This is a genomic window from uncultured Sunxiuqinia sp. (assembly GCF_947495665.1).
Classification (GTDB): domain Bacteria; phylum Bacteroidota; class Bacteroidia; order Bacteroidales; family Prolixibacteraceae; genus Sunxiuqinia; species Sunxiuqinia rutila.
Map to the genome: position 1 here is coordinate 1 of NZ_CANLZV010000001.1, position 115343 is coordinate 115343.

A 115343-nucleotide genomic window follows, 5' to 3' on the forward strand; every position below is an offset into this window, starting at 1 on the left:
AACTGCCGGTAGGCTTTTTTCCTGTTTTCATTCTGCAGGTAACACAGTCCGATGTACCACTGGGCCTGCTCAATAAATAGGTTGTCCCGGTCTTTTATTACGCTGTGATAGGACGTGAGTGCCTGGTCTGTTCTTTTGGTTTCCTGGTAGGCCATCCCGGAGTAAAAGTTACTAACGGGGTTGTTGGGGTCTATTTCCAGTACTTCGCTGAACAGGTTAATTGCTTCCTGGTATTTGCTTTCGTTGAACTGATGCAGTGCCTTGGTAAGCTTGGTGTCTATCAGCGCATCACCCGACCGGAAAATACCGCTTGTTTCATAGGGGCTGTAAAACTGGCTGTAAAGTTCGGCGTTGCTCGATGGGCTGTTTTTGCTAACCAGCCCGGCAATGCTGAAAATCAGGATTAGTGACGCTGCTACGGTCGCTACGGCTATTCGTGAAGTGCTGAATCGGGCGGCGAACGAACGTTTTTGCTTCTCTTGGCGGTTAATTTCCTTGCTGATGGTTCCTAGCTTGGCTCGCAGGTCCATGATTTCGTTTTCCTGAATGGCTGCGTCAATGTCATTGATCAGCCTGATTTCAGCTTCCAGATCGGGGTTTTCTGCAAGCTCGGCTTCAAATGCGGCCAGTTTCTCATCGGTCAGTTCCAGGTTGATGTACTGATCGATTTCCTCCATTTTCTGAGTGGTCGAGACCTCAGTTTGTTGGATGGACTGAAGACTTGCCCGCAGATCCATGATGTCGGTTTCGGCTGTCGCCTGGTCAATTTCTTTATACAGTTCGATGTCCTTTTCCAGGTCGCTGCAGAGCAGGAGTTCCTGTTCGAAGTCAATGAGTTGCATCTCGTCGAGCTCATTGTTGTTGTATTGCTCAATTTCCTGGGGTGTGCGCTGATGCGCCGGGATGTTGGCCGCAATTTGCTTCAGGTTTGCTCTTAAATCCTGGATGTCTTTTTCCTGTAAAGCCGCCTGAACGTCTTCAAAAATGGCTTCATCAGCTGGACTTAATGTAAATTCCTGGTCTGGGGCGGAATGTTGTTCCTGTTGTTCTTTGTAAAAGTGATGGATATTTTCTTTGGCTGCAATGTTGTGCTGGGCCAGGTGAATTTTGGGCAGGCTCTGGCTCAGATGCATAAAATCGTTAAGGTTGACCGGTTGACTGAATTCTTTGAAAGATGATAGTTCTTCGGAAAGCTCAAAGCTGAAGGCTTGTTCTTCCGGGTTGGAGCGTGCCTGTTTGTCTGCCTTTTGCTCCTGGTTGATAATGTTTTTCAGGTTCTCACGCAGGTTCATGATGTCTGTTTCCTGCACGGCCTGTTGGATTTCTTCCTGTATCCTGACTTCTTCGGCCAGCTCTGTATTGTAGGCCAGTTCAGCATTGAATTCGCTAAGCGCGTCGCCGGTCAACTCCCCGCTAAGGTACTTCTCAATTTGTTCGAATTTATTATTGCGTATCATCTTTCCCAAAATTAGTTATTCTAATATCCTTCTCTTTTTGTAAGAACTGCATCCGGATTTTTGTTCAGTGTTAGCTTTTAGCTATTTCCGGAATTGGTCTAATAATTACTCGTTCTTTGAAATCCGTTGATCTCAATTCACACATGGTCCGTAAAATTGGTTGCTGAGCAAAATTGTAAGATTGGATTATCGAGACGATCATTTGAACAGGAGTGTCCTGCCGTTGAGACGTGCCGAAATCTTGCAATTCAATGTTCTTGTAGAATTACGTTGGAATCAGAAGCCACCAGCATTTCGTGGGAAATTACCGGATCGTGTATTTTATCATTTTCACTTCTTTATTCCGGAATTGCCCAAAAGGTAACCCTTGTTTTGAGTTTTTTTCGCTTGGATGCCTTTGTGGATTTGCTTTTCAGCTCATTGCATGTGAAGAAAAACTGACCTTAATCTGTAATTGAAGGTTAGCCAAAGCAATTAAGCATTGTCTTCCAGTATCTTTTTGTACTCAATATCCTGTTTGATGCTTTTCACCAAATACTCTTTACACTTGTACTTCCTTTTCTTGGCGTATTTCTCGCTTTGGTAGCCCATGACCTGTGCAATTTGTTTTAATGGTACTTTATCAAAAAAGAGCTGGAGTATTTTTTGACAGTCTTTGCCGAGATTTTTGAAATGCTTTTGATACAGCTTGTATTTTTCATTCATTTCAGCTGTTTCTTCAAAGCCACTGTCGTAAATGTCTTCGTTGAATTCGTGGTTGTCTTGAATCTTTTCACGCTCGTTTTTACGTTTTTCAAGTTGTTTTAACCACAAAAAACGGCAAACAGAGTAGATATAGGTTTCGAATGAGCAATCAAGGACGAGATCGTTGGCTTTCAATTTTCGATAGATGATAATAATCGCTTCCTGGAAGATGTCATTGGAATCTTCATCATCCCCGCTATTCTTTTTTATAAAGAAATTAATCTTATAAAAGAAATTCTTATAGATGTACTGGAGAATTAAATTGTCGTTCCTAAGAATTCCGTGAAGAAGTTCTTCATTCGTATAATTAATCATTTTCTCTATTTAATTCTTTATAATGTCTTTCCAGCTCGTTTTCTCATTCTCTCGGGTTTTCTGAAGGTGTATTATAGCATAGTTAATGTGTTCTGAAAACTTCCGATTTCGTGTTAAATATGCTTATAAAATGTTGAAAATGCAAATAGGTACATGGGCGTTCTCTGCTTCATATATTGGCGTTTGGCTAATTGTTTTAGTTGAGACTAAGAATAAAAGTACAAAATTAGTTGACTCAAAATGCTGAGGGTTTAAAATAATTTGTGTGGTCTTGAAGGGCCTTGGTTGAATTGAACGAATGTGATAATATGGCGGATTTGTCGTTTTATTTTTAATGAGGATAATTCGGGATAGCCTTGTTGGATGAGGTCGATTTTGTGTCGTCGAGAAACTCCGGAGATTTAATTGCAGAAAGTGACTTTGAATTGGAGGAGTGGAAATTTCAAAAGGGGATAAAAACAAAAAGGTAGACCCTCTGGCCTACCTTTTCTCACTAAACTAACTAACCTAACTAAACCTAAACTTATGAAAAAAAACGTACTACAAAGATATGCTTTAAAACATTAACTCGAGTTAAAAATCTGTTAATTGATGTTAAAAAATTGTTTTATCTTACAAAATTCCGATTATTGAGCCACAAAGGTGTAAGAAATGGTGCCTTTTTGTTGGGCGGGAGCCGACTTATCTGTGTTAAAAACAGTTCGTTCTGCAGCTTGCTTGGCGTAAACCTCCAGCATGGGGTCTTTGAGGTTTGCATTTTTCCTTACTTCGGCTTGAATGACTTTGCCTCGTGGATTAACAACAATATCAACCACGACAAGTCCTCCTCCCTGTGCCAGATAAACCGGAATTGGCAGACGCAGGTGGTAACGGTTCTCAAGAAAATAGTGAATGTTGCTTTCGCCGGAGTAAATGGTATTTTTAATGGAGTCCGGGTCCATACCTTCAGTTGTTTCTTCAGGCATCGCAAATTCTTCCAGTTGCTTGACTTCCTTGGCAAGTTGTTTATTTACATCGGCTACGAGTTTCTGTGCCTCTGCAATTTCTTTCTGGTACTCTTCATCAAAAAACGGATCTTTCATTGGCGCATCATTCACGGCTTGGTTGCTTCTGGAGGACGCTTGCGTCTGCTCAGTTTCATTAGCAGGCGTGTTTTCATCTTCTTTTTCTTCCGCCAACTCTTCAACTACTGGCTCTTCCAGTTCTTCCATGTCGGTAAAATCAAGAATGATGGGTTCTTCCTTCACTTCGCCTTTTAAGTTTACCTCGGCTAGTAAAAAGCTGCTTACCAGTAAAATGTGGAAGCATAATGTTCCAATTATACCGTAAATGTTTTCTTTGTATAGTTTCTTAATCTTTGACATGCAAGGGCAAAGTTAATAACAAAAGAGCCTTGTCGTGCCTTCCGGTATTGAATTTTGATGCATGTTTTTTATCTAAATATATTTCGGGGTTTACTGATGTGTCATTTTTTAATGTATTTTAATGGAAGATAAAAGACTGGGGATTTATTACTGCTCTGTTGAGCATTAAAGATAATTCGAACCCAATTTTATCGTTTGGTAATAACTAGGAACATGATTCTAAAAAAAGGTTTTTGTGAATTGGCAGCTTAAATGGATATTATTTGGTGGGCTCTGGTTGTTTGTGGCTGGGGGATATGCACAGGAGCAAAAGCAGGATTCTGTTTTGAAAGCAAGCACTTCGGAGCAGTTTTATGACAGTTTGAAGCATAAAGCCTATCGTCATCGGTTTACCCGGCTGATGTATGATAATTTAATTACCGATGGGAAGACGAAAGATCAACAACAAATAGAACAAGAACTTTTACGTATGGGGGCTTTGGAGGGAAAAACCATCGCCTCTGTGAAAATTAAGCAGTTGGATATTATTGGCCCATCTTTCTCGGATACAGCAAGGGTGAGTCACAGCTGGCTAGGACAAACAGCCAATAAACTGCATACGCAGACCAATGAGCGGATTATTCGGAAAAACATTCTGGTACATCCGGGCGATACGCTGAATGTGGATTATTTGTTGGACAACGAACGGATTATCCGGAGGTTGCCCTTTATTAAAGATGTTCGAATTTTGGTTGACCAGGATTCTTTAATTCAGGATCACGTTCATGTGACAGTGTTGACCAAAGATGTCTTCTCATTTGGTGTGGGCGGCTATTTGGACGGACTGCGCGCTGCCAGTCTTGAAATGTATAATCAGAATATTTGGGGAATCGGTCATCAGTTGTCAGCTAAGGTCGTCGGTCATGTGGAGGAGCAACCATATATTGGTTTCGAGGGATTTTATACTATTAATAATATCGGCGGTAATTTTATGAATATCTCGCTAGGGTATGCAGATACATACCGCCGGAAAGGATTGTCCTTCGTTTTTGATAAAGAGTTTCTGCGATCGACAACCAAGTGGGGAGGCGGTTTTACGGCTGCGCGCTGGAATCGGGCTGACCGGCTGATTGATGACGGCCCGATTATCGTGAACTTTGATGAGCTGGATTATCGGTATTACGATGTGTGGGCCGGTTATGCTTTTCAGTTATTTGAAGGCGAGTTAAATAGAAATAAGCAGCTTGTTTTTTCCGGGCGGGCGCGTTTTTACGATTTTTTTAAACGTCCGGAGCCTGACCCGATGAATAATCAATATTTTGCCGATTCAAAATTCTACCTGGCAAGCCTGAGCTTGTCCAAGAGGCGCTATTTTCGCGACCACTTAATTTACAGCTATGGAATTACGGAGGATATTCCCAAAGGATACCTGCATGAGTGGGTGTTGGGCTTCGATGACAATGAGTTCAACAATCGTTGGTATTCGCATTTGTATTTTTCTTCGGGAAATTTCATCAAATACAAGCCATCCTATTTGCATGCCTCAGCCGGAATTGGTGGCTTTTTTCGATCGCACAGGTTTGAGCAGGGCCAGATTGAAGTTGACGGAAGCTATATTTCCAGGCTTTATGCCTTCGGGAATAAAGGGTTCCGGCAGTTTATCAAGCTGAATTACCTTTTAGGTATTCGGCGTTTTGAGCTTGAAGAGTTGTCATTAAGAGGTGAAGACGGGATTCGGGGCTTTGGAAGCCGATTACCTCTTGGAAAGCAACGTTTGCTTCTCTGCTTTGAGTCTGTGGTTTTTCCGCCCAGGCACGTGCTTGACTTTAATTTTGCGTTCTTCAGTTTTGTTGATCTCGGAATTATCGGATCAAACAAGCACTTAATTTTTACCCAGGATTATTATGCCGGTGTTGGGGCTGGTGTGCGCATTCGAAATGAAAACCTTGTTTTTCAGACGTTGCAGCTGCGTTTGTCCTGGTTTCCTAATCACCCGGCAGATATTGGAACGTTTGGCTTTGAACTTAATGAACGGACCAAGAGCCAGTTTTATAATTTTCAACCCCGAAAACCAGACATGCTTCGCTTTGAATAGTTTTTTAGAATGTTTGGAAGGGATGATTTAGCTTATTCGAAACTGGTCTTTCAAAAGTGGTCGATCCATGAAGGCTATGACACGATAGTCTTCATGGATCGATTGTATTATAAGTAGTCGAAAAAATACTGGCTTATTTTATTCATCAGGTGAAGGCGGTCTTTGCCGTATACATTATGCTCATGTATCGGGTAGGGGAAGAAGTCAACTGGTTTGTTTTGTTTCACACATTCACGTAAAAACTTCATGCTGTGCTGCATCACCACCGTTTCGTCTTGTGCACCATGAATCAGCAATAATTTGCCTTGCAGGTTTTCAACATGGTTCACCATATTGGTTTCCTGGTAACCTTCCGGATTTTCCTGGGGAGTGTCCATGTAGCGTTCGCCATACATAACTTCGTACATGCTCCAGTCGACAACCGGACCACCGGATACACCAACCTTAAATGTTTCGGGATGGCGCAGCATCAGGTTTAAGGTCATAAAACCGCCGTAACTCCATCCATGTACTCCGATTCGGTCGGCATCAACATAGGGAAGGTTCATTAGGTAGTTGGCTCCTTCCATCTGGTCTTCGGTTTCTGTCAGCCCCAACTTGCGGTGGATAACATTTTCAAAGGCTTCACCACGATTGGCAGATCCCCGGCTATCCACCGTAAACAGAATGTAGCCATTGGATGCCATATAATATTGCCACCAGCTTACGGCATTGTGCCAGGTGTTGTTTACCAATTGGGCGTGTGGGCCACCGTAGACATAAATTATGGCAGGATATTTTTTAGACGAGTCGAAGTTGGGGGGCAAAATCATTCGGCAGTACAAGTCTGTTGAGTCATCGGCTGCTTTGATGGTGAAAATTTCATTTTTACCAAAGGCGTAGTCCGCAGCCAGATCTTCGGCCGTATGAATGTTGCTCACAAATCGTCCATTGGTGGCAAGCAGGTCTGCCTTCCCCGGAACTGCATTCGCGCTCCAGTTGTCAATGAGGTAGTTTTTATCGGGAGAAAAGCTGCCGCGGTGTGTTCCTGCTGCTTCATCCAAGCGGGTCATGACTCCATTGGAAATTTTCACGCGGTATAAATGACGCTCCGTCGGATTTTCCTTGGTGGCTTGAATATAAACAAACTGGTTGTCGGCGCCATAAAAATCAGTTACCTCCCAGTTGCCATGAGTAATCTGCTTGATTTGTTTCCCAGTGGTGTCGTACAGGTAAAGGTGAAACCAGCCGTCTTTGCGTGACCAGTAGTAAAACTGCTCCGGATTTTTTTCAGAAAAGACAATCGGGTGCTGAGGTTCAACGTAGGTAGTACTTGTTTCTTCAAATAATGTTTTAAGCTTTTCGCCACTTGCCACCGCGTATTGGTTTAGCTGCATGTGGTTTTGTTCGCGGTTGAGCTCGGCCAGGTAAATGAATTCATCCTGCGGCCCCCAGCTGATGTTGGTCAGGTAGTGGTCATCAGGTTGTCCGGTGTTCAAAAAATGAGTTTTTCCGGTTGTCATATCATAGATGCCCACGGTTACCTGGTGGCTGGTCATGCCGGCCATGGGGTATTTTACAGGCTTGTGTTCGGCTTGGCGGGCCATGTAATCAACCAGCGGATAATCCTTTACCATGCTTTCGTCTTTTCGGTAAAAAGCAATTTTGGTTCCGGTGGACGAAAAGAAAATACCTTTACTAATGCCAAACTCCCGACGATGAACGTAATGTCCATTCAGAACTCCTTCGGCCGTGTCAAACGTAATTTGTTTCTCGCCTTGAGCATTTTTTATATACAGGTTTTGCCCTTTTGTATAGGCCAGGCTGAGGCTGGCGTCGCAAAAATCAATGTTTTGAGCCGTTTCGGGAAGCGACAGTTTCTGATCAATTCTCTTGTCAGCGAGATTGAAAAGAATCATCTGGCGCGACTTCCAGAAGCGAATGGTATTGGAGTTCACAAACGAAAAAGAAGGAAAGCTGGAGAAAGACCATTCTTCCTGATTGGATTCTGCTTTTGTCAGGTCGCTCAGTGTAAGTAACACTTCTTTTTGGTTTTTGGGCACCGAATACTGAAACAGCGTGTCGTTTTCAACCAGGACATAGTGTTTGCTGTCCTGCCATTGCAGCGACCTCGGAGATTCGGGGCGTAAGTAACTTGATCGGCCAATTACGGCATCTTCCAGGGTTAATGACTTTTTCTGAGCAAAACTCAGTGTTGAAATCAGAAAAAATAAAAGGGTGTATTGTACTATTTTCATTATTGATTGGATTTTAGTCGTTGAAATGGCAAAACTATGGCTTTTTTGTTTTGTTGATCATGAGTTCGCTCAGGCTTAATTTTGTTACACGGATCCTGAAAAATTAGCTCAAAAGGTTCATGATCTCTTTTTGAGTAATGGCCTGGAATGGGTTATTGGAATTGATAAACTTCTCGGCCAAAGACGATTTTCGTTCTTTTAAAAGTTGTATTTTTTCTTCGATGGAGCCTTCGGTGATGAAGCGGTAAACGAAGACTTTTTTGTCTTGCCCAATGCGGTGAGCCCGGTTGATGGCCTGGTTTTCGGCGGCCGGGTTCCACCACGGATCAATGATGAAAACATAGTCGGCCGAGGTGAGGTTTAATCCAACTCCGCCTGCTTTTAGCGAAATCAGAAAAATCCGGTTTTCGGGATCTTCCTGAAAGCTTTTAATGACTTCCTCCCGCTTGCTGGTTTGGCCGGTTAGCAAGGAGTATTTCCATTTTTGAGCTTCAATTTTTTCTTTTAAAAGATCCAAATGTTTCACGAAAGAAGAGAAAATTAGCACCTTGTGTTTTTCAGCCATCAGGTTGGATAAGCTGCGGAAAATCTCATCGAATTTACCCGATTCAGCTTGCTCGTCATCATTCAGCATGGATGGATGATTGGCTAATTGCCGGAGTTTGGTGAGTCCCTGAAGAATAACAATGGCCGACTTTTGGATGCCTTCCTGTTCAATGTTCTGCAAAATGTTGTTGCGGATAATTGACTTTTCCTTGTCGTAAAAACGTTGTTGTTCTTTCGACATCCCGCAGTAACGTATTTGCTCGGTCAGGGGCGGAAGATCGCGGGCCACATCCTCTTTTTTGCGTCGCAAAACAAAGGGGCGAATAAGGGTTTGAAGTTTGGCCTGTTTGTCCGGATCGTTTTTCTTCTCGATGGGCGTAATGAATTCACGTTTGAAATAAGCCTGATTGCCCAGCAACCCCTTGTTCAGAAAGTTGATTTGCGACCATAAATCTGAAAGCGAATTTTCAATGGGAGTTCCGGTAAGCACCAGCCGGTGTTTGGCTTTTAGCTTCGTGATGGTTTGGTAGGTTTTCGAACCTGAGTTTTTAATGTTCTGACTTTCGTCCAGAATCAGGTAGAAAAACTCATGTTCTTTTAGTAGCTCGTGATCGTTGCGAACCGTTCCGTAAGTGGTCAGTATAATATCGTAGTACGAAATCAGACCTTTCAGGTTGAGTGTTTTTTTGCGTTGAATACCTACATGTTTATATACCTTTAAAGAAGGTGTAAACTTTTTAATCTCATTTTCCCAGTTGTGAACCAGCGAAGTGGGCATCACAATCAGGGAGGCGGCCTGCGTTTCTTCTTTAGGGGGCTGTTCGTTGTTGAAAATAGCCAATTGCTTGTCCGATTCTGTTTGTTCTGGAACAATGATTTGTCGCTTCATGCGCTTAAGCTTGAGTAACAAAGTCAGCGTCTGAAGCGTCTTTCCCAGACCCATGTCGTCGGCCAGGCATCCGCCAAACTGGTGCTCGTACAGGCGGTACATCCACGAAAAGCCTTCTTCCTGGTAGGTGCGAAGTTTGGCCTGAATGTTGGCCGGAACCGCCACCGGCTCGGAAGCTGACTCGCTGATTTTGTCCAGGCGTTGAAAAAAGCCTTTATCAATCCCTTTCACCCTTTTCTTGAGCAACTGGTAGTGGTGCTTTTGCAGCTGCATGGCGTGCCCTTCCTGTTTCACAAATGGAAGCAGGTCTTCATATTCGGCGAACCATTCCTTGGGTAAGATTGCGACCTCGCCATTGGGAAGTTCAAACTCGCGAATGCCGTTCAAGATATTTCGCTTCAGCTTAATGAAGGGAATTTCGTAGTCGCCAAAACGAACCTTGGCATAAATATCAAACCAATCTTCTTTGGTTTTTATTTCGACTTGCAGATCCTGGCTTTCGGTTGAGTAGCGCTTCTCGTATTGGTTTTGTTGTAATTCGAATCCAGCCTCCAGGAGCGTCTCTTTGTGTTTGTTCAGCCACTTGAGGAGTTCGAACAGGCGGTCGGTGCCATCAAGCAGGTCAGCCCCTTTGGGAAAATAAATGCCATCCTTTTCCTGAAGCCCCAACTCCTGAAGCAGATGTAGCAACTGACCTTCCCACTGATGATCACGCATGTATTTTTTGAAGGTGTAGTTATCCTGTTCTTTTTCGAGGGTGACAGACACCGATGATTTGCTGTTGGCCAGGTATTCCGTGTCGCCGTAGTTGAATTTGGGCAGAAACACCGCTTCCAATTGAAGGTTGGGCTCCAGCGATAACAGGGCTTTTTTGTTGCCGGAACACTCCTCGATGGTAAAACCCGAAGCGCGTACCGGGTAGGTTTTAATCATGTTCAGCACAAAGGTTTGGAAGTATTTTTCTTCTACGGCTTTGGGGATGAAGACAATGTCCTTTTCCATGAAAGGAACCAGCTTTTTGGCACTTATGTGTTGAAAAAGGTAAAGTTGGTTTTGCAAAACAAAGCTGCAGGGCTGGCTGGTTACGATGGTCAGGTTTTTATGAAGAATGTTCAGTGGCTTGTTGTTGTGCTTTATTTCAAGCGAATAGCGGGTACCTTCGGCTGTCCGCTCAAAACAAAAGGTCGCCCTCGAATACTGTTCGGGCACCTTGATCTGATCTTCTTCATACAAATTGGCATATTTAGCTTGTTTGAAAAACAGCCGTGTATTTTGTTCCATTAACAAAAGTGAAATTTGCCGCATGTATCGGTCAATATAAGGGCTGATGTGTTCCTGAAAAAGCCCCTGATCCATCTGTTGAAAAAACTTAGAGGATTCTTTCTTCTTCGAGAATTTTTTAACCAGATTCTCATCACTGTACCGGTCGGTTAGCCGCACCAGTTCCTGCTCCTGGCTGCTCAGTGTCAGGTCATTCAGGTCATGCGGTTTTACCAATTTGATGATGCTGTAGAAGGAGACTTTTTTTTCGATTAAAAAAGCCTGGTATAAGTAGCCAAATGTCCGGTGTTCGGTGAGTCCAATGATTAATTCTTGTGCCATCTAATAAAAGCGGATTAAAAAGAAACAGCCTGTTTTTGAAAAAAACGAACCTCAAATATACATGAATTTTGGGCAGCCCTTTTGCTTTATGGGCAGATTTTGCAATAAGATTAATTTAAACGCCCAATCCGTTTGTTAGTCATTGTAAGAATGAATATAAATTAGCATGAAATGGCCAGGGTGCCCCCTGATTTTACGAAGACATTACTATTTTTGACCTGCCAAATTAGGCTTAAAAATAAAAATAGTGATTTAACGATGTATCAAATAGTTGAAAAAGAGTCGTTTTCGGAAAAGGTTGTGAAATTGGTTGTTCATGCTCCGCGGATTGCCCGTGCACGAAAGCCGGGACACTTTATCATTTTGCGGATTGATGAGCAAGGAGAACGAATTCCGCTGACGATTGCTCAGGCAGATAAGAATGCAGGCACGATTACCCTGGTAGTTCAAAAAGTAGGCGTAAGTTCTACCCGTTTGTGTGAAATGAATCCGGGAGACAGCATCCTGGACTTGGTGGGGCCGCTGGGAAAAGCAACACACATTCACCAGGCCGGAACCATTCTGGCTTGTGGCGGTGGGGTTGGTATTGCGCCTTTGCTGCCGATTGTGGAAGGGTTTAAAAAAGCAGGTAACCGTGTTGTAACCGTATTGGCAGCCCGCTCCAAAGATTTGATAATTCTGGAAGATGAAATTCGTCAATGGTCCGATGAGGTAATTATTATGACCGATGATGGATCATACGGAAATAAAGGGTTGGTAACGACTGGTGCCGAAGAAGTCATTAATCGCGAGCAGATTGATGAGTGTGTGGCCATTGGACCAGCTGTGATGATGAAATTCACTGCCTTACTCACCAAAAAATATAATATTCCAACACAAGCCAGTCTGAATGCGGTGATGGTGGATGGAACAGGTATGTGTGGCGCCTGCCGAGCCAATGTCGGAGGTGAAACCAAATTTACCTGCATTGACGGACCTGAGTTTGACGCCCACAAAATTGATTTTGATGAGCTGATTCAGCGCCTGGGCGGCTATATGGCCGAAGAAAAAGAAGCCTGGGAGCAGGCCAATGGATGATTGCACGACCATCCAGTTGCTGGGTGAGTCTTTGTTGGAATTGCATTAAACGGAAATTGAAATGAAAGAATACTTAAAAATAGAACGCGATACAGAATGGCGTGTAGAGCTCCGTTCACAACTTAAAAATAAAGAACGGACCATGCGCGAGCGGGTAGTGATGCCCGGGCTTGATCCGTTGGAACGAATTAAATACCAGGATCGTGAAGTGAACCTCGGGCTGGACGAAGCCAGTGCCCGTGCTGAGGCCTCACGCTGTATGGACTGTGTAAACCCAACCTGTATTGAAGGTTGCCCGGTTAGCATTAACATTCCAAAGTTTATTAAGAACATTGAGCGTGGCGAAGTGCTTGAAGCAGCTAAAACGCTTAAGGAAACTTCGGCCCTTCCGGCGGTGTGCGGACGTGTTTGTCCACAGGAAAAACAATGTGAAGCCCAGTGTTTTTACACGCTTAAACTGAAAAAAGAACCGGTAGCCATTGGTTATCTTGAGCGTTTTGCGGCTGATTATGAGCAAAACAGTGGTGCGGTTTCTGTGCCTGAAACGGCAGCTAAAAACAACATCAAAGTGGCTGCGATTGGCTCTGGACCAGCTTCCCTGTCTTTTGCCGGCGACATGGCCAAATTGGGATATGATGTAACTGTTTTTGAAGCGCTGCACGAAATTGGTGGCGTATTGAAGTACGGTATCCCCGAATTCCGTTTGCCCAACCGCGTGGTGGATGTGGAACTGGAAAGCCTTGAAAACATGGGTGTGAAATTTGAACGGAATTTCATCGTTGGACGTACGGCTTCTTTTGATGATTTGAAAGAAGAAGGTTATCAGGCGTTTTTCGTGGCCAGTGGAGCAGGCTTGCCTCGCTTTATGAATATCCCGGGAGAAAACTACAATGGAATTTTGTCTTCCAACGAATACCTGACGCGTGTGAATTTGATGCATGCAGCCGAAAAAGAATTTGACACGCCAGTCCTTCGCGGTAAGAATATTGCTGTAGTAGGAGGTGGAAATACGGCCATGGACTCGGTGCGTACTGCCAAGCGTTTAGGTGCCGAGCGAGCCATGATCATTTATCGTCGTTCGCGGGAAGAAATGCCGGCCCGGGTTGAAGAAGTTTTGCATGCCGAAGAAGAAGGTATTGAGTTTTTGAACCTGACCAATCCGGTTGAATATTTTGCCGATGAAAACGGACGGGTAAACCGCATGCGTGTTCAGAAAATGGAGCTGGGTGAGCCCGATGCCTCAGGACGTCGTCGTCCGGTGGTGGTTGAAGGATCAGAATATGACATCCCGGTGGATGTGGTTGTGGTTGCTATTGGCGTTTCGCCGAACCCGCTGGTGCCATCTGAGTTGCCTGAACTGAAGGTGAGCCGTTGGGGAACCATTGAGGTTGACCCGGAAACCATGCAAAGCTCTATTCCGGAACTGTTTGCCGGTGGCGATATTGTACGTGGAGGTGCCACAGTGATTCTGGCCATGGGCGACGGACGTAAAGCGGCTGCCGGTATGAATAACTACCTTCAGGGAAAATTGAAGGAGCAGGCAACAGAAGCTTCCGGCAATTAACTGGAGCAGGTAAATAATAAGGTCGGTTTTTGCTTGCTAAAAGTCAGAAACCCCAAATATGAATCAAGAAAAAACAAGCATATGGCCAATTTAACAAGCCAATTCTTCGGATTAGAATTAAAAAGCCCGGTGATTGCTGCCAGCAGCAGCATGACTGGAGATCTGGAACAAATCAAAAAACTGGCTCAAGCCGGTGTGGGAGCGATTGTCCTTAAATCGTTGTTTGAAGAGGAGATTGATGCCCAGCTTCAGGAGGAGTTGTCCAAGCGCAAAGCTTTGGAACCCGATCCGGAGTACATGGATTATTTTGATTATATCATCAGAGATGAAAATCTGAAAGATTATACTAGCCTGATTCGTCAAGCCAAGCAGGCGGTTGATGTGCCCATTGTGGCTAGCGTAAACTGTGTTAGCGCGGTTGATTGGGTTGTTTTTAGCAAGAAGCTGGAAGAGGCCGGAGCGGATGCCCTGGAGCTGAACCTGTTTGCCTTGCCTTCGGATGTGGCGAAGACCAATGAAACCAGTGAGCAGTTTTATTTCAAAACAATTGCTGAAGTATTGAAAACAGTGTCTATTCCGGTGTCGATTAAAATCAGCCATTATTTCTCCAACCTGGCCGGAATGATTCAGCGATTGTCTGAAACAGGCGTCAGCGGAATCAGCTTATTCAATCGTTTTTATTCGCCTGACATTGATATTAACCAGGAAGAAGTGGTTGGTGCCGATGTCCTCAGCAACCCGAGCGATTACTTAATGCCTTTGCGCTGGACCGGAATTATGGCCTCCAAAACGGCTTGTCCTTTGGCGGCAACAACCGGTGTTCATTCGGCCGAAACAGCCATCAAGTTTTTGCTGGCAGGTGCGAATGCTGTTCAGATTGCTTCGGTATTGTATACCAACGGAGCGGCTGTGGTGACGGAAATGAACCAGCAAATTGCGGCCTGGATGGATGAAAAAGGCTATTCTTCAGTTGCCGATTTTAAAGGGAAACTGGCCGTTGGCGAAGCCGATGCCACCCTGTATGAGCGTGCTCAGTTTATGAAATATTTTAGTCAGAAGAGTTTCTAGCAAGGCGGTGCGAACGTACAATTAAATGCTTTTTAACACGTTCTTGGGGTGAAGATCAATCGAGAAATCTTATTTTTGTGAAATTGCAAAAATGGGTCATTAAGTTTGACCATGCTAAATCGAATTTACAACAATGAAGAATCGCATTATAATTACCCTTCTAGTATTTTTCCTAGGATTTCAGCTTTACGCACAAGAACGACGAATTCAGGAAGATGGTCAAACCTTCCTGATTCATGTGGTTGAAAAGGGAGAAACGATCTTTTCGCTTAGCAAAGCTTATTCGGTGGATCGCAAGGATTTGCTCAATGCGAATCCGAGTTTGATTTTTGGCCTGAAAACCGGTCAGGAATTGCGCATACCGGTGGCTGAAAGCACCGAAACGGTTGCCCCAAAAACGGAAGAGCAGCCCCAGTTGGACGAGCTGCCTTCGTTTCATTCTTACCGGGTGAAGCGGAAAGATGCCTTGCACTTTATTGCCAAAAGCTTCAACCTGGAGGTGGCCGACATTGTGAAGTACAATCCGCAGTTGGAAGAAAAGGGCTTGAAAAGAGGACAAACCTTGCTTATTCCGGATGCGAATGATTTGAAACGAATTCGCGAAAACCGGGAAGCAAGACGTGCCAGAGCGGAGCAGGAAGTTACCGCACCAGTAACCAAGCATCGGGTGGTGGGTGATGAGACACTTTATTCGATTGCCAAAAAATACAACTGTTCGATTGCTGATCTGATTAAGGCTAACCCGAAGGTGAAGGAAAGCCTGCGTATTGGCATGGAGCTCACCATTCCGGAAAAAGCGTTCGAAGCGGTGACCGATGTTCCGGCGGGCGAGGAATTCTTTATTCATTTGGTGGAATCGGGAGAAACCTTTTGGGGGCTGGAGCGTGAATACCATGTGACCCGCGATGTGCTGGAAAAATACAACCCGGCATTGGAGCATGGTTTGCAGGCTGGCTTACGCATTAAGATTCCGGTCACCGAAGAGGTGCCCGATATTCAGGTGGCACCGGTTAACGAGGAGGCCTTCACCAAGCACGTGGTTGCCCGTGGCGAAACGCTTTACAGCATATCCAATCAATACCAGGTCAAGATTACTTCCATTAAAAAGAGCAATCCGGTGTTGGGCTACCGCGGCTTAATGGCCGGCGAAACCATTTTGATTCCGAATGAAGTGGAAGCGGCGCCTCAGCCAATGGTTGCCGAGGAGGCGCTTGAGGAGGAGGAGCCGGAAGAAATGCCGCGGGAAGAAGTTCCGGCAAGGCTACAGCCTTTGGACTACTCAGTGCAGGTTGTTGCTCAGGAGCGTCCTTTAGCTTGTGAGGCGAGCGACCAGGCACGGTTTAAAAAATACGATGTGGCTTTGCTTTTGCCCCTGTACCTGGAGGCCAATGATACGGTAAACCGGGTACGCATGACCAAAGAGCAAATGCTGCAGGATGCCGATTTTATGAGTCAGTTTGCCAGCCCGGAAGAGCTGCCGGCGGATACGTTTAAAATCCGCAATGAAAAGATTATTTATCCCCGTTCAGAAAACTTCGTTCATTTTTACGAAGGCGTTTTGCTGGCGGTTGATAGCTTGCAGCGGGCCGGGATGAATGTGCAGTTGCACGTGTTTGACACCAATCAGAAACAGGCGGTGGTGGATTCGCTGATTCGCCTGGACGTGTTTCAGGAAGTGGATCTAATCATTGGGCCGGTTTTCCCGGAGTTGCAGGGACCGGTTGCTGATTTTGCCCTTCAAAACCAAATCCCCATGGTGTCGCCGCTGTCATCGGCAGGCGATTTTGAAACCCGCAACCCGTGGTATTTCAAAATTAACCCCACCAAGGATTACCTGGTGCGGGAAACGGCGGATTATATCGGAGAAGAATATTTCAACAAGAACCTGATCGTGCTGGAAATGGGGGAGTATAAGCATTTGCCCGAAGCCACGCTGGTTGACCTGTGCCGGGAGAAATTTTTTGCGTCGGCTTTTTTAGAGGGCGACCGCGATGTACGTTTTCAGGAATACAATTTCAGTCGGGAAGGCTATTGGGGCTTGCGCCGTATTTTGAGCAAAACGCGTGAGAATGTCTTTATCATTCCATCGGCCACAGAGGCGCAGGTGAGTGTGGCGGTGTCCAACATCAATTCGCTGGCCGAAGATTATCCGGTGACCCTGGTTGGCTTGTCCAACTTTCAGCGTTACAACAGTATTCAACCCGAATATTTTCACCATACCAACCTGCATTTGCTGAGCCCGTATTATATCAACTACCAGGCTCCGCTGACGAACCGGTTTGTTGAAAGTTTCCGGCGTAATTTTGCAGCCGAACCCAACCAGTTCAGCTTCCAGGGCTACGATGTGGCTTATTATTTTATGTCGGCCTTGTTTCAGTATGGCGAAAACTTTACCGATTGCCTGCCTTATCATCATGTGGCCTTGAACCAGGCGGAATTCTATTTTGACCGGGTGAGTCGCTATGGCGGTTTTATGAACCGGGGCTTGTACATTCTGAATTACAAACACAATTACGAAATTGCGGTGGATGGGCTGGAAGGTATTCCAAGCTTGTTGCTGACCGAAGAATAAGTGCTTCTTTTTTTTAGCACGGGCAGGGCCTTGTTTCAACACAAAAGAAACAAGGCCCTGTTTTTTTGGCAATGTCCCTGCGGTGTGGGGCCGAAAAAAAACCTGCAGAAGGTAAAATCCTGCAGGTAAAACAAAAAGAAAATCAACTAAACTCAATAATTCTCCTAAACAGATTGTCTCTTCCCAAACATCAATTTATTTAAACCTCTTTCATTTTTTCTTTGGCATCCTTACGGCCACTGCGGGTAGCCAGTAGGGTTTTGTATGCTTTTATAACCACATTGAGTTCTTTTACCAGGTTTTGGGCTTCGGGCGTGGCCACATTCAAAATGATGGCGGCATTCAAGGTATCCACCAGTTCCTGGTAAATCGGATCAACGGTTAGGCGGATGCCCCGCACATCGCCCTCCTTACGACCGGCAAGCTCACTCACCCGTTCCTGGGTAATGGCCTGAAACTGGTCATTTTCATTTTTTAATGCCGTCACCCATGCCTGAATGCCCAGGCGGTTCAGGTGTTCCTCGTTGACCGGTAACAGCAAATCGCTCACCAGGTTGGTAAGGGCCGAAGTTTCTTCTTTATAGGCCATTTGCCGAACGTTGCCATACAAATCGATCACCCGCATCAGCACCTTGGCACTTTCCGATTCTTCGGCAACCGGGCTTAGCAGGGTCGATTCCACTCGTCCACGCAGCGCACTCCAAATCTGGTCGCGCCGGACATCGCTCTCGCCAAGCGTTTCGGTTTTCAGACTGCCTTGCTCCACCCGCAAAGCCTCATCTTCTAGGGTCAGGGCCTCTTTAAACCGGGGATACACGTTATTCAGAGGGAGTAATTCGGTAGGAACAACGGTGACCAGCTGATCCACTTCGGTCATAAATTGAAAGTGCTCATTGTTGCGCAGATTATGTGGGGTGAAGGGAATAATTTTAGTCATTGTCGGAGAGTTTTAAATTAACTACTTGCAATTCTTATGCAAATTAGAGGATTGAAAAACGAAAGTCAATACCAAAACTATGTTCATCAACATATTTTTCGAGGAGGCTGATGATTTTGCAGCTGGTCCCCGAAAAATAAAATGAAGACTGAAGCTCATGGCAAAGGCTCCCGGTACCCCATGCGAGCAGACATGGCCTGTGGAAGGAATCCGCAGTTACGGAAAGCTTCCCCATGGCGTGGGCAACCAATCCGCAGTTACGGAAACCTTGCCCATGGCATGGGCGGACAATCCGCAAAGCCGGAAATCGTGCCCATGGCATGGGCGGAGAATCCGTAAAACTGGAGCAGCTGCGCAGGGTATGGGCCTGATTTTTCGGGAAGCGGGAGGGCGTATTCAGGGCGATGAAGGTCAAATCCACACGGTTGGAGAGTGAGGGGATGGCTTAGATCATGCATTCCGGCGGTGTTGAGGTATGTTTTTAGGGATTGGAGGTAATTCGCTGGAAAACAATTGCGTTGAGCGTTTGTTTTTTTAGCATCATAAAAATAGTTGGATTGATCTTTCAGATTGATTTAAAGTGTAATTTTACTTCCGGAATAAATGGGTAATCCACTTGTTCGTTTATTTCAATATGAACCTTTTAAAAGGAAAAATTATGGCAAAATCACACGATGCTAAGAAAAGCGAGAAGAAAGAACCTCTCAAAACAGCTAAAGAAAAGAAAGCCGAGAAGAGAGAAAAGAAAGCAAAGCGCTAAGTCGTTTTGATGTAAATAACATTAAACCCGGAGCCAGCCTTTAAAAAAGGTTGGCTCATTTTTTTTATAAAAAAAAGGGAAGCACCCAGCTTCCCCTTCAACATGAATACATGTTGTACACTAAAAACCAAACTCGTCAAATGTTTTTTTGATCCGCTCAATGGCTTCCGTCATCTGCGCTTCATTAATAATTAACGGCGGTGTAAAGCGGATGATGTGCTCGTGGGTGGGCTTGGCCAAAATCCCGTTTTCTTTCATGGCCAGGCACACATCCCAGGCGGTTTTGCCTTTGAGGGGCTTAATGGCAATGGCATTTAATAAGCCTTTTCCGCGCACGGTTTCAATCATTTCAGAAGGAATAGCACGCATGGACTCGCGAAAAATCTCGCCCATTTGGGTGGCATTCTCCGCCAGCTTTTCTTCCTGAATAACATCCAAAGCCGCCATGGCTACCTTGCCTGCAATGGGGTTGCCGCCGTAGGTCGACCCATGTTCGCCGGGTTTAATGGTCAGCATAATTTCATCATCGGCCAGCACACACGACACCGGAAACATGCCTCCGGAAATGGCTTTGCCCAGAATTAAAATGTCGGGGCGCACATTTTCGTGGTCGCAGGCCAGCATTTTGCCGGTGCGGGCCAGGCCGGTTTGCACCTCGTCGGCCACAAAAAGAACCTGGTACTTTTTACACAGCTCGGAGGCATTCTTCAGGAAACCATCCTGAGGAACATAAACCCCGGCTTCGGCCTGAATGGGTTCCACTAAAAAGCCGGCCACATTGGGATCTTGCAAAGCTTGCTCCAGGGCCTGCAGGTCGTTGTAGGGGATGTTAACAAAGCCCGGAGTGTAAGGACCGTAGTCGTTGTAGGCATCCGGGTCGGATGACATGGAAACGATGGTGATGGTGCGTCCGTGGAAATTGCCGTTGCAAACCACAATTTTGGCTTCATTACGCGGAATGCCCTTGACCTTGTAAGCCCATTTGCGCACCAGTTTCAGCGCGGTTTCGTCGGCTTCGGCTCCGGAGTTCATCGGTAGCATTTTGTCGTAACCAAGCAGCTTGCACATGTATTCTTCCCATTCGCCCAACACATTGTTGTAGAAAGCACGCGAGGTGAGGGCGAGGGTTTCGGCTTGCTGGCACAGGGCTGCTACAATTTTAGGATGGCAGTGTCCCTGGTTAACGGCCGAGTAGGCAGCCAGAAAGTCCATGTATCGGTTGCCTTCCACATCCCATACGTAAATGCCTTCGCCACGCTCCAGAACAGCCGGTAGCGGATGGTAGTTGTGTGCTCCAAATCGTGCTTCACGATCGATGAAAAATTGTGCTGATTGAGTTTTCATAACGACTAAGAGTTAATGCATTTATTTTTTAACAGATTTACGGATTATCCTTTGAACCACAAAGCGTTTTAACCTGTTAGAGAAAACCTGTCGGTATGACAAAACTATTTCCGAATTACATATTTTTTACTTTTGCCTGCTTGTTGCTATGATTTCAAAGATTCTATTCGGTTTTGTTTTATATTTGCATTCGATTCAGTGTAACCTGCTGTCCGTCATGAATAAAAAAGTAATTCCTTTTCTGCTTTTTATTGTTTTTTCGCTCCCTGTTTTTAGCCAGTATGCACCTATCGATTCATTGAAAGCTGCTCTTGCTGATAAAAAGGCGAACCGGCTTGAGCTGCTTTTAGAAATTGGCGATCAGTACCTGGATTCGATCCGCTACCATGATTTTGTGGTTTCGTGTTTGCAGGAGGCTTTCGATGAGGCCGTAAGCCAGCAAAACGACTCGGTACAGGTGGTTGCCTGTAACTGGCTGGGACTTGCTTGTTTCAATGTGGGCAACTTTGAGCAGGCCACCAATCATTTTTACCAGGGGCTGAAGTTATTGGAACAGGTTCCCAATGAGGTGTTGCAGGCAAAAGTGCTGAATAATCTGGGGATGATTTTTAATGAGCTGGAAGATTACGAGCGTTCGCTGGAGTTTTACCAGGAGTCGTTCCGGATAGACAGTTTGGCTAACAATTCCGTCGGGTTACTGAGCTCATACATCAACCTGGGGATTAGCTATCAGAACCTGAAGCAGTTTGACCGTGCGCGCGATAATTATGAGATGGCCTATCAGCTGGCCAGGAACCAGCAAGACCGTTTGGCGATGATTCATGTGTTGAATAATCAGGGAACGCTGGAATACGATTTGGAAAACTACCCCAAGAGTTTGGCCTATTATCAAAAGGCTTTGGATTTGTATCATGAAGCCAGAGATAAGGAAGGAATTGCTTTTGTTAAAAGCAATATGGGACTGGTTTATATTGAACTGAAGGATTTTGAAAAGGCCAAAGCCGCGCTTGATGAATCGTTGACAATTGCCCGCAAATTGGACCTTTACAGTTTAAGTGCCGAAATTTTGGGTTATTTGTCAAATTATTACGAAAAAACTGGCGACTACAAGCAGGCTTTTGAGTATTATCACCAGTACAACCAGGTGTACGACAGCCTGCTTATTGAGAAGCAAAATAAAATGATTCAGAAGCTGGCAGGGCAATACCAGTTTGAAAAGAAGCAACGCGAAATTCTGGAGTTGAAACAGCTTACTCATGAACAGGAGGTGTTGTTGAACGATACCCGGAACCGGGAGGGCTATCTGTATGTGATTATATTTCTGGTGGTCATTTTTTTGGCTGTTTTATTTTTACTCCTGAAGAAGGAAAGACAGCTGGCCCGCGAGTTGCAGGAAAAAACCAAGGAGCTTAAAAAACTGAATGTTTCCAAAGACCGTTTTTTCTCCATCATTGCCCATGACTTGAAAAATCCGTTCAATGCCTTGGTGAGTTACACCAACCTGCTGCGTTTCAACTTCGAGTCGTTTAGCAAGGAGGATTTAAGTCAGATCATCAACGACATGAATGATGCGTCGGAACAAGGCTTTGCTCTGCTGGAAAACCTTTTGTACTGGACGCGTTCGCAAACAAACCGGATAAAGGTGTATAAAACCTTCTTCAAGCTGAAGCTGATTGTGGATGATGTGGTAAGTCTGGCCAACCCAAACCTGGCTGCCAAATCGCAAACGGTTAACGTTGAGATTGAGAATGACCTGCAGGTTTTTGCCGATAAGGATATGATTGCTACCGTACTTCGTAACCTGGTTTTCAACTCCATCAAGTTTTCCTATCCCAACACCGAAATCCGGATCGAAGGCCGGAAAGTGGGCAACAGCATTCAGGTTTCGGTAATTGATCAGGGTGTAGGTATTGATGCCGATAAACAGCAGAAGTTTTTCAACTACGAAGAAAATACCACCACAGTCGGAACTGCCGGAGAAACCGGTAGTGGCTTGGGGCTAATCATCTGTCGTGAGTTTATTGAAAAAAACAATGGGCTTATCTGGGTGGAGAGCGAAGCCGGAAAGGGGGCAACTTTCCGGTTTACCATTCCCTATGTTGAACCCCAAAAGTAGGGCAAAACAATTTATCTTGATTTTTATGTTATTTCCACAACCTGGCAATCAGTGTTTCGGCGGCCAGAAAAAGCAGTGTTAACACTAAAAAGTACTGCCACAATTCAATGCCTTTGTTCGTTTCCTGGATTGCTGTATCAAAACTCGATTCCTTTTCGTCAATCACCTGCATGAAATTCAGATTGCTTGTCTGCAGCTTATTGGTTAGTTCTTCTGCAGGGATTGTGGGGGATAAGGATTCTTGCCGGTTGTAATTAAAAGCCAGTGTTTGCGTGTTTTCAGGGCTAAGCGTTAATTGGTAAAAGCCTGCTTGCCGGATGATGTTGTGCAGGTCGATTCGAACTTGATTGGCGTAGTTGTTTAAAACTGAAAGCTGAACGGGCTTATCCTCATGGAATGGGCTGATGGCTATTTTATTGGCAATCGGTGCAGACCCATTTTGCGGGATGGTTAAAACCATGTTGTTGCTGATTTCATGCTGAATTTCCTGCGGGGTGAAACTGTTGAGCGCCATATTATAAAGCAAAGGAACAAAAAGAGCTTGTTGGGCAAAGTCTGTTACGGTTTCGTCCAGCGGAAAACTAAAGTTCAGCAAACTTCCTAAGCCCACCGGGAAACCGGATAAAGCAGCTTGCTTATTGTTGAACCCGATGACTTGGGTTTGTTGGCTTTGGCTCGACCGGGAAAACCGGTAGCTGTAATTGACCTTAGGGAGATCGAGGTTCGATTCTTCATGAAGAAACACCTGCTGCAACAGGGGATGGTTGTAGTTTAGTGCTTCCATGCGCAGGGCTGCCGAATCCGCTTGCTCAATCAGGTCGGTTTTTAGCTGACGGTACAAGGCATTGTAAGAATTGATGTTAGCATTGATCCCCGGAAAAATGGACAGAGAGCCGCCCCGTTTGACAAATTGATCCAATGCATTGATCAAGCCGGAGCTCATCTCCTTAAGGTTAAGCAGGAAAATGCATTGGTATTCGGGAAATTGACTGAGCTGGATTTGTTTGGAACCCGTTTGTTCAAAGTCAATGTTTTCATCATTAAGAAACAGGGCTTTCAACTTGTTTATAGCCGGGTCTTCTTGTTGGTAAATCGCCAGTACCTTATTCTTAGCCCGAACGTCATAGCTGAAAAAGAACTGGTTGTCATACACCACTGGGTAATCGTCCAGCTCCACCAGCCCACGATGCGTGCCAGCCCGGTTGTTTTTATAGCGAAGTTCAAGATTTTGACTGGTTTCCGGTTCAATGCTTAGGTTGCTGATTGCTTTTATGGTGTCGTTAATTTTTAAACGAACCGGCAAGTTCTGGTAGCTTTGCCCGGATTGGTTCTGAATACGAACCCAAAGCGCCTCTTCCCGGTTTTTCTGACGTCCGGGAGTTTCAAACCAGCAACTGTCGATAAGCAGGTTGTTGGTGCTTGTGGTGCTGGGAAGTGGAATAAGGATGGTGCTACGATTGGTATCGTTCTCCATTTCCGATAAATCGCTTGCGTATTCCTGAAAGTCGGAGATTAGATAAATGACTTCTTCTGCCTTTAGCTTTTGTTTGTCCAGGTTGTTGATCAACAGTTTTTGAGCTTTTGACAGGGGAAGCGACTCGGGGCTTTCGCTGATGGCTCCCAGTTGACTGATCAGTTGGGCTTGGGTAAGCAATTGCTGCTGACTTGGTTCATTTTGGTTGGTCAGCAGCAGAAAACTGGTTCCGGGCCAATAGCTGTTTGCAATGCTCAAGGCTTTGGATTTGGCCTGCTCCAGCAGCATGCCGCTGGCCGTTTCCCGTTTCATGCTGAATGAGTTGTCCACATAAATGGCTATCAACTGGCGGGCTTTATGGCGTTCCTGCTGGTTGACGGGGAAATAGGGCTGTGCAAATACAAAAACCAAGGCAATAACCGCCATTACCCGGCATATTAAAATGAGCAATTGTTTCAGGTTGTTTTTTTTCCTGGTTTCTTCCTTGATGGTTTTCAGAAAATTAACCTGACTGAAGTAAACGGTTTTGTAGCGTTTGAAATGAAGAAAGTGGATAAGTATGGGAATACTTATAAAAAGCAATGCCGGTAAAAATTCAGGATAGATAAACCTCATTTCATACTACTTAGGATTGAAGATCAAAAATAGTGGAATTGTTTAATCCCGAAAATTATTTCAGACTTCTGTTTTCCACCTTTTAAATCTTATTTTTGTGTTTATTGTTTTTGCGCGATGTTTAAACAAAAGACCCCTAGCCTTGTTAGATGTATTAATTTTGCTAGTTATTTCAAGAGCTAGTCATTCGATGATTCTCTCGCTTTTCAAAGCGATTGTTTGAGCATTTTATATTTAAATTAGTTGGTCCATGAACTATTATACGATAAAGGATTTGGAAACGCTTTCCGGTATTAAGGCACATACCATCCGGATTTGGGAAAAGCGTTATGGCTTGCTCGACCCCCAACGATCCACAACAAATATCCGGTATTACAGCGATAATGAATTGAGAAAGTTGTTGAATGTGTCGATGCTGGTCAAGCACGGATACAAGATTTCCAAAGTTTCCGTATTTGAAGAAGAACAGATTCAGGAAGAGGTGCTGAAACTGAATGAAAAATCCCTGTCTTCGAAGGGAGTGATTGATCAGCTAATTGTGCATATGGTGAACTTTGATCATCAGAAATTTGAAGAAGTGTTGGAGCAGGAAATTGCAGCGCTTGGCTTCGAGGACACTTTTATGACCATTGTTTTTCCCTTGTTTGAAAAGATTGGCATTTATTGGCAAATCGGCTCAATTTTTCCGGCACAGGAACACTTTGTTTCCAACATCACCCGACATTTATTGGTTCGCGCTTGCTCTAAATACACCAATTACGACGCCACAGCTTCCGTTTTATTTTATTTGCGCGAAGGTGAAATGCATGAACTGAGCCTCCTGTTTTACCAGTACTTAGCACTTAAAGCCGGGTACAGAACGGTTTATTTGGGGCAGAATGTGCCACTTGACGATTTACTTAAACTGGAAGGGCTGCAGAAGATTGACCGTGTGTTTACAGCTTTGATCAATGGCATGGAATCGGAAGAACTGGAAGCTTATGTGCAGCGAATGAGTCAGGTTTTTAAACGCAAGAAAGTATTTCTTACCGGTGCCCAGGTGGCACAAATCAAAGGCAAACTGCCATCAAACTTCAAGGTGATATCTGACTTACGGGCCTTTAAAAAATACTTTGGCTCATTTGGAAACAACGATTGAGTGATACCACTGGTTTAAAATAGTCATTTGTAAAAGTCCGGTTAAAAATGGATTCGGACTTTTGGAGTGGTTGCCCCAGGTTGTTCTCCCGTGTTTCGAGCTGATTTGTACTTCGTTTTTCTTGATAAAAAGTCCCGGATTTTGTAACTTAAAGACAGTCGCTTCTTGCTTTTAAGTGCTCATAAATGCGGTGGTTTTTATGCTGTTTTGGTTTTTGTAAATCCGGGCGAATTGCCATCAAAAGAAAAGGGAGGTTGTCATGTCAATCGTTCATCAGTTGGATCAAATCGCGATCAATGTTAAATCACATCGATTATTAAACCGGTTACTGAAAGAGAATCCGATACTCGAAGAGCTTATGCGAAATTCGCGCAATGAAACGGAAGCATTGATTGGAGTTCGTAATTGGGTCATGGAAGAACTGCGGCAAAAACCGAAAGCGTTTCAATTTTACCGTCAGGGCGGGGAGGCTGTTTCTGCTGATCAGCTGGATTGGCCGGATTTGGCAGCAATTCGAATTCTGGACTATATCGATTATGCCGGGCACGAATATGAGGACCTGAACTTGCATGGAGAAGTGGCTGTGAGTAATCCGATAAAAATGATCTGGCTGGCAGTGAATTTTGGCACGGGTGGGGCCAAACCTTTCTTCTTTGAAGATATGCTGGAACTTTTTCGTCAGTACCGGGGAGAACGCCAACGACAAATTCCATCCCGAAAGCAGGTTGAAGCATGGATGGAACGGTTTCCTTCGGGGCTGGACCCCCGGATTGTGAAGCTACGGGAAGAAAACCGGGATCGCATAATTAGGGTCATTATAAAACAAGTGGAAAAGGGGCTGGTAAAAAGTGATCAGTTCAAATTTCAGGCGGGCCTGTCTGATGAGCAGAAATACTTGCAGGTGCTGGACTGGTGGAGCGATCCTCGTTTTCATTTGAAGTTTGCCGTTCGCACCCCTGAGTTGCTCAACGAAATGCTTGGCTATTCGCTTGACCCGGATACCATGAAAGTACTTTATGATGCTTATCAGGCGGGTATTCCCTTCTTTGTCAATCCTTATTACCTGTCCTTGCTTCATGTTCGTGTGCCGTATTTTGCAATTGGTGCTGACTTGGCAATTCGCGACTACATTGTTTATTCCAGACAGCTTGTTGACGAGTTTGGGAACATTTCGGCCTGGGAAAAAGAAGATGTTGTTCGACCGGGAAAACCCAATGCTGCAGGCTGGCTGCTACCCTCTTACCACAATGTGCATCGACGCTACCCGGAAGTAGCTATTTTAATTCCGGATACGGCCGGCCGGACGTGTGGTGGTTTATGTGCTTCGTGCCAGCGGATGTTCGATTTTCAGAATGGGAACCTCTATTTTGATCAGGAGAAGTTGAGGCCCGGCGAAAAATGGGATGAAAAGCTAGAGCGATTAATGGCCTATTTTGAAAACGATTCGCAGTTGCGCGATATTCTGATTACGGGAGGTGATGCGCTGATGAGCTCAGATCAGGCGCTGGAGCAGCTTTTTGATTCGGTGTATGCCATGGCCAAGCGGAAGCGGGAAGCCAACCGAAAACGGAAGGACGGGGAGAAGTACGCCGAAATTGTGCGGGTGCGGCTGGGCACTCGTTTACCAATCTACTTACCTCAGCGAATTACTTCAAAACTTGTTGCTATTCTGGCCGAGTTTAAGCGTAAGGCATCTGCAGTTGGCGTGCAGCAATTTGTTATTCAGTCGCATTTTGAATCACCTATGGAAGTTACTCCGGAGGCCAATGAAAGTGTTCTGAAGCTCTTGTCTGCCGGCTGGACCATTACCAATCAGCTGGTATTTACAACGGCTGCATCCCGTCGAGGACATGCCTCCAAATTACGACAGGTATTAAACGCTATTGGTGTGCTTTCTTATTACACTTTTACCGTGAAAGGCTACATGGAAAACAACCATAGTTTTGCGGTGAATGCACGTTCTGTTCAGGAGCAAAAAGAAGAAAAGGTTATTGGTCAGATTCCGGAGAAATATTACGATACGATTCGGAATTTACCTATAGATGCCGAAAATATGGTGGATAAAATCAGCCAATTGCAGGAGCAGGCCAACCTTCCTTTTTTAGCGACAGACCGGAATGTACTCAACCTTCCGGGAGTGGGCAAGAGTATGACTTTCCGGGTGATTGGAATAACCCGCTATGGGCGTCGAATTCTGCAATTTGAACACGATTCAACGCGAAAGCATAGTCCCATAATTCATAAAATGGGGAAGGTGATTATTATCGAGTCCAAATCAATCAAAGAATACCTTGACCAGCTGGAGGGGATGGGCGAAATGGTGAGCGAATACGAAGGCTTGTACGGGTATTCCATTGGCGAAACTGAAATGCGCATGCCAATTTATGAATACCCGGCTTATGATTTTAGGCCTACCGAAGAAATGACCAACCTGGAGCTGGTATGATGATTAAGTTTTTTAGTGGGTGGCGATGGCGTAAGCTACAGCCAGTTTAAACCGATAGAGCGAATAGCTGGCACCGCTTACAGCATCCAGTTCTTGCAGGTTTTGTTGTTCCATCAAGGCATTCTCATAAATGGGATAAGCAATGGCTGGTGTTGTGCCCGAGGTGCTCATCTTTTCACCATACTGCTCATCGGCTTCCTTGGCATGTCCATCTGCATGAATTTCATCGTAATCAAGCTGGCCGAGTTTCCCGTTTTTTACTTCAAACCGAATTACGTGCCGATAGCCAAAATCATCAGCCGGTGTTTCTCCGTGGTAGGTGCCATCCGGTAAATTTAGCTTTGAAGCCGGCAGACCGGTTGCCTGCATTGTTTTGAGGTATTCTGTTTCCAACTGGGCAACGGGCGAGTGCTCGATGAAAGCATGCAACTGTTCTAGTTGTTTGATTACCTGATGCTGTTTGCTGTCCTGTGCGGTGGTGCTGGCCATGAGTGAAAGTACGACGAGAATGAAAAGGCTCTTTTTCATGAGAATAGGTATTGGTTTTTCAGAAAGACAAGCGAAGGCCACTTTTACCCTTAATCCGGAGATTGCATCTGGGCTTCTTATCCTTTCCTGCGGTTTGAAATGATGGCTGAAGTTGTAAGTTGTTTCGTTTTTGTGTGCGCAAACATTATCTTTATGAAAGTAGAATGAACTTTAGAATAAATCATTGGTTGGACGAAATATGACGGAGTATAAAAACATAAGAATCAAGGATATTGCTCAAATGGCCGGGGTTTCGGTGGCAACAGTCGATCGGGTGTTGCATAAAAGAGGTAAAATTTCGGAAAAAGCCTTTCAGAAAGTGATGGAAGCCTTGGAGAAAACCGGCTATAAACCCAATTTAATGGCCAGTACCCTTGGTGCAAAAAAGAAATATAAAATTGCCGCTTTGGTTCCCAACCCGCTACAGGATGATTACTGGAACCAGTCGGCTTCCGGAATTTTGAATGCTATTTCGGAATGGGAGCAATACAATGTACAGATTGAAACATTTTACTTTAACCTGTACGACCGGACTTCCTTTATTGCCATGTCAAGAAAGGTGCTGAGCCAGCGGCCTGACGGAGTTCTGCTGGCACCAATCTTTCATCAGGAGGCCAACGAGTTTTTTGACGAACTGAAAGCCAGTTCAATTCCCTATGTGCTTTTCAATACCAATATTCCCAATGCCACTCCGATCAGTTTTATTGGACAGGATTTGTATCAGAGCGGTCGGGTAGGGGCCGAAATGTTGCATACAAAATTGTCTGAGCCTGGCAACATTGCTGTTCTTCATGTTTATGAAGCCATCCAGAATGGGGTTCATTTAAGTGAGAAAGAAAAAGGATTTCGGGATTTTTTCAGGGATAACCGGCTGGATGATTTTACGATCCTGAGCTATGAGTTTGAAAACACCCATGAGTCTGAGTTTAGTCGCGAACTGATGACCATCATCACCCGTGACAAGCTAAAAGGAATTTTTGTGTCCACTTCGAAAGGAGCTTATTTAACGGCCTCAGTTATTGATCAGGCCGGAATTAAAGACATCGCCTTGGTTGGCTACGATTTGTTGAAAAACAATATTCACTATGTGTATGATCGGGTGATTAATTATTTGATCAACCAGAACCCCCGGAAACAGGCTTTTTTAGGAATCAGTTACTTAGTTAACTATTTGTTGTTTCGAAAAGTACCTCCGGCTAATGTCTTATTTCCCCTTGAAGTGATTTCTCGGGAGAATATAAAATCGTACCTGAACTCAGGCTTGAATTAAGAATCTATTCGGCTCTGGAAATCGTATTTTGATGAGAACATTACTTGTGCATTAAACGTTATGTGTGCGTACACACTTTGAGTGATGATGATGGAGCAGTCGGTGGAAATAACCGGGCCTTTAGGCGCCAAAGTACCGCTTCACGTAATTACAGATGATTACTTAAATAATGAATCCAATGAATAAAACATTTAACTACATCGAGAAGACAGTTGAAAAACTGCCTGTTCAAGTCGTTGACAATCCACAAGAAGGCGCGCTTCTTATCGCCAAAAGGATTGCGGAGCTGATTAAAAAGAAACAAGCAAGCGGCCAAAAGGCTGTGCTTGGTTTGGCAACAGGTTCATCTCCGGTTCAGATTTACCGGGAGTTGGTTCGTATGCACAAGGAAGAAGGTTTAAGCTTCAAAAACGTAATCACGTTTAACCTGGATGAATACTACCCGATGGATCCGAAAAGTGAAAAAAGCTACGTTCGCTTTATGCACCAGCACTTGTTCAACCATATCGATATTCAACCGGAAAATATTCACATCCCTGATGGAAGCTTACCGCTTGATCGGGTTGGCGAATTTTGTGCGGACTACGAAGCTCAGATTGTGGCTTCAGGCGGTATCGATATTCAGTTGCTCGGAATTGGTCGTTCAGGCCACATTGGATTCAATGAACCGGGCTCAACAGCCAATTCAACCACACGCCTGGTAAAACTGGACAGTGTGACCATTGCTGATGCGGTTAAGGATTTTGGAAACGAGGAGGCGGTGCCACACCGTGCCATTACAATGGGAGTGGATACGATTTTGGGCGCTCGCGAAATTATTTTAGCCGGTTGGGGAAAACTGAAGTCCCCGGTTTTGAAAGCGATGATTGAAGGGCCTGTTACAAGCAGTTTGCCTGCTTCGTTTTTACAATTGCACTCTAAGGTTTCGGTTTACCTCGATGAGCCGGCTACGGCTGAGTTTACCCGTACAAAAGCACCGTGGTTGGTTGGTGTTTGCGAGTGGACGCCCAAAATGGTAAAACGAGCTGTAATCTGGCTAAGTCAGAAAACTGAAAAGCCGATTTTGAAACTTACCGATGATGATTATAAAAAAGAAGGACTTCGTGACCTGTTGGCTCAGTATGGCGGAGCTTATGATTTGAATATTAAAATATTTGGAGAAATACGGGATACCATTACCGGCTGGCCGGGAGGTAAACCGGGAGCAACAGAAAAAACGCGTCCGGAACGCCCGGAGCCTGCCGTGAAACGATCCCTGATTTTTAGTCCACACCCGGATGATGATGTGATTTCAATGGGTGGAACGTTGCTGCGCTTGGTTGATCAGAAACACGATGTGCATGTGGCCTATCAAACTTCCGGAAACATTGCGGTATTTGATGATGATGCCATTCGCTTTTCACAATTCACCATTGATTTGCTGGAAAGCCAGGAAGTGAAAAATGAAAAGCTTATCGAGGCACACAAAGGCCTGATTGAATTTTTGAAAAACAAAAAGCCGGGTGAAATCGATATTCCTTTTGTGAAGCAGGTGAAAGGCTTGATTCGAAAAGGAGAAGCCGAAGCTGGCTGCCGGTTCTGCGGGGTAAAAGATACCAATGTTCACTTCCTGAACTTGCCGTTTTATGAAACCGGACAAGTGGAGAAAGGCCCCATTGGCGAAGCCGATGTGAAGTTGGTAGTTGACCTGCTGCGTGAGGTGAAACCGCACCAGATATTTGCTGCCGGAGACCTTCAGGATCCGCATGGCACGCACGAAGTGTGTTTGCAAATTATCTTTAAAGCCATTCGTCAAATTCGTGCTGAAGGTGATGCCTGGCTGGATGATTGCTACCTGTGGTTGTATCGTGGTGCCTGGCAGGAATGGGCTGTGGAAGATATTGAAATGGCCGTTCCCATCAGTCCTTCAGAATTGCTAAGAAAGCGAAAAGCAATTTTTAAACACCAATCGCAAAAAGACTTTCCGGTGTTTCCGGGCGAGGATAAGCGCGAATTCTGGCAACGGGCTGAAGATCGGAACCAAGAAACGGCTAAAGTTTATGACCAGTTGGGCTTAGCGGAGTACGAGGCTATCGAAGCTTTTGTGCGTTATCCGTTTGATGATGAGGAGTCTTTTCTGAAGTAAATTCAAGTTAACTCGCTTGTATAAAACAGGCCGGGCATGCACCTGATTACAGTAGGCGCATTCCCGGCCTGTTGCATGTACACTCCTCAATTCACTTAAAGAGTTTCGAGGGGTGTAAGTTAGCGCCTTCATTTCTTTTTTATATTTTTGAGTCGCTTTAAAAAAATAGAATGACCATGCTGAATCGTTTTCAAACACTCCTGTATAGTTTACTCCTTTTATTCGTTTTTCCGGCTTTTTCACAGCAAGTTCCGCCTTCTCCGTCCAACCAAACACGCCTGGTTGTGGTGGTTAATGTGGAGCAGATGCGTACCGATTATATCAGTCGGTATTGGAGTCATTTTCAGCAGGGAGGATTTCGCCGGTTGATGTTGGATGGAGCGGTTTGTTCAAATGCTGCCATGGAATTGCACATTCAGAAAAACACAACCGGAGTGCCTACACTTTTTACCGGAGTTTATCCCGATCGGCATGGAATTGTAAATGATTCCTGGTATGACCGTTTGCGCCAAAAGGAAATCGATGCCTTGGAAGATGATTATTATATCACCGTTGGAAGTGACTCCCGCGAAGGGCAGTTGTCGGCAGCAAACTTGCTTAGCCCAACAATTGGCGATGTGCTGAAAGTCAGCACCAACAAAGCGTCCAAGGTTTTTTCGGTAGCTCTTAATTCGAACAGCGCGGTGTTTTCGGCCGGGCATGCGGCAGATGGTGCTTATTGGATGGATGAACTGACCGGAAACATGATTAGCAGTTCGTACTATGTTGATCAGTTTCCGGATTGGGTGCGTCAGTTCAACGATAAAAAATTTGCTGATTTCTACATTGAGCGTGACTGGAGCCTGCTTTTGCCTTCAAGCAGCTATACCGAAAGTTTGGCGGACGATTACTTGTTGGAGCCGGGCTACTATGGAAAATGGAATACGTTTCCGTACAATATGAGTAAGCTGAAAAAACAGGCAGGGAGTTATAAGATTCTTAAAACAACCCCTTTTGGAAATATGATGGTTAAGGATTTTGCGCTTGCACTGATTGAATCCGAGCAACTGGGGATGGATAGCACGCCCGATCTGCTGGCTGTCAATTTTTCCTCCATGGATTACGAACAAGGTGCTTTTAGCCCCAGTTCGGTGGAAATGCAGGATTTGTATCTTCGACTTGATCGCAACATTGAACACCTGTTGAATTTTCTGGATCAAAAAGTTGGTCGGGATAAATATGTGATGGTGCTTACTTCGGCCTGTGCCTCCAGCTATCCGGTAAACTATCTGAAAGAAGAATTTAATATGCCTGTTGGTTTTGTAGCACCGGAAAGCATGGTTGCCTTGTTGAAGTCCTTTCTCAACATTAGCTATGGGCAAGGCGATTGGGTGGAATTTGTGAGTGATCAGCAAATCTACCTGAACCGTGATTTGATAGAGAAAAGGGATTTGAATTTGGCCGATATGCAGGCAAAAGCGGCTTCCTTCATTAATCAATTTGAAGGGGTAAAATTGGCTTTGCCCGCGGTGGGTTTTGAGCAGGGCGATTATGTGAAAAGCCAATTGGCCCGCATTTCCAGCTCATTTAACTTCAAGCGCTCGGGCGATGTGCTTTTTGCTCTTGAAGAAGGCTGGCAGCCGGAGTTTAAATACAAACGCACAATCTACAACGACAACAGTCGTATTCCAATGATCTGGTTTGGACAGGGAATTAAGCGTGGCTCAACCCTGCGGCGAGTTGATGCGGTGGACTTGGTGCCCACGCTTCTGCATTTGTTGGGCTACGAAATTCCATCGCACTGCATCGGCCAGATTGTGAATGAGGTGGTTGATTAGTACTTCGTTAAGCTTTGGCTTTAGTAGCGCGTTGAATAATAAAAACCAAGGGTTAGCGTAATCGTTTGGCGTTTCAGGTCGTACCAAATGTAATGGTTCGGGTCGAAGTTTTCTCCCAGTTCGAAATCCCATAGCCATTCCTTGTTATGAAACCCCTGAAACCCTGCTTTAACAACCCAAAAATTGTTTCGTTGAATGCGATGGCGGTAGCCAATTCCAGCTTCGTAAAGAAGTCCTTTGTCCTGGTTTTTGTGATTAAACCGAAGCCCATACCCAACTTCAGCATAAACCAGCGGTGTATTGGCACCTTTACTTAAGTAGCCTTGCCCATTCACCAACAGGGGGAAGGTTAACATGCCCGGAGATTCATAATTGAGAACACCCGCCGTAAGCCCGGAAGAGAAATGGAAGCCCGAAAACCAATTGGTCGATACTTTAAGTCCGTAGGAAGAGGGCGAGAAATTAGCGACATCATACCTATGGGTTGAACGGAGGCTTGTACCATGCCCATAAAAGCCTTCAACACCATAAAAAAATCCTTGGTTGCGAATAAGTCTGCTTTGTGCCTTTGCTGTTGTTGTAGAAACAGCCATTAGCGTAATAACTGTCAGCGTTTGTAAAAGGGTTTTCATTGCAGTGAAACTGAAAAAAGTTAATGAAATGGAAAGATATGTAAAATTATTTAAGACTAAGAGAAATTTACAGAAGTGTGATTGTTTTTGTAAGTTTGTGACTTTCGATTTTTGATAAGGAATAGAAATGGCAAAGAAATTTAAACCGCTTAATTCAGTTTTAATTAAACCTTCAGGACCCGATTGCAATTTGAATTGTTCGTATTGCTTTTACCTGGAAAAGTCTGAATTATTTGCTCAGAATAAAACGCACCGCATGAGTCCGCAGGTGCAGGAAGAAACTATCCGGCAGGTGATGCAGCAGTCGGGTGAGAATGTTTCACTGGCATGGCAGGGAGGAGAACCCACCTTGATGGGACTGGAATTTTATGAACGGGCAATTGAACTGGAGAAAAAATACGGACACGGCCAGATGGTGGGTAATGGTTTGCAAACCAATGGGCTTTTACTGAACCGGGATTGGGCTAAATTTCTGAAAAAATACGATTGGCTGGTTGGATTATCTTTGGATGGGCCTCAGTTCATTCATGATCATTACCGGTTTGATGTGGCAGGAAAAGGTACTCATCAACGGGTGGAAGATCGTGCTAAAATGTTGCTTGACGAAGGCGTTTCGGTTAATGCGATGTGCTGTGTAACCAGTCATTCGGTGAAGTATCCGGAAGAATTGTACAACTATTATAAGGAGATGGGACTGACCTTTATGCAGTTTATTCCTGTAGTTGAAACCGATAAAAATGACCCGACCAAGGCGGCTGACTTTTCCGTATCGGCTGAGGCTTATGGGCATTTTCTGAATAAATTGTTTGACCTGTGGCTGGCTGACTTTAAAGATGGTCAACCCACCACCTCGATCCGTCACTTTGAGTCGGTTTTTTACACCTATGTTGGTCTGGAGGCTCCGGAATGTACGATGATGAAAGAATGCGGCCCCTATGTGGTTGTTGAACACAACGGCAACGTATATAGCTGTGACTTTTTTGTAGAGCCCAAATGGAAACTGGGAAATGTGATGCATGACCGGATTATAAACATGCTGAACTCGAAAAAGCAAACGGTTTTTGGAATGGCCAAGACTCAGCTTCCGCGGGAGTGCAAGCAGTGCAGCTGGCTTACCAAATGCTATGGTGGTTGTACTAAGGATCGGATAAAAGATCCGCGCGATCAACGCAAACCACGCTTTTGTACGGCCTATAAGTTGTTTTTTAATCATGCTGATCCAACCTTGTCGGACATGGCTGTGCAGTGGCAGCAAAATCAGCATGATATGCAACAAAGCCAGCAAAGTGGGGGTGTTTACAATGCTTTTGATGATTTTATGAAGTAAGCTAAACGCTTGATGGCGGACTTCAAACTGGCAAGAGGCGTTTACGCTTGAACCTGTTTCGACGAATGCTGTTATTCATCCTGTATGATTCAACAAAAAGAAATACGATTACCGGAATTCAGGAGAGGATTTCATCTGATTACTGATTTGATAAGCCGGGAACTGCCGGATTTGCCCGAGAAAGGTTTGCTTCATATTTTGATTAAACACACCTCAGCGGGTTTAACCATCAATGAAAATGCTGATCCTTCGGTACGGACGGACTTCGAATCCTTCATCAACAAGCTGGTTCCCGAAAACCATCCTGTTTATACGCATACCTACGAAGGAGCTGATGATATGCCGGCCCATCTGAAATCATCGATTTTAGGTGCAGAAATAACTGTTCCAATCACTCATGGACGGCTCAATATGGGAACCTGGCAAGGCATTTACCTGGGAGAATACCGCGATTATGGTGGCTCCCGAAAACTGGTACTGACCATCTATAGTTAAAACCTTTGAAGCAAAAAGAAGCTGATCATTCCAAATGGTCAGCTTCTTTTTTGTATTGAAAGTGTCTTTCTTTAGATCTCAACTTTGAGGATGGTATCCACCTCATTTCGTTTGTCTGCTGGTAATTGCAGAAGAACCCCATTGGCTGTTTTCTTGAATTTTACTTTGGTGTCGTCATCAAAGAAGCGGATGGATTTAATCTTTTGATCAAAGGAGGGTAGTTCCAGCGTTTCTTCTTCCAAATTCAGAATATGAACATAGACGGTGTTACCTTTTTGGGTTGTTGCGCCCCATTTGCTCGGACTGATTGGTCCTTTGCGTGTTCCATAAATTGACTCCCCGTATTGCTCCATCCATTGGCCCATAATCATCAGGGTATCGATGTTTTCGGGTTGAATTTCGCCGTTGGGCATAGGGCCGGTGTTCAGCAGAAAGTTAGCGCCATAACCCGCAGCTTTTATCATGGTTTGAATAAGCTGCTTGCTTGATTTGTAGTTGGTGTCGGTAAGGTTGAATCCCCAACAGCCATTCATGGTTTCGCACATTTCAAGGGGAAGTTCGGAGATTGTTCCAGTTTGATTGAATCCCATGGTGTTTTCTCCCGGAAGGTCGCGCTCAAACATCTGGAAGTCTTCGCCCGGATAAGGTGCTTTATGATGATTGCTGCCAATCAGGGTTCCGGGCTGAAGTTGGTGAATCAAACTGTAGGTTTCCTCCAGATACCAATTGGCATCGGGTTTATCCCACATCCCGTCAAACCAAATTCCACCGACTTCGCCATAGTTGGTTAACAGTTCGGTTAACTGAGCGTTCATGTAGTCCAGATAGTCCTTCCAATTTCCCTCATCGGCTCTTCCGGTATAATCACCTCCGGTGCGGCCGCGTGGGTAATAATCCGGATGACGCCAGTCGAGTTGGGAATAGTAAAAGAATAATTTTACTCCTTGTTTGTCGCATTCTTCCTTTAAGGCTTTCAGGATATCCTTGCCATAAGGCGTTTGATCAACAATGTTGTAATCGCTCACTTTCGAGTCGTACATGGCAAAACCATCATGATGCTTGCTGGTTATGGTAATGTATTTCATACCTGCTTTCTTTACCATCGATACCCATTTGGCCGGGTCAAACTTGGTGGGATTAAAAAAGGAAGGCAGCTTTTCATACTGAGCAATTGGGATCTGCTTTTGGTTCATTATCCATTCAGCTACTCCCGAATCTCCACCACCGGCCATGATGGAGTATACTCCCCAGTGAATGAAAAGGCCAAATTTGGCATCCAGAAACCATTCTCGGTTTTCCAGGTTTTCGTTGGTGGGCGTATAGCCTTTTTGTGCGTAAGTCATGGTCGACAAAAATACCAGTAACAATAGGTAACTAAGTTTTTTCATTGTTTGTTAGTTTAGATTTGCTGTGCTGTATTGTGCTGTTAAATTTAATGGAAAGTTTTGAAATACAAAGAATCTCATCATTTTCTTTTGTTTAGCAGAATAGCTTGTACAGCGATAGTGAAGTTTCTCCTGAATCCTTTAGCCCGGTGAATGTTGGCCTTTCATAGGTTCTTGAGGCTTTTATCTTTTTTCGATTCATCGAACGGATGTTGAAGGAATCAATTGACTTGAATTGGAGTTCTCGGACCAAGGTATTTTTTCATTTTCCTGAATATACTGATGGATTTCCCGATGTAAATCCTGGTAGTATTTGGAGCTCTCTGAAAGCGGAATCATTTCATGCGGATCAGTAGTTAAATTATACAACCTGAATTTTTCAGAAGGATGATTTTGCATGAGTTTATAAGCTCCACGTCGAGCGGCATAAATTGCTTTACCGTTGAAATCGTCTCCTTTTCGATAAAGCCAGAACAACGTCCGGTTTCCAGGCAAAGGTTCGTCGTTGAAAATGCAGCTTGTTAAGTCTTTTCCATCAAAGTTTTGGTCTGACGGAGTTTCGCAAAGCTGGCTCAAGCTCGGGAAAAGGTCCATGGTTAGGGCCACCTGATGACTTAGACTTCCTTTTTTAATTTGGCTTTTCCAAAACAGGCAGGTGGGCACCCGAATGCCGCCTTCGTACAAGTCTTGGTGTCCTCCGCGTAAAGTCCTGTTTGAGGCGCCATGCGCTGTGCTTCCTCCAGTATGCGCGCTAAATACGATGATCGTATTTTTTAGCTGATTTGTTTCGTTTAATTTCGTGATCACTTTTCCGATACCGTCATCAATCTGTTCGATTAGGGCAATGTAGTTTGCTCTTTCTGAACTTAATCCATGCTGTCTTTTCCGGACTTGATTTAAATAGTCTTCGACGGGCTGAAGCAAGGTGCCGGGAGCGTTAAACGACAGGTATAACAGGAAGGGATTGTCCGCATTCTGCTGGCTTTCCACAAAATTTACAGACCAATTGGTAAATAAATCCGTGGCATGTCCTTTCGTTACAATTTCCTTTTTATTGAAGCGCAAGTAGTTTTTGCCCTTGCTGTGGTGGGTAAAATAATCATCAATCTCATCGCCCATATAGCCCATGAATAAATCGAATCCCCGTTCGTTTGGAAGATTTGGCGACTCAAATCCTAAGTCCCATTTTCCAATCAGGGCAGTTGTGTAGCCGGCTTTGCGAAAATGCATGGGCAAAGTCGATTCCGTTTGAAAGTATCCCCAGCTGTTTTCTTGGTTGTCGCGAATCATGCCATGAACTCCAACAGAGGCCGGGTAGCGCCCGGTGAGTAAGGAAGCCTGGGTTGGCGAGCTGGCCGTTGAATTTGCATAAAATTCATTGAAAATAAGTCCATTCATGAAGAGGTCATCAATGTTGGGGGTTCGAATGTCTTTGGCTCCGGTGATTGAAAGGTCTCCATAGCCGAGGTTATCTGCCATGATGATCAGTACATTGGGCTTTTTAGTATTTCTGCCTGTGGCAGGGCTAGCCTGCAAGGTTGTAAACAATAAAGCGATGGTTGTTCCCCAAAAGAACAATTGTTTGATTTGTTGTTTCATTGCTTCGAAAGATAGGATGCGCTATTTCCTATAAAGTTATTAAATACTAACCAGCTATTTATCATTTTACTTATAATTTATTTTTAAGTTTCTGAAATAAGGTGTTTGTCACGCAAACAATCATTATATGCTGCATTTGGGATCGGGAAGAATGGCTGTTTCAATCAGGCGTTATAGCGTTTTTTGTTGTTTTGTTTCATTTTTTAGCTAAAAGATTAAACAAACTTAATTTTGTCTTGTTGGTTATTCTTGAAAACATACGGAGAAAAGACAATGAAAGTAAATGGTTTTATAAAAACGAATCACCAGGTGTCTGACTTAAATGGATACAAGAATGGAATGAAAAGTAGTAATTTGGTGGATGCTGATGTGATTGGAGACAACCATATTGCCACTTCTATTGATACTCCCATGCGTTCGGATGCTTTTGATTTGAGCGATGAGCAGAAAATTAGCATCATCGAATCGAAGTTTAGAGACATTATGGATACACTTGGTCTGGATTTGAATGATGATAGTTTGAACGGAACACCGCATCGGGTGGCCAAAATGTTTGTGCAGGAAATTTTTAAGGGCTTGAATCCGCAAGCCAGTCCAAAAATCTCGGTCTTTGAGAATAAATTTCAATACCAGCAAATGTTGGTTGAAAAGAATATTAACTTGAATTCAACCTGCGAACATCACTTTTTGCCAATTATAGGAAAAGCGCATGTGGCTTATGTTTCAAGTGGAAAGGTTATTGGTTTGTCCAAAATTAACCGGATTGTGGATTATTATGCCCGCCGGCCGCAGGTGCAGGAGCGTTTGACGGTTCAGATTGCCCGTGAGCTAAAGCGGGTACTAAACACGGAAGATGTGGCTGTTGTCATCGATGCTAAGCATATGTGTGTGTCTGTTCGAGGAATTGAAGATGAGAGCAGCTCAACGCTCACGGCTGAGTATGGAGGCGTTTTTAAACAACAAAATCGACGCGAAGAATTTTTAAAATATCTTGCTTTAGGGAAGTAGACCAGATGAATCTCGATTCAGAAAACCTCTCATCGTTTTGGGAGGTTTTTGTGCGTTTGTCAAAAATTGTGCGTTATTTCTTTCGGACTAGATGAAACCTTTTTGGAATAGTTCTTGTCTAAGCAACTATAAACAGGACTGAACTATGAAGGAAATTCTACTTACACTCACATTTTCATTGTTTTTACTATTTAGTGGCGGGCTAAAGGCCCAGGATCTTTCTAAATCTGATAAACTGGACTATCAAATTGATAAAGTGTATCCCAACCCGGCCCGGGAGTTTGTTTTTGTGGAAGTGTTTTCTGATAACTATGGCACGATCCGCTTTGAGCTTATTGATATACTGGGAAATACCGTGAAAAAATGGGATAAAAAAGAGCTTACGCCAGGTACTCAAAAGATACGCTTCGAGCTGCAAAAATTCAGCTCCGGTTTCTACCTTTTGAAAGCCGACAAGCAAGGACAAATTATAATTAAGCGTCTTCGTAAACTTTAGTTTGTACTTGTGGTCATACGTCCTGTTTATATGTCCTGTTTTCAATTGATTTTCTATGAGTTACTCACTTGTTTCGCTATGACGACCTGAACCTTAGGGGCCAATAATTACCATAAAGATTCAGCCTGTATGATTTATGACAGTTTATTTCTCCGACTTCTTTTTTTATCTTGTATAAAAATCCAGAGTAATTGAGATGAAGGTAATTTTGGAAAATATCAAAGAGTTGGTTCAAGTTGAAGAACAGGCTCGAACATGGGTTGCCGGCAAGGAAATGAAGGAGTTGTCGGTATTGAAGGATGCCTTTTTGGTGATCGACGATGATCAGATCGAAACCTATGGTGAGATGAAGGATTTCAGCGAATTGCTTGTTGAAGGAGCAGAAATGGTGATGGAAATCGATTGTGCCGGTAAAATTGTGATGCCTGGCTATTGTGATTCGCACACCCATCTGGTTTTTCCCGCCAGTCGCGAACAGGAGTTTGTAGATCGAATTAACGGACTGAGCTATGAGGAAATAGCACGTAGAGGAGGGGGCATTTTGAATTCGGCCAAACGAATGGAGCAAGCTTCCGAAGAAGATTTATTTTTATCAGCCATGTTGCGTTTGGATGAAATTAAGCAGCATGGAACTACCGCTGTGGAAATCAAAAGTGGCTATGGACTTAGTCTGGAGTCAGAACTGAAAATGTTAAGGGTAATCAAACGGTTGAAAGAAAGTAGCCCGCTCATGATTAAGTCCACTTTTCTGGGAGCACATGCTTTGCCGGTCGGTTACCGTAACAATCGGCAAAAATACATTCAATTGATTATAAGCGAAATGCTTCCGGCAATTGAGAAGGAAGGTCTGGCAGATTATATGGATGTGTTTTGTGATCAAGGCTTTTTTACGGTGGAAGAAACGGCTCAACTGCTTGAGGCCGGACTTAAATATGATTTACAGCCCAAGATTCACGCCAATGAACTGGGATTAACCGGGGGAGTGCAGGTAGGAGTTCAATATGGAGCGCGCTCAGTTGATCATTTGGAATATATGGAGGAGCCGGAAATTCAGGCGCTGCTGGGCTCCGGAACCATGCCAACTGTTTTACCCGGAGCGGCCTTCTTTTTAAATATGCCCCTCTCGCCCGTTCGGAAAATGATGGACGCCGGATTGCCTGTAGCCCTGGCATCAGACTACAACCCTGGATCGTCACCTTCCGGAAACATGAATTTTATTCAATCTTTAGCTTGCATTAATTACGGGATGACACCGGAAGAGGCTATTAATGCCTGCACCATCAATTCGGCTTATGCCATGGGGGTAGAACATTGCTGTGGAAGTATAGCCAAAGGCAAATTGGCCAACCTGTTCATTACCCGGGAACTTCCGAGTTATTTAGCCATTCCTTATTATTTTGGTACTAACCCGGTGGAAACCGTTATCATTAATGGGGAAATTTATTAAGCTGACACTTCAATCAGATCACCTGATCCTGTAATCAATAAAAAATAAAAACGATGAACCAGTTAATTGAATGCGTACCAAACTTCAGTGAAGGAAGAAATCAATCAATTATCAAGCAAATAACGGATGCAATTGAACGAGTTGAAAATATTAAGCTGCTCAATGTCGACCCGGGTTATGCCACCAATCGTACGGTAGTGACTTTTGTTGGGCCTCCAAAGGATGTGGTCGAAGCTGCTTTTCAGGCCGTGAAAATGGCCTCGCAGTTAATTGATATGAGCAAGCATCATGGAGAGCACCCGCGTTTCGGGGCTACTGATGTCTGTCCGTTAGTGCCTATTGCAGGTATTTCGATGGAAGAAACGGTAGCATATGCCCGACAACTGGCTCAGCGTATTGGTGAAGAGCTTGAAATACCGGTTTACTGTTATGAGTTTGCCGCACAAAAGGAGGAACGTCGAAGTCTGGCCAACTGCCGGTCGGGTGAATACGAAGGCTTGCCCGATAAGCTGAAGGATGCCAATTGGAAACCTGACTTTGGCCCGGCAAAAATGAATGTGAAAGCCGGCGCAACAGCTGTCAGTGCCCGGAATTTTCTGATTGCGTACAATGTCAATTTAAATACAACTTCCACCCGGCGGGCTAATGCTGTGGCATTTGATGTTCGCGAGGCAGGTCGGGTAAAGCGCGAAGGAGATCCGGTAACAGGCAAAATTGTAACCGATGAACAGGGCGAACCGGTACGTATTCCGGGAAGCCTGAAAATGGTTCGCGCCATTGGTTGGTATATTGAAGAATATGGGGTTGCTCAAATCTCGATGAACTTAACCGATATTACCGTTACGCCCATACATGTGGCCTTTGATGCTGTTTGTAAGAGTGCTGAAAGCCGGGGCTTACGAGTAACCGGATCAGAACTGGTAGGTTTGATTCCGTTACAGGCCATGCTTGAAGCCGGAAAATACTTCCTGCGCAAGCAGCAACGCTCGACAGGAGTTGCCGATTCCGAATTGATCAAAATAGCCATAAAGTCGATGGGGCTGGATGAGCTTGGTCCATTTAACCCACGTGAGCGTATTATTGAATATTTGCTGGAAGATGAGACTAAAAAACTGGCAGATTTAAGTTTGAGTAGTTTTGCCAATGAAACCGCTTCTGAGTCTCCGGCTCCGGGAGGTGGCTCTATTTCAGCTTATGTTGGTGCTTTGGGAGCTGCTTTGGGGGGTATGGTTGCCAACCTTTCGGCACATAAACGGGGTTGGGACCACCGGTGGGAAGAATTTTCAGATTGGGCAGAACAAGCAAAAGCCTTTCAAAATCAATTTCTTCGCCTGGTTGATGAAGATACGAATGCTTTTAACCAAATTATGGCAGCCTTTGGTTTACCTAAAGGAAGTGAAGAGGAGAAGAAGGCTCGTAGCGAAGCAATTCAGCAAGCAACTTTGAATGCCATTCAGGTGCCACTTGAAATAATGAAAACCGCCTTGCGTTCGATGGAGGTTATTGAAGCCATGGCTGCAATTGGAAATCCCAATTCGGTGTCGGATGCCGGTGTTGCTGGCCTTTGCGCAAAAACAGCGACTCATGGGGCTTACCTGAATGTTTTGATCAACCTGAGTGGGCTGAAAGATGCTGACCGGAAGGCTGCCCTAAAGCATGAAGCCACGGAGCTTCTGTATCAGGCCGAAACCAAGGAGCAGCTTATTTTGAAAACCGTTATGGAAAAAATAAACGGGGATTCCTGAAAGAAAATAGTTTTGCAAGGCAACAAGTAAAAGCTTGTTTGTTTGGCCGCAGTAGTTGATTCGCTTTTTCATCGTTTTATACCTTGAGAAAGCGAATCTTTTGGTTTTACAGGAAATCAGCGATTCGTCCCAGATCATCTACTTTGTCTTGATAGCCCAAGGAGTCGTAGCTTTCAATCAGACTTTCCAGCAGCTTCTTTATGATCAACTTGTCTTCGCAAGGGGTATTGAAGTCATTGATATCGTACTGGTCATTTTTGTTGAGGAAAAAGTCAATTTCTTTCCGTCCAATAATGGCCCCCTTATTGGATGGGTTGATGTAGAATAAAATGGATGACTTGTAATCTTTACCATGAACTTCTTTGGCCAATTCCGGATCGATATAAGCCAGTAAAGGCGTTTTAGGAAAATTGATGAACTGGACGGGGAACTTGAGTTCTCGGGCAATCAAGGCATATAAAATGGCAATTGAAATGGCATTGCCTTTTTTTGTTTCGAGGATTTGATTTAAGTAGCAGTTTTGTGGCGAATTCAGGTTGTTCAGGTTAACCGAAAATTGGTTGGTATCATAGAAAATATGATTGAGCACAGTAATTTTCTCCAGCGAAGTGAGCTTGTTGCTGATTTCAAGCCAAACGTCATTTGATATTTTCTGAAGTTTTGACCTGACTTGCTTTAACTTCAGATCAGGATATTGGTATTGACTGATCAGGAAGAAGCCCTCAAACAGGTCAATTTGTTTTTGATTGGCCCAGTTGAGGATTTTGGTTCTGGTTTCTGCAAACTGGATTTGTTGAATCAGGTTCTCAATTCGATTTTGAATGAGTTCATCCAGGCTGGTTTCCCATATTTGTTCCAACTGGTCAACAATTCGTGCATCCTCGCAGAGTAATTGTTGCTCTACCGCTTCAAAGACCGTCTCATCCGGATCATCCAGTAAGGCAATTAAAGCTTGTAAACGGTCATTTTTCATAACTACAAAACAATTTAAGTTGATAACGTATCCAAGACTATTTTAATCAGCTTTTTCATTTCGGGGTGGTAGTTTTCGTTTGCTTCTTTGGTTGTTCGGTTGGCAATGATCAGGCAAATGGTAAGTGCCTGATGCCCGAGCAGGGCCGAAAGCCCGTAGATTGCCGAACACTCCATTTCGTAATTTGTTATTTGCAAGTCGTTGTAAAAGAAACATTCAACTTTTTCATTCAGCTTTGGGTCAGCCGTATTCAACCGTAGAATGCGTCCTTGCGGGCCATAAAATCCGGGCGCGGAGATGGTTACTCCTTCAACAAAGTGCTGCTTTTTGAAACGATCGAGTAAAAGGGGTGATGAATTGACAACATAAGGTTTGCTCAAAAGCGAGTTCCAGTCGGTATGGTTGATGAAGTTACGTTCAAAATCCAGGTCTGAAATCTGTTCTCGGTCGGCATAAAAGTTTAGCAAGCCATCAAAGCCAATGGCTTTGCGGGATATCACGTAGGAGTTAACCGGCAAGTGCTTTTGCAGCGCCCCCGAAGTTCCGATTCGGATAATGTTGAGCGAACGCTTTTCCTCTTTTATTTCCCGGGTTTCCAGGTCAATATTGACCAGAGCATCCAGCTCATTGATCACAATGTCAATGTTGTCTGTTCCAATGCCTGTTGAAATTACGGTAATGCGGGTGTTTTTATAGGTTCCCGTGGTTGAAACAAATTCCCGGTTCCGGATGGTAAATTCAATGTTGGAAAAGTGTGATGCGATTAACTCAACGCGGCCGGGATCGCCAACCAGCAAAACATGGTCGGCTATATGTTCTGGCTTAAGGTGCAGGTGGAAGATACTCTTGTCGTTATTTATAATAAGTTCTGAAGAACCAATCATATAATAGGGGTTTTGATGAATTTCAAATCTAATTAAAAAAAACTGATTATACCATACCCTTGTCGTTCTGAATCAAGCTCGTTAAGTGGATTTTGTTAACATTTGACTGTTTTGTTAAGGAAATCCTTAAAATTCTCTTACATTTACTTTTTATCATTTTAAAAATTTCATACCAATGGATTTTAATTTTAAAAAGTCGTATCTCATTATTGCAGCAATTGTCGTTTTTGTTTTGCTGTTTTTTGGAAGTAGCATGTTTGTGACCATCCAGCCCGGTGAACGAGGAGTTATTTTCCGGCCTTTTACTTCAGGCTTGGACAAGGATAATATTTATATTCCTGGTTTTCATATTGTGGCTCCCTGGAATACTTTATTCGTATATGATGTAAAAGAGCAACAACGGGAAGAGACCATGGATGTTTTGGATAAAAACGGATTATCGGTTAATGTTGATGTTTCTGTGCGTTTCAACCCAACTTATGATAAAATTGGGTATTTGCACGAGATTTTTGGAAAGCGCTACATCGACCAGTTAATAACTCCGGAAGTTCGTTCGTCGGTTCGTCAGGTGGCGGGGCGTTACACGGCAGAGGAAATTTATTCGACCAAAAGAAGCGAGGTGGAATCGTCCATTATTGAGGAAACAGAGAAGGTGCTCAATAAGAATAACATCGACATGAAAGCGCTTTTGATTCGCTCAATTAACCTGCCCGATAAAATTAAGCAGGCGATTGAGAAGAAGCTTGAAGAAGAACAGGCATTCTTAACTTACCAGTATACGCTGCAAACAGCAGAACAGGAAGCGGAGAAAAAGCGGATTGAAGCCGAGGCAATTGCACGCTATAACCGTATTATTGATGCTTCATTAACAATGAATATTCTGAAACAACGCGGGATTGAAGCGACGTTGGAACTTTCGAAATCACCCAATTCCAAGGTTGTTGTCATTGGAAGTACGAAAGAAGGTCTTCCCTTAATTCTGGGGAATAATTAAAATATTTCGAATCTCATGAAGCCGGCAAATAGCATTATTTGACCGGCTTTTTTTTCGAAAAATTGTAGTGTTGAGCAATAGCCGAGAGTGGATAGTAATGGGGCAATAGCCAAAGATTGAATGGTAGTGATTCAGCAAGGCCAAGCTTGAACATGAAACAACCAACTCTCAACAGTTGATTTTGGGAAACAAATTTGTTAGGAACAGAAGACGTATTAAAGCTCAGGAGTTTCTAAATCTTCAAGGAAAGGAAACCAGGGAGCTGTTTTTTCATTTGAACCAGTGCTTCTTAAGGTATCAGCTTTGTCCTCATTGATCTGTGGCTTTTCTTCCGGTTTTTCCAGCTTGGGAAGCTGAGGTGCTTCTGCTGGTGCACTGATTACGGTATCGGTGGTGAATGGCTGTTCAATTTCGACCTGATGCGTCAATTTCAGTCCTAATAAGTAAAAAATAGAAGATGTGAGGATGATTAATTTCATAGCTTATTTCTTGATACAACCAAAATTATACTTTTTTACTTAATGTTTGGAAGAATTATCGGTGAATGGCTTAATTTTTTCTTTAAATAATGTTAATATGTCTGCAAACAGGCCTGGTAAATCTTCATCAAATGTGCTACCTGCTGCTGACTGTGGATCAGTTCAAGGCCAGCAGCAGGTAGCACTGTTTTGTTTTTTTTATAACAAGCTGTTAGGCCTGCTGGTTTGCCGGGAAATCATGTTGGGGATAAACAATACCGGCATCAGCTCGCACCCGATCCAGCGTGTCCATTAAGTCAAGCGTAATGGCGAAGGTCATCATGTCACTTTCAATTCTTCCTTCATCCAGGCATTTCATCACATGTGCCGCTTCAAACTGATAGCCTTTTCCTTCGATTGGAGGTACTTCCACAGGTTCTTCATGCTCCATGCCTTGTTGCCAAATACAAATTTGGGCATTGGCAAACCAGCGTCGGTTAAGGCGCAGGTAGCCTTTCTCGCACCAAAATTCGGATTGGATGGAGGAATGCGAGGCAAAGCTCGAAACCAGCGAAGCCATGGCTCCATTGGCGTATTTGAAACTCATGAGAATGGATTCTTCGCTATTGGTAAAGCTAAATTGGGGGAGTGTTTGGATGGTTTCCGGTTTACCTAAGGTCATAAGAGCTGCAAAAACCGGATAGATGCCAATATCAAGTAGTGATCCTCCGCCCAGGTCAATATTGTACAAGCGCAGGTCTGCATTTTTTTCTGCATTGAATGCAAAGTCAGAGCGTACCATCTTTAATTGGCCCAGCTTTCCGGATTGAAGAATTTCCATGGCTTTCAGGAAACCGGGTTGAAAGCGGGTCCAGAAAGCTTCCATCAAAAAGGTATTGTTTCGCTTGGCGCAGTCGATCATTTCCCGAGCTTCGCGTGCGTTCATGGCAAAGGCTTTTTCGCACAATACAGCTTTTTGGTGTGTCAGGCACAAAAGCGCATGCTCGTGATGGTGAGAGTGTGGAGTGGCAATATAAACGATGTCTACCTGTGGATCTTCAACCAGTTCGTTGTAGCTTCCATAGGCTTTCTCAAATCCCAATTGGCTGGCAAACTCCTGAGCGCGATTCAAACTTCGTGAAGCCGCGGCATAAAGCTTGGCATTGGGAAGCAGTTTTAAGTCTTCAGCAAATTTTCGTGCAATTTTTCCACAGCCTAAAATGGCCCAGTTGTATTGTTTTTTCATGTTTGATTATTTTGAAGGACAAGATAATGAATCTTACATAAAAAAACAGGGAAGGGAGGCTCGGATTTGTGAAGGTGTGAAGTTGGTTTTGGAGTGGTGTTTTTTCCCAATCGAAAGTGGCAAGTAGTGAAGCGAAGACTAGCTTACAAGTTTTTTCAATTCCTGTATAAAGAAACTTAATTCTTTTTTATACAGCTGAAAATAGGAGCTGAGGTCATCAATTTTCTCCAAGATAAAATCATTCAGTTCATCATCCGTTGAAATTTTGGAGAGCTTATCCAGGAACTCCCACCGATGCCCTTCAAACCAATTTTCATCGCGTAGTTTTCGGCGACCCCCATAGCGGCTGAAGTAATAGATATAAACGTTGGCAATGTGTTCTTTGCTTGGGTTTTCAAGTACCCGGTTCAAACCGCCCGAAACCGATCTTAGCAAAAGCCAGTAACGGTTAAACTCTTCACTGTATTCGCTGAGGTATTTCAGGTTTTTAACTTTAATATAGAATTCATGGATTTCATGCTTAAGCAGATGGGTTTCGAGTTCATCCATTATTTCAGGAATTTGATTGATGAACTCTTCGATGAACGCATTTTTTTTATCAGATGGCACATCGCCTTCCGAATAACCATACGCTCGGTTGAAATATTTATAGAACCTCTCTGCAGGCGTCATGTTGAATTCTATTGGTAAGCTAATTTCATACATTTATTCTTAATTGTCAATTGGTTATAGCCAGGAGTTATTGAAACAGTAGTTTTGGTTATCAATGTGGTATATACACTGACCAAAAAAAAGAGTTGTTTGTCGGAAAAATCCTAACAGGAGCTTAAAGCGCTTCTGCAATCCTTTTTGATCCAGTTGCTGACTCATGTTTTAAACCTACGCTCCAGTTGCTGTCATTTTTATGAAACAGGGGCTTTTACAAAATGTTTAAGCCTTTCATTCTATTTAACGAATACTTATCTTTTGTATTGTGTTTGATTTCTTCTAGGGTGGCACGGATAAAAAAAGGGAACCTCATATTGAGATTCCCCTTGGCTATCTTGTACAACTTGTATTAATGGAGCGGGAAAATTGAATTTTCACGAATGTATTCAATGACCAGGTCCGGGTTTTTACCGTTGTTTGTCGGATCAAGTTTCAAGGCAGCGTCCTCCGGTGTTTCAAACGGAAGGTCTACTCCTGGAACATATTTGATGGTCTCATCGGCATAAAATTCAGGTTTATTCTTTTTGCAGAATTCCATCGAAGCATCCATCAGGAACAAGTGGAAACGGTCTTCTCCGATAATATCGGTTACTTGTTTCCGGATGGCCTGATCGGGCGAAATAAAGGAACAGATGGTAATGATGCCTTGGTCGTTGAGTAAGCGGCAAACTTCGGCTACACGACGCAGGTGCTCGGCACGATCGGTAGGTGAGTAGTCCAGCTCTTTTGAAAGGCCTGAACGCACCGAACTTCCATCGAGCAGAACGACGGTAGCTCCCATGTCGAACAATTGCTTTTCGAGGCTGAATGCAAACTCATTCTTTCCAGAGCCATGCAATCCGGTTACCCAAAGGGTTGCTCCTTTTTGATTGTAGCGGGTTTGATATTCGCTATCAGAAACCAGGCCTTGTCCTTTGCGAATCAGTTCCCGGTGTTGGTCGCTGATTTTTGAGGGCAGGTCATCTGGGCTCAGTTTGTCGATAATCATTCCAACCGCAACTGTGTTATTGGTTACTGGATGAATCAATACAAATGAACCGGTGTTTTTGTTTTTCTTGTAAGGATCAAAAAACAGCGGTTTATTGGTGGTCAGCACGGCACGTCCAATCTCATTCAACTCCAGAAAATCAACTTCTGATTTTTGAAGCGTGTTGACATCGGTTTTGTATTTGATTTTATCAATACGGACTTTGGTGCTGTTGTTGGCGTGTTTGATAAAAAACTGGATTGACGGATCCATAGGCTTTTCATCCATCCACACTACCGTGGCTTCAAAGTGACGCTCAATGCGGGGCAGGTTGTCAGGATAGACAATCATATCGCCTCGTGAAACATCGACTTCATCATTTAAGGTGATGGTAACGGCTTGAGGTGGGAATGCTTCATCCAGCTCGCCATCGTAAGTCGTGATGCTTTTGATGGTTGATTTCTTCCGGGAGGGAAGTACCATAATTTCTTCTCCTTTGCGGACGATTCCGGATGCAATCCGGGTTGAAAATCCCCGGAAATCACGGTCTGGACGCAGCACATATTGTACGGGGTAGCGCAAATCATCGAAGTTGCGGTCGGAGCTGATATGAACCGATTCCAGGAACTCGAGCATGGCCATGCCTTTGTACCAAGGCATACGCTCGGAGTGATCAACCACATTATCTCCTTTTAGCGCGGAGAGTGGAATGTAGGTGACATCCGGAATGTCGAGCTGGGCCACAAAGTTTTTATATTCTTCACAAATGTCATTAAATACTTGCTGGTCAAAATCAACCAAGTCCATCTTGTTCACTGCCAGCACCACGTGTTTAATGCCCAGTAGCGAAACCAGGAAGGTATGACGCCGGGTTTGAGTAATCACGCCTTTGGTGGCATCAATCAGAATAATGGCCAAATTGGCCGTTGATGCACCTGTTACCATGTTGCGCGTATATTGCTCGTGTCCAGGGGTGTCGGCAATAATGAATTTCCGTTTGTTGGTTGAAAAGTAACGGTAGGCAACATCAATGGTAATTCCTTGTTCGCGTTCGGCTTTCAAACCGTCAAGCAATAAGGCGTAGTCAATGTCTTCGCCGGCATGTCCCACGCGCTTGCTGTCGCGCTGCAGTGCGGCAAGCTGGTCTTCATAAAGTCGTTTACTGTCAAAAAGTAACCGGCCAATCAAGGTCGATTTTCCGTCATCAACCGAACCTGCGGTCAATAAGCGTAATAGGTCCTTCTTTTCGTCCTGATCAAGAAAAGCCTTTATATCTATGGGTTGTGTCATGTTCAAAGTTTTAAATCAATTTTCAGCGTTGTTGGTTGTTGCACTCTGTTGAAGTCTAGAAGTAACCTTCGCGCTTTTTTTGCTCCATACTACCTTCCTGGTCAAAGTCGATCACACGGGTAGTTCGCTCGGAAACAGTCACCGTCATCATTTCTTCAACAATTTTCTCAATATTATCGGCTTCTGAATCAATTGCTCCGGTGAGTGGGTAACAGCCAAGTGTCCGGAAACGAACTTTTCGCATTTCTGCTTTTTCTACCAGTTCTTTAGGCATGCGCTCATCGTCAACCATAATCAGGTTGCCGTCCACTTCAACAATGGGGCGTTCTTTGGCATAATACAAAGGAACGATGGGGATATTTTCCAGGCGGATGTACTGCCAGATGTCGAGTTCAGTCCAGTTCGAAATCGGGAACACGCGAATCGACTCTCCTTTATGTACTTTGGCGTTGTAAATGTCCCATAGCTCCGGACGTTGGTTTTTGGGATCCCATTGGTGAAATTTATCACGGAAAGAGAAGATTCGCTCTTTGGCACGCGATTTTTCTTCGTCGCGACGAGCACCTCCAAAGGCGGCGTCAAACTTATATTTTGAAAGGCCTTCCAGTAGCGCCTGTGTCTTCATCACATCGGTGTGCACTTTACTTCCGTGTGTAAATGGGCCTACGCCGCTTTCAAATCCTTCCTTGTTGTAATGAACAATCAGGTCCCAGCCATTTTCCTTGGCGTAATTGTCGCGGAATTCGACCATTTCCTTAAACTTCCATTTGGAGTCAATGTGCATGAGCGGAAAAGGAACTTTTCCGGGGTAGAAAGCTTTTTCGGCCAAGCGAACCATTACGGATGAGTCTTTCCCGATGGAATACAGCATGACGGGATTTTCAAATTCGGCTGCCACTTCACGAATGATGTGAATGGCCTCAGCCTCTAATTCACGCAAGTGGGTCAGAGTATATTTATTCATGATTAGGATTTTTAAAGCGCAATTTGCATCAAGCAAATTTGTGAAAACTAATTAGGGGGACAAAAATAGGTTATTCTGCGTTAATTCTAGTAGGTATTAACTCTTATTCCTCTTATTTAGAACGGCCAGATGATGGGGATAAGAATAATTGACATAATGAAAGCGACAATGTTTAAGGGGAGTCCAACTTTGGTGTAGTCCCCAAACTTATAGTTTCCTAAGCCCTGAACCAGTAAATTGGTTTGGTAGCCAATTGGTGACGAAAAGCTTGCTGAAGCAGCAATACAGATGGCAATGAAAAAGGGTTTGGGATCGACCCCAAGTTGATTGGCCGCTGAAAAGGCAATCGGAAATACAAGTGCCGCCGCTGCGTTGTTTGTAATTATTTCGGTGAAAACAGTGGTGATCAGGTAAATGGTGATTAAAACCCCTAAAGGGCCAAACGATTTGGAAAAGTTGATGGCAGTATTGGCAATGGCATCGGCTGCTCCGGAGTTCTGAAGGGCCTTGCTTACACCAAACGCGCAGGCAATGGTTATCAGTACGTCCCACGAAATGGCTTTGGTGTATTTTCGGTTGGGCAGCACATTGATCCAGGCCATCAGAACGGCTACAATCGCTGCAAAGTAAAACATGTCCAGCCGATTGCCTCCAACTTCAGGGAGGTAGCGGCCTACTGTTGCCCCAACAATCATGAACAAAACAAGCAAGATGGCCAGCAAGCGTTGCCCTTTGTATCGGGGAGGAGGGATTTCGCCAATAAACGAGGTCAGGTAGAATCCGGTAGATTCTCCCCAGTTTTTAATGAAATTTTCGTTGGTTAACAGCACCAGGCTGTCGCCGGCTTTCATGCGGAAGGAGCCAACATTGGTTGAAATTGTTTCGCCATTGCGATATACGGCCAGCACTTCGGCCTGGTAGTGGTTTAAAAAGTCAAATTCATCCACGGTTTGATTAATACCAGGGAAGCGGGGAGCAATAACTGCTTCAATCTGTTTGATGTCGGTACTCTTGTAAAATTTCCCAAATCCTTTTAGTGCCTTGAATTCCAGTTTTCGCTGAGGAATCAGGTTTTCTAAGACTTCCGATTTTACCGCAATTACAAGCTTGTCGTCTTGTTGCAGCACGAACTTTCCTTTGCGGGTGTCCAGCGTTTCTTTGCCGCGTTGAATGGAGTGGATAATAATGTTTTTCAGTTGGTGGCTGCGCCCGTTGGTGATTTCTTCACCCACCAGCGAACTGTTGGACGGAAGCGTAGCATCCAGAAAATATTCTTTGTAGTCCAGGCTGTCGCGTTTGTTGTTGTCTTTTTTCCCGGGAAGCAAACGGTGTCCCACAAAGGAAAGGTAGAAAAAACCAGCTAAGGCAATCCAGATTCCAACTTTTCCCAGCTCAAACATAAATAGACCATCAAATCCATTCTCCAGCATTAAACCATGCACGACCAGGTTAGTCGATGTTCCAATCAAAGTACACATGCCTCCGAGGATGGTTGCATAAGAAAGTGGAATCAAGAATTTCTGAGGTGAGAGATTCATCTTTTCAGCCCAGTTTTTGATCATTGGTGCGAAAATGATGACAACAGGTGTATTGTTTAAAAAAGCTGAAATAAATGATACTGGAACCAGAATTTTAGCGAGGGTGACTGGCATTTTACCGCGGCGTTTGGGAAGAAAGGCCCGTGCAACAATGTTTAGCGCTCCGGTTTGGCGAACCCCCTCGCTGACCAAAAACAAAACGGCTACCGTAAGCATCCCTTTGTTTGAAAAGCCGGCCAGACTTTCAGTGGAGGAAACAACCCCTGCTGCCATTAGTACTACCAGTGCAGAAAAAACCAACAAACCGGGGCGCATCCAGTCGTTGATGAGTGCTATTATCATTAAGACAATAACAGCAATAACAAAGTAACCTTCAAAAGTCATTTACAGGGATTTTTTCAAACAAATGTAAGTTTATTTACTAAATCTCCTATGGAGTGAAATACTTATTCAGAGAGGAAGCATTTTTTTTGAAATTTTTATTGTCGTCTAAGTTTCTCATACCCTTTGGTTTGTTTTTGGAGGGTGCTTTTTTTTGAAAAAATAATGAGAAAATGTTTTGCATTTTAGGTTCAAAAGCATACTTTTGCAACGCCTTTAAAACAAAAAGGCACTACACATGATGACTCAGTAGCTCAGCTGGTAGAGCACATCCCTTTTAAGGATGGGGTCCTGGGTTCGAACCCCAGCTGAGTCACCAAGTAAGACAGAAGGCCTTGCAAGTAAATAACTTGTGAGGCTTTTGTTTTTTTAGTGCTGTCTCAATTTCATGGGTAATTCATAAATGGCTTTGGTGAAATCGAGTCTCTAAATTCTTCCCTGTATTATTCGTAATTAATTTTTAGCTTATAATAAAGTCTTTTTTTTGGGACTTCATGATGGTGGAAGTGTTTTTGGTTGTAAAATCAGTTTGGTTAAAATGGAGAGTTTTTGGAGTGGAGTCAGGAGGGGTTCTGGTTCGCAAAATAGCTTTTGTTTGGTGTTGGTGGAGTTTCGGGTTGACTGATTGTGTTAATTGATGTGGCGGGTAGAAAAGAAAAAACCCAAACAATTGACATTCAATTATTTGGGTTTTAGATGGGTGGATGATGGGATTTGAACCCACGACCCCTGGAACCACAATCCAGTGCTCTAACCAACTGAGCTACAACCACCATGTTTCGATGCTTTAGACATCGTTGCTATTCGTTAGCGGGTGCAAATATAGCATTTTTATTTCTCCTGAAACAAAAAAGCGATTTTTTTGAGCAAAAAAATGCTCTTTTTTTTCCTTCCTGAAGTAATCAGCAATGATGTGTCAGGGATGGGGAAGAAGGAGGTTTGATCGAAGGTCTTGGTAAACAATTGCTTATTTGTTTTTCTGTTTTCAGGCGAATGTTTTCTGCATTTTTATTCGACTTTTTGGATTCAGTTCGAAAATGTGAAAAATTACTAGGTGCGAACGAAAACGGATGGAAAATAGGCTGCGATTACCAGGCATGTTACCCCTTTTTCGATTCTTTTGTTCTGCCTGAAGTTGAAGAAACAGCTAAACAAAAAAGGTGAATCAATTGATTCACCTTTTTTGTTTGTACTAAACCGAGGTCTTCGGTTTCCTGTAAGCGTATAAAGATAGGTTCTTGTCTTTAGCATCCGCCTTTGGCAGCCACTGTTTTTATCTCTACCGGTTTGTTGAGGTTGCTCATGGCTTCGACCAGCTTATCCATGTCCTGCGCCAGTTTTTTCCTGTATTGATAAGTATTTGTGACTTCTTTGGAGGCATTAGCCTGCGGAGGCGTCAGGTTGGTGTAAAGCTTTCTGAAATTCTCTGGCGAATCCTTCAATAGAAAATTGCTTGACCGTCCGGCGTAGTTCGATAATAAATACGCCTTTTTGGCGAGGCTGTCGGTGTCGGCATAGAAATAATTGGATTTAATGCGCTGCTGAAAAATCTTTTGCCATTTCCGATCCATAATTTCCTCTGCCGGAATGTTGATGGCCAGTGGAAGGTGATAGGCTTCGAACTCTGCGGGCGATCGGACGTCGATAATATTGATCTGGTGAAAATTATTCGCGATTTCAAAAGCCAGCTGATCTGAAGTTACTTCATTAAACACATAAGAAGCATGACGTTTGGGTGAGCTTACCCGCTGTTCAACAATCTCTTCCTTGGAGGGAGTGAACCCGACAATGCCAATCAGGAAAAATCCGAGAACCCCGGCAAGCGCATAGTTGATTCGTTTTTTGGGGGTAACTTCGGTTGGGCGCCGGGTAACTTTGTTTTCAATCAGGTGTGTCAGGTAGAAGGCGGCAAGCGCCACGGCGGTAAGCAGCAAGGCAAAAAACGGTTTTGACAAGCCTAGTTCTTCGTTGATGAGTAAAGGTCCCCAGTTTTCGGCCAGGTAAATGTTTTCAAACAAAGGGAAGCTTTCGGCAAAAGCCACAATGCCGAGGGCCGAGCCAAATACAAAGGCTACACCGTCCAGTTTGCCAATGGCGGCCGCGCAAATGCTGGTTCCGGGGCAAAAGCCGCCAATTATAAATCCAAGGCCCATGATGGCACCACCCAATAAGGCAGACCATAGGAAGGTCGGGTTGATGTAGATCAGGCTCAGGTCGAGTATGCCCCAGTGCGCGAAAAGAATTACGCCGATCATGGCTGTAACTCCAGCCGTGAAAAAGACTTTCAAAACGGTGAAATCATAACCGTAGAAAAGTCCTGCCAGTTTCTTGGTGGATGAAAAACCCGCTTGTTCCAAAACAAAACCAAAGCCGATGCCTGCAAGTAAGGCGATCATCAAGTTAAATTCGTTGCTGATAAGATAAGGTACTAGTGGTCCCATAATCTATGAATAATTGGTTTTCTGAATGATTGAATTAAAGGCTAGAGCCAGAGTTTGCGGAAAAAATAGGCGAAAAAGTAACCGGTTCCGAAAATGGCCAGCATGGTGATGATGCCTCCCAGTGACATGACACCCATGCCACTCAAGGCTGCCCCGCTGGTGCATCCTCGTCCCAATTGAGAGCCCAGCCCAAACAAAAAGCCACCAATGATTGCCGCAACAATTCGGGTGCGGTTCGTGATTCTTGGTCCACGCTCAAGTTTTAAACCCATGCGGTTGCTGATGACTCCCGAAAGGAAGGCCCCGATAAGTACGCCGACGATTTCAAAGAACAGCCAGTCTTTCAATGGTCCTCCAGGATGAGTTTCAGCGTAGTTGGCCAGGTAGGGCGTATTGGCCGTGTGAGTTGGCGCAACATCTGAGATGAGTGTGAGAACAACACTTTTTACACCGCCGCTGGCTCCCAGTCCACGACCGGTAATGTAAATAGTAGTTAGCAGAACCAGCCCCAGAAGGAAGCCGGCAAGGTAAGGATTCATGTATGGTTTGGCTTTCATTGTATTAAATTGTTTTAGGTGATTCATTCGTTGTTTCGGAATCTTCCAAATCTTCGTAGCCGGTTAGCATGGCTTTGATGTTAGAGGTAGGGGTTTCGCCGGTTGTTGTCATGTAAACATGAACAATCAGAAAAACCATTAGCAGAATTGCTCCCAGAGTATGCCAAAACGCAATACTTTCCAACGGGTACTCTTCAACAACCACCAGGTTATTCTGGTCGATGGTTTTGTAAAGCATGTAGAAGACGCCGGAAATAATTGTCATTGGAATCAAAATAACTTTGAAACTGAGGTAGACGATGCGCTGCAAAGGGTTTAGCTTGCTGAGTTCCGTTTTGGTTGTTGGGTGTTTTTCGCCTTTAAAAATTCCCGACAGGTAATAGAGAATTTGTTCTTTGAGCTTTTGGGTGGTTGGAATGTATTGCTTCCATTCGCCAGTGGTGATGTGCCAGAAGATGGCAAACACAATCAGGCCGATGAGCATCCACGAGGCTGCCCGGTGGAATTGGACTGCTTTTTCAAATCCAAAGATTTCAAATGTTCCGTGCACTTCAAAACCGGTTAGGGCCAGAAACATGATCAGCGAGGCTTGTGTCCAGTGCCAGAAGCGTTCAAACCCTTTATAAATATATATTTTTCGCATAGCTTGATAAGTTAATTGTAAAATGAACGTATAACTGTGTTGGCTTAATCGGTTATGTCGGGTTTGTCATAATCAATGACCTGTTTTTCGTAGTTGTTCTTTATGATGTTCGTCAGTATTCGCATCAATCCATGACCAATGACTGCGATCAGGGCCAGCACGATCAGCCATGTCCCTGCCGTATCAAGTGTTTTGTTTCGGTCACGTCCGGGCATGTAAAAGCCTGTAAGTTCGGCCAGCCTTCCGTTGCGGGAGTGGCATTCCACGCAGCTCAGTGCCTGTTCTTTTGGAGCTACCATGTGGTTGACTGGCCAGTACATTTCGGTTTCCACAAAGCCATAGTCGCCACTAAAAGGTAAGCCTACGTCGTGCATTCCGGCAGCGGCAGCTTTTTCCCAGTCAAAATCTTTCCAAAAAGCACTGTCGCCTTGGTTGGCTGCGTAGAGTTTGGGTTGAATTAGTCGTTTGTATTTTTTATCGAAGATTTGGTCACCCACATGAATTTTTACCGGGATAATTTTTGCGTTTTTGTCGTTGTAGGAGCCATTCAGGGTGTTGATTTGTAGCGGCAGTGTTGTGATACTGTCGCCCAAGTGGTATTGGTCAGCTGTTCCGTTGAACCAAACGTAGTCGGGCTTGACATTTTTCTCCCATTTAAATGATCCTTTAATAGAGAGGTACCGGTGATTGCCAATGGAGTCTTCTTCGGAGTAGGGTTGACCATCTTTAAGTTTGCCGGCTTCCGACCATTTCCAGGCCATTTTGGTCGCATTAACTTTGGCGTACTCCGGAATATGGCAGGTCTGGCACGACACTTTTGATCCATGCCGGTTGAGCACGTGGCTGAAGTGCGGGGTGCTGGTGTGGCATTGCTCGCAGGTGGCCCGGTCGGTATTGCTTGTTGATACAGAATAGAGTTTTCCTTTGATTTGGTGGTTTTCGGCAGTGTGGCAGTCCACGCAGCTCATGTTCATGCCGTTTACTGCCATGTGAACGTCCACTTCGCGAGTGGTTGACAGTTGAGCCACTTCGAGATCGCCGTGTTTTACATTGTTGCCACCACCACTGAAGAAGTGACAGGAGCCACAATTGTTTCGTTCCGGAATACCTACGGACTGGGCTACTTTTTCGAGGTTAACCGTTCGGTCGGGATAACCTGCCATGGAGGAACCTTTTTTGTATTCCTCGCTGTTGTCGTGGCAAACCATACAGTCCACATTCAGGGCATTGTTGTAGTCGAAGTGATTATCATTCATGCCAAAGCCAATGTGGCAGGCAGCACAGGCTTGTTGGTTGGAGTTGGAGCCGATGCAGAAATTATTAAGGACGGTGTTTTTCCCGGATGCCGAAATACCCCGCCCTTCAACATACGAAAGGCGCTCCCAGTTCCAGTGTGAGGAGTTCATAATTTCTTTGTGGGTTTCCGTATGGCATGAAATACAGGCCTCGGTTACTTCCTGTGGTGTGTTGAACTTTTTCTGCAAGGCCGGAAGTTTGCTGTGGTCAACAGAAGGCGTTGGCTTGATGGCATATTCCTGCTTTAACGTTTCCAGTTTTAGGTTGTACGATGGTTGTTTGTGAAGTACATTAACCAGAACAAGAGCAGTGATGACTGCCAGGATGATAAAAAGTATGTTTTTATACATGACTTTCATGAGCGTAAGGTTTAATGTGAGTCAAATTCGTTGAACTAATGTTCTTTCCTTACATGCAAATATATCGATATTTACAAATTAAGCTATTGATATGTGTTGGTTTGTAGATGTTTGGGGCTTTTGAGTTCGATTTTGACTTGGCGTTTGCTTTCTTTTATTCTGATATTTAGTGAATTGTGACGTAATTTGTAATCGCTCTAAATTATAAGTTTACTTTCTGTTAATGAGTTGTTTCGCATCGTTTTATCTTTAATTTTAAGTTTGTTTCGCTGAGTTTTAAGCTGTTTTTTTTCGTGTCTGAATAAAGCATTGCAGTGATCAGTAAGGAGGTCAGCTTCGTTACTTTGCTGGTTTTGTTTTATGTGTATCTTGAAGCCCCGTTTCAGCAATTAAATTGAATTTTTGAAAATGGTAGTTTTGTGGGTTGTTGGCCAGCCTGGTTCTGAGTTGGCATACGATCTGGTTGGAAAGGGATTTTGGGGTGAAGTCAGCATGGTCGGGGAGGAGTGCAAGCGGTAGCCGTTTGTTGACTTTGTCCTTAACTATTAATACGTATGTTTACAAAGCGCGCAGAGGAATGCCGTTGACTTATTGCGGCTTAAAGCGATGAATACATGATTTTTTCACGAAAATACATTACAACAATTTCCAGTTTGCAGTTTATTCAAATGCTGCGGTTTGCCGTTTTGCTGCTGATCGGGGTGGTTTTGGTGCGTTTTTATCCCAGGCAGGAAATTGGGCAGTACGAATCCTTTTTATTTATTGCTGGTGCGCTTTCCTTCTTTTGGCTTCGGGGGGTGTTACAAACTTTTCTGGCATTGGACGATCAGGAGCAGGAAGCGGACGCCAGAGAAAGTGCGTCTGTGCTTTACTTCAATAGCTTTGTGCTTTTACTGGGATTCAGTGCCCTGGCCGTTTTATTTTTGCTGATCTTCAAGCAGCAGTTTCAGGTTGTGCTTAACGGGAATGCTGAAATACCGTTTTTCAACTGGTTACTGGCTTATCTCTTTTTTGGGGCGCCTTCAAATTTTATTGAATATCTTTTTCTGAAAAAGAATAAACCCCATGCAATTATTGCTTATGGATTGGTTTCTTATGGGGTGCAGTTCGTGTTGGTTGTTCTTCCGCCTTTGGCCGGATGGCCAATTGTTTATGCTATTCAGGCTTTGGTATTGGTTAGCGGACTTCGTTTTGTGTTTCTATTAGGCGTATTGAAACGCCATGCTTGTTTTTCTTTGTCATGGCCATTTTTAAAGCGTCACTTTAAGTTGGCCTATCCGTTAATTGGGAGTTCCTTACTGAGTGGCTCCGGACAGTATATTGACGGTGCCATTGTGTCGCATTTTTACAATCCGGAAATGTTCGCTGTTTTTCGTTATGGGGCACGTGATTTCCCCTTGGTTATCATTATGGCCAATGCCTTGAGTCATGGTATGATTCCGCACTTTGGGCGGTTGTCTTTAGCTGAAGCGTTGGCAAAACTGAAAGCAAGTTCAGCACGCTTGATGCATTTTCTTTTTCCTCTGACACTTGTTGTGTTGGCATGCTCAAATTTGCTTTTTCCTGTAGTGTTCACCCCGGAATATGCTTTAAGTGCAAAGATATTCAACGTTTATCTGCTGTTGATTACCTTGCGTTTGATTTTTCCGCAAACCATTTTGATTGGACGACAAATCACAGGTGTCTTCTTTTTGGTGTCGTTGGGTGAAATTGTGGTGAATGTTGGGCTGAGTGTTATTCTGGTTCAGCATGTGGGGGTGATTGGCGTGGCCTATGCTACGCTGTTTGCCAATTTGTTTGAACGTATCGTGTTGGTTTATTTAGTCAGGAAGAAGCTTCATGTCGGAATGTCTCAATATGTTCCTGTTCGACTGTATCTTGGCTATAGCTTTGTCTTTGTTGTCAGTTATTTCGTGATTGATTTTCTGGTTTTTCCTTTTCCCCTCTAAGCCGCAATCGGATTTAACATCCCGGTAATAAAGTGGCTGAATAGTTTCAGGCAGCTAATCTATTCGCTATTTTTGCTCATTCAACTTTTGTGCGAACGAATTTGAAATTTTGAACTATGGACATACTTCTTGACGATCCGGTAGTGGATAAACAATTTATGGAGATTTTGGCGAAAATCAGAGGCCTGAAGAACGGTGCAACTGTGGTCCAGATGAAGCGCATGGGCTTGCAGTATCGAATAAACTGGGGTGCCTCTGTGATTTCGTTGCGCGAACTTGCCAAAAACTATGAGAAGAACCACTTGCTGGCACTGAAACTTTGGAACAAACAGTGGCGTGAGAGTATGATTTTGGCAACGCTCCTGGACGAACCGGAAAAAGTGACAGAGGAACAGCTCGATTTTTGGACCAAAGGTTTTGTGACAACGGAAATAGCCGAACAGGCAGTTGCCAACCTTTTTGTGTATTCCAAGTTCGCCTACATTAAGGCGTTGGAATGGTGTCGTGGAAAAAAGCACTTGGTTCGCTATACCGGCTTACAGCTGATGGGGCGCCTGGCAATGGTGGATAAGCAGGCTATTGATGAAATGTTTGAGCCTTTCTTTGAGGTGATTCAGCCTTTGATTAAGGATCCGGAACTGGGACAGGTATTCTACCGGAGCATGACGCTTTTGATTAACCGAAGCGATAAGCTGAGTGATGCGTGCCGTTCTTTTCTGGAGCAAGCCCGGGAAGCTGAAGAGGAGCAGGCACGTAAAATGGCTGCCTTGTTGTTGGAAGATATTGCCGAGCTGTAGTTTTTTAGTCGTATCCCAATTTGTACAAATTGGCAGCATACATAAAATTTGGTACAGTTTTTATAGTAAGTGAGGAAACAATTTAAATAACGAATTATGAATTTGACAAAATCATCGAACCCTGCATTGTCGAACTCGGTGTTTAGCAAGGTGCAAACCGGCGTTCAGACGGATGTGATGACAGTTGAGGGAACCGTAAATAAGACGGGCTTGATGTTCTTAATATTGGCCTTTGCTGCCACGTTTACCTGGCGGAAGTTTTTTGGAGCTTTGGAATACGGATCGGCAGAAGGTGCCTTCTCGGTTGTTTCTCCCTGGTTGATTGGTGGAGGTATTGGTGGATTTATTGTGGCTTTGATAACCGTTTTTAGTCCCCGTTATTCCAATATTACAGCTCCCATTTATGCTGTTTTTGAAGGACTTTTTCTGGGCGGACTGTCTGCCTTTTTTGAAATGCAATTTCCGGGAATGGTGATGCGCGCTGTGGCATTGACCTTCGGTGTGTTTTTCATTATGCTCTTTTTATTTCGCTCAGGTAAAATCCGCGCTACCGGGAAGTTCCGAATGGCCATTGTTGGAGCAACAGGCGGTATTGCTTTAATTTATTTCATCAGTTTTATTGCTGGCTTGTTTGGCGCAAACATTGGCTTTCTACACGGGAACAGCATGTTTAGCATCGGGTTTAGCCTGGTTGTGGTCGGTATTGCTGCATTGAACCTGATTCTGGATTTTGATTTTATTCAGCGAGGTGCCGACGCACAGGCTCCCAAAATTATGGAGTGGTATGGTGCTTTTGGACTCATGGTAACCCTGGTGTGGTTGTACATCGAAATTTTGAGGTTGCTATCCAAATTGGCAAGTCGCGATTAAACAGAAAAAAATATCAACAGGCAGGGACTTCGGTCCCTGTTTTTATTTTCTTTTGATAAGTATTATTTTCGGTGCTCTTAAAAAATCAAGATAAAGGTAAATGCAGTTAGTAAAGGTAGAGGACAAAAGGCAGGTTGATGCTTTTCATCAACTTCCATACATAATTTACAAGGACGACAAAAATTGGGTTCCACCATTACGCATGATGGTGGAAGATGTGTTTAATCTTAAAAAGAACAACGCGCTAAAAAAAGGGAATGCCTGCAGATGGGTTTTGTATAAAAACGATGAGTTGGTTGGGCGTATTGCTGCTTTTCATACTTCTGGCTATGCTGGTCAGTTCGACCAATTGACCGGGGGCGTTGGCTTTTTTGAGAGCATTGATGATCAGGAAGTCGCAAATACCTTGTTTGATACTGCCAAGGCATGGCTTGAAAGCGAAGGGATGGAGGCCATGGATGGTCCGATTAATTTGGGAGAAAACTTTTTCAACTGGGGCTTGCTGGTCGATGGGTTTATGCAGCAAAGTTATGGCATGAACTATCATCCGCGTTATTACCAGCAGTTGTGGGAAAATTATGGTTTTCAAACCTATTACCAGCAATTCAGCTATCATTTGAACATTACCAGCCCTGATCTGCCAGAGCGTTTTTGGAAAATCGCTGCCTGGATGTCTAAAAAGCCGGGCTACAAGTTTGAGCACTTCCGGTTTAAAAAGCGTGAAAAGTACATCACCGACTTCATCGAGATTTATGATAAGGCCTGGAATAAGCATGATAACTACAAGCAGATTGACCGGCAGGACTTGCGCGACATGATTAGTCAGTCGAAATTGATACTTGAAGAAGAATTTATCTGGTTTGTGTATCGCGATGGTAAGCCAATTGCTTTTTTTATGATGATTCCCGACGTTAATCAGTTGGTTAAGTATTTCCCGAGCGGAAAAATGAATTTGTTAAAATTGCTTCGGATGCTCTATTTGAAACGGAAAAAGGTAATTAACCGTTGCCGCGTGCTGGTGATGGGGGTTGTGCCGGAGTTTCAAAAATCAGGCATTGAATCGGCCATTTTTTACCAGCTTCGTCAGGTATTGCTAAAAAAAGACTGGTATGACGAAATGGAACTGAGTTGGGTGGGGGACTTCAACCCTAAAATGATTTCTATTTTCGAGGCCGTTGGTGGGAAAAAAATGAAGACGCATCTCACACTACGCTATTTATTTGACAGGGAGAAAGAGTTTAAGCGTTCATCAATCATTGTGGACTAACGAAATTTAGTATCTGAGATTTATTTTTATTGTATCTTGTCACCAAAACTAGGAACCAAAACATGCAATTATACACAGTTAATAGTTCAGCAACTAAAAAGCAGTTTCACCAGCTGCCACACCTTATTTATAAAAACGATCCGAACTGGGCTGCCCCTATTCAGGGAATGGTGGAAAATACGTTCAACCCGGAAAAGAATCCTTCGTTTAAAAACGGAGAAGCCGAACGATGGGTGATTGTCAATGAAGCCGGAACACCTCTTGGCCGAATCGCGGCTTTCATTAATTACGATAAAGCCAAAACCTTTGAACAGCCTACGGGGGGGTGTGGTTTTTTTGAGTGTGTTGACGACCAGGAAGTCGCCGGTTTGTTGTTTGATACGGCTCGCGACTGGCTGAAGGAGAGAGGTATGGAAGCCATGGATGGCCCCGTTAATTTTGGTGAGAACTACATGAACTGGGGCTTGCTGGTTGACGGATTTATGCCTCAAGGCTATGGTATGCCATACAATGCCAATTACTACCAGAAGTTGTTCGAGAACTACGGATTCAAGCTCTACTTTAAGCAGTTCAGCTATCACTTGGATTATTCTGTTCCTTTTCCAGAGCGCTTTTGGAAAATTGCTGGCTGGGTAGCGCAAAAGCCGGGCTACAATTTTAAGCATTTCGACTACAACAATGCCGAGAAGTTCATTCAGGATTTTTGTTATATCTATGATGAAGCCTGGCGTTTTCATGAGCATTTCAATCCGCTGGATCCGCAGGATTTACGCGATTTTATTCAGGATTCGAAAGCGGTACTTGACCCCGAAATGATTTGGTTTGCTTACCATGACGATGAGCCCATCGCCTTGTTTGTGATGGTGCCTGACATTAATCAGATTCTGCAAAAACTAAACGGGAAGCTGAATTTCATCAACATGTTGAAGTTCTTGTATTACAAGAAGAAAAAAGTAATTACACGTACCCGGATTCTCATCATGGGGGTTACGCCCAAGTACCAGCGCTCAGGAATTGAGTCGGCTATTTTCTGGCATCAGGATAAACTGATGAAAAATAAGCCGCAGTACACCGAAGTCGAGCTTTCATGGGCGGGCGACTTCAATCCAAAGATTGTTTCCCTGTATGAGTCTGTGGGTGGTAAGCACGTAAAAACGCACCATACCATGCGTTATTTGTTCGACAGGAATAAACCTTTTGAACGGGCTCCTATTATAGGAGCTGAAAAAGAGCAATAAAAAGAGAAATTTCTTTGGAAAATAAGAAACAGTACTTATCTTTGCAACCCGATTGAAATAATGTTGAAAAAAGAATCAGCAATGAAAAAAGAAATACATCCGGAAAATTATCGCATAGTTGCGTTTAAAGATATGTCAAATGGCCAGGTTTATTTGACTAAATCAACCGTTAACACAAAAGAAACAGAAGTGGTTGACGGCGTTGAGTATCCATTGGTAAAAGTGGAGATCTCAAGTAGTTCCCATCCATTTTACACGGGTAAAATGAAGCTGGTTGATACCGCAGGGCGTGTTGACAAATTCATGAACCGGTATAAAAAACACATGGATAATAAAAAGAAATAATTGAAGAATTATTCGATATACAAGCTTCGCTTTTTGCGAAGCTTTTTTTTTGCCTTATTTTTGCAAAAACCTCAAGATGAATATCATTTTATATGACGGGCAGGCACGCCAAGACCTTCTGCCGCTTTGCTTTACGCGCCCTGTTTCAGAACTTCGAACTGGAATTTTGACGATTCGGGAAAAGTGGGAACAGCGCCTGGCAGGCACCTATTCGTGGAAAACCGAAGCATATTTACAGACCAAATTTCCGATGCGTTTGGCCTCGGATAATTGGCTTATCATGGGCAATGTATGTCCCACCAAGCGTTTAATTGAGCAAGTGCGTCTGCTGAATAACGGTTGCGGAATTTCTTACCAGGGGTATCCGGTGGCTGCACGATTGGATGAGACTTTGCTCGCTGCCTATCTGGCCAATGAAGCCAATGTTCAATGGACTGAATATTCGGAACCGTTGGAGCTTGTTCAATATTCATGGGATTTAATACGGATTAATGCGAGTCAGTTGCAGCAGGATTTTGATTTGCTGACAGCTAACCGCGAGTCGGAACCAATTAGTCTGACCAATCAGCTGATTCATCCGGAGAATATTTTTGCCGAGCCTGGCGTGAAAATGGAATTTGCTACGATCAACGCCACTGATGGCCCGGTTTTTTTGGGGCGCGATGCCGAAGTGATGGAAGGTAGTTTGATTCGTGGTCCTTTTGCTTTGGGAAGTCAGGCTACCGTGAATATGGGAAGCAAAATTTACGGCGCAACTACGATTGGACCAAATTGTAAAGTAGGAGGTGAAATTAGTCAGTCGATTTTAATGGGATTTTCCAATAAAGGACATGACGGATTTTTGGGCCATTCCGTTTTGGGTGAGTGGTGTAACCTGGGGGCTGGAACCAATGTTTCCAACTTGAAAAATAGCTACGAACAAATAAGAATTTGGAACTATCGCTCTCAGCGGTTTATGAAAACAGGTTTGCAGTTTGGCGGGGTGATTATGGGAGATCATTCCAAAGCCGGCATTAATGCCATGTTCAATACTGGAACCGTGGTTGGCGTAGGCTGCAATATTCATGGCTCAGGTTTTCCCCGGCAGTTTGTCCCTTCTTTTGCTGATGGTGGACCGGGAGGGTTTAAACTTCATCCGCTAAAAACCGTTTTCAATACTGCAGGGCGGGTAATGGAGCGCCGCAATAAAACACTGACACGGGTAGATGAGGAAATTCTAAGCCATGTTTTTGAGGAAACAGCTCCATTTCGTCGTTTTTAAGAAAGCCAAGTTTTCTTGGCATGGCTATTGACTTACAACAGACCATATTTATGGAGGGTGGCATTGCGCCAGATTGACACAACGATACAGAAAGAGATACAATGGGAAAAAATAGAGGACAATCATTTGGAAATATGCTTTTTACAGGAATGGGAGATGATGATGCAGAAATTATTCCGATCATCGCAGATGGATCAGAAGAAGAACTGAAGAACTTTCAGGCTCCCGAAATACTGCCAATTTTACCGCTTCGGAACACGGTTTTGTTTCCCGGTGTGGTGATTCCGATTACGGTCGGAAGGCAAAAATCATTGAAATTAATACAAGATGTTTTTCGGGGCGATAAATTATTGGGAACTGTTACGCAGATTGACGGAAGCATTGATGATCCTGATCAAAAGGATTTATACCAGGTTGGAACGGTTGCCCAGATTCTGAAAATTCTGGAAATGCCGGATGGCTCAACTTCTGTTATCATTCAAGGAAAACGTCGTTTTGAAGTGGCCAACTATTTGGAAGAATTTCCATACTTCCGGGCTCAGGTTACTTTGTTGGATGAAATACTTCCCAAAGAGAATAATGTTGAATTCAATGCGGTTGTTAGCTCGTTGAAAGACTTGTCCATCAAGGTGGCACAGTACTCAAGTAATGTTCCGCCGGAAGCTACTTTTGCTGTAAAAAATATTGAAAACTCCACATTTCTGATCAATTTTATTTGTTCGAACACTGACTTAAGTGTAGACGAAAAACAGAATCTACTGGAGATTGCCGACGTTCGCGAACGCGGAATTCAGGCCATTTCCTACTTGGTGAAAGAAGTTCAGATGCTGGAGTTGAAGCATGATATTCAATCCAAAGTAAAGACGGACCTAGATCAGCAGCAGCGTGAGTTTTTGCTGAATCAGCAAATGAAAACCATTCAGGATGAATTGGGTGGTAATCCGATTGAGCAGGAAGTAAACGAGATGAAAGAGGCGGCCAAGAACAAAAAATGGAGCGAAGAAGTCGCGAAGTTTTTTGACAAGGAGGTGAACAAACTTCATCGTTTAAATCCGGCAGCAGGCGAATATTCGGTTCAGTTTTCATACTGCCAGACCCTGCTTGATTTGCCTTGGAATGAATATACCGAAGATAATTTTGATCTGAAGCATGCCGAAGAAGTGCTGAATGAAGATCACTACGGGTTGGAGAAGGTGAAGGAACGAATACTTGAGCACTTGGCTGTGCTGAAGCTGAAGAAGGATATGAAAGCGCCGATTTTGTGTTTGTACGGTCCTCCCGGGGTTGGAAAAACATCTTTGGGAAAATCAATCGCGCGTGCGTTGAATCGTCAATACATCCGAATGAGTTTGGGGGGATTGCACGATGAAGCTGAAATCCGTGGACACCGGAAAACATATATTGGTGCCATGCCCGGACGCATTCTTCAGAACATTAAGAAAGCAAAAACATCGAACCCGGTTTTTATTTTGGATGAGCTGGATAAGGTTTCCAGCGATTTTCACGGAGATCCCGCATCGGCCTTGCTGGAAGTGCTCGATCCGGAGCAAAACAGCGAGTTTCATGACAACTATGTGGAACTGGATTACGACTTGTCGAATGTCATGTTTGTTGCCACGGCCAATACGTTGAGCACAATTGCTGCCCCGCTGCGCGACCGCCTGGAGCTGATTGATGTGAATGGCTACATTGTAGAAGAAAAAATAGAGATTGCTAAAAGACACTTGATTCCGAAACAACTGGAAAATCATGGGGTGAAGAAAAGCCAGGTGAGTTTTTCAAAAGAGGTATTGGAATACATTGTTGAAAATTATACACGCGAATCGGGAGTTCGTGAGCTGGATAAAAAGCTGGCCAAAGTGGTGCGACGCATTGCCAAGAAAATCGCTTTTGAAGAGCCTTTTAACAAGAAGCTGACTAAAGATGATGTTCGGGAGTATCTGGGCGTGGTGGAATACACCCGCGAAAGCTACCAGGGGAATGAAATTCCGGGGGTAGTGACCGGACTGGCTTGGACGGCACACGGCGGCGAAATTTTATTTGTTGAATCGAGCCTGAGCACCGGCAAAGGTGGCTTGACACTAACCGGAAACCTGGGAGAGGTGATGAAGGAATCAGCGATGCTGGCTTTGGAATACCTGAAATCGCACCGGAAGGAGTTGGGGCTTGATCAAAAATTATTTGACGAAAATAACTTCCATATCCACGTTCCTGAAGGAGCGATTCCGAAAGATGGCCCTTCGGCAGGAGTGACCATGGTTACCTCGCTGGCATCAAGCCTTACGAAACGAAAAGTACGCAAGAATGTGGCCATGACCGGGGAGATTACCTTGCGGGGAAAAGTGCTTCCGGTAGGTGGAATTAAAGAGAAAATACTGGCCGCTAAGCGTGCCGGAATAAAAGAGATTTTATTGTCAGCAGATAATCAAAAGGACCTGGAAGAAATCAAGGACGTTTACCTGAAAGGCTTGAAGTTTCATTTTGTGAAAACCATTCAGGATGTACTTGACTTTGCTTTGCTGAAAAGTTAATTAACACTTTTTGGCTCAATAGAAATCAGGACTTTGCATTGTGGAAAGACAGTTGAAAACAATAGGCGCTAATAGCAGCGATTGTTTTCAGCTGTCTTTTTTTTTGAGAAAAATGTGGGATTCTTTAAGTGAAAAGGGCTGGAGCTAGCTGATCGGAAAGCAGTTCATTTTTTCGAAAAAGGAAATGGTTGACCGGTTGATAGTTTCTTCCATGACTGTATCCTGATGGGTTAGAATGCAAATTTTCTTTTTGCGGTCAATCCGGCGTAAGAACTGAAGATTGATGTAGGTGTCCCGATTTGCTTTAACAAAACTGGGGGAGTTGATGTATTCAACAAGTCTGGTTATGGCCATGATAACCCGCTCCGTCTTTCCATTGGTTAAGGTGATGTAGTTCTTGCTTCCCTGTGATTTGATGCTCATGATTTCGTCCGGGTTAACTAAAATGACTCCGGAGTCGGTGGCTAGCTTTAGTTTTTGAATCGGCTGGTTGTTGTGGGAGGAGTTCTCCATATTACGCTCCAAAGCTTTGCGCTTAGCCCGGGTTTTGTAGCGGTTAACAACCGAGATGAGTTCTTCCGGGCCAAACGGCTTTACCAAGTAGTCAAGCGGTTTTACCTCAAGAGTTTTGAAGGCGTATTTGCTATGGGCAGTGGTGAAAACAATTTCAGTTGTTAGTTGATTGTTTTGGATGGCTTCAGCCACTTCAATGCCATTAATTTCAGGCATATCGATATCCAGAAATACCAAATCGGGCATCTTTTTGACCAATAACTTGATGCCTAGCTTGGGATTGATCGTTCGGTCGATGACTCGAACTTCCCGAAATGCTTTTAAATAGATTTCAAGCAACGATATCGCTTCTTCGTCATCGTCAATAATGATGGCTGTAATGATTTTATTATCCATTATTCGGTAATGTTCTCTATTCTGCAAAGTTCTCGAATTTGTCGCTTAGAACCATACAGCTTGACTTCTTTTTTTTGGGCAATGAGCAGGCAGGAGCTTTCATGGCGGTTCACACTGCGCAGTTTATTCAAGTTGATCAGGTAAGAGCGGCCAATTCTGAAGAAATTATGATTTACCAGAAATTCTTCAATTTTCTTTAAATAAGAATTGGCCAGTTCAATATCGCCATTGTCCAGGTGGATATTGGTGTAGGAGCCTTCGGCTTCGCAATATAAAATATCCTTTGGGTCAACAATGGAGTAGCTTGATGTTGAAGAGAGCCTTAGCTTAGGTGCTTGTAAAGGTGATGAAACCGGCGATTCCGTTTCAACCGAAGCGCTGGATAATTGTTTTTTCTTGATGGTTGACAGGGTCGTATTGAGTTCTTCGTGATTTAAAGGTTTTAACAAAAAGTCATAGACCTCGTTTTTAATGGCCTCAATGGCCATGTTTTGGTGTGAACTGATGATTATGATGTTGGTGTCTATCTTTTCTTTCCGAATTAAAGAGATGAATTCCATGCCACTTTTCCCTGGCATGACCAGATCGAGTAAAACAAGATTTGGACGAATTTCTATGAGCTTAAAAAGTGCTGATTCTGCGCTGTCGGCTTCATGGATATCGGTTATGTCAGGATGCTTTTGAAGCATATATTTCAAAAGATCGCGGTCTGCTTTATCATCATCAACTATTAAAGCTTTGAACATAGATTCTATTCGTTATTGGTTCAAAAAGCAAAAGTATTAAAAAAAATGATTGGTTGCATGAGCTGGCTGTTAGGCTCCTAGCCTATGGCTACTGTTGTTATGGGAGCTTTTGAGTATATTTTATGAGGTTTTGAGGGAGTTAGGGAATTTTACTTTTGCCTTTAAATCTTCAATTAATACGGTATATTTGCAGAAAAGATTTTTTTATGATAAAAGTTGAGGGGAAAACCAGAGCCATTTTACTTTTAACCGGTGTTCTGGTACTTGGTTTCTTGTTCTGGTATTTTAGTTCGCTTGTAACTTATATCCTCATCTCGGCGGTGCTGTCACTTATCGGTCGTCCAATGGTTCGTTTTTTTGGCGGGCTTAAATACGGGCGTTTTTCCATATCCAATTCGGTTGCTGCCTTTTTAGCCCTATTTATTCTTTGGGTCTTCTTTGTCGGCTCTTTTCGATTTTTGATTCCGCTATTAATTAATGAATTTCAACAGCTTTCAACCATTGACTTTAACTCAGTTATTGACGTGATTGAGAAACCCATTCAGCAATGGATGCAATTTTGGGGCGAAGATGCTGCCCCGGAAAGTCAAGGTCGTTTTATGACCCTGTTAAAGGCTCAGTTGGGCGACCGGGTTAACTTTTCTCAACTCACTGATGTTTTTGGTTTTGTAGCCGGAACGGTAGGCGAGTTGTTTATTGCGTTCTTTTCCGTTTCCTTCATAACTTTTTTCTTTCTAAAGGACGAGAACATGCTTCGAGATGGTATTTTACTCATGATTCCTTCAGATTACGAAGAGAAGGTGAGACGCATTTTACACTCCATTTATAATTTGCTTCGGCGCTATTTTATTGGTTTACTTTTCGAAGTAACTATGGTTGGCTTTTTGGTAACCATAGGATTAACCATTGTTGGGGTTGGATTTAGCCATGCGGTGGTTATTGGCTTGTTTTGTGGCTTGTTTAATGTTATTCCTTACCTGGGCCCGTGGATGGGGGCTTCAGTGGGCTTGCTCATTGGTATTGCGATTAACCTCAATGCTGACTTCATGGCGCATACTTTCCCGTTGTTGGGGCTGATGCTATTGGTTTTTGTAATCGTGCAGGTGATCGACAACATTCTTTTTCAGCCTTTAATTTATTCAAGCAGTGTGAAAGCACATCCTCTGGAGATTTTTCTGGTAATCATGGCTGCTGGAAGCGCTGCCGGAATTTTAGGGATGATTCTGGCCATACCTGCTTATACAATTGTCCGGGTTATTGCCAAAGAGTTTTTGGACAACTTGAAAATTGTTCGAAAACTCACCGAAAATCTCAATTAAAGAATCGATTTTATCTATCAGCGTTGGTTTTGTATCATTTTGATCTATTCTGATTTCTTTTCACTTAATTAAATCTTGTTCAGCGTCAGGTATTTAGTGAATGGCGCTTGCTTATGTGTTCTACAAGCATCATCGGGATGTTATCTGGGGATAATTTTTTAACTTGAGCTTGAAAACCTTAAAGTATAAAATTTGTTAATTCTGATGAGTTGCTAAATCCTAAGGTTTGAAAAAAAACTTACTAAAGCTTGTAGAATGAAACTAAAGTCCCCTGTTTTACAGAATTACGGGTTTTCGTCCCGTCTTTTTCTGTTTATTCTCTCCATCTCCATCTTTGTTTTATCAGTGACAGCTTCTGCTGAAACACAAAATCCATCAAGTGAAACAGATTCTGTAGGTGCACAAACAGCAGTTTCAGAACCTGACTCAGCAATGGTGGATTCAATAACCAATGCAGAGCAATCAGCTACTGCTGAGGTACAGAAGCCCAAACGTAAAGTTGATAAGTACAGTCATTACCGAGACGACATTAAGCGTGGCGAACGGTTTTTCAGGGGGCTGTTGCCCCATAACAACAAGCAGGCTTCCTGCACTTCGTGTCATAATTTACTGCCTTCTGATACCTTGAATTGGAATCCATCCGCCATGGAGATTGCCATCAAGTATCTGGATAAGGATTTTGCCTCTTTTCAAGCGTTGGTGACGGAGCCTTCAGGAGGTAAAATGGCCGAAGTGCATCAAGGGTATGAATTTGAAGCGGCAGATCTTAAGACCGTTAAAGCCTATTTGGATGATTTGGCCATGCGTGGTCCTCAACCAGTTAAGCCCACTATTAATCGCTTACTCTTGTTCCTTTTCCTGGGAATGATTATCACCTGGGCGTTGCTGGAGCTGATCTTCTTTCATAAAATAAAATACAAGGCCATTCCACTGCTTATCTTCCTGGGAGTATTCGGCTATCAGGTGAAAATGATTTATGAAGAAGGAGTTAACCTGGGGCGGTCACAGGGCTATGAGCCGGATCAGCCTATCAAGTTCTCGCATAAAGTGCATGCCGGGCAAAATCAGATTGATTGTAAGTATTGCCACTTTACGGTAGAAGATAGTAAGTCGGCCGGCATTCCTCCGGCAGACCTTTGTTTAAACTGCCACTCGGTAGTGCGTGAGGGAACCCGTTCCGGAAAGTTTGAAATCGCGAAAGTGATTGATGCGGTTGAAAACAATAAACCAGTAGAGTGGGTGCGGATTCACGATTTGCCCGACCATGTTTTTTTCAGCCATGCTCAACACGTCAATTCCGGAAAACTGGATTGTATCGAATGTCATGGCGACGTGGCTGAGATGGATGTACTCAAGCAAGTGGAAGATTTGAGTATGGGCTGGTGTTTGGATTGTCACCGAACCAAAGAAGTTCAGTTTGTCGATAATAAATTCTATGAATCTTATGAGACGCTTCATGAGCAATTGAAGAGTGGTGAAATCAATAAAGTAACCGTTGATATGATTGGTGGAACAGATTGTATGAAGTGCCATTATTAATAAACCAACAAACCTAATCAGAATGAAGGAACAATACTATAAAAGTTTGGATGATTTGATTTATGATGCGCGCCAGGCGGCAGAAGAGGTTGATTCTGGCGATCGCAAATCCATTCTTCAAATGAAAAAGGAGTCACGATCAGAAGCCACTTCTCGCCGGGATTTTCTGAAGCTGTTTGGTTTTACAATTGCATCAGCAGCCATTGCTACGAGTTGTCAGCAGCCGGTTCAAAAAGCCATTCCTTTTTTGATTCAACCAGAGAAGATTATTCCGGGAGAGGCCAGCTACTTTGCTTCAACGTATTTTGATGGTAACGACTATTGCAGCGTTCTGGTAAAAGTACGTGACGGTCGTCCGATTAAGATTGAAGGAAATGCGTTATCTCCGGTTACTCGTGGTGGAACAAATGCACGGACCCAAGCTTCTGTTTTGGGCCTTTACGATAATAAACGGCATAAAAATCCCAAGTTCAAAGGGAAAAAGATCAGTTGGGAAGATGGTGACCAGCAAATTCTGGAAGCGCTGGCCGAAATCAAGGCCAAAGAAGGTAAGTTGGTGCTTCTGACAGGTACAATTATAAGCCCGTCGACCAACGCGGTAATTCAGGAGTTTTTGGCGGCCCATCCCGGAGCTGAGCATATTCAGTACGACGTGATTTCAGCGTCGGGTATGTTGCAAGCCAATGAACAAAGCTATGGCAAAGCCTTTATTCCATCTTACGATTTTAGCAAAGCGGACCTTATCGTTAGCTTTGATGCTGATTTTCTGGGAAGCTGGCTTTCTCCCATCGAGTATACCAAGCAATATTCGGAACGCCGAAAGCTGGTTGATGGTCAGAGATCGATGTCCCGGCACCTTCATTTTGAAGGAGGAATGTCGTTAACCGGATCGAATGCCGATGAGCGCATTCAAATTCGGCTCTCGCAGGAGAAATTGGTCATTGCCAACCTGTATAATGAACTCAAAAAACTAGCCGGAGAGCAGCCGGTAAACTTACCGGCTTCACCGGTTGATATCACCAAGGTAGCTGGCGAGTTAATTGCAAAAAAAGGCAAGTCGCTGGTGGTTAGTGGAAGCAATGATTTGGAAACCCAACTGTTGGTGAATGCGATCAATGAGTTGCTCGGAAACTATGGAAACACCATCCGCACCGATGTGCATTTAAAATTGCGTCAGGCGATGGATGCGGACATGGCTGGTTTGGTGGATCGAATGGAAGCGGGCCAGGTGGATGGCCTGATTTTATATGATGTTAATCCTGTTTACGATTATCCGCAGGGGGAGCGCTTCAAAACTGCACTGCAGCAAGTGCCGCTGAGCATAGCCTTGCCAATTCTGGGTGAAGAAACATCGGAGCATGTGCAGTACATTTGCCCTGATCATCATTACCTGGAAGCTTGGAACGACGCAGAAGTCAAATCGGGAAGTTATTCACTTGCTCAACCAACGATCCGTCCCATATTTAAAACCCGGGCGGCCCAGGAGAGTCTCTTGAAGTGGGCTGGGAATCCGGTTGATTTTCACACATACATCCAGAACTACTGGGAGAAGAATATTTATCCGCAGGCTCAAGATGGGCAGGCCTTTATTGATTTTTGGAACAGCAAACTGCACGATGGGATTTTTGAATCGGGGAGAAAAGAAGACGGTCTTTCAGCTTATAATGGAGAACGGGTACCAACAATATTGGCTCAGGTAAAAGGTCTGAAAGGCAACGATGCGCTGGAACTTAACTTGTACACCAACGTGAGTGTGGGAACCGGAAAGCAAGCCAACAACCCTTGGCTGCAGGAATTGCCCGATCCGGTTACCAAAATTTGTTGGGACAACTATGCCGCTGTTTCGCCAAAACTGGCTAAAGAACTGGAACTGGAAGATGAGCAGCTGGTCATGATCAATGACTTTGGACCGATTCCGGTGGTTGTTCAGCCTGGGCAGGAGCATCGAACAATTTCGGTAGCTTTAGGCTATGGCCGGGTTAATTTGGGAACTCCGGAAGGAACCGTGGGAAAGAATGCTTTTCCGCTTGTTGCCTCTGAAAACGGAAGCCTCCGGTATACGCTGAAGCAAGTCAACTTGCAAAAAGTTGAAGGAGACTATCAGCTGGCCAAAACGCAATCGCATCACTCCATGGAGGGCCGGAATTTGGTTCGGGAAACTACCTTGGAAGATTATTTAGCTAACCCGGCTTCGGGAAATGAAATGCGTGAAGAACTGAAATCGCATTTGAAATCCTTATATGCTCAACGGAAATTTGATGGTTTCCACTGGGGAATGGCCATTGATTTGAACTCGTGTACCGGGTGTAATGCTTGTGTGGTGGCATGTTCTGCTGAAAACAATGTGCCGGTTGTGGGCAAAGAGCAAGTGATTATGGCCCGCGAAATGCACTGGATCCGGATTGACCGCTATTACAAAGGAGATCCGGATAATCCGGAACTTGTTCGCCAGCCGGTTATGTGTCAGCACTGCGACAACGCACCTTGTGAAAATGTTTGTCCGGTTGCGGCAACGACACACAGCAACGAAGGTGTTAACCAAATGGCTTACAACCGTTGTATCGGAACGCGCTATTGCAACAACAACTGTCCGTATAAAGTGCGACGATTCAACTTCTTTGATTATACCGGAGCTGATGCGATGCCTGGAAATACAATTGATCCGGCAGAAATGACAACCGACCTGCGTCGATTGGTGCTAAACCCTGATGTGACGGTTCGGGCTAAGGGTGTCATTGAAAAATGCTCGTTCTGCATTCAGCGTATTCAAGAGAAAAAATTAGCAGCTAAAAACGAAAGCCGACAACTGCAAGACGGAGAAGTGGTACCAGCCTGTGCCCAGTCTTGTCCGGCTGATGCCATTGTTTTTGGTGATTTGAATAATAAGGAAAGCCGGATTTCGAAATTTTTTGATGATGAGCGTAACTACCATTTATTGGAAGAACTGCATACGCTACCATCCGTTGGCTATCTAACTAAGGTGAAAAATAAAACCGTCTAACTAAAACGAATAAGGAATGTATACATCTCCGCTAAGAGAACCGTTAATTCGGGGAAATAAGAACTACAAGCAGGTGACTGATGATATTTTGTCGCCCATGGCTGGCAAACCATCCAAGTACTGGTACTTGGGCATAATCCTGGCGGGAATTGCGGCCCTTTTTGGGGGCTGGGCTACTTTCCGTACCGTGTTTTATGGTATTGGGGAATGGGGCCTGAACAAAACCATTGGCTGGGGTTGGGGAATCACCAACTTTGTGTGGTGGGTTGGTATTGGCCATGCCGGAACGTTTATTTCGGCCATCCTGCTTCTTTTCCGTCAGAAATGGCGTACCAGTATCAACCGCTCGGCCGAAGCCATGACGTTGATTGCCGTGATGTGTGCGGGCTTTTTCCCGCTAATCCACATGGGGCGGCTGTTGCTGGGGTTCTACATTTTCCCGTATCCAAATACGAGAGCTTTATGGGTAAACTTTAACTCGCCCTTGCTTTGGGACGTTTTTGCCATTTCTACTTATTTTGCTGTTTCGCTGGTTTTCTGGTATGTCGGATTAATTCCAGATATTGGAACGGTACGCGACCGGGCTAAAACAAAAATCCGCAAGGCAATCTATGGATTCCTGAGTTTTGGATGGACAGGATCTGCCAAACATTGGTCTCGCCACGAAACCATCAGTTTGATTCTGGCCGGACTGGCAGCCCCGCTTGTACTTTCGGTACACACCATTGTGAGTTTTGACTTTGCCACCTCGGTTATTCCCGGATGGCATACCACTATTTTCCCTCCGTACTTTGTTTCCGGAGCCATCTTCTCAGGGTTTGCCATGGTGTTAACCCTCATGATTGTAACCCGAAAGGCTTTGAACCTGGAAGAATACATTACCATCAACCATATCGAGTCGATGAATAAGATTATCATTCTGACTGGCTCAATTGTAGGTATTGCCTATTTGACTGAGTTTTTTATTGCTTGGTATTCCGGGGTTGAATTTGAAACCTATGCCTTTTTTAACCGGGCTTTTGGACCTTATGCGTGGGCATACTGGATCATGATGACTTGTAATGTAATTACTCCACAGCTTTTCTGGTTCAGGAAGCTACGACGCAATGTGATGTTTACTTTTGTGATCTCCATTTTTGTGAATATCGGGATGTGGTTTGAGCGTTTTGTTATTGTAGTAACCTCGTTGCACCGCGATTTCCTTCCTTCCAGCTGGACCATGTATAAACCAACGTTGGTTGAAGTGGGACTTTATGTTGGAACATTAGGACTGTTTTTTACGCTGTTCCTGCTGTTTATCCGTGTGTTCCCGGTTATTGCAGTTGCCGAGGTTAAAGGAGTTTTGAAATCATCAGGTGAAAATCAAAAATTAACTGGCCATGAGTAAATACATTACCGCTTATTATTCAGATGAAGAAGATCTGCTGAAAGGAATTGGTCAGATCAAGGCAGATGGCCTGAAAATTATGGATGTGCTTACGCCTTTCCCGGTTCATGGGCTTGACAAGGCCTTAAGTATTCCGCGTTCGCGACTTACCCGAGTGGCTTTTTGGGGTGGTGCTGTTGGTGCTACCTTGGGTTTTGGTTTTCAAGCTTGGGTTTTTACCATTGATTATCCCTTGAATATTGGTGGTAAACCATTTTTTGCGGTACCATCTTTTATGCCTGTCGCCTTCGAGCTGACGGTCCTCTTCTCGGCGTTTGCTATGGTCATTGCCTTTTTTCTTAGCAACAAACTAGGTCCCGGCGCGAAACCAGTCATCCATGATGAACGGGCAACCGATGATCGCTTTCTGGTAGTTGTTGAAGTGGAAGAGAATAGTCCGGAGGAACGGATTAGTCAAATAGAACAAGCACTGGCCAAGGCTGGAGCTGAAGGAATAACCTTAAAAGCATAGATGAGTTATGGAGAATCAAAAATTTATATTTCCCCGCAAACTGGCTTCGATTACTTTAAGCATGGTGGGCATTGGCGTGCTTGCTTTGGTTGTTAGCTATTTTACAGGAGTAGGCTCTGAGCGTATTGCCGCCAATCTTTTACTAAATTCTTATTATTTCCTTTCGCTCGGATTGATTGGCTTATTCCTGGTTACTGTGCATACCATTGCTGAGTCCGGATGGCACACCAGCATTCAACGGGTGGGAGAGGCGATGAGTGCTTTTATTCCTGTTGGAGGAGTGTTGCTTCTATTGCTTTTTGTCTTGGGAGGGATGCACCTGCTTTACCACTGGACCCATACCGATCATCTGGATGCCATTCTGCTTAAAAAGGTTGCTTACCTCAATACGCCGTTCTTCTATGGACGTTTGCTTGTTTATTTGGTTTTGTGGATCGGACTGGCTCACTTTATTCGTAAAAACTCGCTTTTACTTGATCAAACAGGCGACTTGAAATTTTACCGCAAATTCAGAATGCTCTCGGCTGTTTTTGTGGTTGTGCTGGCCATAACCAGTGTTACAGCTTCGTGGGACTGGCTCATGTCTATCGATGCCCATTGGTTTAGTACCTTGTATGGATGGTATGTTTTTTCGAGTATGTTGGCTAGCGGAACGGCTATTTTAATTCTTTTGGTGATTGCCTTGAAACAAATGGGGTATATGACTCATGTTAATCAGGAGCATATCCATGATTTGGGGAAATACCTGTTTGGCTTCAGTATTTTTTGGGCTTACCTATGGTTTTCACAATACATGCTGATTTGGTATGCCAATATTCCGGAGGAAACGGTTTATTTTTACGAGCGTCACAAACACTTCAGCGACGTATTCTATGTGAACCTGATTCTGAATTTTGTGGTTCCGTTTTTTGCCCTGATGACCCGAAACTCCAAGCGTGGATCGTTAATTATGGTTCCCGTGGCATTAATTATCTTTATTGGTCACTGGGTCGATCTTTATCAGTTGATTATGCCAGGAGTGGTTGGCGGTGAAAATTCGGGCATTGGTATTCCTGAGATTGGAATTACCATTGGTTATGTGGGCTTGTTTTTATTTGTTGTTTTTCGCTCGTTAACCAAAGCTCCGCTGGTTCCGAAGCATCATCCATTTTATAAAGAAAGTCTTGAATATCATACCCAATATTGATTATGAAACGAACTGTAAAAATATACTTGTTGCTTTTGGTGGTAGGTCTTTCGGTGGCTTGTACGAAAAGCAAGAACAAGCCAGGACATACTTTTTTCCCGGATATGGCCTATTCTCCGGCCTATAAAACCTATTCCGAAAATCCGGTTTTTGAGGACGGCCAAACCATGCGTTTACCGGCTGAGGGAACGATCCCGCGCGGATTTAAACCTTATCCTTATGCCGGGCGATCAATGGAAGAGCAGGTGCGAGCTGGCCAGGAACTGGAAAATCCGCTTGAAGCAACTTCCGAGGTGCTGGCAGAAGGAAAGCGTCAGTATGAAATTTTTTGTGTGAGTTGTCATGGCGATATTGGCGATGGCAATGGGCATCTATTCACCAGCCGGGTTTTTCCGGCAAAGCCTCGTTCCTTAATTGATGATTACTTGAAAGGGAAGCCTGATGGGGAAATTTACCATGTCATTACACGGGGATCTTTTTCGGGCTTGATGGGGCCCCACGGTGGTCAGATAAGCCCGGAAAACCGTTGGCGGATTGTTCACTATGTGCGAAGCCTGGCACAAGATCAGAACATCGCTTCCAGTGAAAATTGATTTTGGGAACTAAAATATTGACAGTGAAAATCAGAAAAAACACGATTGCAACAATTCAATATTCGGTAACAGATGCTGCCGATGGCAAGCTGCTGCAAAAGGTTTCGGGTGAAGATCAGCAAGAGTTTTTGTTTGGAAACCAATTGTTACTCGAAGTCTTTGAATATCATTTGCAGGGGCTTTCTGCCGGCGATTCGTTTGAATTTCAGGCTGGATCTGAAGAAGCTTACGGACCGATAGACCCCAAAGCAATTGTTGATTTGCCCATTCAGACATTTGCAGAAGAAGATGGCCGGATTGATCATGAAGTGGTGCAGGTAGGCCATGTTTTTCCTATGGGAGACCGACAAGGAAATCAGCTTTATGGAAAGATAATCAAGATAAAGGAGGACTGGGTCACGATGGACTTTAATCATCCGATGGCTGGAAAAGACCTTCAGTTTTCCGGAAAAATATTGACTGTCAGAGAAGCCTCCCCGGATGAAATTCCATCTTAATCCGGGGAATTGTTTTTTTAGATACAAACTCAAGTAACCACTTTCTGCTTTTATGTGACAGAGAAATATTTATTTGCGGGGTTGCTTTTTCCCTGATTCCAATTTTGCTGCTGTTTGTTTTAACGCTGCAGAAGACTCCGGCACCAGGTAGATAATGGTCATCTCTTGCGATGATTGGTCAATGGTACTAAGATCTAAAACATAGGTTTCATAACCCTCACAACGGATCAGGACATTCAGGGTGTCTGAAGGCAAATTCCAGAGTCTGAAATCGCCATCTTCATTGGTAATTGTACCAATTCCTTGTTGGTCATCTTCAATGCATACACTGACTCCGTAAATCGGTTCCTGAGTAATTTTGTCGAGTACGCGTGCATGTACGTTGGTGTTTTCAATGTTGCCTGCTGTTGTAAACAGGGCGGATAGCATAAGTAAGCTAAATACAATAAGTGGTGTTTTCATACGTCATCAATGTTTTAAAAGTACGTATGGAACTTACTTTAATACTTTCACTTGATTGTTCTGGTTTCCTGACGTGGTAAATGAAATTTTAAAGTTTAATTCCTGTTTTCTGAACTGTTATTTCTGTTTCTATTAACTACTACAAATACAAGGCCTAAGAGTTCTTGTGAGATGTTAAAAAAATGCAAAATCGCAGAGCCACTTAAAATTTTGGGCTTTTGATCAATCTGTAGGGCTAAAACCGACCCAAATGAGCGGGGAAGTTCTCAATTTTGTGAGAGGAATTTATCATTTTGATTCGAGTCATTCTAATACGGAATAGCCTCTCTTTTCAATTGCTTTTTGGATCTCCTCTTTGTTTGTCTTAGCCGGGTTAAACACAACACGGGTTGTTGAATCTTCATGGTTGGCTTCAACCAGGCTTATTCCTTCCAGCAGATTGATGCCCTTTTGAATCGACTCTTCACAATGATCGCAGGTCATGCCCTCGACGTGGTACACAAGCTCTATTTGCTGACTGGCTTGTTCTGCTTCGGGTTGGGGACTTTTCGATGTACATGCAACGGTAGCTATACTTAGCAATAGTAGTAATGCGGCTGTTTTCATGGATGTTGATTGTTAAGGTTAATAGGTTTTTTCTTGTTATATCGACTTTTTAGCAGCAATAGCGAGCTCAAAACGGCTTAGTCAATGAGTGGCGCCAATATTTCTTCGCTGCCTTCTCCTGCTTCTCCCATAACTGCTTTTGCATGGGCACCAAGCAGCTTGGACAATAAGCCGGCATTGATGCGGGTAATGTATGTTTTTCCATCACTTTTTTCAAAGATGGCAATCCGACAGGGCATCATGGCAGACAGCTGTCGGTCTGCATCGCCCGTCAGTAGACGTGCAGCCAAATCAGGCTTACAAATTGAAAAGACTCTGACAGGCTTTACCTCAAATCCATGTTTGGACAGGGTGGCCTGCAGGTTATACTGGTGTGGTATACTCCAGTTATTTTCTTGTACGGATTGTTCTATTCGTTCAATCGTTTCGGTAAAATTATAGTTGCTTTCACTTTCAGTAAATAACATTTTAGGAACGGTAAGGAAAATTACCAGGAAACTGAGGAGAATTCCAGTAACTAATCCGGTTATGAAAACCATTGTTTTTTGTTGCATCGCTAAAGTATTTAAGAATCTAGATGTATTGGTATAACATCTGCTTTTTTTATTTGTTCAACGACTCAAAAGCGAAACAAAAGGCTGTCGATGATCAAGGCAATCATCATAAACAGGTAGAGGAAGTTAAGTTTGAAGAAGGTTGGCCGGACAGGCAGGTTGTGTCGAACCAGCAATTGCCGGCTAGTGGTGAAAAGCAGGTAAAATATATAAAGCAACAACACCGCAACAACAGCAGGACTGATCATGATTTTTAAAGCAATAATCAGCGCGGCTGCAATGGTTGATAAAATCCAGGTATAACTGAGGCGTTTAATCTGGTTTTCAGAGAAAAGGTCATTCAGGCTGGGGTAGTTCACCAGTTTGTATTGTTCGCCGAACATAAGCAATAAGAGCCAGAAGTGCGGGATTTGTCCAATGAAAAAGAAAATGGCCACCCAAAAAATCACCGGATCCAGTAGTGAGCCGCCAGCAGCAAGCCAGCCAATGTAAGGTGGCAGTGCGCCCACAAGTGAGCCGGGTACTACGGCAAAAGCGGTAACCTTTTTCAGTGGGGTATAAAATCCATTGTAGGAGATCAGGGTGATTACACTGGCTATCAGTGCTACGGGAGCAAAATGATTACTTAGAATCCAGGCCCCGGCAACAAAGTAGCTTAAGGCTACCATCAGAGCAAATGTTGGCGATATTTTGCCGGACGGAATTGGACGGTTTTGCGTCCTCGGCATATGCTTGTCGATCTTGTACTCTTGCCAATGGTTGATGGCGCTCGAACTACAGGACACTAAAAAAACACCAAGCGACAGGTATAAACCTTCCATCCCAAAGCTTCCTGTTTGCAGCACATAACCGGTTACTGCAGATAATGAAATGGGCAAAGAAATACGTACTTTGCCCAATTGAAGAATAATTTTAAGGTAGGAGCCTGGTGTTTGTGGGCCCATATTATTTCAAGGTTTTCAAGTATTCAATAATATTGGCAATGTCCTCATCACTCAGCTGTCCCTGGTAGCTTTGCATCAGTCCTTTGTTAAAGCCATCCACGATGTCGGCTTCCGGCTCATAAATGGAGCGTTTGATGTATTCATCATCCACCGTTATGGTGCGTTCCTCGCCTTGCGTTTTTACGGTCACTTCGTGCCCGTAAATGCCTTTAAACGAAGGACCGATGATTTTCGATCCGTCTACCGAATGGCAGGCAAAGCAGCCAATGTTGGTCATGATTCGTTTGCCGGTAGCTGCGGGTGACTCCACCGCAGCACTGGCCACTTGTTGTGTGGTGTCAGTGTACCAGTTGTTGAACTCGTCCTGAGGCATCACTTTCACCCAATTGTACATATAGGAGTGTTGAAGCCCACAATATTCGGTACAAAACAACTCATAGATTCCTTCATTCTGAGGGGTAAACCACATGAATTTATCGCGCCCTGGAACAACATCTTCTTTTACGCGAAACGAAGGGATGAAAAGAGAATGGACAACATCCATCGAACGCAGATTGAGTTTTACCGGTTGATCCTTGGGAACGAACAGGGTATCGGTTCGGCGGCCGTTTTCATATTCAAACGTAAAGTTCCACATCCGGGCAACAACGGTAATCTCAAAGCTGTCTTCCGGTGCTTTTTTCATGGGTTTCCATCCGGCCCATCCGTAATAAAACATGATTAAAACCAAGATGGTTGGTATGATGGTCCAGATCAATTCCAGCAGGTTACTTCCTTTGATTTGCTCGGCTTTGGGATGTCGCTTTTTGTTGTACCTGAAAATAAAGTAAATCATGACTGCAGTCAGCGCAATCAGAAAGAAAAAACTGACGGCAAGAATAAACAGGAATGCCCGGTCGACATCGGCAACAAAATTAGAGGCTTGTGTTGATGCTAAAATATACATAGTTTTTTATCTGAAGGAGTAGTCAAAAAATGTAACAATAACCACAGCGATAAATACTGCTAAAACAAATCCGACCATGATTCGAATATAAGGCTGATCAAATTTCAGGTGCATGAAATAGGTCAGTACTAAACTTGATTTTATCGAGGCCAACAATAAGGCTCCGACAACCGTGTAGCTTCCCAGCTCGATATCGGTAATGGCTATCGAAAGAAAGGTTAGTACCACTAAAACCAGCAAGACGATCGCGTAAACACGGTACGGTACGATATGATGTTTTTCATTTTCCATAGGTCAGTCGTTAAGTGATTAAGTAAAATAATGGGAAAAGGAAAATCCAGATTAAGTCGACCAAGTGCCAGTAAAGCCCGGCATTTTCCAGCAGGGTGGGGCGTCCGGCATGAACGGTTCCTTTGTGTACCCGGGCTAGGGCAAATCCCATAATAACCAGCCCGGCAACAATGTGCAATGCGTGCAAGCCGGTCATTACAAAGTATAAACCAAAGAACAGGACTTCCCCTTGACTCATTTCTTCTTTCATGTATTCGGAGCCCGGAAAAATGCCATGATCAAACTTAACGCCCCACTCGAAATATTTATTGATCAAAAAGATGATTGCCAAAATAAATGTGATTTCAAGCAGGAGAATAGCCGTGCCTTTTTGCTTTTTCTGAAGGGCGGTGGTCGACATGGCAATGGTCATACTACTCACCAGCAAAATAAGCGTATTTAAGGCACCAACCGTCAGGTTTAGCTCTCCGGCTGCCATGTGAAAGGCATCGTGATTTAAATAGCGGTAAACTGAATAAATAATGAACAGGCCACCAAACAGCAGCAATTCACTAAAGATGAAGAGCCACATTCCGATCTTCGATCCTTCGGGATCATAGTGCTCATCATGTTGAATAACTTGTGACATAGGTATAGCGTTTATTGATATTCGTAAGGTCCGTCTTTTTCGTGATATTCAGGAATCTGATCAAAGTTTTCCAAGGGCGGTGGCGATGGTACGGTCCACTCCAGTGTTTTTCCTTTCCATGGATCCTTGGGGGCAATGGGGCCGCTTTTGGCTGAACGGAACAGGTTGATCAGAATAATTATCAAGCCCAGAGTCATTACCCACGAGCCAAGTGTAGAAAGGATGTTGGCTGCGTGAAACTCTTCGAGATAATCGTAATACCGGCGCGGCATTCCCTGCATACCAAGGTAAAACATGGGCGAATACAAGGCCAGAAAACCAGTTGTGAAAATCAACCAGCCAATGTTGGCCCAAGTGGCGTCGTACATCCGTCCAAACATTTTAGGAAACCAATAATGAATGGCACCAAAGAAAGAGAACCCAACACCTCCAAAAACGATGAAGTGAAAGTGAGCAACCACAAAAGCCGTATCATGCAAATACACATTGGTAGCCAGTGCGCCAACCACCAGTCCTGACAAACCACCAATCATGAAAACGAAGATGAAACCGGCAGCCCAGTAAAAAGGCGTTTGTAGGTTGATCGAACCTTTATACATGGTCGAGATCCAGTTGAAAACCTTGATGGCGCTGGGAATGGCAACCAGAAAGGTTAGAATGGAAAAGGTATATTGGGCGGTGCCGCTCATTCCGGAGGTAAACATGTGATGTCCCCAGACAAAGTAGCCGACAAAAGCAATGGCAAGGGTAGAAGCTACAATGGCTTTATAGCCAAAAATATGCTTTTGCGAGAAGGTCGGAATAATTTCCGAAATGGCTCCCATGGCAGGCAGAATCATCACGTAAACAGCCGGGTGCGAATAGATCCAGAACAGGTGTTGGTACAAAATGGGGTCACCTCCCAAGGCGGGGTCAAATACGCCGATTCCGAAAATACGTTCGAGTGCAACTAGTACTAGGGTAATCCCCACAACCGGAGTAGCCAGCAACTGGATCCAGGCCGTGCCATAAAGGGTCCACGGAAACAAGGGCATTTTCGTCCAGGTCATTCCGGGAGCACGCATCCGGTGAATGGTTACAATGAAGTTCAGACCGGTCAAAATGGATGAGAACCCTAGCACAAAGGCTCCAAATATGGCCGGCAGCATGTTCGATCCTGTTTTGAAACTGTAGGGGGCGTAAAAAGTCCAGCCGGTGTCGGGCGATCCGTCACCAAACAAAACCGATGAAATGACCAGAATGGCTCCGGCAATGTACACCCACCAGGATAATAAATTCAGCTTTGGAAAAGCCACATCTTTAGCTCCAATCATGATGGGAAGCATAAAGTTTCCAAAAACAGCCGGCAGTCCGGGAATCACAATCATAAAGATCATAATCACACCATGGACCGTAAAGACGGCATTGTAATCTTTCGCTTCCATAATGGTTTTACCCGGAGCAATCAGCTCAAACTTCATGGCCAATCCCAGGGTGACGCCAACTAAAAATAAAGTCATCATCGAATACAGGTAGAGTAGGCCAATACGTTTGTGGTCGGTGGATAAAATCCATTTCCACAATCCTTTGTGCTTGCCTTGGTATTCTAAATAACTTACATCATTTGGGGTTTTAGAACTTGCTTGCATAGGAATGTTCGTTTGTTAAACTTCTTTTCGTTTAGGTTTGAGTATCAAAAACAGGAAAATAACGAGTGCAAAAAAGATGATGACCGTTCCGGCAACTTTGGTCACATTTAAGACATAGGTTTGTCCTTGCGGGTCATACGAATAACAGAATTGCAATATTTTATTGATTGTCGGGCCGGATTGCCCTTTGTTGGCTTCGATAATAGCCATTTTAAATTCAAATGGCAGGAAATAAATCCCGTTGAGGTAGCGCGTAATTTTCCCGTCGGGACTGATTACCATGACTGAGGCAGCATGTAAAAAATCGTTGCCTGTTTTTTTGTATTGAAAACCTACTGCCTGCACCGCCTTTGCAATACTGGCACTATCAGAAATGAAAAATTTCCAGCCGGCGGCAATGGCTTCTTTTTTATTCACCAGGTTGAGGTAGTTGGTCTTTTTGCGTTGCGCCAAATCCAGGGTTTCCGTTGGATCGAAACTGATGGTGAGTACCTGGTAATCTTCGTTTGGTTTCAAATCCGATCGATCCATCACTTCAGCCAGCCCTTCCATAAGCGGACTGCAAATGCCGGGACAGCGGTAGTAAACAAAGTTTAAAATGGTCGGTTTGTCAATTAAATCAGAAAGCAGCACCCGCTGCGAATCCAATCCGGTGAGATAAATGCCTTCCGGCAGGTAGTCGTCTAAATGCTCAATTACCCCAATTTCAGGACTGTTCTGAGCATTGGTTGCAGGATTGATTTGCCCTAGGGAGTTGATTTGTAAACAAACTAAAGCCGCAACAAAAAATAGCACTTGTTTAGGAATTAGCCTCATATAGTTTAGCCTCTTGATTTTTGATTTTCTACAAGATAGAAAGACCGATTTACTTTATCACCATAAGAAACCCAAAACCACTACTGAATGTTTATGAAAAAAGCGATAAATGCGTTATTTTATTCTGATTTTAGACGGTACCTCGTGCTTCAAGTCCGTATTTCTTTTATGTTTCTTAGTTCAATGGGTTCAACCTCAGGTTGTAGGGGGTGGTTGTTGATTTAATTCAATGACAGCAGCTTTCTTCCATAACCCGCTCTGCCGGTACCAGTTTTTCGGCTTTGGGGCTCACGTAAGGAATGCCCAGTGACAAGCCACGAAGAATGAAGAGAATTCCCAACAGCACAATAAAGTAGGGAACCACGCGCCGCATGCCAGTGCGTAAGCGTCCACTAATCATGTTTCCGGTTAGCGATAAAAGCAGCATCATGGGGATGGTACCCAGACCAAATAAAACCATGAACAAGGCTCCGGAGAACAGTTGGTTGGTGTTGATGGCTCCGGCAATGGCCACGTAAACCAAGCCGCAGGGAAGTAGCCCATTGAGCAGGCCAATGCTAAACAACGATTGGAACGAATGGTTGGCAAACAGCTGACGTAATTTTGAAATCAGTCGTCCGGCATAACCTGTAAATAGATTGTTCAGGCTGATGCGTTGTTTAAAGAAATAAGGGAAAAGTACGCTTAAAATCATGACAATCCCCAGCAGGATTGATGTCCATTGTTGGAAGCCGGCCAGCTGAATTCCTTGGCCCAATAAGCCGAAAAGTAAACCTAAAACGGCGTAGGTCAGCGTTCGTCCCAAGTTGTAAAGTAGGCTGCCCATAACTTTAGCTGTCGGTTTGTGGCTTTTTAAAGGCAGGGCTACGGCAATAGGACCACACATGCCAATACAGTGAAAACTGCCGATTAGTCCAATGGTTAGCGGGGTTATCAAATCAAACATCATGGCACTTGAATTTCCAGTTCCTGAAAGTAAGGCTTTTCATTGGCCGTCCAATCCAGCTTGACAATGTATCGGCCTTTGGGCAGTTTCTTGATTGAAACGGATTGACTCAGCTGCTCATCCAACTTGAGGGGAAGGCTCAGGTCATTATTTTCACTCATTGGGCTGTAAAAGTGAATGGTGCCCTCGAGCAGTTCATGCTTGAATAGTTGAGGAAAATTGATTTGAACAGCATGGGCCGATTGAACCAATTTCACTCGTTCGGTCAGTTTGTTGACATTTTGAATCTTGTCAATTTGTGCTTGATAATTAACGGATTTTTGGTAGTAATCGTCTTCTACCAGGTAATAATCTTGCCTGACGGCAATCGAAACCAGGTAAACCATACCCGACATCATAATCAGCAGCGCGATGGCAATTCCTGTTCCCCAATTTATTTTTAGTTTCATATGCGTTTCATTTTTTATAGTCCAAAGCATTTGGTCCGACAAAAGTTGTCCGGATCGTTTCAATCAACTCGCCATTTTCATAAACCCCAATGCTTAAGTGGGTGTTGGAGCTTTTCACGTCTTCCTTTTTCAGGATAATCATCAGGTTGCGTTTGGCAACTTCGCCCACGTCGACATTGAGTTCATCGCCCAATACTTTCAATTCACCTTCAGGATCCAGTAGTTCAAGCTGAACCGAAGCGGCCTGGTTGGTTTTATTCAGCATTTGCACGTTGTAGAGGTTGCTGTAGGCATCGGCTCCATATTCCTGAAACATGCTGCCTTGCATGCGGGTGATGGTTGTCTCAATATCGCCCCGGGTGATGAATGAATAGCTTAGCACACCCAGTAAAAGAGCCAGCACTACCGAATAGGCAATAGCCCGTACGTTAAGCACATGTTTTTTACCTTCTGAAATGGATTGTTCCGAAGCGTAACGGATTAAGCCTTTGGGTTTGTTGATGGTGTACATAACCGAGTTGCAGGCATCAATACAGGCCGTACAGTTGATGCATTCCATTTGGGTGCCATTACGAATATCAATTCCGGTAGGGCACACATCCACACAGCGTTTGCAATCAATGCAGTCGCCTTTATCTTCATTGTGACCCCGTCCGCGCGGTTCGCCACGAATGTAATCGTAGGCAACAACGATGGAGTTATTGTCGAGCATTACACCTTGCAAACGGCCGTAGGGACATACCAGGGTGCAAACTTGTTCGCGAAACCAGGCAAACACAAAATAGTGCATCCCGGTAAAGGCCAGCACGACAATCAGGGGCGTAATACTGGTTTCCGGCAGTAGACCAAAATAGGCCTGCACTGCAGGATAGCCAACCAGGTAAGACCAAAAGGTGAGGATGGTCCAGAAGGAAATGAACAGAAAAAGGGCATGTTTGATTATTCGTTTGATAAACTTTTCCGGGGTCATTTCCTGTTGGGCCAGCACTTGTTGTTTGCGGCGGTCCCCGTCAATCAGGTATTCAATGGGGCGGTACAAAAACTCCATAAAAACGGTTTGCGGACAGACCCATCCACAAAATATTCGCCCGTAAACTACCGTGAATAAGATGACAAAAACAAGCAGCGTAATAAACGAGAGGACCAGCAAATGAAAATCTTGCGGGTAAAAGGTATTCCCAAAAAGAATGAACTTGCGCTGAATGAAATTCAGCAAAATGAGCGGTTCGCCTTTTAAGGTCAGATGAGGGGCCAGGTAAAAAAACAGCAGCAGCGTATAAGCAACAATTCGACGATAATTGTAAAATTTGCCTTTGGGCATTTTGGGGAAAAGCCAAACACGTTTTCCTTCGCTGTCAACTGTTGGCATTTGGTCGCGAAAGCTGGCCTGTTGCTTGTCTGCGTTTTTCATTTCAGGACTCATCGTTGCCTCCTTTTTAATTCTCCAAACTAACTTGCAGTTTCTTCTTCTGACTCCGGCACGTATTTTTCGCCCTCCGGTGCTTTCTGGTTGGGCGGATTGGTGCCTTGCAGACTCTGAATGTAAGTAATAACATCCTGAATTTGGTTTTCTGTCAGGATGTTTTTGTATGAGATCATCCCTTTTTCAATAACTCCGGTGGTAATCACCTCGTGCATGTTGTCGCGCGATCCACCATGAATCCAGTATTCATCGGTAAAGTTGGGACCAACCAGGCCTTCTCCGAATTTGCCATGACAAACCGAACAAATTTTCGAAAAAGTAGCTTGTCCGCTGGCCATAATTTCCTCTTGGGTTCGAATGACGGGAGCAGCCGTTTCATCTTCTTCGGCAGCTTCCTCATCTTCAATAAAAGCGGCCATCTCATTTTGATATTCCTTGGCCTGAATGATATTCTCATCTTCAAAAACGAAGACCAGGGTGAGGTATGAAGCTGCAAAAATGATGCTGCCGTAAAACAAGTATTTTAACCAAGGGGGGAGCTGGTTGTCCAGTTCCCGTATTCCGTCAAATTCATGCCCTGCAAGTAACTTTTCATTGGTGAAGTCATCATATTCGTGTTGCGAATTTGCCTGATCCTGTTTTTTGTCGTCTATCGTGCTCATAAGATTAAATAATAGTTTAGGCTACTCCTGGTTCGTAATGAATTCATCTTCCAGCGGAATCTCACTAAGTTTCCGAACCCGCAGTTTATCCATTCGGATCGTATGAATAGTGATCAGAATGAAAAATATAAAGAAGATCAGAAAGCCAATGATGGCGTAGAGTTCAACTCCAATAATGCTTTGTAAGTGTTCTTTTATCATGACCTATTCCTCCTCCGTTTCTGGTTCTTCCTGGGGTTTCATGATGTCGGTTCCCAAACGCTGCATGTAGGCAATCAAGGCAATGATTTCCTTGGTGCTTTCGGTTTCAATACCGGCTTCGCGAAGGTTTTGAGCAATCTCTTCGGCTTGCTTCAGTAAGTCGTCATTGGCCTGATGCTCATAATTGTCAGGGTAGGGAACACCCAGCTTTTTCATGGCCCTGATTTTAGGAGCAGTCGATTTCAGGTTGATGTCCTTTTCAGCCAGCCAAGGGTACTTGGGCATAATTGATTCTTCATTCATCTTTTGCGGATCGATGAAGTGGTTGTAATGCCAGGCGTTGGGTTTGTATATTCTTCCTGTTTTCACCCCTTCGCGTGCCAGGTCTGGCCCGGTACGTTTGGAGCCGAACTGGAATGGATGATCGTAGATGAACTCTCCGGCTTTGGAATATTCGCCGTAGCGCTCTGTTTCCGAACGGAAAGGACGGATCATCTGGGAGTGACAGTTGTAACAGCCTTCACGAACGTAAATATCACGTCCTTGCAATTCCAGTGGCGTGTAGGGTTTTACACTGGAAATGATGGGGACATTGGAGTTGATGAGGTACGTTGGAATAATTTCGAACATCCCACCAATGAGGATAGCGATGGTGGAAAAAACCAGGAACCGGATGGGCTTGCGCTCCAAAAAGCTGTGCCAGCTTTCGGTTGATTTTTTGCCCACTGACTGGGTTTGCAGTGCCGGAGCTTCCACTTCTTCCTCTTTCACCAACTGACCTTGTTTGGCTGTTTTCACCACGTTGAAAATCAAAAGCAACATCCCCAATACGTACATGCCGCCTCCAAAGGCACGAATGGCATACATTGGGATTAACTGGGTTACAGTCTCCAGAAAGTTGGGGTAGGCCAGAAAACCTTCCGGCGTAAATTCTTTCCACATCAACGCCTGGGTTATTCCACCAATATAAAGCGGTACGGCGTAGAAGATGATGGCCAGCGTGGAAATCCAGAAATGGACATTGGCCAGTTTTGTTGAGTAGAGTTTGGTATTGTAAAGTCGGGGAATCAGCCAGTAAAGCATTCCAAAAGTGAGCATGCCGTTCCAGCCCAGTGCACCAATATGAACGTGTCCAACTGTCCAGTCGGTAAAGTGGCTGATGGCATTCACTGTTTTCAACGACAGCATGGGGCCTTCAAAAGTGGCCATCCCGTAAGCGGTAATTCCTACCACAAACATCTTCAAAACCGGGTCTCGCCGCACTTTATCCCAGGCACCGCGCAAGGTCAGCAGACCGTTCATCATTCCACCCCAGCTTGGAGCAATCAGCATGATGGAGAAGGTGGTCCCCAATGCCTGAAGCCAGTCTGGCAGCGAGCTGTAAAGCAAGTGGTGCGGTCCGGCCCATATGTATATGAAAATGAGAGACCAAAAGTGGACGATGGATAGCTTATATGAATACACCGGACGGTTTGCGGCTTTCGGCACAAAGTAGTACATCAGCCCTAGGAAAGGAGTAGTCAGGAAAAAGGCGACGGCATTGTGTCCGTACCACCATTGTACCAAGGCATCCTGAATACCGGCATAAACCGGGTAACTTTTTAAAAGACTGTATGGAATTTCGATGGAGTTAACAACATGAAGCACGGCTACGGTAACCCAGGTGGCAATGTAAAACCAAATGGCCACGTAAATGTGGCTGACCCGTCTTTGGATAATGGTGCCAAACATGTTGATTCCGAAGATTACCCAAATTATGGTGATTGCCACGTCGATGGGCCACTCCAATTCGGCATATTCTTTTCCGGAGGTGTACCCGGCAAGCAGGGTAATGGCTCCGGCAATGATAATCAATTGCCATCCCCAGAAATGGATTTTCCCCAAGAGCTTGCTGTACATGTTTGTTTTGAGCAAGCGGGGCATTGAATAATAGACGGCGGTAAAAATGGCGTTACCTACAAAAGCAAAAATGACCGCATTGGTATGCACGGGTCTTGTTCTTCCGAAGGTGGTGTATTCCAGGCTGAAATTCATTTCCGGAATGAAAATCTGCAGGGCCACCAATAAGCCAACCAACATCCCTATAACACCCCACACCATTGTTGCCACAGCAAAATCGCGTGTAATCTTGTTGTCATAGGTAAACTTCTGTAATTCCATATAGCTATGATTTATTTAGATTGCTTTTTTTGCGGCTTGTCCGTTGACAAGTCACTTTCGTTTTCTTCTTTTGGAGTTGGATCATCAAATAAAATGCGGACGGATGGAGTGTATGAATCGTCAAACTGGCCGTTGCGCACGGCCCAGATAAAAGCCAGGAGAAAAGCAGATGCCACTAATATTCCAATAATAATTAATACAAATACTACTGACATACCTTTTTGTCTTAGTTAAAGATTTAGTTTTTTCTCTTTGCTTAACTGTTGCGGGTCACAACACGTATCCACAAATCAATTTCAAACAACAAGCCGGGGTGAACTTTGTTTCCTAAAATAAGCATTTTTTTTGAACAGTTTTTAACAATAAGCTTAAAGCCCTCTTTTCCTGACCATCAGGTTGACCGAGAACGTGGCAAAAGCAACGACTGTAACCGAACTTAGCGGCATTAGAATGGCTGCAACAATAGGGGACAAGTTGCCCTGAACAGCAAACGAAATCCCGACAATGTTGTAGAGGAAAGAGATTAAAAAAGCAAGCCGGACAATGGTCATACTTGTTTTTGTAAACTGGATAAAACGGTGCAACGAAGCAAACTTGTCGGCTTGCAAAATCGCATCGCAGGCTGGCGTGAAATTGTAAATGTTGTCGGCAATCACCAGCCCGACCTGGCTTTCGTTGAGGGCACCAGCATCGTTCAACCCATCACCAATCATCATGGCCGGCTGCCCGTTTTGCTGAAGTTGCTGAATGTAGTTGAGCTTGTCGGTGGGCGACTGGTTGAAATTAAGACGGGCATGATCCTTAAACAGGGGGACCAGGTTGTCACGTTCCGACTCGTTGTCGCCACTAATCAAGTGCAACTCGTAGCTGGAATCCAGGTTTGAAATAGTATCCTGAAGTCCTTCACGGTAGCTGTTCTCAAACTGGAAATAGCCCAGTACCTGTTTCTCGATAAAGACCCAAACCTGTGTTTTCAGTTCCTTGTCGCCCGACTGGTCTCCGGTGACAAAATATTTGGAGCCCATGGTGATGGTTTTGTTGTTCACCTTGCCGGTAATTCCCAGGGATGGAATTTCCTTGAAATCGGCTACCTCCAGGGTTTTAGGCTCTTCCAGCGATTCGTAAATCGTTTTGCTCAAGGGGTGGGTGGAGTGAAATGCCAGTGATTTGATCAGCTGTTGCTGTTCGTCAGTTAAAGTTTCTCCCTTAAATTCAATGCGGGAAGACTGGGCATGCGTGATGGTTCCGGTTTTATCAAAAACTATGGTTTTGATCCGGTATAGTTTCTCAATGACTTCTGCATTTTTCAGGTAAAATCCCTTGCGGCCAAATTGGCGCATGGTACTACCAAAAGTAAACGGAATGGTGAGCGCCAAGGCACAGGGGCAGGCAATAATCAGAACCGAAGTAAAGGCAAAAAGTGCTTTTTCGGGGTTGGAAAAGTTCCAGTAAATGGCTGCACTTAAAGCGATGGTAATGATAATGACGGTGAAATACTGACTGACCTGGTTAATCGTATTGGCCATGGGAGCTTCTTTGGCACGCTGTTGGCCTTCCTGGTTCCAAAGTTGGGTAAGATAGCTTTGTTCCACCTCTTTTTGAACTAAGAGCTCAATGGCACTGCCTTGCTGACGTCCTCCGGCGAAAACAAAATCTCCCGGGTTTTTACTAACGGGGATTGATTCACCCGTAACAAAACTGTAGTCAATGTTGGCGTTTCCTTTTTCAATGGTGGCATCAGCCGGAATTAGCTCCTGGTTGCGAACCAGAATCCGGTCGCCTGCCTTTAGCTCGTTCAGGGGGATGGTGGTGTTTCCGTCCGCATTTACTTTGGTCACCGCAACCGGGAAGTACGATTTGTAGTCGCGCTCAAAAGTGAGTGCTTCGTAAGTAATGCTTTGGTACCATTTGCCAATGAGCAGGAAGAAAACCAGTCCGGTTAGTGAGTCGAAGTAGCCAATTCCCTGGTCGGTAAGTATTTCATAGGAACTTTGAAGAAATAGCGTAACCAGTCCCAAGGCAATGGGCAAGTCGATACTGATAATTTTTTTGCGCAGGCTTTTGTAGGCCGACAAAAAGTAGTCGCTGGAACAGTAGAAAAGCACGGGGAGGCTTAACAGAAAACTGAGCCAACCGAAAACAACACGAAAGCCGGTTTCCAGGCTTTCGCTGCCGGGAAGATACTGCGGAAAGTGATACATCATGGCGTTCATGAAGCTGAAGCCGGCAATCCCAATTTTGACGAGCAAGGTTTTGCTGCTTTTTCCTTTTTCCGTCTTTTCCAGCGATTGTTGACTGATTTCGGGCACATAATGAATGGAGGCCAGCAGTTCAACCAGCTGGCGAAGACCTATTTCTTCATCCCGAAACGTGATGCTCACTTCCTTTTTGGGAAAATTGACCGAGGACTGAATGATGCCACGGTGAAGGGTATTCAGGTTTTCGAGCAGCCAGATGCAGGAAGCACAATGGATGGAGGGAATGAAAAAACGAACCTTTGAAACTCCCGCGTCGGAAAAGTCGAGCAGCCGGCTTTGAATTTCTTCTAAATCCAGGTAGGCAAATTTATCATCAGCGGGTAGCTGGTCGGTTTGTATTTTGATTCCCGGGGCGGTTTGTATTTGATAATATTGCCCCATTTGGTTGTCATTCAGAAGCTGATAGACGGTTTGGCATCCCTGGCAACAAAAGGATTTGTCCTCCCACTGAATTGGCGCTGGTCCGCAATCTTCTCCGCAGTGGATGCATGCTTGATGATCTTGTTTCAAGGCAAAAGTTTTTAGTCGTTGATTTAATTTATCAGTACAACACCGATCGGATTTAAAGGTTGCAAAAAAAACGGACAATTGCTTGCTTGAGGAGCAAATGGCTCTGATTGGTTTTGGAATTTTATTTAAAGATCATAAGTTCGTTTAAAACCCAGTTGGCTGATGTTTTAGCCAACCGGTTCTTTTAAGTTTTTAACATACAGTGCTTTGTTGATTTAACGATAAAAAGGTATTTAAGTCATTAGTATGTGCGGACGATTTCACTTTAATGAATTGAATAGGAACTTGTTTGACTTTTTGGTATTTTCGAAAGGTAATTCATTTGATGAACAAAATAGAATGCCGTTATGTCGAAAAACGAATGGCCCGGATTGTGGCGTTTTTATTACGATGGATTTAAAAATATGAGTCGATGGGGCCGTCAAGTCTGGCTGATCATCCTCATAAAAATCTTCATCCTTTTCTTTGTGTTGAAATTGTTTTTCTTCCCCAACTTCTTGAATGCCAATTTCGAAACAGATGAAGAGCGGGGAAATCATGTGTTGGAAAATTTAGTAGAACCGATTAAATAAAAGAGCATGCTAGAAACGATCGACTTATCATTAGTTAACTGGTCGCGGGCGCAGTTTGCGTTGACTGCCATGTATCACTGGGTTTTTGTGCCGCTGACCTTGGGCCTGGCCGTGATTATTGCCATCATGGAAACCTTGTATGTGAAGACTGGTGACGTGGAGTGGAAAAAAATTACCAAATTCTGGATGACCTTATTCGGAATTAATTTTGCCATTGGAGTAGCCACCGGGATCATTTTAGAGTTTGAATTTGGGACCAACTGGTCCAACTACTCCTGGTTTGTGGGGGATATTTTTGGAGCTCCCCTGGCTATTGAGGGGATTTTTGCCTTTTTTATGGAATCGACTTTCATTGCAGTCATGTTCTTTGGCTGGAACAAAGTCAGTAAAAAGGTTCACCTTACGGCTACCTGGCTAACGGCCTTTGGGGCCAGTTTGTCGGCCCTGTGGATTTTGGTGGCCAATGCCTGGATGCAAAATCCTGTTGGGATGCACTTTAATCCGGAGACTGTGCGCAATGAGATGATTAACTTCTGGGAAGTCTTGTTTTCACCTACAGCAATCTATAAGTTTTTGCATACCATTACTTCGGGCTTTGTGTTGGCCGGTGTTTTTGTTATCGGCATCTCTTCCTGGTTTTTATTGAAAAAGCGGGAAGTGGTATTTGCCCGGAAAAGTATTGTGGTGGCTGCCGTTTTTGGAATCGTTTCGTCCATTTACCTGGCATTTACCGGCGATAGCTCGGCGCGCGATATTGCTCAAAATCAGCCAATGAAGTTTGCAGCTTTCGAGGGCTTGTACAATGGGAGCGAAGGTGCTGGATTGATTGCAATGGGGTTTATGTCGACTACTGAGACCGACCCATCCAATGAAAACCTGCTGGATTTTAACATGAAAATTGAGATTCCCAACATTCTTTCCTACATGGCTTATATGGATTGGAATGCTTTTGTTCCGGGAATTAACGACCTGATTGACGGTAACGAAAAGTACGGCTATATGTCAGCTGACGAAAAAATTGAGCGGGGAAAAGTAGCCATGGCCAAGCTGAAAGCTTTTAAAGAAGCCAAAGATCAGGACAATGAGCAGCTGGCCGAACGCCTGAAAACGGAATTTATGGATCCTGATTTTCAGCAAAACTACTTCAGCTACTTTGGTTACGGTTATCTTACCGATAAAAACATGCTTATTCCCAATGTGCCCTTGTCATTCTATAGTTTCCACGTGATGGTGGGGCTGGGTTTTTACTTTATTGTGTTCTTCTGTTTTGCCCTGTTTTATGCGCTTAAAGGACGCTTGGAGCAGAAACGAAAATTTTTACGCCTGGCCATCTGGTCTATCCCCATGGCTTACCTGGCATCTCAGGCTGGCTGGATTGTAGCTGAAGTGGGGCGCCAGCCCTGGGTAATTCAGGATTTGATGCCAACGGTGGCGGCGGTAACAAAAATTAGCAGCAGTGCCGTACAAACTACCTTTTGGCTGTTTGCAATCATCTTTACCCTTCTGCTTATTGCAGAACTTAAAATCATGTTTCGGCAAATTAAAATCGGACCTAAAATGGATGGAGGGCAGCACTAATGTTTGAAAATTTATCATACCTTGCTTTACAACAATACTGGTGGGTGATCATTTCCCTGCTGGGCGCTTTGTTTGTTTTTCTAACTTTTGTACAAGGTGGGCAAACCTTGCTTTACACGATTGGTAAAACGCCCAATGAGCGGACCATGCTGGTCAATACACTGGGGCGTAAATGGGAGTTTACCTTTACCACGCTGGTAACTTTTGGTGGTGCCTTTTTTGCCTCTTTTCCCTTGTTTTATGCCACCTCCTTTGGCGGGGCCTATTGGGTGTGGATTGCCATTTTGTTCTTTTTTGTGATTCAGGCAGTTTCCTACGAATTCAGAACCAAGCCGGGCAACTTTCTAGGTCGAAAAACTTACGAAGCGTTCTTATTTCTGAATGGAGCTTTTGGAACCATCTTGATAGGAACTGCCGTTGGAACTTTTTTCAATGGCGCAGAATTCAGCCTGAATGACATGAATAATGTGCATTGGGAAACGCCCTACCGTGGGCTGGAAGCCGTTTTGACTTTCCATAATGTGGCCTTGGGCTTGTCGGTTTTCTTTCTTGCGCGGGTGCTAGGAGCCTTGTACTTCATGAACTCGGTGGATAGCGCAATGGTTTTAGAGCGTTCGAAAAGGCAGGTGCTGCTTAATGCGATACCCTTTTTAGTGGTCTTTCTGTATTTTTTAATCTACTTGTTGCTGAAGGATGGTTTTGCTTACAACGCAGAAGGGGTTTATATTGAAAAGTACAAGTACCTGAATAACCTGCTCGAATTGCCTGTTGTGGCAGTTTTATTGCTACTGGGCGTGGTGGGCGTGCTTTATGGTATTGCCGTAGCCCTGCTGAAAAAAAGTACATCGGGCATTTGGTTTGCCGGTGGAGGAACGGTGCTAACTGTTTTTGCCTTATTCCTGATCGCAGGTTTGAATGGCACGGCTTTCTATCCCTCGGCTTTTGAATTGCAGGATTCGTTGACCATCGAAAATGCCTCCTCCAGCCACTTTACACTGAAGGTGATGAGTTATGCCTCTTTGGGCGTTCCGGTTGTGATTGCCTACATTTGGTGGGTTTGGAAGGCGATGAATTCCAAAAAGATAGATGAGGCCGAAATGCAGGACGAAGACTCACATGCCTATTAATATGAGAAAACTTAGTGATTGCTGTTTAACTTTTTAAACTGTTGAAATTATGTATTGGACTTCAATTATATATTTAATCTCCTGGCCGGTTTTGGTTTTGGTATCCTACTTTTTGGTGAAGTGGGTCATTAAAAAATACACACCTGTTTTGGAGAAAATCGAAGAGGAAAAATCTTAAAAAGAATACCTTGAGATTCGTTTTGTTAAGGCTGCAACTATTGATTTGCAGCCTTTTTTTATGAGTTTCGAAGTGTTTCCCCGGTCGTAGGAAGAAGTTGTTCTGGCTGGAAGTATACCTTTTTTAGGCAATAAATGGCACTTGTTCCGGGAGCAAACGGTTTGCAGGATTAAGGATTTCTTTACTTAAAGAACTTTCCGGGAATCAATTCGGCATGCAACTAAATGATGCCCTATATTTGTCCGGATTTTCCAGTCACGTTTAGTTGGTTCATTTTTGGGGTTGCGCCACGGAGAAGTTGATCAATTGAAATCAATTTGTGGTTGAAACTTGTTAAAGCAATGGATGGAAATGAAGATGGTTTTTCGGGTTGTCATTCTGAAATTCAAGGTATTCGGTGAATTTTATTGGTTGATAACGATGGAGACTGTATTTTCGTTAAACCTGGCAGGGAATTTTCATGGAAAATAGCAGCACATAAATGGATTTTAGACCAGTCTTACATATTTTAATGCGAATCGTATTGATCACGGCCGTTTCGCTTTTGATGTGTGTCCCCATAGCCTTGATTTATCATGAGCCGGTGTCCCCCTTTTTATATACTTCTCTTATTGCAATGGCTTTAGCGGCATGTGCCTATGGGGTCAGGGGGAAACAAGAGCTGAGAACTTTTAAGCGCCGGGAAGCTTATTTATCCGTGACCTTATCGTGGCTCATCGTTTCGTTGATTGGTGCTTTGCCTTATTTATTTAGTGGAGCTATTCCCGGTATTACGGATGCTTTTTTCGAGTCGGTTTCCGGATTTACCACCACCGGATCGTCTATTCTAACCGATATTGAGAGCTTGCCCAAGTCGGTTTTGTTTTGGCGAAGCATGACTCACTGGGTTGGCGGACTGGGAATCATTGTTTTGGTCGTTATCATCATGCCATCACTCAATATTGGCAGCTACAATTTATTTACGCTTGAGTCTTCTTTTCAGGAAAAAATACATCCGAAAATCAGGTCTGTAGGGCGCCGCTTATTGTACATTTATTTGTCGCTTACCTTTATTGAAACGTTCTTTCTGCTTTTGGGAGGAATGAACCTTTACGAAAGCCTTTGCCATTCGTTTGGTACGGTGGCCACGGGGGGCTTTTCACCCAAAAATACCAGCATTGGCGACTATTCGCCTTACATCCAGTATGTCATTACTATTTTTATGCTGTTGGCCGGAACCAATTTTGTGGTTCATTACTACGCTGTAAAAGGACAATTCCGGAAGATAAAGCAGAATGAAGAGCTGCGGTTTTATTACACGGTAACCTTTGTTGCCGGGATTGCCATTACGGCCATCTTGTTTTTTCAAACCGACCGTTCGCTTGAGACAGCTTTTCGCGAGTCTTTTTTTCAGGTGGCCTCCATCATTACCTGTACCGGTTTTGCAACGGCTGATTATTTGCTCTGGCCATCTGTTGGCTGGGTAATTATCTTTTTCCTCATGTTTTTTGGTGGCAGCACCGGTTCCACTGCCGGAGGAATTAAAATGGCCCGCCATCTGGTTGCCCTAAAAAATGTCAAGCATCATTTTCGCATTCTGAATGCGCCTAATGCCATTATTCCGCTACGGATCAATTCGAAGTCGGTAAGTGCGCAGGACAACAATGGCATTCTGACTTTCATTTTATGGTATTTTATGTTATTTCTGGGCGGAAGTTTACTGATGGCGTGGTTGGGGTCGGATGTGCCTACTTCTTTAAGTTCGGTGGCTACAGCCATGGGCGGTATTGGCCCGGGCCTGGGATCGGTTGGACCGGCCAGCAATTTTGCTCACCTGTCAGACAGTTCCAAATATGTATTGTGTGGAATGATGCTTCTGGGCCGATTGGAAATCTATACCATGGTCATGCTCTTTACCCCTTGGTTCTGGAAGAACTAGAATGACAAGGTGCTGGCACTTTGGATTTTGTAGAATAAATAAAGCTTCAACCTAAAGGAAAAGAATCCGCAATCGTTGAATACCATTGCTGTTAATGATTGCAATGGTATTTAACGATCTTCTGAAAAGAATGAATCCGCATTTCGCGGAAATCATGACTAATGATTTGCTTGATAGTGTATTCCGGTTGGAGAAGTTGTCAGGTGTTAGGCAATCAGCTTTTGTAGCAGGGAAAGCACGATGTATCCCACAATAATCAGGGGAAGTGCATAAAACTGCAGCAAAATGGCCAACACCACACAAAAGGCGATAAATACAAAACGAACCTCATTACCCGTCCATTTCAGGTGTTTGAATTTCAGGGAAAACATGGGGATTTCAGATAACATCAGGGCCGAAAGTACGATCATGACTGTTAACAGATTGAAACGGCTCAGGATGATTTTAGTGACCACTTCATTTGCTCCCAGCTCCAGAATCAGTCCCAGGGAAGCATAGAAAATGGCATTGGCCGGAATGGGTAAGCCCAGAAAACTTTCGGTTTGCCGGGTGTCAACATTGAATTTGGCCAGACGAAAAGCCCCTGAAATAGGAACCAGCAGAACCGATAGCAAGAATATCCACTGAAGGGGAGTGGCTTCAATTTCAAAGATGGGTTGGTTTTTTCCAAAGAGAGCCAGCTCGAGCATGGTAAAAAGCATAGCGGCTGGCGCCAGTCCGAACGAAACAAGGTCGGATAATGAGTCCATTTGTTTGCCTACTTCCGAATAGCTGTTGAGCAGCCGGGCTGCAAAGCCATCCAGAAAGTCAAAAACCGAAGCAGCCAGAATAAAAATGGCGGCCCAACCCAGTTGTCCTTCAATACCAAAGAAAACGGCCAAACTTCCGGAGGCCAGGTTCATGGCTGTGATGAAGTTTGGAACCCAGAAAAATAGTTCGCTGATTCGTTTCATTATTTCAATTTTCCAATAATGGTTTGTGATCCGGTAACCTTGTCACCCAACTTCACCTGGATTTCTGTATCCAGTGGGAGGTACAGGTCAACACGGCTTCCAAATCGGATAAAGCCCATTTCCATATCCTGGCTTACCACTTGTCCGACATGCAAAAAGTTTAGAATCCGACGGGCCATGGCACCTGCTACCTGATTGGCCATGATTTCACGACCATCTTTCATTCTTATGGCCATGCAAGTACGTTCGTTTTCGTCTGCCGACTTGTCTTTAAAAGCCGCGTAGAAATGTCCTTCGCGGTGCTCCAGAAAACTGACTGTTCCCGGAACCGGTACCCAGTTGATGTGTACATTCAGCGGCGACATGAAGATGGATACTTTTTTGCACGTGGTTTTCAGGTAATCTTTTTCTTCACATTCTTCAATGACACAAATGGTTCCATCTGCAGGAGAAATCACGTTTTTGTCATTAAGAGAAACTGTGCGGTTTGGATAACGGAAAAACTGCAAAACCAAGACTAACACAATCAAACTTGCAACAGATACAACTGTGCCAATAATCAGGCAGGAGCTCAATAGCCAGGCCGCTACATTTACTAAAAGAACGATCAGGATCGTATTGCGAATGATCGATTTTCCCGCAGGATGAAATTTCATAATGTCAAATATCTATTGTAAATAAATACAAATTTAATGTTTCGGGAGACCTGTTTTAGGTTCCCCGATAAATCAGTGCAAAAGTAAGGAAATTAATTATAGTCACGTAGAATGAACCGTTTTTAGGGGCCTTTTTTACAGAATATTCATGCAGCTGATACTCGATTGAATACCAGTTTGCCGGACTTAGATGAATAGTTTGATGTACAGTACCACTGAGGGGACGGCAAAGAAAAGGCTGTCAAAACGGTCGAGAATGCCACCGTGCCCGGGGAGGAAATTACTGCTGTCTTTTAAGTTGAACTGACGTTTGAATAAGGATTCAGTCAGATCGCCAAAAGTAGCTGATACCACCGCAATGGCTGCCAGAATTAACCAATGATGCATGGCAATTTCAGGGATGAAATAATAACCAATCACTGCTGCAGCGCCAAAGGCCGAAAATGCACCACCAATAGCTCCTTCCCACGATTTTTTAGGCGATATCCGTTCAAACAAACGGTGCTTTCCAAAGCTCATTCCAAATAGGTAAGCTCCCGAATCATAGGTCCAGATAATGACAAAAAGCGCCAGAAGCGGTGCGGGATTATAGGTGTGATTGGTGAATACCAACAGGCTAATCATGCTAAGTGGGAGGGCGATGTAAATAAGGCCCAAAACGCCGGCTGCCATGTTTTCAAAAGGAAGCGGCTTTTTTCGGTACAACTCAGCAATAAAAACCAACAGAAATATGGGAATGAGTCCGTAATAACTATCGAGCGGAAGGACACCGGCTCCAACCAAAAAGAACGTAGCAAAAAAAATACAGCCAATAGCTGTTGCTAAGAGGTGGTTGGGCGAAATCTTTGCATTCTTAAAGAAATTAAAGAATTCCTTCAATCCAATAATCAGGATAAAAAGAAAAAGAATACCAAAAGTGTATTCACTTAATAAAAGACTACCGATGACAACCCCAGTGAAAGCTATTCCGGTAAGCGTTCTGACAAGAAGGTTTTTCAACGTTTTAGCTTTTTGAGGATTTTTTCTGCGGCTTGCTGATCTTTTTTATTGACATAAAGTTCAATGAGGCCGATTGTAGGGATGACTGAGTCGTGCTGATTTAACGTGAAAGATTCAATGTCATTTTCATCCAGCAATTCCTTGGCAATCTGGATTTGATAATCCTGATCGGAAGAATAAACAATGATTAAATCCTTTTCCATGGTTGGGTTTTAAAACGGTTCGTCAGCTAAAAGTACAAATAATTTCTTGGGTCCGTGCATTCCCATGACCAATGTTTTTTCAATATCTGCTGTTCGGCTTGGTCCAGTAATGTTGGTTATCATGCTTGGAAGCCCCTTCGGATACTTGGCATCCATCTGTTCCAGAGCATCGTCAAGGTAGTTGACAAGCTGCCCAGTGTGGGCAGCAACAATGTGTGTTTCAGGGAATACATGCAATCGCCGTCCCGATACCGAAGCGGAACTGACCAGGATTGAGCCCAAATGGGCCACCAAGAATTCGCAACTGGTAATGCCCGCGCCTATGTGTTTTAAATCGGCTAAAGATTTTTCAAAGGGAAGCTGTCCCTCCAGCACTTTTTGCAAGTGTGGCTCCAAACATACCAGATTCGCCAGATTTTCGGATTGCACAAGCTGCCTTAATTCATCCAGAGCCTCCTCCAGGTTTTTCACCCGTAACACCTGCCCGCCTATCAATTCAAGATTATCCTTGAAGGAGTCAGCAGCTTGCTTGTCAAATTCCAGGTAGATGGGCGATTCAAAATCGGGGCGGGCTTTGGACTGCCCACCCCTTTTATGTTGTGCTTCTTTTAAGCGATTGATTATATTCTCTTTCGATGAACTCATGAAAAAAGGACTTAGGCTGAAGTGGCCTGATCGGTCTCTTCAGTAGTTGTTTTAGGCTCGATGACAGTTTGATTTTCAGCAGTCAGTTCTTCGCGAACCCATGGACGTTTTCCAAAGATTTCTTCCAAATCCTCGCCAAAAATAACTTCTTTCTCAAGCAGTCGTTCTCCCAGTTTCCGGTGGCCTTCAGCATTGTCTTTTAAAACCTGAAGAGCGCGTTCGTACTGCGCGTCAATCAGCGCTTTAGCTTCAGCATCAATCAACTCAGCAGTCTTCTCACTGTACGGTTTGGTAAACCCATACTCGTTTTGACCGGTTGAATCGTAGAAACTTACATTGCCAACTTTCGGACTCATACCAAAAATGCTGATCATGGCATAAGCTTGCTTGGTAATTTTCTCCAAGTCGTTTTGTGCTCCTGAAGAGATGGTACCAAAAATGATCTCTTCCGCAGCCCTTCCGCCTAATGCCGAACACATTTCGTCGAGCAACTGCTCTTTAGTTGTCAGCGAACGTTCTTCCGGAAGGTACCAGGCAGCGCCCAGTGCTTTTCCGCGCGGAACAATGGTTACTTTAACCAGCGGGTGGGCGTGTTCAAGCAACCAGCTTATGGTAGCGTGCCCAGCCTCGTGAAAGGCGATCCGCTTCTTCTCGTCTTTGGAAATGATTTTGTTTTTCTTTTCCAGACCGCCAATAATCCGGTCTACGGCATCCAAAAAGTCCTGACGACCAACTTTGTCTCTATCTTTACGGGCAGCAATCAAGGCTGCTTCGTTACATACGTTTGCAATATCAGCACCTGAGAAACCTGGGGTTTGCTTGGCCAGGAAGGATGCATCTACCTCATCCGACAGCTTAATCGGACGCAGATGTACCTGGAAAATCTCGCGACGCTCATTCAGGTCCGGCAGTTCCACATGAATCTGACGATCGAAACGTCCGGCACGCATCAGCGCGCGGTCAAGCATATCCGCCCGGTTGGTGGCTGCTAAAATGATTACCCCTGAATTGGTGTCGAAGCCGTCCATCTCGGTCAGCAATTGGTTCAAGGTATTCTCCCGTTCATCATTCGAACCCATGTTGGGGTTCCGTCCCCGGGCACGACCAATGGCATCAATCTCATCAATAAAGACAATACAAGGTGCTTTTTCTTTGGCTTGTTTAAACAGGTCACGAACACGAGAAGCTCCTACACCAACGAACATTTCAACAAAGTCAGAACCTGACATGGAGAAAAAAGGAACATTGGCTTCACCGGCAACCGCTTTGGCCAACAAGGTTTTTCCTGTTCCCGGAGGACCTACCAGCAAAGCGCCTTTCGGAATTTTACCTCCCAGTTTGGTGTATTTGGCCGGGCTTTTCAAGAAAGAGACCACTTCTTCAACTTCCTGCTTGGCTTCTGCCAAACCGGCTACATCTTTGAAGGTGGTGCTTACCCGTGAGTCTTTATCAAAAACTTTGGCCTGTGATTTTCCAACGTTGAAAATATTTCCGGCACCGCCGCCACCGCCAGCTCCTTTGCTCATGCGGCGGAAAATCCACCACCAAATGGCAATGATGATCACAAAGGGAAGAATCCAGCTAAGGAGTTCTCCGAAATAATCATGAACCGTAGCGTACTCTACCGGTACTTTATCCGAATCGTTGAAGTTGGCTTGCGCTTCCTGAAGGTTGCTTTCGAAAGTTTCTACAGAGCCAATGGTATAGACAAAGTGCGGACCAATTTTCGAAGGAGCTCCGAAACCCGTATTGAGCTTGTCTGCATATTCGTCGTAGCTGTCTTCTTTAAGGTAAACCTGTGCTTCATCGCGGTTTACCACAACGATGCGTTCGATGTCGTGGTTGGCCAGCATGGTGTTTTTAACCTCATTCCAGGTTGTTTTTACCGGGCCGCCTCCAAAACTAAAGTAGTTGATAGCCAGGAAAATGACAATCACTACTCCATAGATCCAGTAAGGGTTAAATTTTGGCGGTTTGGCCCCTGGCTTAAAATTCCCCAGGTTGGGCCGCTGTTTATTTTTGTTGTTATCTTCTGCCATTTCGTCTAATTTTCTGTTTGTATTTTTTCGATGGCTGCGTCAGCCCAAAGATTTTCCAAATCGTAAAACTTGCGTGATTCATGTTGAAAGACGTGCACCATGACATCAACGTAGTCCAATAGGATCCAGACTGAGTTTTGGTAGCCGTCTTTGTGCCAAACTGTTTCTCCAACCATTTCTTCAACAGTATCTTCTACTGAGCGTGCAATGGCATCCACCTGGGTGGTGGAGTTTCCGTGGCAAATAATAAAATAATTACATTCTGAATGATTAATTTTTGTTAAGTCTATTTTTACGATGTCCATTCCCTTTATCCGTTGAATCCCTTCCAGAATGGCATCAATTAATTGTTTGCTATCGTTTGCTGCTGGTGTTTTTTGCATAGATTTATTTTAGAACTACAAAGATAAATTTTTTCACTTATTATGATGGAATTACTTGGTTTCATTCCATACGTTAGTTCCAGCGTCTTTTTTGCTTGAGTACAGATAAATTTTCATGATTTTTGTTTATTCTTGAATGCTGATTTTTGTTTCCTGTTTTTTCTGCCTAAAATCGGTCGAAATAACCATGAAAACATAAACACAGCAAGATCATTATTGTTTTTTTAGCTGCAAAGCAAGTGTGCTTTCGCTAGCTTAAAGATAAACACTTGAATCATAAAAAAATAGTTTATTTTCAGCTTATTTAAAACCTGGAACGTATGGGGCAACACATCGGTGAAACCATTAAAATAATTGAACGCACAGCAAGTACCAATAACTATGCCACCAGTCAAGTGCGTGAAAATGATGTAGAAACAGGGACTGTCTTTTTGGCATACGATCAAACGGCAGGCCGTGGACAGTTTGCCAACCGCTGGGAAAGTGAAGCCGGAAAAAACCTGACATTTTCACTGGTGTTGCGTCCGGGATTTCTGGAAATCTACAAGCAGTACATGCTGTCGAAGATGGTGTGTCTGGGCTTAGAGCGCTTTTTAAGTGCTCATACTGAGGGTGTGAAAATTAAATGGCCCAATGATATTTACGTACACGACCGAAAGATTTGTGGTATTTTGATTGAAAACTCTATCATGAGCGGACAACTGAGTCTATCGGTAATTGGCATTGGACTGAATGTAAACCAAACGGTCTTTTTGTCTGATGCGCCTAATCCCGTTTCCTTAAAGATGCTTACCGGAGTGGACTATTCGCTTGAAACCATGTTGAAAGAGCTTTTGCAGCACATGGACACGTATTATCAGCAATTGATGCAAGGTCGGTTCGATGCGTTGGATGAAGAATTTGAGCAGAAGCTTTACCGGTTGGAAGAATGGCATCCTTTTCAGGATGAAGCCCACCATTATACGGGCAAAATCATTGGTGTAAATGCCATTGGGCAACTTCGGATTGAAGAAAAGGATGGCCCTGTTCATGAATATCATTTCAAAGAGGTGAGCTATTTGTAGGGCTCTTTTATTTCATTTCTTATCTTTAAGACACACTTAATAAACCCGATTTATGAAAGCGCTTGTCTTGGAGACTTACAATCATTTCGAATTTAAGGATGTTGAACAACCGGTTCCGGCAGCCGACGAAGTGTTGGTGAAAGTTGCGGCGGTGGGAATCTGTGGCAGCGATGTGCATGGAATGGACGGAAGCACGGGGCGCCGGCAGCCACCTGTCATTATGGGGCATGAAGCTTCCGGGGAAATCGTGGCCTTGGGTTCTGCGGTTACCGACTGGTTCCTTGGCGACCGGGTTACGTTTGATTCGACTATTTATAAGTTGGATGACTGGTTTACTCGCCGGGGAATGTACAACCTGAGTGATAACCGCGTTGTTCTCGGGGTGTCCTGTGACGATTACCGTCGGCATGGTGCTTTTGCCGAATATGTGGTCGTTCCGAAACATATTCTATATCGTCTTCCTGAGCAGCTTAGCTATACGCAGGCGGCCATGGCCGAGCCTGTGGCCGTAGCCTTGCATGCGGTGTCGCTGGGACAGCCCCGGATTCATGATTCTGCAGTAGTTGTAGGGGCTGGTATGATTGGCCTGTTTGTTATTCAACTTCTGAAGGTGGCCGGCTGCAACTCAATCATTGCCATTGATCGGGATGACAATAAGCTACAATTAGCGGCTAAGCTTGGAGCTACCCATTGCTTCCAAAGTACTTCGCCTGAATTGGAAGAAGCGATTCTGGATTTAACGGATGGGCGGGGAGCTGATCAAGCTTATGAAGCCGTTGGAATATCAGAAACAGTTCAACGAGCAATTGGCAGTGTGCGAAAAGGAGGAACAGTAACCTTGCTGGGAAACCTGGCAGCTGAAATTGATTTTCCGCTTCAGTTGGTTGTTACCCGCCAAATTAAAGTGCAGGGAAGTTGTGCTATTTGTGGTGAATATCCGGCTGTGTTGGAACTGATAGCTTCCGGAAAAGTCAATGTAGATGCTTTGATTAGCGCAGAAGCTCCACTGGCGGAAGGGGCAGCGTGGTTTAAGCGACTTTATCAGCAGGAAGAGGGGCTGGTTAAGGTGATTTTGAAGCCTTGATTGAATGCTGTCCGACAATACAAATTGCCCCAATCAAAGGGAGAGTAACCTGACGACTAAAAACCAAAAATGAAATGAGAAAAATACGTACAGCTTTGGTGGGGCCCGGGAAAGTGGCTCATTTGCATGCCCGCGGAATGGCCGGTTTATCCTCGGCCGAATTGGTGGCAGTTTGTGGCCGAACAGTTTCAAAAACGGAAGCTTTTGCGCAAACCTATGGTCTTTCAGCTTACACCGATTTGGAGGAAATGATTCAGCAAGAACAGGTGGAAGCCTTGTTGGTCTGCACGCCTCACCCTTACCACCGGGAAGCGGTGGTGAAGGCTGCCCGTTTAGGCGTACATTGCCTGATTGAAAAGCCCATGGCCAGTACACTAGCCGATTGCGATGCCATGCTTGATGCGGCCAAAAAGAATAAGGTCACCCTGGGAGTCATCAGCCAGCGTCGGTTTTACGAACCGGTTGTGCGCATGCGAAAAGCCCTTGACGAAGGTAAGCTGGGAAAACCGGTATTAGGCCATGCGGTGATGTTGGGATGGCGCGATGATGCCTATTACAGCAGCGATCCCTGGCGAGGCCGTTGGGATACAGAAGGCGGTGGTGTGTTGGTTAACCAGGCACCGCATCAGCTCGATCTTTTTCAGTGGATGATGGGGGAAGTGGAACAGGTTTATGCGGTAACCCGAAACCTGAATCATCCTTACATCGAAGTGGAAGACACTGCGGTGGCTGTGGTTCAGTTTAAAGGGGGAGGCTTGGGTAATATCCTGTTGAGTAACTCGCAGAAACCCGGGATATATGGGAAAGTTCATATTCATGGTGAAAACGGAGCATCGGTTGGAGCACAAACCGAAGGCGGTGCGATGTTTATTGCCGGGCAGACTTCGGTGTTGGAACCTCCGGTCAATGATTTGTGGACCATTCCCGGAGAAGAAGGCTTCCTGGAAGGCTGGGTGCATGATGATCGGGAACTTTTCAAGCAAATTGATGCAACCTCCTATTACATCGGCTTGCAGATTGATGATTTCATGCGTGCCATTCAAACAGGGAAGCAACCCTTGGTGAATGGAGCAGAAGGGCGCAAGACGGTAGAGCTTTTTACAGCAATTTACCGGTCAAATCGAGACAATGCGCCCGTTCAGTTTCCACTTAGTCCCGAATCGGGGCCCGACTTTGATGGCCGCTTAAAGCCTTAATTACTCTTTAAACAACCAACCAATAACCTACTAAAACCAATAAAAAATGAATGAAATCTTGCTCCTTGCCGGAATTGCTTTTGCCATTCTCTTACTCTTATTCTTGGTTTTGAAATTAAAAATTCATGCCTTTATTTCCTTGCTGATTGTCAGCTTGGTTGTAGGTATTGTGACCGGAATGGACTTTACGCTGATTATAAAAAGTATGCAGGATGGCATGGGCAATACGCTGGGGTTTGTAGCGACAGTGGTAGGGCTGGGGGCCATCTTCGGACAGATGCTTGAAGCTTCCGGCGGGGCTGAATCCATCGCTCAGAGTCTGTTAAAACATTTTGGCGAAAAGCGAGCGTCCTGGGCTTTGGTGTTAACAGGCTTTATTGTGGCCATTCCGGTTTTTCTGGATGTTGGGTTCATCATTCTTATTCCGATTATTTACGAGCTGACCAAGCAGGCCAAACGCTCAGTGTTGTATTATGCCATTCCTTTACTGGCCGGGCTGGCTGTTACCCATGCTTTTATTCCGCCAACCCCCGGGCCGGTGGCCGTAGCCGAAATTCTGGATGTTCAGCTGGGATGGATCATTGTGATGGGATTTATTGTTGGGCTGCCAACGGCGATTATTGCTGGTCCTGTGTTTGGGCGCTACATCAGCCAAAAGATCAAAGTTCAGGCACCGGATTATTTTTCAGAGCGGAAAGTGGAAAATAATGGGCAAGGACTTCCTTCATTCCGCAGTATTTTATGGATTATTGCTTTGCCTTTACTCCTTATTGTGGCCAGTTCGGTAGCCGATGTGTTACACGACAAAGCGATTCTGAAAAATGAAGGGGTCTATCAAAGCATTTCATTACTGGGGCATCCTTTTACTGCACTGATTATTTCTACTTTACTGGCTATTTATGTGTTAGGGATTAAGCGCGGGTTTAACAAGGAGCAAATCATGAATTTGTCGAACAAAGCCTTGGGGCCAGCCGGACTGATTATCCTGGTAACAGGGGCGGGCGGTGTTTTCAAACAAATACTGATTGACAGTGGAGTTGGAGGGATGTTGGCCGAACGACTGGCTGAATCAGCGATGCCACCCCTTGTGCTGGCTTACCTGATTGCCGTAGTGGTGCGGGTTGTTCAAGGTTCAGCAACGGTTTCGATGATTACCGCAGCCGGCATTATGGCTCCGTTGATTACAGTTTTTGACCTGTCGCAGCTCGATAAAGCCTTGTTGGTTCTGGCGATTGCCGCCGGGTCAACCATTCTGTCGCATGTGAATGACAGTGGCTTTTGGCTGGTTGGGAAATACCTGGGGATGAATGAGAAGGAAACGCTTCGCTCCTGGACGGTGATGGAAACCATCATTTCGGTGGTTGGCTTCACGTTTGTGTTGCTGCTGAGCTATGTGGTGTAGTCACTGTCTCTAACGACAAACACCAATAGCTTTTAAAATCAATGCTTTTGCGTTGATTGCCAGTGACTGTTGAATACCCATGCTAGAAGGCTATTTTGTATTCCAGGGCCAGAATGTGCGATTTTCGGTCGTTGTTCGAATACGTGTGTAAGAGGTAATCCAATTCGACTTTATGGCGTTTGTTGATTTTATAGGCGGCACCCAAAATGTACCTTATTTTGTTGATTTCCTTGCTTTCCAGCTGATGAAATAATTCAACGCCAATGGAAGGCGTGAGTTTCATGTTCGGAATGTCGTACTCCGATTTTAGCCGGTAGCGCAGGGTGGCATCGTTAAACCCTTCGTTATTATCCAGCTCGTCGTAATTGGTGTACCGCGTGCGCAAGGCAAATTCCAGGCGGCTGATGTCATACTTTCCGGTCAAGTCAAAGGCAATGCGGTGAAAATATTCGGTTGACTTGGTTTGGCGCTCATTGATCAGGTAGCGGTAGTTGCCACCCACTTCCAGAAAACTAAAAAGATCGTATTCCATGCCGGCTTCCAGAAAATACTCATCCAGCCCATCTTTATTGGCGTAGCGAACTTGCGGAGAAAGGTAGGCCTTAAATTTATCTCCAAAGTCTTTGGTCAGCTCCACGGAAAGCCAGGTGTTCCAGTCGTTGGTTTGGGCATGCAACGTTTGGCTGAACAAAGAGCCAATAAACAGGCAGGCTATGCAGAAGATTGCCTTCAGTTTTTGGGTATCGTTTATCATGAGTTATTGTTTTATCTGGTAACGTGAGTCTTCAATCGGATCAAAATAAATGGTGATGTTGGCAATGTCCCGCAGAAAATCAATTTCCTTGATTTCGTAGCGCTTAATTTCAATGCCCGTCCGGTTGCGCAGGTCGCTAATCAGTTCTTCTTCTTTTAAGCGATGGATGTTTTCAATTTGTTCATACCTGATTTCGAGGGAGTATTCCTGACGAAGCATCAGAACACGCTCAAGCAGATAAAGGCCCCCAACAAGAATCCCGTTGGTAACGACCAGTTCAATGTAACTGACTTTTTTATTGGCCAATGCGTTGATAACCGAAACCCCGATGACCACAAACAAATAGGTCATTTCCTTTATGGGAATGGGATCGGTGCGGTAGCGAATAATGCCAAATATGGCAAACAACCCCAAGGCGAAACCCAGTTCGAGTTTGACACTTTCGAGCAGAAAACAAAGCAGGAAAACAGTGATTCCTACGGCAAAATAGCTAAAGAAGAAGTCTTTGCGCTTGCTGTTTCTGGCGTAGAGGTAACGAATGATGAGTAATAAAACAAGCCCGTTGAAAAGAAACCGAACCAGTAGTTCGACAAAATCTTCAACATTGATGAGTTTAATGTCGAGGAAGCGGATTTCTTCAATCCATTCAATAAATGGTGTCGATAGTAAAAATGATGATAGCATAACTAGGGTTGAATTAGTTTTGTGAGCCTTCGGATTTTGGGCTTAAAGGTATTCTTTTTTATTTTTTCTTCAGCAAGTACACGCCCGATGCAGTATTTGCTGAAGCCCATGGGTTTGATCCGGTTTTTTTGGAGGCACTTGCTCAAGGGAGACATCCGGGAAAAACGATCTTGCTTGATCTCAATAATGGCAAATTCATCGAGACTGGCTGTTTGTTGCCCGCTTTCAACCCGAAAATTAAAATCGATGGTGCATCGTTCAGTCATTTGTTTATCGGCCAGCGTTATGCGATGAAACTGATTGGTGGATTTTGGAAGCAGCTCCTCCGGATTAATTGGTGAAACCTGGCGGACAAATGCTTTTTCCTGTTCGCTAAGCTCGGGATGGTTGTTCTTTATTTTCAAGCGCTGCTTAATGGTCTTTCCCTTGTTGGTTTTTTGCTTGACTTCCAAAAAACTGGTTTGAGTGTCTACATAGGTGCGCTTACGTACTTTGTAGCGGTTGAGTTTTCCGTTGTGGTGGTGGTGGAAAAGTTGATCATCCGTGGTGTCAAAGTAGTGTGTGTG

96 protein-coding genes and 2 tRNA genes (1 of these 98 running past the window's edge) are annotated in these 115343 nt (G+C 44.2%); 44 read left to right on the forward strand and 54 right to left on the reverse strand.

Annotated features, from left to right (window positions below):
• The 3 genes from Q1A18_RS00005 to Q1A18_RS00015 all read right to left on the reverse strand — a co-directional run.
• Positions 1-1457, reverse strand: a 1457-nt coding sequence (locus tag Q1A18_RS00005; RefSeq protein ID WP_299576036.1) for a tetratricopeptide repeat protein, incomplete at its 3' end; no start/stop codon positions are given.
• Positions 1458-1931: 474 nt separating this feature from the next.
• Positions 1932-2516, reverse strand: coding sequence for a sigma-70 family RNA polymerase sigma factor (locus tag Q1A18_RS00010; RefSeq protein WP_299576039.1), 585 nt, complete (start codon positions 2514-2516; stop codon positions 1932-1934).
• A 626-nt stretch (positions 2517-3142) separates the two neighbouring features.
• A complete protein-coding gene (locus tag Q1A18_RS00015; protein WP_299576041.1) occupies positions 3143-3880 on the reverse strand; it encodes a hypothetical protein in 738 nt (245 codons plus the stop codon).
• Between the two features lie 235 nt (positions 3881-4115).
• On the opposite strand from Q1A18_RS00015, the gene Q1A18_RS00020 reads away from it, so the two are divergent.
• Complete coding sequence (locus tag Q1A18_RS00020) at positions 4116-5954, forward strand: hypothetical protein (protein ID WP_299576043.1); 1839 nt, start codon at positions 4116-4118, stop codon at positions 5952-5954.
• A gap of 107 nt (positions 5955-6061) precedes the next feature.
• On the opposite strand, the gene Q1A18_RS00025 is transcribed toward Q1A18_RS00020, so the two are convergent.
• Both Q1A18_RS00025 and Q1A18_RS00030 read right to left on the reverse strand, forming a co-directional pair.
• Positions 6062-8191: a DPP IV N-terminal domain-containing protein gene (locus Q1A18_RS00025; protein WP_299576045.1), complete on the reverse strand. Its 2130-nt coding sequence runs from the start codon at positions 8189-8191 to the stop codon at positions 6062-6064.
• A 103-nt stretch (positions 8192-8294) separates the two neighbouring features.
• The gene (locus Q1A18_RS00030) at positions 8295-11228 is read right to left on the reverse strand and encodes a DEAD/DEAH box helicase (protein WP_299576047.1); all 2934 of its coding nucleotides are present in this window, start codon (positions 11226-11228) and stop codon (positions 8295-8297) included.
• 258 nt (positions 11229-11486) lie between these two features.
• On the opposite strand from Q1A18_RS00030, the gene Q1A18_RS00035 reads away from it, so the two are divergent.
• The 4 genes from Q1A18_RS00035 (at position 11487) to Q1A18_RS00050 (ending at position 17509) form a co-directional block, all read left to right on the forward strand.
• Positions 11487-12305, forward strand: coding sequence for a sulfide/dihydroorotate dehydrogenase-like FAD/NAD-binding protein (locus Q1A18_RS00035; RefSeq protein ID WP_299576048.1), 819 nt, complete (start codon positions 11487-11489; stop codon positions 12303-12305).
• 61 nt (positions 12306-12366) lie between these two features.
• On the forward strand, positions 12367-13869 hold the full coding sequence (gene gltA / locus Q1A18_RS00040; protein WP_299576050.1) for an NADPH-dependent glutamate synthase: 1503 nt from the start codon (positions 12367-12369) through the stop codon (positions 13867-13869).
• Positions 13870-13950: 81 nt separating this feature from the next.
• A complete protein-coding gene (locus Q1A18_RS00045) occupies positions 13951-14937 on the forward strand; it encodes a dihydroorotate dehydrogenase-like protein (RefSeq protein WP_299576053.1) in 987 nt (328 codons plus the stop codon).
• 133 nt (positions 14938-15070) lie between these two features.
• Positions 15071-17509: a LysM peptidoglycan-binding domain-containing protein gene (locus Q1A18_RS00050; protein WP_299576055.1), complete on the forward strand. Its 2439-nt coding sequence runs from the start codon at positions 15071-15073 to the stop codon at positions 17507-17509.
• Between the two features lie 199 nt (positions 17510-17708).
• Here Q1A18_RS00050 and Q1A18_RS00055 read toward each other — a convergent pair whose 3' ends face one another.
• Positions 17709-18446 carry a DUF6261 family protein gene (locus tag Q1A18_RS00055; RefSeq protein WP_299576057.1) on the reverse strand — a complete coding sequence of 246 codons (738 nt, stop codon included), beginning with the start codon at positions 18444-18446 and terminating at the stop codon, positions 17709-17711.
• Between the two features lie 157 nt (positions 18447-18603).
• Here Q1A18_RS00055 and Q1A18_RS00060 point away from each other — a divergent pair, with 157 nt between their 5' ends.
• On the forward strand, positions 18604-18882 hold the full coding sequence (locus Q1A18_RS00060) for a hypothetical protein (protein ID WP_299576060.1): 279 nt from the start codon (positions 18604-18606) through the stop codon (positions 18880-18882).
• 444 nt (positions 18883-19326) lie between these two features.
• Here Q1A18_RS00060 and rocD read toward each other — a convergent pair whose 3' ends face one another.
• The gene (gene rocD, locus Q1A18_RS00065; RefSeq protein ID WP_299576062.1) at positions 19327-20550 is read right to left on the reverse strand and encodes an ornithine--oxo-acid transaminase; all 1224 of its coding nucleotides are present in this window, start codon (positions 20548-20550) and stop codon (positions 19327-19329) included.
• Between the two features lie 217 nt (positions 20551-20767).
• Between rocD and Q1A18_RS00070 the strand changes: the two genes are divergently transcribed.
• Positions 20768-22666 carry a tetratricopeptide repeat-containing sensor histidine kinase gene (locus Q1A18_RS00070; RefSeq protein ID WP_299576064.1) on the forward strand — a complete coding sequence of 633 codons (1899 nt, stop codon included), beginning with the start codon at positions 20768-20770 and terminating at the stop codon, positions 22664-22666.
• Between the two features lie 28 nt (positions 22667-22694).
• Here Q1A18_RS00070 and Q1A18_RS00075 read toward each other — a convergent pair whose 3' ends face one another.
• Positions 22695-24755, reverse strand: coding sequence for a BatA domain-containing protein (locus Q1A18_RS00075; protein ID WP_299576066.1), 2061 nt, complete (start codon positions 24753-24755; stop codon positions 22695-22697).
• Between the two features lie 250 nt (positions 24756-25005).
• Here Q1A18_RS00075 and Q1A18_RS00080 point away from each other — a divergent pair, with 250 nt between their 5' ends.
• Together Q1A18_RS00080 and Q1A18_RS00085 are read left to right on the forward strand one after the other, a co-directional pair.
• Positions 25006-25893, forward strand: a complete 888-nt coding sequence (locus Q1A18_RS00080) for a MerR family transcriptional regulator (RefSeq protein ID WP_299576068.1) — start codon at positions 25006-25008, stop codon at positions 25891-25893.
• A 259-nt stretch (positions 25894-26152) separates the two neighbouring features.
• On the forward strand, positions 26153-28339 hold the full coding sequence (locus tag Q1A18_RS00085; protein WP_299576070.1) for a hypothetical protein: 2187 nt from the start codon (positions 26153-26155) through the stop codon (positions 28337-28339).
• Between the two features lie 12 nt (positions 28340-28351).
• Here the strand turns inward: Q1A18_RS00085 and Q1A18_RS00090 are convergent, their stop codons facing one another.
• Positions 28352-28867, reverse strand: a complete 516-nt coding sequence (locus Q1A18_RS00090) for a hypothetical protein (protein ID WP_299576072.1) — start codon at positions 28865-28867, stop codon at positions 28352-28354.
• Positions 28868-29066: 199 nt separating this feature from the next.
• Between Q1A18_RS00090 and Q1A18_RS00095 the strand changes: the two genes are divergently transcribed.
• From Q1A18_RS00095 to Q1A18_RS00105, 3 genes are all read left to right on the forward strand, one after another.
• Positions 29067-30137, forward strand: a complete 1071-nt coding sequence (locus Q1A18_RS00095) for a LacI family DNA-binding transcriptional regulator (RefSeq protein WP_299576074.1) — start codon at positions 29067-29069, stop codon at positions 30135-30137.
• A 178-nt stretch (positions 30138-30315) separates the two neighbouring features.
• A complete protein-coding gene (gene nagB / locus Q1A18_RS00100) occupies positions 30316-32262 on the forward strand; it encodes a glucosamine-6-phosphate deaminase (RefSeq protein WP_299576076.1) in 1947 nt (648 codons plus the stop codon).
• Between the two features lie 176 nt (positions 32263-32438).
• Positions 32439-34079, forward strand: a complete 1641-nt coding sequence (locus tag Q1A18_RS00105) for an alkaline phosphatase family protein (RefSeq protein ID WP_299576078.1) — start codon at positions 32439-32441, stop codon at positions 34077-34079.
• A 20-nt stretch (positions 34080-34099) separates the two neighbouring features.
• Here the strand turns inward: Q1A18_RS00105 and Q1A18_RS00110 are convergent, their stop codons facing one another.
• Entirely contained in the window at positions 34100-34711 is a 612-nt protein-coding gene (locus Q1A18_RS00110) for a hypothetical protein (RefSeq protein WP_299576080.1), read from the reverse strand.
• Positions 34712-34838: 127 nt separating this feature from the next.
• On the opposite strand from Q1A18_RS00110, the gene Q1A18_RS00115 reads away from it, so the two are divergent.
• Both Q1A18_RS00115 and Q1A18_RS00120 read left to right on the forward strand, forming a co-directional pair.
• Complete coding sequence (locus Q1A18_RS00115) at positions 34839-36038, forward strand: anaerobic sulfatase maturase (protein ID WP_299576082.1); 1200 nt, start codon at positions 34839-34841, stop codon at positions 36036-36038.
• An 84-nt stretch (positions 36039-36122) separates the two neighbouring features.
• Positions 36123-36533, forward strand: a complete 411-nt coding sequence (locus Q1A18_RS00120) for a secondary thiamine-phosphate synthase enzyme YjbQ (protein WP_299576084.1) — start codon at positions 36123-36125, stop codon at positions 36531-36533.
• A 71-nt stretch (positions 36534-36604) separates the two neighbouring features.
• Here Q1A18_RS00120 and Q1A18_RS00125 read toward each other — a convergent pair whose 3' ends face one another.
• Complete coding sequence (locus tag Q1A18_RS00125) at positions 36605-37921, reverse strand: alpha-L-fucosidase (RefSeq protein WP_299576086.1); 1317 nt, start codon at positions 37919-37921, stop codon at positions 36605-36607.
• 195 nt (positions 37922-38116) lie between these two features.
• On the reverse strand, positions 38117-39517 hold the full coding sequence (locus Q1A18_RS00130; protein ID WP_299576088.1) for a sulfatase-like hydrolase/transferase: 1401 nt from the start codon (positions 39515-39517) through the stop codon (positions 38117-38119).
• A 339-nt stretch (positions 39518-39856) separates the two neighbouring features.
• Between Q1A18_RS00130 and folE the strand changes: the two genes are divergently transcribed.
• From folE to ftcD, 4 genes are all read left to right on the forward strand, one after another.
• A complete protein-coding gene (folE, locus tag Q1A18_RS00135; protein WP_299576090.1) occupies positions 39857-40525 on the forward strand; it encodes a GTP cyclohydrolase I FolE in 669 nt (222 codons plus the stop codon).
• A 145-nt stretch (positions 40526-40670) separates the two neighbouring features.
• The gene (locus Q1A18_RS00140; RefSeq protein WP_299576092.1) at positions 40671-41021 is read left to right on the forward strand and encodes a T9SS type A sorting domain-containing protein; all 351 of its coding nucleotides are present in this window, start codon (positions 40671-40673) and stop codon (positions 41019-41021) included.
• A 196-nt stretch (positions 41022-41217) separates the two neighbouring features.
• Entirely contained in the window at positions 41218-42468 is a 1251-nt protein-coding gene (gene hutI, locus Q1A18_RS00145; RefSeq protein WP_299576094.1) for an imidazolonepropionase, read from the forward strand.
• Positions 42469-42521: 53 nt separating this feature from the next.
• The gene (gene ftcD / locus Q1A18_RS00150; RefSeq protein ID WP_299576097.1) at positions 42522-44213 is read left to right on the forward strand and encodes a glutamate formimidoyltransferase; all 1692 of its coding nucleotides are present in this window, start codon (positions 42522-42524) and stop codon (positions 44211-44213) included.
• Between the two features lie 106 nt (positions 44214-44319).
• On the opposite strand, the gene Q1A18_RS00155 is transcribed toward ftcD, so the two are convergent.
• Complete coding sequence (locus Q1A18_RS00155) at positions 44320-45186, reverse strand: transglutaminase-like domain-containing protein (RefSeq protein ID WP_299576099.1); 867 nt, start codon at positions 45184-45186, stop codon at positions 44320-44322.
• Between the two features lie 14 nt (positions 45187-45200).
• The gene (locus Q1A18_RS00160; RefSeq protein ID WP_299576101.1) at positions 45201-46070 is read right to left on the reverse strand and encodes a nucleoside phosphorylase; all 870 of its coding nucleotides are present in this window, start codon (positions 46068-46070) and stop codon (positions 45201-45203) included.
• Positions 46071-46245: 175 nt separating this feature from the next.
• Here Q1A18_RS00160 and Q1A18_RS00165 point away from each other — a divergent pair, with 175 nt between their 5' ends.
• Entirely contained in the window at positions 46246-47064 is an 819-nt protein-coding gene (locus Q1A18_RS00165; protein ID WP_299576102.1) for a prohibitin family protein, read from the forward strand.
• A 215-nt stretch (positions 47065-47279) separates the two neighbouring features.
• Here Q1A18_RS00165 and Q1A18_RS00170 read toward each other — a convergent pair whose 3' ends face one another.
• From Q1A18_RS00170 to Q1A18_RS00195, 6 genes are all read right to left on the reverse strand, one after another.
• A complete protein-coding gene (locus tag Q1A18_RS00170) occupies positions 47280-47543 on the reverse strand; it encodes a hypothetical protein (RefSeq protein WP_299576104.1) in 264 nt (87 codons plus the stop codon).
• Positions 47544-47754: 211 nt separating this feature from the next.
• Positions 47755-48768: a Gfo/Idh/MocA family oxidoreductase gene (locus Q1A18_RS00175; RefSeq protein ID WP_299576106.1), complete on the reverse strand. Its 1014-nt coding sequence runs from the start codon at positions 48766-48768 to the stop codon at positions 47755-47757.
• 138 nt (positions 48769-48906) lie between these two features.
• On the reverse strand, positions 48907-49440 hold the full coding sequence (locus Q1A18_RS00180; RefSeq protein WP_299576108.1) for a hypothetical protein: 534 nt from the start codon (positions 49438-49440) through the stop codon (positions 48907-48909).
• Positions 49441-49825: 385 nt separating this feature from the next.
• Complete coding sequence (gene cysN, locus Q1A18_RS00185; RefSeq protein ID WP_299576110.1) at positions 49826-51733, reverse strand: sulfate adenylyltransferase subunit CysN; 1908 nt, start codon at positions 51731-51733, stop codon at positions 49826-49828.
• A 55-nt stretch (positions 51734-51788) separates the two neighbouring features.
• Positions 51789-52700, reverse strand: a complete 912-nt coding sequence (cysD, locus tag Q1A18_RS00190; protein ID WP_363322860.1) for a sulfate adenylyltransferase subunit CysD — start codon at positions 52698-52700, stop codon at positions 51789-51791.
• A 113-nt stretch (positions 52701-52813) separates the two neighbouring features.
• Entirely contained in the window at positions 52814-54619 is a 1806-nt protein-coding gene (locus Q1A18_RS00195; RefSeq protein ID WP_299576114.1) for an SLC13 family permease, read from the reverse strand.
• 240 nt (positions 54620-54859) lie between these two features.
• On the opposite strand from Q1A18_RS00195, the gene Q1A18_RS00200 reads away from it, so the two are divergent.
• A tRNA-Lys gene (locus Q1A18_RS00200) sits at positions 54860-54935 on the forward strand.
• A 380-nt stretch (positions 54936-55315) separates the two neighbouring features.
• Here the strand turns inward: Q1A18_RS00200 and Q1A18_RS00205 are convergent.
• The 5 genes from Q1A18_RS00205 to Q1A18_RS00225 all read right to left on the reverse strand — a co-directional run bounded on the left by Q1A18_RS00205 (position 55316) and on the right by Q1A18_RS00225 (position 59912).
• A tRNA-His gene (locus Q1A18_RS00205) sits at positions 55316-55389 on the reverse strand.
• 471 nt (positions 55390-55860) lie between these two features.
• Entirely contained in the window at positions 55861-57057 is a 1197-nt protein-coding gene (locus tag Q1A18_RS00210) for a YeeE/YedE thiosulfate transporter family protein (protein WP_299576116.1), read from the reverse strand.
• 41 nt (positions 57058-57098) lie between these two features.
• Positions 57099-57614 (reverse strand): YeeE/YedE thiosulfate transporter family protein, encoded by a 516-nt coding sequence (locus Q1A18_RS00215; protein ID WP_299576118.1) that lies wholly within the window; start codon positions 57612-57614, stop codon positions 57099-57101.
• 4 nt (positions 57615-57618) lie between these two features.
• Positions 57619-58257: a cytochrome b/b6 domain-containing protein gene (locus tag Q1A18_RS00220; RefSeq protein WP_299576120.1), complete on the reverse strand. Its 639-nt coding sequence runs from the start codon at positions 58255-58257 to the stop codon at positions 57619-57621.
• 44 nt (positions 58258-58301) lie between these two features.
• On the reverse strand, positions 58302-59912 hold the full coding sequence (locus Q1A18_RS00225; RefSeq protein ID WP_299576123.1) for a tetrathionate reductase family octaheme c-type cytochrome: 1611 nt from the start codon (positions 59910-59912) through the stop codon (positions 58302-58304).
• Positions 59913-60526: 614 nt separating this feature from the next.
• On the opposite strand from Q1A18_RS00225, the gene Q1A18_RS00230 reads away from it, so the two are divergent.
• The 8 genes from Q1A18_RS00230 (at position 60527) to lon (ending at position 70170) form a co-directional block, all read left to right on the forward strand.
• Complete coding sequence (locus Q1A18_RS00230) at positions 60527-61861, forward strand: oligosaccharide flippase family protein (protein ID WP_299576125.1); 1335 nt, start codon at positions 60527-60529, stop codon at positions 61859-61861.
• A gap of 116 nt (positions 61862-61977) precedes the next feature.
• Positions 61978-62658 (forward strand): DNA alkylation repair protein, encoded by a 681-nt coding sequence (locus Q1A18_RS00235; RefSeq protein ID WP_299576127.1) that lies wholly within the window; start codon positions 61978-61980, stop codon positions 62656-62658.
• A gap of 96 nt (positions 62659-62754) precedes the next feature.
• Positions 62755-63528, forward strand: a complete 774-nt coding sequence (locus Q1A18_RS00240) for a Bax inhibitor-1/YccA family protein (RefSeq protein ID WP_299576129.1) — start codon at positions 62755-62757, stop codon at positions 63526-63528.
• A gap of 100 nt (positions 63529-63628) precedes the next feature.
• On the forward strand, positions 63629-64795 hold the full coding sequence (locus Q1A18_RS00245) for a GNAT family N-acetyltransferase (protein ID WP_299576131.1): 1167 nt from the start codon (positions 63629-63631) through the stop codon (positions 64793-64795).
• Positions 64796-64857: 62 nt separating this feature from the next.
• Complete coding sequence (locus Q1A18_RS00250; RefSeq protein ID WP_299576133.1) at positions 64858-66033, forward strand: GNAT family N-acetyltransferase; 1176 nt, start codon at positions 64858-64860, stop codon at positions 66031-66033.
• Positions 66034-66114: 81 nt separating this feature from the next.
• Positions 66115-66378: a type B 50S ribosomal protein L31 gene (locus Q1A18_RS00255; protein ID WP_299576135.1), complete on the forward strand. Its 264-nt coding sequence runs from the start codon at positions 66115-66117 to the stop codon at positions 66376-66378.
• Between the two features lie 76 nt (positions 66379-66454).
• The gene (locus Q1A18_RS00260; RefSeq protein ID WP_299576137.1) at positions 66455-67639 is read left to right on the forward strand and encodes a GlmU family protein; all 1185 of its coding nucleotides are present in this window, start codon (positions 66455-66457) and stop codon (positions 67637-67639) included.
• Between the two features lie 101 nt (positions 67640-67740).
• The gene (gene lon, locus Q1A18_RS00265; protein ID WP_299576139.1) at positions 67741-70170 is read left to right on the forward strand and encodes an endopeptidase La; all 2430 of its coding nucleotides are present in this window, start codon (positions 67741-67743) and stop codon (positions 70168-70170) included.
• A gap of 144 nt (positions 70171-70314) precedes the next feature.
• Here the strand turns inward: lon and Q1A18_RS00270 are convergent, their stop codons facing one another.
• Positions 70315-71079: a LytTR family DNA-binding domain-containing protein gene (locus tag Q1A18_RS00270; RefSeq protein WP_299576141.1), complete on the reverse strand. Its 765-nt coding sequence runs from the start codon at positions 71077-71079 to the stop codon at positions 70315-70317.
• Entirely contained in the window at positions 71079-71825 is a 747-nt protein-coding gene (locus Q1A18_RS00275; protein WP_299576143.1) for a LytTR family DNA-binding domain-containing protein, read from the reverse strand. Before Q1A18_RS00275 ends, Q1A18_RS00270 begins: the two co-directional genes overlap by 1 nt.
• A 206-nt stretch (positions 71826-72031) precedes the next feature.
• Between Q1A18_RS00275 and Q1A18_RS00280 the strand changes: the two genes are divergently transcribed.
• The 8 genes from Q1A18_RS00280 to Q1A18_RS00315 all read left to right on the forward strand — a co-directional run bounded on the left by Q1A18_RS00280 (position 72032) and on the right by Q1A18_RS00315 (position 81858).
• Positions 72032-73144, forward strand: a complete 1113-nt coding sequence (locus tag Q1A18_RS00280) for an AI-2E family transporter (RefSeq protein ID WP_299576145.1) — start codon at positions 72032-72034, stop codon at positions 73142-73144.
• Between the two features lie 255 nt (positions 73145-73399).
• Positions 73400-74683: a cytochrome c3 family protein gene (locus Q1A18_RS00285; protein WP_299576148.1), complete on the forward strand. Its 1284-nt coding sequence runs from the start codon at positions 73400-73402 to the stop codon at positions 74681-74683.
• 22 nt (positions 74684-74705) lie between these two features.
• A complete protein-coding gene (locus Q1A18_RS00290) occupies positions 74706-77684 on the forward strand; it encodes a 4Fe-4S dicluster domain-containing protein (protein ID WP_299576150.1) in 2979 nt (992 codons plus the stop codon).
• Between the two features lie 16 nt (positions 77685-77700).
• Positions 77701-79071 carry an NrfD/PsrC family molybdoenzyme membrane anchor subunit gene (gene nrfD, locus Q1A18_RS00295; RefSeq protein ID WP_299576152.1) on the forward strand — a complete coding sequence of 457 codons (1371 nt, stop codon included), beginning with the start codon at positions 77701-77703 and terminating at the stop codon, positions 79069-79071.
• Positions 79064-79582 (forward strand): DUF3341 domain-containing protein, encoded by a 519-nt coding sequence (locus Q1A18_RS00300; protein ID WP_299576154.1) that lies wholly within the window; start codon positions 79064-79066, stop codon positions 79580-79582. The genes nrfD and Q1A18_RS00300 overlap by 8 nt, the downstream gene beginning before the upstream one ends.
• Before the next feature lie 7 nt (positions 79583-79589).
• Complete coding sequence (locus Q1A18_RS00305; protein ID WP_299576156.1) at positions 79590-80768, forward strand: hypothetical protein; 1179 nt, start codon at positions 79590-79592, stop codon at positions 80766-80768.
• Between the two features lie 2 nt (positions 80769-80770).
• Positions 80771-81361 carry a c-type cytochrome gene (locus Q1A18_RS00310; RefSeq protein ID WP_299576158.1) on the forward strand — a complete coding sequence of 197 codons (591 nt, stop codon included), beginning with the start codon at positions 80771-80773 and terminating at the stop codon, positions 81359-81361.
• A 23-nt stretch (positions 81362-81384) separates the two neighbouring features.
• Entirely contained in the window at positions 81385-81858 is a 474-nt protein-coding gene (locus Q1A18_RS00315; RefSeq protein ID WP_299576160.1) for an FKBP-type peptidyl-prolyl cis-trans isomerase, read from the forward strand.
• Between the two features lie 69 nt (positions 81859-81927).
• Here the strand turns inward: Q1A18_RS00315 and Q1A18_RS00320 are convergent, their stop codons facing one another.
• From Q1A18_RS00320 to Q1A18_RS00400, 17 genes are all read right to left on the reverse strand, one after another.
• Positions 81928-82320, reverse strand: a complete 393-nt coding sequence (locus Q1A18_RS00320; RefSeq protein ID WP_299576162.1) for a carboxypeptidase-like regulatory domain-containing protein — start codon at positions 82318-82320, stop codon at positions 81928-81930.
• 303 nt (positions 82321-82623) lie between these two features.
• Entirely contained in the window at positions 82624-82926 is a 303-nt protein-coding gene (locus tag Q1A18_RS00325; RefSeq protein WP_299576164.1) for a cation transporter, read from the reverse strand.
• Positions 82927-83003: 77 nt separating this feature from the next.
• Entirely contained in the window at positions 83004-83480 is a 477-nt protein-coding gene (locus tag Q1A18_RS00330) for a DUF302 domain-containing protein (RefSeq protein WP_299576166.1), read from the reverse strand.
• Between the two features lie 65 nt (positions 83481-83545).
• Positions 83546-84424, reverse strand: a complete 879-nt coding sequence (locus Q1A18_RS00335; RefSeq protein WP_299576169.1) for a protoheme IX farnesyltransferase — start codon at positions 84422-84424, stop codon at positions 83546-83548.
• A gap of 1 nt (position 84425) precedes the next feature.
• Positions 84426-85370, reverse strand: coding sequence for a cytochrome c oxidase subunit II (gene coxB / locus Q1A18_RS00340; RefSeq protein WP_299576171.1), 945 nt, complete (start codon positions 85368-85370; stop codon positions 84426-84428).
• Between the two features lie 6 nt (positions 85371-85376).
• Positions 85377-85661, reverse strand: coding sequence for a cytochrome C oxidase subunit IV family protein (locus Q1A18_RS00345; RefSeq protein WP_299576173.1), 285 nt, complete (start codon positions 85659-85661; stop codon positions 85377-85379).
• Between the two features lie 10 nt (positions 85662-85671).
• On the reverse strand, positions 85672-86289 hold the full coding sequence (locus Q1A18_RS00350; protein ID WP_299576175.1) for a cytochrome c oxidase subunit 3 family protein: 618 nt from the start codon (positions 86287-86289) through the stop codon (positions 85672-85674).
• Between the two features lie 11 nt (positions 86290-86300).
• Complete coding sequence (locus Q1A18_RS00355) at positions 86301-87917, reverse strand: cbb3-type cytochrome c oxidase subunit I (RefSeq protein WP_299576177.1); 1617 nt, start codon at positions 87915-87917, stop codon at positions 86301-86303.
• Positions 87918-87932: 15 nt separating this feature from the next.
• Positions 87933-88733: an SCO family protein gene (locus Q1A18_RS00360; RefSeq protein ID WP_299576179.1), complete on the reverse strand. Its 801-nt coding sequence runs from the start codon at positions 88731-88733 to the stop codon at positions 87933-87935.
• Positions 88734-88959: 226 nt separating this feature from the next.
• A complete protein-coding gene (locus Q1A18_RS00365) occupies positions 88960-89682 on the reverse strand; it encodes a sulfite exporter TauE/SafE family protein (RefSeq protein ID WP_299576181.1) in 723 nt (240 codons plus the stop codon).
• Positions 89679-90128: a FixH family protein gene (locus Q1A18_RS00370; protein ID WP_299576183.1), complete on the reverse strand. Its 450-nt coding sequence runs from the start codon at positions 90126-90128 to the stop codon at positions 89679-89681. The genes Q1A18_RS00365 and Q1A18_RS00370 overlap by 4 nt, the downstream gene beginning before the upstream one ends.
• 7 nt (positions 90129-90135) lie before the next feature.
• The gene (gene ccoG, locus Q1A18_RS00375) at positions 90136-91551 is read right to left on the reverse strand and encodes a cytochrome c oxidase accessory protein CcoG (protein ID WP_299576185.1); all 1416 of its coding nucleotides are present in this window, start codon (positions 91549-91551) and stop codon (positions 90136-90138) included.
• A gap of 26 nt (positions 91552-91577) precedes the next feature.
• Entirely contained in the window at positions 91578-92213 is a 636-nt protein-coding gene (locus Q1A18_RS00380) for a cbb3-type cytochrome c oxidase N-terminal domain-containing protein (RefSeq protein WP_299576187.1), read from the reverse strand.
• Positions 92214-92234: 21 nt separating this feature from the next.
• Positions 92235-92414: a cbb3-type cytochrome c oxidase subunit 3 gene (locus tag Q1A18_RS00385; protein ID WP_299576189.1), complete on the reverse strand. Its 180-nt coding sequence runs from the start codon at positions 92412-92414 to the stop codon at positions 92235-92237.
• A 3-nt stretch (positions 92415-92417) separates the two neighbouring features.
• The gene (gene ccoN / locus Q1A18_RS00390) at positions 92418-94574 is read right to left on the reverse strand and encodes a cytochrome-c oxidase, cbb3-type subunit I (protein WP_299576190.1); all 2157 of its coding nucleotides are present in this window, start codon (positions 94572-94574) and stop codon (positions 92418-92420) included.
• 11 nt (positions 94575-94585) lie between these two features.
• Positions 94586-94789 carry a cbb3-type cytochrome oxidase assembly protein CcoS gene (ccoS, locus tag Q1A18_RS00395; protein WP_299576192.1) on the reverse strand — a complete coding sequence of 68 codons (204 nt, stop codon included), beginning with the start codon at positions 94787-94789 and terminating at the stop codon, positions 94586-94588.
• Positions 94790-94942: 153 nt separating this feature from the next.
• Positions 94943-97342 carry a heavy metal translocating P-type ATPase metal-binding domain-containing protein gene (locus Q1A18_RS00400; protein WP_299576194.1) on the reverse strand — a complete coding sequence of 800 codons (2400 nt, stop codon included), beginning with the start codon at positions 97340-97342 and terminating at the stop codon, positions 94943-94945.
• 347 nt (positions 97343-97689) lie between these two features.
• Between Q1A18_RS00400 and Q1A18_RS00405 the strand changes: the two genes are divergently transcribed.
• From Q1A18_RS00405 to Q1A18_RS00420, 4 genes are all read left to right on the forward strand, one after another.
• On the forward strand, positions 97690-97914 hold the full coding sequence (locus Q1A18_RS00405) for a DUF4492 domain-containing protein (RefSeq protein WP_299576196.1): 225 nt from the start codon (positions 97690-97692) through the stop codon (positions 97912-97914).
• 6 nt (positions 97915-97920) lie between these two features.
• Positions 97921-99492, forward strand: a complete 1572-nt coding sequence (locus Q1A18_RS00410; protein WP_299576198.1) for a cytochrome ubiquinol oxidase subunit I — start codon at positions 97921-97923, stop codon at positions 99490-99492.
• Positions 99492-100619 (forward strand): cytochrome d ubiquinol oxidase subunit II, encoded by a 1128-nt coding sequence (gene cydB, locus Q1A18_RS00415; RefSeq protein WP_299576200.1) that lies wholly within the window; start codon positions 99492-99494, stop codon positions 100617-100619. The genes Q1A18_RS00410 and cydB overlap by 1 nt, the downstream gene beginning before the upstream one ends.
• Positions 100620-101278: 659 nt before the next feature.
• Entirely contained in the window at positions 101279-102715 is a 1437-nt protein-coding gene (locus Q1A18_RS00420; RefSeq protein ID WP_299576202.1) for a TrkH family potassium uptake protein, read from the forward strand.
• A 206-nt stretch (positions 102716-102921) separates the two neighbouring features.
• On the opposite strand, the gene Q1A18_RS00425 is transcribed toward Q1A18_RS00420, so the two are convergent.
• The 7 genes from Q1A18_RS00425 to rsfS all read right to left on the reverse strand — a co-directional run bounded on the left by Q1A18_RS00425 (position 102922) and on the right by rsfS (position 108593).
• Entirely contained in the window at positions 102922-103668 is a 747-nt protein-coding gene (locus tag Q1A18_RS00425) for a CDP-alcohol phosphatidyltransferase family protein (RefSeq protein WP_299576204.1), read from the reverse strand.
• On the reverse strand, positions 103668-104324 hold the full coding sequence (locus Q1A18_RS00430; RefSeq protein WP_299576206.1) for a phosphatidylserine decarboxylase family protein: 657 nt from the start codon (positions 104322-104324) through the stop codon (positions 103668-103670). The genes Q1A18_RS00425 and Q1A18_RS00430 overlap by 1 nt, the downstream gene beginning before the upstream one ends.
• Positions 104325-104510: 186 nt before the next feature.
• Entirely contained in the window at positions 104511-105323 is an 813-nt protein-coding gene (locus tag Q1A18_RS00435) for a phosphatidate cytidylyltransferase (RefSeq protein WP_299576208.1), read from the reverse strand.
• A complete protein-coding gene (locus Q1A18_RS00440) occupies positions 105320-105526 on the reverse strand; it encodes a DUF2007 domain-containing protein (RefSeq protein ID WP_299576210.1) in 207 nt (68 codons plus the stop codon). Before Q1A18_RS00440 ends, Q1A18_RS00435 begins: the two co-directional genes overlap by 4 nt.
• Positions 105527-105535: 9 nt before the next feature.
• Positions 105536-106171, reverse strand: coding sequence for an LUD domain-containing protein (locus Q1A18_RS00445; RefSeq protein WP_299576213.1), 636 nt, complete (start codon positions 106169-106171; stop codon positions 105536-105538).
• Between the two features lie 11 nt (positions 106172-106182).
• A complete protein-coding gene (gene ftsH, locus Q1A18_RS00450) occupies positions 106183-108210 on the reverse strand; it encodes an ATP-dependent zinc metalloprotease FtsH (RefSeq protein ID WP_299576214.1) in 2028 nt (675 codons plus the stop codon).
• Between the two features lie 5 nt (positions 108211-108215).
• Complete coding sequence (rsfS, locus tag Q1A18_RS00455) at positions 108216-108593, reverse strand: ribosome silencing factor (protein ID WP_299576216.1); 378 nt, start codon at positions 108591-108593, stop codon at positions 108216-108218.
• Between the two features lie 320 nt (positions 108594-108913).
• Between rsfS and Q1A18_RS00460 the strand changes: the two genes are divergently transcribed.
• The 4 genes from Q1A18_RS00460 to Q1A18_RS00475 all read left to right on the forward strand — a co-directional run bounded on the left by Q1A18_RS00460 (position 108914) and on the right by Q1A18_RS00475 (position 113339).
• Entirely contained in the window at positions 108914-109657 is a 744-nt protein-coding gene (locus Q1A18_RS00460; protein WP_299576218.1) for a biotin--[acetyl-CoA-carboxylase] ligase, read from the forward strand.
• A gap of 52 nt (positions 109658-109709) precedes the next feature.
• Positions 109710-110741 carry a galactitol-1-phosphate 5-dehydrogenase gene (locus Q1A18_RS00465; RefSeq protein WP_299576220.1) on the forward strand — a complete coding sequence of 344 codons (1032 nt, stop codon included), beginning with the start codon at positions 109710-109712 and terminating at the stop codon, positions 110739-110741.
• A gap of 74 nt (positions 110742-110815) precedes the next feature.
• Entirely contained in the window at positions 110816-111937 is a 1122-nt protein-coding gene (locus Q1A18_RS00470) for a Gfo/Idh/MocA family oxidoreductase (protein WP_299576222.1), read from the forward strand.
• Positions 111938-111983: 46 nt separating this feature from the next.
• On the forward strand, positions 111984-113339 hold the full coding sequence (locus Q1A18_RS00475; protein WP_299576224.1) for a gluconate:H+ symporter: 1356 nt from the start codon (positions 111984-111986) through the stop codon (positions 113337-113339).
• A gap of 82 nt (positions 113340-113421) precedes the next feature.
• Here Q1A18_RS00475 and Q1A18_RS00480 read toward each other — a convergent pair whose 3' ends face one another.
• The 3 genes in view from Q1A18_RS00480 to Q1A18_RS00490 are tightly spaced (at most 3 nt apart) and all read right to left on the reverse strand, a layout consistent with a single transcriptional unit that may run on beyond the window.
• Positions 113422-114093, reverse strand: a complete 672-nt coding sequence (locus Q1A18_RS00480; protein WP_299576226.1) for a DUF2490 domain-containing protein — start codon at positions 114091-114093, stop codon at positions 113422-113424.
• Positions 114094-114096: 3 nt separating this feature from the next.
• Positions 114097-114777, reverse strand: coding sequence for a DUF4956 domain-containing protein (locus Q1A18_RS00485; protein ID WP_299576228.1), 681 nt, complete (start codon positions 114775-114777; stop codon positions 114097-114099).
• A gap of 2 nt (positions 114778-114779) precedes the next feature.
• Positions 114780-115343, reverse strand: the 3' portion of a protein-coding gene (locus tag Q1A18_RS00490) for a polyphosphate polymerase domain-containing protein (RefSeq protein ID WP_299576231.1). The gene runs 183 nt beyond the window's last position; the window shows 564 of its 747 coding nt (coding positions 184-747); its start codon lies beyond the right edge, outside the window; it ends in the stop codon at positions 114780-114782.

What these genes read in the sequence shown, in the direction of transcription:
- Q1A18_RS00165 (WP_299576102.1), top strand. Translation starts at nt 46,246, where the DNA reads ATGGATTTTAATTTTAAAAAGTCGTATCTCATTATTGCAGCAATTGTC.
- Q1A18_RS00280 (WP_299576145.1), top strand. Translation starts at nt 72,032, where the DNA reads ATGATAAAAGTTGAGGGGAAAACCAGAGCCATTTTACTTTTAACCGGT.
- Q1A18_RS00475 (WP_299576224.1), top strand. Translation starts at nt 111,984, where the DNA reads ATGAATGAAATCTTGCTCCTTGCCGGAATTGCTTTTGCCATTCTCTTA.
- Q1A18_RS00030 (WP_299576047.1), bottom strand. Translation starts at nt 11,228, where the DNA reads ATGGCACAAGAATTAATCATTGGACTCACCGAACACCGGACATTTGGC.
- Q1A18_RS00420 (WP_299576202.1), top strand. Translation starts at nt 101,279, where the DNA reads ATGGATTTTAGACCAGTCTTACATATTTTAATGCGAATCGTATTGATC.
- lon (WP_299576139.1), top strand. Translation starts at nt 67,741, where the DNA reads ATGGGAAAAAATAGAGGACAATCATTTGGAAATATGCTTTTTACAGGA.
- Q1A18_RS00025 (WP_299576045.1), bottom strand. Translation starts at nt 8,191, where the DNA reads ATGAAAATAGTACAATACACCCTTTTATTTTTTCTGATTTCAACACTG.
- Q1A18_RS00290 (WP_299576150.1), top strand. Translation starts at nt 74,706, where the DNA reads ATGAAGGAACAATACTATAAAAGTTTGGATGATTTGATTTATGATGCG.
- Q1A18_RS00230 (WP_299576125.1), top strand. Translation starts at nt 60,527, where the DNA reads ATGATTTTTTCACGAAAATACATTACAACAATTTCCAGTTTGCAGTTT.
- Q1A18_RS00365 (WP_299576181.1), bottom strand. Translation starts at nt 89,682, where the DNA reads ATGATGTTTGATTTGATAACCCCGCTAACCATTGGACTAATCGGCAGT.
- Q1A18_RS00270 (WP_299576141.1), bottom strand. Translation starts at nt 71,079, where the DNA reads ATGGATAATAAAATCATTACAGCCATCATTATTGACGATGACGAAGAA.
- Q1A18_RS00075 (WP_299576066.1), bottom strand. Translation starts at nt 24,755, where the DNA reads ATGAGGTTTATCTATCCTGAATTTTTACCGGCATTGCTTTTTATAAGT.
- Q1A18_RS00050 (WP_299576055.1), top strand. Translation starts at nt 15,071, where the DNA reads ATGAAGAATCGCATTATAATTACCCTTCTAGTATTTTTCCTAGGATTT.
- Q1A18_RS00385 (WP_299576189.1), bottom strand. Translation starts at nt 92,414, where the DNA reads ATGATAAAAGAACACTTACAAAGCATTATTGGAGTTGAACTCTACGCC.
- Q1A18_RS00175 (WP_299576106.1), bottom strand. Translation starts at nt 48,768, where the DNA reads ATGAAAAAACAATACAACTGGGCCATTTTAGGCTGTGGAAAAATTGCA.
- Q1A18_RS00090 (WP_299576072.1), bottom strand. Translation starts at nt 28,867, where the DNA reads ATGAAAAAGAGCCTTTTCATTCTCGTCGTACTTTCACTCATGGCCAGC.
- Q1A18_RS00125 (WP_299576086.1), bottom strand. Translation starts at nt 37,921, where the DNA reads ATGAAAAAACTTAGTTACCTATTGTTACTGGTATTTTTGTCGACCATG.
- Q1A18_RS00360 (WP_299576179.1), bottom strand. Translation starts at nt 88,733, where the DNA reads ATGAGGCTAATTCCTAAACAAGTGCTATTTTTTGTTGCGGCTTTAGTT.
- Q1A18_RS00380 (WP_299576187.1), bottom strand. Translation starts at nt 92,213, where the DNA reads ATGAGCACGATAGACGACAAAAAACAGGATCAGGCAAATTCGCAACAC.
- Q1A18_RS00115 (WP_299576082.1), top strand. Translation starts at nt 34,839, where the DNA reads ATGGCAAAGAAATTTAAACCGCTTAATTCAGTTTTAATTAAACCTTCA.
- Q1A18_RS00410 (WP_299576198.1), top strand. Translation starts at nt 97,921, where the DNA reads ATGCTAGAAACGATCGACTTATCATTAGTTAACTGGTCGCGGGCGCAG.
- Q1A18_RS00445 (WP_299576213.1), bottom strand. Translation starts at nt 106,171, where the DNA reads ATGAGTTCATCGAAAGAGAATATAATCAATCGCTTAAAAGAAGCACAA.
- Q1A18_RS00120 (WP_299576084.1), top strand. Translation starts at nt 36,123, where the DNA reads ATGATTCAACAAAAAGAAATACGATTACCGGAATTCAGGAGAGGATTT.
- Q1A18_RS00045 (WP_299576053.1), top strand. Translation starts at nt 13,951, where the DNA reads ATGGCCAATTTAACAAGCCAATTCTTCGGATTAGAATTAAAAAGCCCG.
- Q1A18_RS00255 (WP_299576135.1), top strand. Translation starts at nt 66,115, where the DNA reads ATGAAAAAAGAAATACATCCGGAAAATTATCGCATAGTTGCGTTTAAA.
- Q1A18_RS00305 (WP_299576156.1), top strand. Translation starts at nt 79,590, where the DNA reads ATGGAGAATCAAAAATTTATATTTCCCCGCAAACTGGCTTCGATTACT.
- Q1A18_RS00085 (WP_299576070.1), top strand. Translation starts at nt 26,153, where the DNA reads ATGTCAATCGTTCATCAGTTGGATCAAATCGCGATCAATGTTAAATCA.
- Q1A18_RS00425 (WP_299576204.1), bottom strand. Translation starts at nt 103,668, where the DNA reads ATGAAACGAATCAGCGAACTATTTTTCTGGGTTCCAAACTTCATCACA.
- Q1A18_RS00160 (WP_299576101.1), bottom strand. Translation starts at nt 46,070, where the DNA reads ATGATTGGTTCTTCAGAACTTATTATAAATAACGACAAGAGTATCTTC.
- Q1A18_RS00345 (WP_299576173.1), bottom strand. Translation starts at nt 85,661, where the DNA reads ATGGAAAATGAAAAACATCATATCGTACCGTACCGTGTTTACGCGATC.
- Q1A18_RS00070 (WP_299576064.1), top strand. Translation starts at nt 20,768, where the DNA reads ATGAATAAAAAAGTAATTCCTTTTCTGCTTTTTATTGTTTTTTCGCTC.
- gltA (WP_299576050.1), top strand. Translation starts at nt 12,367, where the DNA reads ATGAAAGAATACTTAAAAATAGAACGCGATACAGAATGGCGTGTAGAG.
- Q1A18_RS00310 (WP_299576158.1), top strand. Translation starts at nt 80,771, where the DNA reads ATGAAACGAACTGTAAAAATATACTTGTTGCTTTTGGTGGTAGGTCTT.
- Q1A18_RS00370 (WP_299576183.1), bottom strand. Translation starts at nt 90,128, where the DNA reads ATGAAACTAAAAATAAATTGGGGAACAGGAATTGCCATCGCGCTGCTG.
- ftsH (WP_299576214.1), bottom strand. Translation starts at nt 108,210, where the DNA reads ATGGCAGAAGATAACAACAAAAATAAACAGCGGCCCAACCTGGGGAAT.
- Q1A18_RS00215 (WP_299576118.1), bottom strand. Translation starts at nt 57,614, where the DNA reads ATGAAAGCCAAACCATACATGAATCCTTACCTTGCCGGCTTCCTTCTG.
- Q1A18_RS00470 (WP_299576222.1), top strand. Translation starts at nt 110,816, where the DNA reads ATGAGAAAAATACGTACAGCTTTGGTGGGGCCCGGGAAAGTGGCTCAT.
- Q1A18_RS00220 (WP_299576120.1), bottom strand. Translation starts at nt 58,257, where the DNA reads ATGCGAAAAATATATATTTATAAAGGGTTTGAACGCTTCTGGCACTGG.
- Q1A18_RS00275 (WP_299576143.1), bottom strand. Translation starts at nt 71,825, where the DNA reads ATGTTCAAAGCTTTAATAGTTGATGATGATAAAGCAGACCGCGATCTT.
- ccoN (WP_299576190.1), bottom strand. Translation starts at nt 94,574, where the DNA reads ATGGAATTACAGAAGTTTACCTATGACAACAAGATTACACGCGATTTT.
- Q1A18_RS00235 (WP_299576127.1), top strand. Translation starts at nt 61,978, where the DNA reads ATGGACATACTTCTTGACGATCCGGTAGTGGATAAACAATTTATGGAG.
- cysN (WP_299576110.1), bottom strand. Translation starts at nt 51,733, where the DNA reads ATGACACAACCCATAGATATAAAGGCTTTTCTTGATCAGGACGAAAAG.
- Q1A18_RS00245 (WP_299576131.1), top strand. Translation starts at nt 63,629, where the DNA reads ATGCAGTTAGTAAAGGTAGAGGACAAAAGGCAGGTTGATGCTTTTCAT.
- Q1A18_RS00430 (WP_299576206.1), bottom strand. Translation starts at nt 104,324, where the DNA reads ATGAAATTTCATCCTGCGGGAAAATCGATCATTCGCAATACGATCCTG.
- folE (WP_299576090.1), top strand. Translation starts at nt 39,857, where the DNA reads ATGAAAAGTAGTAATTTGGTGGATGCTGATGTGATTGGAGACAACCAT.
- Q1A18_RS00465 (WP_299576220.1), top strand. Translation starts at nt 109,710, where the DNA reads ATGAAAGCGCTTGTCTTGGAGACTTACAATCATTTCGAATTTAAGGAT.
- nagB (WP_299576076.1), top strand. Translation starts at nt 30,316, where the DNA reads ATGAATAAAACATTTAACTACATCGAGAAGACAGTTGAAAAACTGCCT.
- rsfS (WP_299576216.1), bottom strand. Translation starts at nt 108,593, where the DNA reads ATGCAAAAAACACCAGCAGCAAACGATAGCAAACAATTAATTGATGCC.
- Q1A18_RS00060 (WP_299576060.1), top strand. Translation starts at nt 18,604, where the DNA reads ATGGCAAAGGCTCCCGGTACCCCATGCGAGCAGACATGGCCTGTGGAA.
- Q1A18_RS00055 (WP_299576057.1), bottom strand. Translation starts at nt 18,446, where the DNA reads ATGACTAAAATTATTCCCTTCACCCCACATAATCTGCGCAACAATGAG.
- Q1A18_RS00010 (WP_299576039.1), bottom strand. Translation starts at nt 2,516, where the DNA reads ATGATTAATTATACGAATGAAGAACTTCTTCACGGAATTCTTAGGAAC.
- Q1A18_RS00080 (WP_299576068.1), top strand. Translation starts at nt 25,006, where the DNA reads ATGAACTATTATACGATAAAGGATTTGGAAACGCTTTCCGGTATTAAG.
- Q1A18_RS00105 (WP_299576078.1), top strand. Translation starts at nt 32,439, where the DNA reads ATGCTGAATCGTTTTCAAACACTCCTGTATAGTTTACTCCTTTTATTC.
- Q1A18_RS00095 (WP_299576074.1), top strand. Translation starts at nt 29,067, where the DNA reads ATGACGGAGTATAAAAACATAAGAATCAAGGATATTGCTCAAATGGCC.
- Q1A18_RS00350 (WP_299576175.1), bottom strand. Translation starts at nt 86,289, where the DNA reads ATGTCACAAGTTATTCAACATGATGAGCACTATGATCCCGAAGGATCG.
- Q1A18_RS00225 (WP_299576123.1), bottom strand. Translation starts at nt 59,912, where the DNA reads ATGAAAGTCATGTATAAAAACATACTTTTTATCATCCTGGCAGTCATC.
- Q1A18_RS00110 (WP_299576080.1), bottom strand. Translation starts at nt 34,711, where the DNA reads ATGAAAACCCTTTTACAAACGCTGACAGTTATTACGCTAATGGCTGTT.
- Q1A18_RS00195 (WP_299576114.1), bottom strand. Translation starts at nt 54,619, where the DNA reads ATGACTTTTGAAGGTTACTTTGTTATTGCTGTTATTGTCTTAATGATA.
- Q1A18_RS00210 (WP_299576116.1), bottom strand. Translation starts at nt 57,057, where the DNA reads ATGGGACCACTAGTACCTTATCTTATCAGCAACGAATTTAACTTGATG.
- Q1A18_RS00250 (WP_299576133.1), top strand. Translation starts at nt 64,858, where the DNA reads ATGCAATTATACACAGTTAATAGTTCAGCAACTAAAAAGCAGTTTCAC.
- Q1A18_RS00035 (WP_299576048.1), top strand. Translation starts at nt 11,487, where the DNA reads ATGTATCAAATAGTTGAAAAAGAGTCGTTTTCGGAAAAGGTTGTGAAA.
- Q1A18_RS00330 (WP_299576166.1), bottom strand. Translation starts at nt 83,480, where the DNA reads ATGCAACAAAAAACAATGGTTTTCATAACCGGATTAGTTACTGGAATT.
- Q1A18_RS00480 (WP_299576226.1), bottom strand. Translation starts at nt 114,093, where the DNA reads ATGATAAACGATACCCAAAAACTGAAGGCAATCTTCTGCATAGCCTGC.
- Q1A18_RS00155 (WP_299576099.1), bottom strand. Translation starts at nt 45,186, where the DNA reads ATGAAAAATGACCGTTTACAAGCTTTAATTGCCTTACTGGATGATCCG.
- Q1A18_RS00015 (WP_299576041.1), bottom strand. Translation starts at nt 3,880, where the DNA reads ATGTCAAAGATTAAGAAACTATACAAAGAAAACATTTACGGTATAATT.
- rocD (WP_299576062.1), bottom strand. Translation starts at nt 20,550, where the DNA reads ATGAAAACTCAATCAGCACAATTTTTCATCGATCGTGAAGCACGATTT.
- Q1A18_RS00130 (WP_299576088.1), bottom strand. Translation starts at nt 39,517, where the DNA reads ATGAAACAACAAATCAAACAATTGTTCTTTTGGGGAACAACCATCGCT.
- coxB (WP_299576171.1), bottom strand. Translation starts at nt 85,370, where the DNA reads ATGTATATTTTAGCATCAACACAAGCCTCTAATTTTGTTGCCGATGTC.
- cydB (WP_299576200.1), top strand. Translation starts at nt 99,492, where the DNA reads ATGTTTGAAAATTTATCATACCTTGCTTTACAACAATACTGGTGGGTG.
- Q1A18_RS00335 (WP_299576169.1), bottom strand. Translation starts at nt 84,424, where the DNA reads ATGGGCCCACAAACACCAGGCTCCTACCTTAAAATTATTCTTCAATTG.
- Q1A18_RS00260 (WP_299576137.1), top strand. Translation starts at nt 66,455, where the DNA reads ATGAATATCATTTTATATGACGGGCAGGCACGCCAAGACCTTCTGCCG.
- Q1A18_RS00460 (WP_299576218.1), top strand. Translation starts at nt 108,914, where the DNA reads ATGGGGCAACACATCGGTGAAACCATTAAAATAATTGAACGCACAGCA.
- Q1A18_RS00285 (WP_299576148.1), top strand. Translation starts at nt 73,400, where the DNA reads ATGAAACTAAAGTCCCCTGTTTTACAGAATTACGGGTTTTCGTCCCGT.
- Q1A18_RS00170 (WP_299576104.1), bottom strand. Translation starts at nt 47,543, where the DNA reads ATGAAATTAATCATCCTCACATCTTCTATTTTTTACTTATTAGGACTG.
- Q1A18_RS00300 (WP_299576154.1), top strand. Translation starts at nt 79,064, where the DNA reads ATGAGTAAATACATTACCGCTTATTATTCAGATGAAGAAGATCTGCTG.
- Q1A18_RS00320 (WP_299576162.1), bottom strand. Translation starts at nt 82,320, where the DNA reads ATGAAAACACCACTTATTGTATTTAGCTTACTTATGCTATCCGCCCTG.
- Q1A18_RS00485 (WP_299576228.1), bottom strand. Translation starts at nt 114,777, where the DNA reads ATGCTATCATCATTTTTACTATCGACACCATTTATTGAATGGATTGAA.
- nrfD (WP_299576152.1), top strand. Translation starts at nt 77,701, where the DNA reads ATGTATACATCTCCGCTAAGAGAACCGTTAATTCGGGGAAATAAGAAC.
- Q1A18_RS00240 (WP_299576129.1), top strand. Translation starts at nt 62,755, where the DNA reads ATGAATTTGACAAAATCATCGAACCCTGCATTGTCGAACTCGGTGTTT.
- Q1A18_RS00140 (WP_299576092.1), top strand. Translation starts at nt 40,671, where the DNA reads ATGAAGGAAATTCTACTTACACTCACATTTTCATTGTTTTTACTATTT.
- hutI (WP_299576094.1), top strand. Translation starts at nt 41,218, where the DNA reads ATGAAGGTAATTTTGGAAAATATCAAAGAGTTGGTTCAAGTTGAAGAA.
- Q1A18_RS00325 (WP_299576164.1), bottom strand. Translation starts at nt 82,926, where the DNA reads ATGAAAACAGCCGCATTACTACTATTGCTAAGTATAGCTACCGTTGCA.
- Q1A18_RS00405 (WP_299576196.1), top strand. Translation starts at nt 97,690, where the DNA reads ATGTCGAAAAACGAATGGCCCGGATTGTGGCGTTTTTATTACGATGGA.
- ccoS (WP_299576192.1), bottom strand. Translation starts at nt 94,789, where the DNA reads ATGTCAGTAGTATTTGTATTAATTATTATTGGAATATTAGTGGCATCT.
- Q1A18_RS00180 (WP_299576108.1), bottom strand. Translation starts at nt 49,440, where the DNA reads ATGACGCCTGCAGAGAGGTTCTATAAATATTTCAACCGAGCGTATGGT.
- Q1A18_RS00355 (WP_299576177.1), bottom strand. Translation starts at nt 87,917, where the DNA reads ATGCAAGCAAGTTCTAAAACCCCAAATGATGTAAGTTATTTAGAATAC.
- Q1A18_RS00440 (WP_299576210.1), bottom strand. Translation starts at nt 105,526, where the DNA reads ATGGAAAAGGATTTAATCATTGTTTATTCTTCCGATCAGGATTATCAA.
- ccoG (WP_299576185.1), bottom strand. Translation starts at nt 91,551, where the DNA reads ATGAGTCCTGAAATGAAAAACGCAGACAAGCAACAGGCCAGCTTTCGC.
- ftcD (WP_299576097.1), top strand. Translation starts at nt 42,522, where the DNA reads ATGAACCAGTTAATTGAATGCGTACCAAACTTCAGTGAAGGAAGAAAT.